75 protein-coding genes, 1 pseudogene and 1 riboswitch (1 of these 77 running past the window's edge) are annotated in these 115,343 nt (G+C 39.3%); of the genes and pseudogenes, 34 read left to right on the top strand and 42 right to left on the bottom strand.

Annotated elements, in window-relative coordinates:
• The 4 genes and pseudogenes from Q0954_RS03570 to Q0954_RS03555 form a co-directional block, all read right to left on the bottom strand.
• Nucleotides 1-239: the start of a SpoIIE family protein phosphatase gene (locus tag Q0954_RS03570; RefSeq protein ID WP_299453714.1), read on the bottom strand. The gene continues 1,531 nt to the left of window position 1, outside the view; only the first 239 of its 1,770 coding nucleotides appear in the window; its start codon is at nt 237-239; its stop codon lies off the left edge, out of view.
• A 405-nt stretch (nt 240-644) separates the two neighbouring features.
• A pseudogene (locus Q0954_RS03565) lies at nt 645-842 on the bottom strand (tetratricopeptide repeat protein); the annotation flags it as partial.
• 258 nt (nt 843-1,100) lie between these two features.
• Nucleotides 1,101-3,089 carry a TonB-dependent siderophore receptor gene (locus tag Q0954_RS03560; RefSeq protein ID WP_299453711.1) on the bottom strand — a complete coding sequence of 663 codons (1,989 nt, stop codon included), beginning with the start codon at nt 3,087-3,089 and terminating at the stop codon, nt 1,101-1,103.
• A gap of 865 nt (nt 3,090-3,954) precedes the next feature.
• Nucleotides 3,955-6,171 (bottom strand): fibronectin type III domain-containing protein, encoded by a 2,217-nt coding sequence (locus Q0954_RS03555; RefSeq protein ID WP_299453708.1) that lies wholly within the window; start codon nt 6,169-6,171, stop codon nt 3,955-3,957.
• Between the two features lie 1,244 nt (nt 6,172-7,415).
• Here Q0954_RS03555 and Q0954_RS03550 point away from each other — a divergent pair.
• Nucleotides 7,416-8,306: a phytanoyl-CoA dioxygenase family protein gene (locus tag Q0954_RS03550; protein WP_299453705.1), complete on the top strand. Its 891-nt coding sequence runs from the start codon at nt 7,416-7,418 to the stop codon at nt 8,304-8,306.
• Between the two features lie 86 nt (nt 8,307-8,392).
• Here the strand turns inward: Q0954_RS03550 and Q0954_RS03545 are convergent, their stop codons facing one another.
• The 10 genes from Q0954_RS03545 to Q0954_RS03500 form a co-directional block, all read right to left on the bottom strand.
• Nucleotides 8,393-9,664, bottom strand: a complete 1,272-nt coding sequence (locus tag Q0954_RS03545; RefSeq protein ID WP_299453702.1) for an RsiV family protein — start codon at nt 9,662-9,664, stop codon at nt 8,393-8,395.
• A 147-nt stretch (nt 9,665-9,811) separates the two neighbouring features.
• Entirely contained in the window at nt 9,812-10,774 is a 963-nt protein-coding gene (locus Q0954_RS03540) for an ADP-ribosylglycohydrolase family protein (protein ID WP_299453699.1), read from the bottom strand.
• Nucleotide 10,775: 1 nt separating this feature from the next.
• Nucleotides 10,776-13,940, bottom strand: coding sequence for a S41 family peptidase (locus tag Q0954_RS03535; RefSeq protein WP_299453697.1), 3,165 nt, complete (start codon nt 13,938-13,940; stop codon nt 10,776-10,778).
• Between the two features lie 161 nt (nt 13,941-14,101).
• Nucleotides 14,102-16,321 (bottom strand): tetratricopeptide repeat protein, encoded by a 2,220-nt coding sequence (locus tag Q0954_RS03530; RefSeq protein ID WP_299453694.1) that lies wholly within the window; start codon nt 16,319-16,321, stop codon nt 14,102-14,104.
• Between the two features lie 250 nt (nt 16,322-16,571).
• Nucleotides 16,572-17,825: a homoserine dehydrogenase gene (locus Q0954_RS03525; RefSeq protein WP_299453691.1), complete on the bottom strand. Its 1,254-nt coding sequence runs from the start codon at nt 17,823-17,825 to the stop codon at nt 16,572-16,574.
• Nucleotides 17,826-17,837: 12 nt separating this feature from the next.
• Complete coding sequence (gene metX, locus Q0954_RS03520) at nt 17,838-18,869, bottom strand: homoserine O-acetyltransferase (RefSeq protein ID WP_299453687.1); 1,032 nt, start codon at nt 18,867-18,869, stop codon at nt 17,838-17,840.
• Between the two features lie 68 nt (nt 18,870-18,937).
• On the bottom strand, nt 18,938-20,260 hold the full coding sequence (locus tag Q0954_RS03515) for an O-acetylhomoserine aminocarboxypropyltransferase/cysteine synthase family protein (protein WP_299453683.1): 1,323 nt from the start codon (nt 20,258-20,260) through the stop codon (nt 18,938-18,940).
• Nucleotides 20,261-20,500: 240 nt separating this feature from the next.
• Nucleotides 20,501-20,606, bottom strand: a riboswitch (SAM riboswitch).
• Nucleotides 20,607-20,779: 173 nt separating this feature from the next.
• Nucleotides 20,780-22,615, bottom strand: coding sequence for a glutamine--fructose-6-phosphate transaminase (isomerizing) (glmS, locus tag Q0954_RS03510; RefSeq protein WP_299453680.1), 1,836 nt, complete (start codon nt 22,613-22,615; stop codon nt 20,780-20,782).
• A gap of 126 nt (nt 22,616-22,741) precedes the next feature.
• Entirely contained in the window at nt 22,742-24,139 is a 1,398-nt protein-coding gene (locus Q0954_RS03505) for a DUF4270 family protein (protein WP_299453678.1), read from the bottom strand.
• Nucleotides 24,117-24,935, bottom strand: a complete 819-nt coding sequence (locus Q0954_RS03500) for a glycogen/starch synthase (protein WP_002704102.1) — start codon at nt 24,933-24,935, stop codon at nt 24,117-24,119. Before Q0954_RS03500 ends, Q0954_RS03505 begins: the two co-directional genes overlap by 23 nt.
• A 134-nt stretch (nt 24,936-25,069) precedes the next feature.
• Between Q0954_RS03500 and panC the strand changes: the two genes are divergently transcribed.
• From panC to Q0954_RS03485, 3 genes are all read left to right on the top strand, one after another.
• Complete coding sequence (panC, locus tag Q0954_RS03495) at nt 25,070-25,930, top strand: pantoate--beta-alanine ligase (protein ID WP_299453672.1); 861 nt, start codon at nt 25,070-25,072, stop codon at nt 25,928-25,930.
• Nucleotides 25,931-26,080: 150 nt separating this feature from the next.
• Nucleotides 26,081-26,449, top strand: coding sequence for an aspartate 1-decarboxylase (gene panD, locus Q0954_RS03490; protein ID WP_299453670.1), 369 nt, complete (start codon nt 26,081-26,083; stop codon nt 26,447-26,449).
• Nucleotides 26,450-26,476: 27 nt separating this feature from the next.
• Nucleotides 26,477-27,532: a lysylphosphatidylglycerol synthase transmembrane domain-containing protein gene (locus Q0954_RS03485; RefSeq protein ID WP_299453666.1), complete on the top strand. Its 1,056-nt coding sequence runs from the start codon at nt 26,477-26,479 to the stop codon at nt 27,530-27,532.
• 18 nt (nt 27,533-27,550) lie between these two features.
• Here Q0954_RS03485 and Q0954_RS03480 read toward each other — a convergent pair whose 3' ends face one another.
• Entirely contained in the window at nt 27,551-27,979 is a 429-nt protein-coding gene (locus tag Q0954_RS03480; RefSeq protein ID WP_299453663.1) for a hypothetical protein, read from the bottom strand.
• Between the two features lie 108 nt (nt 27,980-28,087).
• Between Q0954_RS03480 and rfaE2 the strand changes: the two genes are divergently transcribed.
• The 6 genes from rfaE2 to Q0954_RS03450 all read left to right on the top strand — a co-directional run bounded on the left by rfaE2 (nt 28,088) and on the right by Q0954_RS03450 (nt 34,296).
• Nucleotides 28,088-28,576 (top strand): D-glycero-beta-D-manno-heptose 1-phosphate adenylyltransferase, encoded by a 489-nt coding sequence (rfaE2, locus tag Q0954_RS03475; protein ID WP_299453661.1) that lies wholly within the window; start codon nt 28,088-28,090, stop codon nt 28,574-28,576.
• A 66-nt stretch (nt 28,577-28,642) separates the two neighbouring features.
• Nucleotides 28,643-29,332, top strand: a complete 690-nt coding sequence (locus Q0954_RS03470) for a zinc metallopeptidase (protein WP_299453659.1) — start codon at nt 28,643-28,645, stop codon at nt 29,330-29,332.
• Nucleotides 29,333-29,584: 252 nt separating this feature from the next.
• Nucleotides 29,585-30,754 carry an acyl-CoA dehydrogenase family protein gene (locus Q0954_RS03465; protein WP_299453656.1) on the top strand — a complete coding sequence of 390 codons (1,170 nt, stop codon included), beginning with the start codon at nt 29,585-29,587 and terminating at the stop codon, nt 30,752-30,754.
• Between the two features lie 154 nt (nt 30,755-30,908).
• Nucleotides 30,909-31,835 (top strand): AraC family transcriptional regulator, encoded by a 927-nt coding sequence (locus tag Q0954_RS03460; RefSeq protein WP_299453654.1) that lies wholly within the window; start codon nt 30,909-30,911, stop codon nt 31,833-31,835.
• 237 nt (nt 31,836-32,072) lie between these two features.
• On the top strand, nt 32,073-33,389 hold the full coding sequence (locus Q0954_RS03455) for an MBOAT family O-acyltransferase (RefSeq protein ID WP_299453652.1): 1,317 nt from the start codon (nt 32,073-32,075) through the stop codon (nt 33,387-33,389).
• Nucleotides 33,390-33,402: 13 nt separating this feature from the next.
• The gene (locus Q0954_RS03450) at nt 33,403-34,296 is read left to right on the top strand and encodes a D-alanyl-lipoteichoic acid biosynthesis protein DltD (protein WP_299453649.1); all 894 of its coding nucleotides are present in this window, start codon (nt 33,403-33,405) and stop codon (nt 34,294-34,296) included.
• Between the two features lie 65 nt (nt 34,297-34,361).
• Here Q0954_RS03450 and Q0954_RS03445 read toward each other — a convergent pair whose 3' ends face one another.
• Together Q0954_RS03445 and Q0954_RS03440 are read right to left on the bottom strand one after the other, a co-directional pair.
• Complete coding sequence (locus Q0954_RS03445; protein WP_299453646.1) at nt 34,362-34,820, bottom strand: GNAT family N-acetyltransferase; 459 nt, start codon at nt 34,818-34,820, stop codon at nt 34,362-34,364.
• Nucleotides 34,817-36,262: a sodium:solute symporter gene (locus Q0954_RS03440; RefSeq protein WP_299453644.1), complete on the bottom strand. Its 1,446-nt coding sequence runs from the start codon at nt 36,260-36,262 to the stop codon at nt 34,817-34,819. The genes Q0954_RS03445 and Q0954_RS03440 overlap by 4 nt, the downstream gene beginning before the upstream one ends.
• A 529-nt stretch (nt 36,263-36,791) precedes the next feature.
• Between Q0954_RS03440 and alr the strand changes: the two genes are divergently transcribed.
• On the top strand, nt 36,792-37,943 hold the full coding sequence (alr, locus tag Q0954_RS03435; protein ID WP_299453642.1) for an alanine racemase: 1,152 nt from the start codon (nt 36,792-36,794) through the stop codon (nt 37,941-37,943).
• A 35-nt stretch (nt 37,944-37,978) separates the two neighbouring features.
• On the top strand, nt 37,979-39,049 hold the full coding sequence (locus Q0954_RS03430) for an alanine/ornithine racemase family PLP-dependent enzyme (protein ID WP_299453638.1): 1,071 nt from the start codon (nt 37,979-37,981) through the stop codon (nt 39,047-39,049).
• Nucleotides 39,050-39,193: 144 nt separating this feature from the next.
• Here Q0954_RS03430 and hisE read toward each other — a convergent pair whose 3' ends face one another.
• From hisE to secG, 3 genes are all read right to left on the bottom strand, one after another.
• On the bottom strand, nt 39,194-39,490 hold the full coding sequence (hisE, locus tag Q0954_RS03425; RefSeq protein ID WP_299453636.1) for a phosphoribosyl-ATP diphosphatase: 297 nt from the start codon (nt 39,488-39,490) through the stop codon (nt 39,194-39,196).
• Nucleotides 39,491-39,570: 80 nt separating this feature from the next.
• Nucleotides 39,571-40,473 (bottom strand): hemin ABC transporter substrate-binding protein, encoded by a 903-nt coding sequence (locus tag Q0954_RS03420; protein ID WP_299453634.1) that lies wholly within the window; start codon nt 40,471-40,473, stop codon nt 39,571-39,573.
• A 166-nt stretch (nt 40,474-40,639) separates the two neighbouring features.
• Nucleotides 40,640-41,005 (bottom strand): preprotein translocase subunit SecG, encoded by a 366-nt coding sequence (gene secG, locus Q0954_RS03415; RefSeq protein ID WP_299453633.1) that lies wholly within the window; start codon nt 41,003-41,005, stop codon nt 40,640-40,642.
• A gap of 413 nt (nt 41,006-41,418) precedes the next feature.
• Between secG and Q0954_RS03410 the strand changes: the two genes are divergently transcribed.
• The 10 genes from Q0954_RS03410 to Q0954_RS03365 all read left to right on the top strand — a co-directional run bounded on the left by Q0954_RS03410 (nt 41,419) and on the right by Q0954_RS03365 (nt 61,291).
• The gene (locus Q0954_RS03410; RefSeq protein WP_299453632.1) at nt 41,419-43,338 is read left to right on the top strand and encodes an ATP-binding protein; all 1,920 of its coding nucleotides are present in this window, start codon (nt 41,419-41,421) and stop codon (nt 43,336-43,338) included.
• Between the two features lie 65 nt (nt 43,339-43,403).
• Complete coding sequence (locus Q0954_RS03405) at nt 43,404-45,857, top strand: YfiR/HmsC family protein (RefSeq protein ID WP_299453631.1); 2,454 nt, start codon at nt 43,404-43,406, stop codon at nt 45,855-45,857.
• 886 nt (nt 45,858-46,743) lie between these two features.
• Nucleotides 46,744-48,930: an ATP-binding protein gene (locus Q0954_RS03400; RefSeq protein ID WP_299453629.1), complete on the top strand. Its 2,187-nt coding sequence runs from the start codon at nt 46,744-46,746 to the stop codon at nt 48,928-48,930.
• Nucleotides 48,931-48,970: 40 nt separating this feature from the next.
• The gene (locus Q0954_RS03395) at nt 48,971-49,372 is read left to right on the top strand and encodes a hypothetical protein (protein WP_299453627.1); all 402 of its coding nucleotides are present in this window, start codon (nt 48,971-48,973) and stop codon (nt 49,370-49,372) included.
• 217 nt (nt 49,373-49,589) lie between these two features.
• Complete coding sequence (locus Q0954_RS03390) at nt 49,590-50,678, top strand: adenylate/guanylate cyclase domain-containing protein (RefSeq protein ID WP_299453626.1); 1,089 nt, start codon at nt 49,590-49,592, stop codon at nt 50,676-50,678.
• A gap of 597 nt (nt 50,679-51,275) precedes the next feature.
• Nucleotides 51,276-53,000 (top strand): M61 family metallopeptidase, encoded by a 1,725-nt coding sequence (locus Q0954_RS03385; RefSeq protein WP_299453623.1) that lies wholly within the window; start codon nt 51,276-51,278, stop codon nt 52,998-53,000.
• 984 nt (nt 53,001-53,984) lie between these two features.
• Nucleotides 53,985-55,847: an asparagine synthase (glutamine-hydrolyzing) gene (gene asnB / locus Q0954_RS03380; protein ID WP_299453621.1), complete on the top strand. Its 1,863-nt coding sequence runs from the start codon at nt 53,985-53,987 to the stop codon at nt 55,845-55,847.
• Between the two features lie 545 nt (nt 55,848-56,392).
• Entirely contained in the window at nt 56,393-58,240 is a 1,848-nt protein-coding gene (gene asnB, locus Q0954_RS03375) for an asparagine synthase (glutamine-hydrolyzing) (RefSeq protein ID WP_299453619.1), read from the top strand.
• A gap of 830 nt (nt 58,241-59,070) precedes the next feature.
• Nucleotides 59,071-60,288 carry a glycosyltransferase gene (locus Q0954_RS03370; RefSeq protein WP_299453617.1) on the top strand — a complete coding sequence of 406 codons (1,218 nt, stop codon included), beginning with the start codon at nt 59,071-59,073 and terminating at the stop codon, nt 60,286-60,288.
• A gap of 22 nt (nt 60,289-60,310) precedes the next feature.
• Entirely contained in the window at nt 60,311-61,291 is a 981-nt protein-coding gene (locus Q0954_RS03365; protein WP_299453614.1) for a class I SAM-dependent methyltransferase, read from the top strand.
• Between the two features lie 27 nt (nt 61,292-61,318).
• On the opposite strand, the gene Q0954_RS03360 is transcribed toward Q0954_RS03365, so the two are convergent.
• Nucleotides 61,319-62,230 (bottom strand): lipid A deacylase LpxR family protein, encoded by a 912-nt coding sequence (locus Q0954_RS03360; RefSeq protein ID WP_299453611.1) that lies wholly within the window; start codon nt 62,228-62,230, stop codon nt 61,319-61,321.
• 46 nt (nt 62,231-62,276) lie between these two features.
• Between Q0954_RS03360 and Q0954_RS03355 the strand changes: the two genes are divergently transcribed.
• On the top strand, nt 62,277-62,906 hold the full coding sequence (locus Q0954_RS03355; protein WP_299453608.1) for a chloramphenicol acetyltransferase: 630 nt from the start codon (nt 62,277-62,279) through the stop codon (nt 62,904-62,906).
• Between the two features lie 143 nt (nt 62,907-63,049).
• Here the strand turns inward: Q0954_RS03355 and nadE are convergent, their stop codons facing one another.
• Nucleotides 63,050-65,071 carry an NAD(+) synthase gene (gene nadE / locus Q0954_RS03350; RefSeq protein ID WP_299453606.1) on the bottom strand — a complete coding sequence of 674 codons (2,022 nt, stop codon included), beginning with the start codon at nt 65,069-65,071 and terminating at the stop codon, nt 63,050-63,052.
• Nucleotides 65,072-65,414: 343 nt separating this feature from the next.
• Here nadE and Q0954_RS03345 point away from each other — a divergent pair, with 343 nt between their 5' ends.
• Nucleotides 65,415-65,963, top strand: a complete 549-nt coding sequence (locus Q0954_RS03345; protein ID WP_299453603.1) for a hypothetical protein — start codon at nt 65,415-65,417, stop codon at nt 65,961-65,963.
• Here Q0954_RS03345 and Q0954_RS03340 read toward each other — a convergent pair whose 3' ends face one another.
• Together Q0954_RS03340 and Q0954_RS03335 are read right to left on the bottom strand one after the other, a co-directional pair.
• Nucleotides 65,964-67,073, bottom strand: a complete 1,110-nt coding sequence (locus Q0954_RS03340; RefSeq protein WP_299453600.1) for an AMP-binding protein — start codon at nt 67,071-67,073, stop codon at nt 65,964-65,966.
• A gap of 200 nt (nt 67,074-67,273) precedes the next feature.
• A complete protein-coding gene (locus Q0954_RS03335; RefSeq protein ID WP_002704174.1) occupies nt 67,274-67,669 on the bottom strand; it encodes a hypothetical protein in 396 nt (131 codons plus the stop codon).
• A gap of 212 nt (nt 67,670-67,881) precedes the next feature.
• Between Q0954_RS03335 and Q0954_RS03330 the strand changes: the two genes are divergently transcribed.
• A complete protein-coding gene (locus tag Q0954_RS03330) occupies nt 67,882-69,411 on the top strand; it encodes an acyl-CoA synthetase (protein WP_299453589.1) in 1,530 nt (509 codons plus the stop codon).
• A 585-nt stretch (nt 69,412-69,996) separates the two neighbouring features.
• Here Q0954_RS03330 and Q0954_RS03325 read toward each other — a convergent pair.
• From Q0954_RS03325 to Q0954_RS03295, 7 genes are all read right to left on the bottom strand, one after another.
• Nucleotides 69,997-70,347: a hypothetical protein gene (locus tag Q0954_RS03325; protein WP_299453587.1), complete on the bottom strand. Its 351-nt coding sequence runs from the start codon at nt 70,345-70,347 to the stop codon at nt 69,997-69,999.
• A gap of 170 nt (nt 70,348-70,517) precedes the next feature.
• Nucleotides 70,518-71,072 (bottom strand): DUF6272 family protein, encoded by a 555-nt coding sequence (locus tag Q0954_RS03320; protein WP_299453584.1) that lies wholly within the window; start codon nt 71,070-71,072, stop codon nt 70,518-70,520.
• 24 nt (nt 71,073-71,096) lie between these two features.
• Nucleotides 71,097-72,653 (bottom strand): PP2C family protein-serine/threonine phosphatase, encoded by a 1,557-nt coding sequence (locus Q0954_RS03315; RefSeq protein WP_299453581.1) that lies wholly within the window; start codon nt 72,651-72,653, stop codon nt 71,097-71,099.
• A gap of 22 nt (nt 72,654-72,675) precedes the next feature.
• Nucleotides 72,676-74,115 carry a class I SAM-dependent methyltransferase gene (locus Q0954_RS03310; protein WP_299453579.1) on the bottom strand — a complete coding sequence of 480 codons (1,440 nt, stop codon included), beginning with the start codon at nt 74,113-74,115 and terminating at the stop codon, nt 72,676-72,678.
• Between the two features lie 314 nt (nt 74,116-74,429).
• Nucleotides 74,430-76,103: an isocitrate dehydrogenase kinase/phosphatase AceK regulatory subunit gene (locus Q0954_RS03305; protein WP_299453577.1), complete on the bottom strand. Its 1,674-nt coding sequence runs from the start codon at nt 76,101-76,103 to the stop codon at nt 74,430-74,432.
• Nucleotides 76,104-76,437: 334 nt separating this feature from the next.
• On the bottom strand, nt 76,438-77,217 hold the full coding sequence (locus tag Q0954_RS03300) for a helix-turn-helix domain-containing protein (protein WP_299453575.1): 780 nt from the start codon (nt 77,215-77,217) through the stop codon (nt 76,438-76,440).
• Between the two features lie 592 nt (nt 77,218-77,809).
• The gene (locus tag Q0954_RS03295) at nt 77,810-79,654 is read right to left on the bottom strand and encodes a tetratricopeptide repeat protein (RefSeq protein WP_299453572.1); all 1,845 of its coding nucleotides are present in this window, start codon (nt 79,652-79,654) and stop codon (nt 77,810-77,812) included.
• 503 nt (nt 79,655-80,157) lie between these two features.
• Here Q0954_RS03295 and Q0954_RS03290 point away from each other — a divergent pair.
• A complete protein-coding gene (locus Q0954_RS03290; protein WP_299453569.1) occupies nt 80,158-82,299 on the top strand; it encodes a tetratricopeptide repeat protein in 2,142 nt (713 codons plus the stop codon).
• 225 nt (nt 82,300-82,524) lie between these two features.
• Here Q0954_RS03290 and Q0954_RS03285 read toward each other — a convergent pair whose 3' ends face one another.
• The 6 genes from Q0954_RS03285 to Q0954_RS03260 form a co-directional block, all read right to left on the bottom strand.
• Nucleotides 82,525-83,790, bottom strand: a complete 1,266-nt coding sequence (locus tag Q0954_RS03285; protein WP_299453566.1) for a kelch repeat-containing protein — start codon at nt 83,788-83,790, stop codon at nt 82,525-82,527.
• A 304-nt stretch (nt 83,791-84,094) separates the two neighbouring features.
• Entirely contained in the window at nt 84,095-84,850 is a 756-nt protein-coding gene (locus Q0954_RS03280; protein ID WP_299453564.1) for a hypothetical protein, read from the bottom strand.
• 276 nt (nt 84,851-85,126) lie between these two features.
• On the bottom strand, nt 85,127-85,648 hold the full coding sequence (locus Q0954_RS03275; RefSeq protein WP_299453562.1) for a hypothetical protein: 522 nt from the start codon (nt 85,646-85,648) through the stop codon (nt 85,127-85,129).
• An 18-nt stretch (nt 85,649-85,666) separates the two neighbouring features.
• Complete coding sequence (locus tag Q0954_RS03270) at nt 85,667-86,509, bottom strand: cell surface protein (RefSeq protein WP_299453559.1); 843 nt, start codon at nt 86,507-86,509, stop codon at nt 85,667-85,669.
• 45 nt (nt 86,510-86,554) lie between these two features.
• Complete coding sequence (locus Q0954_RS03265) at nt 86,555-87,439, bottom strand: cell surface protein (protein WP_299453556.1); 885 nt, start codon at nt 87,437-87,439, stop codon at nt 86,555-86,557.
• A gap of 127 nt (nt 87,440-87,566) precedes the next feature.
• Nucleotides 87,567-96,092, bottom strand: coding sequence for a LamG-like jellyroll fold domain-containing protein (locus tag Q0954_RS03260; protein WP_299453554.1), 8,526 nt, complete (start codon nt 96,090-96,092; stop codon nt 87,567-87,569).
• A gap of 1,701 nt (nt 96,093-97,793) precedes the next feature.
• On the opposite strand from Q0954_RS03260, the gene murC reads away from it, so the two are divergent.
• From murC to Q0954_RS03230, 6 genes are all read left to right on the top strand, one after another.
• Nucleotides 97,794-99,233, top strand: a complete 1,440-nt coding sequence (murC, locus tag Q0954_RS03255; RefSeq protein WP_299453552.1) for a UDP-N-acetylmuramate--L-alanine ligase — start codon at nt 97,794-97,796, stop codon at nt 99,231-99,233.
• Nucleotides 99,169-99,972 carry a cell division protein FtsQ/DivIB gene (locus Q0954_RS03250; RefSeq protein ID WP_299453550.1) on the top strand — a complete coding sequence of 268 codons (804 nt, stop codon included), beginning with the start codon at nt 99,169-99,171 and terminating at the stop codon, nt 99,970-99,972. The genes murC and Q0954_RS03250 overlap by 65 nt, the downstream gene beginning before the upstream one ends.
• A gap of 7 nt (nt 99,973-99,979) precedes the next feature.
• The gene (gene ftsA / locus Q0954_RS03245) at nt 99,980-101,296 is read left to right on the top strand and encodes a cell division protein FtsA (RefSeq protein ID WP_299453548.1); all 1,317 of its coding nucleotides are present in this window, start codon (nt 99,980-99,982) and stop codon (nt 101,294-101,296) included.
• Between the two features lie 275 nt (nt 101,297-101,571).
• The gene (ftsZ, locus tag Q0954_RS03240) at nt 101,572-103,206 is read left to right on the top strand and encodes a cell division protein FtsZ (RefSeq protein WP_299453546.1); all 1,635 of its coding nucleotides are present in this window, start codon (nt 101,572-101,574) and stop codon (nt 103,204-103,206) included.
• Between the two features lie 295 nt (nt 103,207-103,501).
• Nucleotides 103,502-104,161 (top strand): DUF2306 domain-containing protein, encoded by a 660-nt coding sequence (locus tag Q0954_RS03235; protein WP_299453544.1) that lies wholly within the window; start codon nt 103,502-103,504, stop codon nt 104,159-104,161.
• 53 nt (nt 104,162-104,214) lie between these two features.
• Nucleotides 104,215-104,694 (top strand): hypothetical protein, encoded by a 480-nt coding sequence (locus Q0954_RS03230; RefSeq protein WP_299453541.1) that lies wholly within the window; start codon nt 104,215-104,217, stop codon nt 104,692-104,694.
• Nucleotides 104,695-104,750: 56 nt separating this feature from the next.
• On the opposite strand, the gene Q0954_RS03225 is transcribed toward Q0954_RS03230, so the two are convergent.
• Together Q0954_RS03225 and Q0954_RS03220 are read right to left on the bottom strand one after the other, a co-directional pair.
• Nucleotides 104,751-105,122, bottom strand: a complete 372-nt coding sequence (locus Q0954_RS03225) for a response regulator (RefSeq protein WP_299453539.1) — start codon at nt 105,120-105,122, stop codon at nt 104,751-104,753.
• Complete coding sequence (locus Q0954_RS03220; protein ID WP_299453537.1) at nt 105,115-108,321, bottom strand: PAS domain S-box protein; 3,207 nt, start codon at nt 108,319-108,321, stop codon at nt 105,115-105,117. Before Q0954_RS03220 ends, Q0954_RS03225 begins: the two co-directional genes overlap by 8 nt.
• A gap of 307 nt (nt 108,322-108,628) precedes the next feature.
• Here Q0954_RS03220 and Q0954_RS03215 point away from each other — a divergent pair, with 307 nt between their 5' ends.
• Complete coding sequence (locus Q0954_RS03215; protein ID WP_299453535.1) at nt 108,629-109,309, top strand: type 1 glutamine amidotransferase domain-containing protein; 681 nt, start codon at nt 108,629-108,631, stop codon at nt 109,307-109,309.
• Between the two features lie 91 nt (nt 109,310-109,400).
• Entirely contained in the window at nt 109,401-109,769 is a 369-nt protein-coding gene (locus Q0954_RS03210; protein WP_299453533.1) for a DoxX family membrane protein, read from the top strand.
• 75 nt (nt 109,770-109,844) lie between these two features.
• Here the strand turns inward: Q0954_RS03210 and Q0954_RS03205 are convergent, their stop codons facing one another.
• The 3 genes from Q0954_RS03205 to Q0954_RS03195 form a co-directional block, all read right to left on the bottom strand.
• Nucleotides 109,845-111,047, bottom strand: coding sequence for a hypothetical protein (locus Q0954_RS03205; RefSeq protein WP_299453531.1), 1,203 nt, complete (start codon nt 111,045-111,047; stop codon nt 109,845-109,847).
• A gap of 293 nt (nt 111,048-111,340) precedes the next feature.
• Nucleotides 111,341-114,325: a glycoside hydrolase family 3 N-terminal domain-containing protein gene (locus Q0954_RS03200; RefSeq protein WP_299453529.1), complete on the bottom strand. Its 2,985-nt coding sequence runs from the start codon at nt 114,323-114,325 to the stop codon at nt 111,341-111,343.
• A 181-nt stretch (nt 114,326-114,506) separates the two neighbouring features.
• Complete coding sequence (locus Q0954_RS03195) at nt 114,507-115,253, bottom strand: retron system putative HNH endonuclease (protein WP_299453526.1); 747 nt, start codon at nt 115,251-115,253, stop codon at nt 114,507-114,509.
• Nucleotides 115,254-115,343 lie beyond the last annotated feature (90 nt).

The following is a 115,343-nucleotide window of genomic DNA, read 5'->3' as shown; positions in this document are numbered from 1 at the left end:
TAACTAATTAGTAGTATAGACCAGGCTTTTTTTGAGGAAGCAATTTCTATAGCTTTTTCTACTACATTAAGGGCTTGGGGGTTGTTACCTGACAAGTAATAATTTGCTCCCAGGTAATTATAAATTTCTGCTTGCTTAATTTCCCGAGGCTCAGTCATCTTTAATGCTTGCCTGAAGTATCTCTTTGCTTTGCTAAAAGATTCGATATTTGTGTAAGCAACACCTGTATTGACTAACAAAGTAATTTTGTTGCTCTGAGGTAATTTGGTTATTTTTTGTTGGGTAAACTCAGTTGAAAGGTTGAAGTAAGAAAGCGCTCCTGGAGCATCTTTTTTTCTTTGGTACAAAAATCCTAAATCATTGTATATTTCAGATACCCTTACAGAGTTTTGCTGTTTTTGAAAATGCTTAAGCAGCAATGATTGATACCCAATAGCTTTGGTATAATTTTCTGTAATAGTGGCTATCACTGCTAATTGTTCAATTATTTCTATTTCCTGCTTTTTTTGCCTTTTTTTTCTATAATTCGCTATCAGTATTTCATAGAAAACCTGCGCTTGTACATAGTCTTCTAGAATAGTGTAACCATTGGCTAGTTCTTCAATTATTTTATAACGATTATCCTGGTAGTTGTTTTTTTTCTGTAGCTTATATGCCTGACGAAAATATTGAACAGATTTTTGAGTCAAATTCTGTTTTTTATAAAAATACCCTAGCAGGCTATATACAGTAACTAGATGCTTCTCAGCATTAAAGCTTTGGCATAGGTTTTCGGCTTGTAAATAATAAGTAAGGGCTTCTGATAGTTTATTGGTTTGGGTATAAAGTTTACCAAATAGCATCAATGTTTTGATGTTTTCTTCTACAGACAAATTAGTCTCTTCAAATTTAAGGGCTTTTGTTCCATACTCTTCTGCTCGAGCGTATTGTCCTTGCTCAATAGCCTTGGCAAATTGTTGATTCAGTTTTGCAATTTTCAACGAATCAGATAATTTTTGTTGAGTGTTAGGTTGACCAATAAGACTATGAATGTTCAATAAAAATATAAACCCTAATACACTATATAGTCTAATATGTTGATAATGAAATTTCATGGAGTGTTACAGATTAATATTAATTCCAAAGAGGTATAAACCCGATATAGTGTCAGCAAAAGCATATTCTTGTTGGGCAGAATTAAGTAGGTTCCTAACATTGATAAATACGCTGTGTTTTTGCCATACTTTGTAAGATATTTTGCTGTTTAGCAACATACGGGTAGGAATATACACCTGGCCATATGTGGTATTAAACTGGTATCCTTCATAAAAATGACCTTGGATATTGACGTTGAGTTTGCTTAAGAATCCAGCATAATTAAGTTGAAACCCTCCGTAAAATTGAGGGGTACTTTGTAGATCACCACTTTGTAGTTCATCCAGAGTTTTAGCACTACGTTGTAATGTGATAAATCCTTCTATTTGAAATTTGTTAAACCAAGCCTGTAGCCGTGCTGTGGTGCCAGCTTGAACCAAGGTAGAGCGATAATTTTGAGCATCACCTTGGTTGACTATAGGTTGATAAACTGTATTAAAATCTAAATTACTGTAAAAAGTTGTAATAGATGTGTTGATATTCGAGACTATTTTCGCAGTCCAGCCTAATTCAAAAGATTGACTTTTGTTGGGGTTAATACCTGGTAATACAGAGCGAGTTGTCTGTTGGTGAAGCTGTCTTATCAATGCTGCACCTTCATTATAAGTATAAGCTCCTCTTATCAAGTGTTGATTTAACTTTAAAGATGTGCTCAATTGATAAGACAAATAAATGGGTGTTATCTGTTCATATTTGTCTCCTCTAACTGACGCCATAATACGCCACTTAGGCAAAATATTAAAGTTTGCTTTTAAAAAAGTGTAGTAGTTTACAAACTGGTGTTGAGTAGGTCTTATAGAGTCAATAGGCCTTGTAGGAGTAGCTACTGAGCTTAAAAACCCTCCTCCTGAATGTAAGTCAACAGCTTTGTAACGGAAACGGTGATTGAGTGAGGCTTGAGTTTGCGAAAAGTTAAAATTATTTCCTGAATAACCTAAAGCATAATCTTTTTCGCCTTCATGGTGAGATATATTCAAGTGAAATTTATGGAAGTGCGTATTTAAGTTGATACCATATGATTTAGACTTTCTATGCGCCAAGGCAAGTGTATCATCTGTATAGATAGTTTGTGCCTGAGATTGTTGAAAAAATATCTGGGCAGATGTTGATAATTTGTCAGATGGTTTATAAAAAGTGAATGCATTTACTCCCAAACTTTCTCTAGCCAAAGTGGTATTTAAATTAGTTTGGGGAACATTTTGTTTGAAAAACCATAGAGAATCACTGACAACATTCCTATTTTCACTAAGTAAAAAGAACTCATCTTGTGAACGATTCATAAAGTGATAATTGCCTGACAAGCGAAAACGAAGCTTATCTGACAAACCAAAACTCAAATCTCCACGGTGAGCGCCAGATAAATTATTATTAGCCAGAGAGGGATTATCTGTTTTAGCCATCACTCCAGCCTGAGAATTTAGGTTGATTTTTAGTTCGTTGTCTTGCGGTACATGGGTAAAAATATGAATGACTCCATTGATAGCCATTCCTCCAAAAAAGACTACTGATGGGGTTCTAACAATTTCTATTCGCTCCACATCTTGAATATCTATGGGTAAGGTTTCCCAAGTAATGCCACCAAATAAATAATCGTATTGTGGTATATGATCAATGATGAGTAATATTTGTTGGTTGTGAACATCCTGCATTAAACCGCCAAGTGAATTGCTTTGGCGAATGTGTACTTCATAGTTTCCATTGGTTTTTTGTTGAACCAACAAACCAGGCGCAAGTCTTAGCGCTTCTGTAATATTTGTAACACCAGTTTTTTCGATGGTTTGACTGCTTATTACTGTAGCAGATACTGGAGCATCTGTAAATGATTCTAGCATTCTTGAGGCAGAATAAATCTTTTCCTTTTGAAGACCTTTAGCCTTCTTATAAAGCATGTCCTCACGTACTTGTAGTTGCCAGTTTTTCTTTCTGGTAATTACGTTTTGTGCAAATAAGGGCATGGTTGATACCCAACACAAAATGAACAGTAATTTAAACTTCATGTCCTTACTTATAATTCATAGTTCGTAAAAGTAAAGCGAGTAGTTATTTTAGTATTCATCGATTATGGACTCACATTACTGTTTGTTAATAGCACTTGGCATTCAGGAATTTGCTTGGATTTTATTCGCTAGTTTTACACCTATTAGTTATTTAGGTATGCTTGCTGCTTTTTGGGGTTGAAGTGATCTAAGAGTAAGCGATGTTTAGTTTTACTTTGTTATGATTGTCTGACCTTATGTATGCATTAGATATATGGGTTTTTAAAAAGTACCGTCCTTACTTCGGTTGTGTGTCTCCACCAATTGATAAATCCCGCTGTATGGGGCGAACGAAACCCTAAAATGAGTTGTTTTTTAGGCTTTTGAGCAGTTTGATTTAGCTTTGCTGAGCTCCCTATGGTCAGTTGTGGAGACACAAATCAGGGTGAAAAATAGTAGGGTAGAGTATTGAATGTTTTAGTAGTCTACTAAAACTGTATTACAATCTGAAAAAATAAATAAAACACTTTTAATTTATGTTTTATTTTGGTTTAATCGTGATTAAATTTTGATAAAGTTTGCCAATAAATTACCAATTTCTTCTTCGATTTGGCAATGCAATTGTACAGGCCTTATTTTTCATAAAGCTCTTGCCCACTTTCTGGTCTGCTACCCAACAGTGTAATGATATGTAATAGCCAAATTAGGAATACCCTCTTCTTGCGGCTGATGAGGGGTCGATTGATGGTTGTAGTCCCTACCAAGGGACTACAACAAACCTCTCAGAAACTATTAGATGGTGTTATATGAAATGCCACCTCTCAGTGCCTAATTAAAAAGAGTCTTAGTTCCCACAATTATCTAGGTAATACTTTGTAGAATTATGACCTTCTTGATTGTGAGCTACTCCAATATTAGTGTAATAAAAGAGGTATATCTGTACTGCAGTCAAAATTGTACCTTGTACATCACCACTATCTAAAATCTCTTCTCTAGTATTATTTCGGGTAAACAAAAACCAGTTTCTATCATTGCGAGTAGTCTTGATATAATAAGCTAAATCTTGATTGAATAGTGCGTAAGGAGAAAGTTGGTCATCATAATTATACCGCTTGATCGTTGTCCCATGTTCATTGGTTACTTCTACTACATTACCATTCGCATCATAAATATAGTCATGGTGTCGCCAGATTGGACCAGTTTTATTTACGTTTCTGTACGAAATCCATTGAGTGCGTTGCCCCAGACTATTATAAGCAAATACCCAATATGCCTTTACTGCCCCTGAATTTACCCCGTATTGTGTGATAGTCTTTACTCTCCCGTTCTCATAAACATACCTAAATTCCTGATGTGTGAAGCTTCCAGTAGACAAATAGACCACCTTGTTTATAGTCCCATTTGCATGGTAGTGAACAGTATGGCTTCGAAGGTCACCTTGTAAGTATTGAATGATTTTAGAAACCCTGCCTTGACCATCGTATTCAAATGATTGTGAGTATGTTGCCGGATTACCACCAACCGCGTGTTCCAACTTTAGTACCCTACAACTTGTACTCACTGCTGGTTGTACCTCTATGACATTAGAATAGCCCGAAATTTTTGTTTCTTGTTTAGCACGTAAGCGATAATAATAAGTAGCTCTAAAATCAAGGCCTGTTACCTGATGCGAGGTACCCATCACTTCCTTGGCTTGGTAACCTGCATGAAATTGGGTAAAATTCTGATCTAATGCCACATCCAGCAAATAAGTATTCACATTAGCTTGACTTTGCCATTGTGCTACAAAGCTGTAAGCTTTAGATTCATTGGCGGCTACCGCAATAGGGGCAGGTAAAGAACTCGTAGTCACTGTGATAGTATTTGAATAGGCAGAAGCTGCATTGAGCCCTTGTACTTTTATTCTGTAATATACCTTCGTATTAGGCAAAAGACCGTCTACTGTAGCAAAATTATCAATGATTTGTTTGGACTGATAACCAGTAATAGTTTGGGTAAAGTTGGCATCCAATGATACATCCAATAAATACAATGAAGCATTGTCTACCTTTTGCCAGTTGGCCTGAAAACTATTGGGCTGTATGTTGGAGGCTGCTGTAGCTACTGGTGCAGTCAAGTTGCTAGTGGTGGCTAACATAATATCAGAATGATTTGAGGTAATTTCACCATTCATTGCCCTTACTCGGTAGTAATAAGTTGTATTGGCATCTAAGTCTGCAATCACCAAGGTATTGTTCCCAACAGTACGATCATTGTAGTTTGCCAATATCGAGTTAAATAAAGGGTCAGTTGCCACATCTATACGATAGGAAGTAGCCTCTGGCATGCTTTTCCAATTGGCCGAAAAACTAGTCAACTGGATATTGGTTGGCTCAAGTACTTCTGGAGTGGCCAAAGTACTCGTGAAAACTGTTTGTACATTAGAAGCCTCAGAAATAGAATTGGATTGTTTTACTTTGATTCTATAAAAGTATTTTTTATTTACTTCAAGATCCTTCACCAACAAGGTAGTATCCTCTTCCACTTCCCAATCTTTATATTGGCCATACATATTATTAAAGTTTTCGTCTGAGGCTACATCCAACAAGTAAGAAGTAGCCTCAGGTATTTTTTTCCAATGTGCCCTAAAGCTGGTAGAGGTAGCTTCAGTAGCTCCATAAGTGACAGGTGTATCTATAGAAGCAGTTGCTACTTGTATAATATTTGAGCTTTTTGATCCTTGATTGGAAATAAGTGCTCGGACTCTGTAATAATAAGTAGAGCTGGCCTCTAAGCCTGTAACCTTTAAAGAGACCCCTTCTGTAACCTTTTTGCTTGTGTAGTTGGGTAGGGGGGCATTAAAATTCTCATCAGTTGCGACATCTATCTCATAACCCACTGCCCCTGTTACTTTGTTCCATTTAGCTGTGAAACTATCAGACCCTACTTCTGTTGCTTCTAAGGCGGTTGGACTTGGTAAAATAAATTCTTTTTCGAAAAAACGACACTCAGATAAAAGGACAACTAAACTGATTAATAATCCTCTTATAACAATATTATTATTAAGTATATTGACATTCATAACCTATACCTGCTTGATGTTTTATTGAATATTGATGATTTACTAGTAATAAAGTATGCGGTTATAGCTAGTCAATAGATAAAAATGCTTGTATTTAATGAATATACGGAATTAACTTCTGTTTATACCCTGTGAGCCTACTTTAGTAACCTTGGTGTAGCTGTAAGTTATGGGGTATAATGCAAACAATTGAATCAAAAGCCTATTCAAATGATGAATAAACAACAGCGATAAAAAAGAAAATATTGAAGTATCTAAAACTGTTGTAAAATAATGTGTCCCTATAGGATATATAAAAAGGGTAAGTTATTGCTTGTATTTGTTGTAAATCTTGCAGGAAAAAGTACTTAGACTGGGTAGGAGTGGATAGTTTTATATCATCATCTGGCAAAGCATAAGAAAGATGCCTTCCATGCGAATATAACGAAATACTTTAACAGTAAGTATGAAGTCTTGATGTAAGTATTTGTGTTTAAAACACAGCATGGCTACGATAGAAAACAATGGCTATAGCTTTATTGTCCAAGTTTTCACCCTACTGTACATGGTTTTACAAGAGAGTACAAACTCCCTTTATTTTCACCCAATCAGGTGGCTTATTATTGTGTGTTTTTTCTTTGACAAAGATCCAAAAAGTTCAAATATTTATCATTATCTTCTCTACATAAGATAATCCCTTTTTGAACACAGAGGCATAAGGGTAGCTAGTACCTTAAACATAAAGTAAATGCGCCATTTATTTTGGATGAGTTTTGTTTTCTGACGAACTTCAAAATCACGCAGAGTTAGTTTACAATTCCGATGCATATCGCATTGATCAGGGCTTAAAATTCCGCCTGTAAAAACCAGCTTCAAGTTATGTTGAATCACAATTTTTATGGAATCGTTCAAAACTCTTTGCTCGTTTTTATGCCACTTTTTACGAATATTAGCCCCAGTGGGGCGAAACCTTGGTAGAAAAAATAAACGAAACGGGACACAGCTCCGTAGGAGTTGCGCCTAAAAGAGTCGTTTTTGATGATTTTGACGGCATTTTAAGTGTTCGTAAAATTAAGCTTTGACGCATGCGATGCATATCGGAACCGGAGCTACGCAAGTTTTTTTAAGTAAAGTCAGTGGGCAAAAATCGCCGAAATAATGTATCAGGTATTTAGAGGCTGAGGTATTAGTCATAATCTAACAATTACTTATGCTTGATTTACATTACCTTTGTTACCTCCTACTAAACCAAAGAGATACACACAATGAATATGTTATCTATACTTACCCCCGAAGAAATTGAACGTTATGAAGCTGACGGTTTTTTAGTGCTCGAAAACTTCACTAATTCTGAACGTATTGCTGCCCTCAAAGCAGCTGCTCAGAAAATTATCGACGATTTTGATATGGATACAGTGTCAGTGTTTAGCACCGAAGACCAACGTAAACTATCTTCAGACCTTTACTTTTTAGAAAGTGGCGACAAAATCCGTTGTTTTTTCGAGACCCATGCTTTTGACAATAAAGGAAAGCTCATCAAAGACAAACAACTTGCGATCAATAAGCTAGGGCACGCCATGCACGACATTGACCCGGTTTTTGAGGCTTTTTCGTATGTTCCTGAGCTCTGTCAAGCAGCTATTGACTTGGGTTTTGTTGATCCTATAGTTGCCCAAAGCATGTATATCTTTAAGCAACCGAACATTGGTGATAAAGTAAATGCCCACCAAGACAGTATTTTTCTGAATACCGACCCTGCGTCTTGCACTGGTTTTTGGTTTGCGCTGGAAGATGCCACCCAAGAAAACGGTTGCTTGTGGGCAATACCCGGCTCGCACAAGACCTATCCAGTTACCCGTCATTTTCGTCGAAATGCTACTGGTAAGAGTACCGAGTTTGTGGGTGAAGAAACTCCCTGGGACTTATCACAAGCAGTGCCTTTGGAGGTAAAGGCAGGTACGTTGGTAATTTTGCATGGGGCTTGTGTGCATCTGAGTTATGAAAATCTTTCGCCCAAATCACGCCACGCCTATGCTATCCATGTAGTAGAAGGCAAAGATACTACCTGGCGTGCCGATAACTGGCTGCAGCGTTCAGAAGCCTTACCTTTCAGAAAAATGAAAGAGGTATCAGATTCATTGCCTTTGTTTATCTAAATTAGAGAACTATAAATATAAAAAAACCTCTATACGATGAATATAGAGGTTTTTTTGCTAAAAGAATCCTGCTTTATTTAAACCATCTATTTTACCTTGTGCCCCAAAGGTCCATCTTTTTTTATTAGGTGTTTGATGTCTTTGTACTTGAGTCTAACCATAGGAGGAGCAAGATAATAAGGACCAGCTTCATAACGATTGTACATAAACTCTATATGATCGCCCTCAAGTAAAAAGTTTTTGGCTAGTACAAACTTTTCGTTATCATTCATCGAATACCCGTGATCACTGATGGTTTTTCCATCCTCTATTTCATTTAATTTTCTAAAAACCTTTGTCGCTATCTTTTTCATTTCTGGCAAATAATTAGGCACCATGATATCGTTCAGGGTAAGCTCTTTGCCTGTGTTTGTGTCAAAGTGAGCAGTAGCTATAGAGCTAAACCCATGGGCACCTCCTCCGTAGCCTTCTGACGAATAAATCACGCTGGCTATGCCGTTGTTCTCTCTCACGCTCAAATCACTTTTAGTATACCAAGTACTATTGGCACTATGGCTTTTTACAGCCTCCGCAAAGCTTTGTACAAAGTTGTTGGCGGCTTTGGTTACATCTGCCTCTGTTTTTAGTTCTTCACCAGTGCCTATACTCAGCAGGCTGATAATTTTTTTGTTCATTTTTTCTTGTAGCTCAACCGAGGGTGCTTGGGTCACCTTTACATAGTCAAACGACATATAAGGGCAATCACCCTTCTTGCTTTTATAGTTACAGTTTTGGTAGGTTTTCACCACTTGTCTTTTTTCTGTTTTTATTTTTCGTGCAAGTGGCAAACGCTTAACTTCTTTATATGATACTATTTTGTAATTATCGTCAAATTCAATCTCCGTAAGTACACGAGCTTGGTACCCTTCCCAGTTGATGTTCATGGGTACACGAGCTGTTTTGCCATTTACTTTTAGCTGGTCTACCTCGGCATGATAGTCTATAAAACTTTTTGTGGGTAAAAAACGCTTAATTTCTTTGGCTAATGCTTCGTTGGTAGTGTTTTTCATGCCAATGTATTGTGTTACATTATTAGCAAATAAACTTTTAATCTCCATATAAGCATAACTATTGAGTTTGTCACAGTAACTTTGGATTACTTGAGCCTCTTTAGAGGCTGATACACTACTGTTACTATTGCCACTACTTTCGCTACTTTGTTCACTTTCATTTGAGGTGTTGGAACTTGTTGAATTATTCTTTTGCGCAGAAGTATCGGTAGAGTCAGCATTTTTAGATTTGCCACCACCACCACAACTAGCCAGCCCTACGAGTAGCGCCCCGCACATCATTAAAACATAAGTATACTTTCGCATCATGAGTTGTATTTTAGATTTATAGATTGATTTTCAGATTGATTCTTTTCCTGAGTATTTGAATCAGGGATTGAGCAAGCTTGTTTTTTAAAATAATAAGCGCTTCTTGAAGTTCTCATATTTAGTACATTGTAAACTAAATATTTTATTTTAAGCACCATATTTTTCGTGAAGCAATTTGCCCAAGGTTACAATGTCATCATAGCGCGCTAATACATTATGCCAGCGTGGAGGCACTTTTTGCACACCGTAATACAAACCCGCCAAACCACCGGTAATGGCCCCTGTCGTATCAGTGTCGTGCCCTAAATTTATTACTGAAAGCACTGCTTGGGCGTAACTGTTTTCAGTAAGAAAACACCATAGACTAGCCTCCAACGCTTCTATCACATACCCACCAGACTTAAGGTCAGAGCGAGGTGTTGAGCGAATATCTTGTATTATTGATTTATCGAAATGTTTTTTTTCCTGGTTGGCAAACCCACTTGTTTCCCAGAAATTCATTATATCTTTTCGGGTATGTTCATAAGCCAACAGTTTGTCTTTGCCTGTTAATAAATGCTCGCCTAATTTAAGGTATATCAGGCAACTCATGGCTGCTCTGATATGGCGGTGTGTCAAAGCCGATACCTCCCAAATAATGTTAAATTGAGTCCGTATGTCTTTGCCTTTGATGTAAAATAGCAATGGCATAATGCGCATCAATGACCCATTGCCATTTTCGAGGTCATCTCCCAAGCCTTTTTGCTCGTTCAGTGCTTCAGGTACGCCATTTTCCAGAAAAGACTTAAGCCTGGCAATGGCTACCGCAGTAATACGCCCAATGTCAAACAACTTGCCTCGGGCTGTCCAGCGGCTTTGGTACCTCCAGGCAATAAACTCTTGGGCAATGTTTGCCAAGTCATACCCTTTCGTCAAAGACTCAGCAAGGCATAGCGTCAGTGATGTATCATCTGACCAAGTGCCTGCCAACTGATTATGTGTGCCATACCCTATCATATCTACTGCTGGGGTTTCTTTCATTTGGTGGCTTCGCTTAAACTCAAAAGGTACACCGAGCGCATCGCCCATGGCTACCCCTAGTAGCGCATTTATCACCGGATTGGTTTCCATATTATTTCAGTTGTTTTTTTATCTCTTCAATTGCCCGCATGAGTTGAGGGTCTTTATGTTCCACGCGATCTTTAAACGTGTTTTTTACTGAAATATCAGGGGCAACTCCTTCGCGCTCCAGGTTTTTACCCGCAAGGGTATAACACCCCCACGAAGGCAAGCGATAGAATGAGCCATCAACCAGTGATTTACCTGAAGTAAAAATAATCCAGCGATAAGTTTCTGTTCCGATGATTTTGCCTAATTTGAGTTGTTTAAAACCCGCAGCAGTCATTTCAGCGTCGCTCAACGATTGTTGATTAATCAAAAGTATCATAGGCTTGGCTGCTGGAGCAAAATTGGGCTGAACTGCAAAAGCCCCTTCACGGTATTTCCACTTAAGGTAAGGACGTTGCGATAAAAACTTTAATACATGGTCATGTACATTTCCTCCTGTATTATATCGCAAGTCCAGAATCAAACCTTTGCGGTTGTAGGCTTCTGCAGTCATGTAGTTCAAAAACCGTTGTAGCTCACCATTGCCCATATCACGCATATGCACATAAGCAATTTGGTGGTTACTTATACTGTCTACTATATGTTTGCGTTGGTCTTCCCATTCCTGATACAGTTGTCTTCTCAAAGATTTGGACGATTGTACATGAAGCCTTACTTTTATTTTTTTGCGTTTTCGTTGAAGTGTCAAAGTTATTTCACGATCATAAGAAGGCTTGCTAAAGTATTTTTCCCGGTTGTGACCAAGGTTTATTTTTTGCCCATTTACCGCTACCAACACATCTCCAGGTCTTATGTTTTTGCCTGTCACATCGGCAGGGCTACGTTTTACAATCTTGCTTATTTTATAGGGGTTGGTTTTGTCAAATAGTAATCCGGTAGTGAGGGTGCGACTTTCATAAAAAACGGTTTCTTCTATACCAAACGACTTAAAACCAAGATGAGAAGCGTTGAGTTCTCCCAACATATCATTCAGCAAAACCCTTAGGTCATTGCGATTGTGTACATGGGGCAAGAATTTTTCGTACTTTTTTTTCATCTGTTGCCAGTTTATCCCATGAAAAGTTTGGTTATAAAAGTTTTCTTCCAGGTTTGCCCACAATTCATAAAACATTTGTTTGAATTCCAAGGCAAAGTTTTTTTGAAAACTATGCGCCAACGTAATACTCGACATGTGGTTACCACTCATTTTATACACACGCCCAAAAGTAAGCAAGTAGATACGCCCCTTTACTTCTCGGATGTTGTTGAGACTAAAGGTACGACTGCCTTTTATTTTGCTGGTTTTAGGCTTTTCAAAAGGTTTATATACCTTTTTCCAAACCTGAAAAGTGGTGCCTCGTTCGTGGTTTGAGGTAAACAATACTTGAGTAGCTTTGCCTTTTTGGGTCACATACACACTTGCTTGTGTACCACTGCGAGGGCTTACCAGTTCCAGGCGTGACCACAAATCAGTAAAATTGATACTTACTTTGGTTTTTTTAGACTGTTTCTTTTTCCTTCTTTTTTTCTTTTTATCAGTTTCTTTGCCTTTTTTCTTTTTCTTGTCAAACAGCTCATCAAATTTCTCAGATTTAAACTCAGTATCAAATTTGTCTAGTGCCAGCCTGTATACATGGGTGCCATTGGTGATGCCATAAGGGTAAAAAGGGCGGGAGCGATTAGACACAAAATAAATATATTTGCCATCGGGTGACCAGCGTGGTGATACTTCAGAAATTCCTGTTTTGGTAAGCTGTACCAATTCTTTCTTTTTGATATGATACAAAAAAATATCCCGCTCAAAATTGCGGTAAGCTGTATAAGCAATGTATTGGCCGTCGGGCGAAAATACGGGCAAATCGTTTTGAAAACCCCATAATTCGTCTTTAGCTACTATTTCATTTTTGAACGATCGTAAATTAATTATCCTTACTTCATTGCGACCACTTAAATATACCGCCTTGCTTCGGTCACTATTAAAGCTCAATAAACGATTGTTTTGTTTATCAGCAGTAAGTTGCTTTTCTTGACCTTGACCGTTGGCATCAATGATAAACCAATTCAAGTATCCCCCTACTGTTTGACTAAACAAAAGGCGTTGGCTGTTTTTGAGCCAGTGTACCTCTACTACCCGGTCGTCAGGCTTGGTAGTTATTTGCCTTATATACTTTCCTTTAATATCTGATACAAATAATTCACCCCTTGCAACAAACGCAATTTTCTTGTGATCAGGTGCTATGTCATAAGCCTTGATAAACCCTTGAGTACGAAAGGTTATATCTTTTTTGAGGGTGTTGTTTTTATATATTTGGATGTCTAATTTTTGGTTTTGCCCTGAAGCCACCTCGTAAATATACAATTGATAATCTTTTTCAAAAATTACCCGTTGCCCATTGGCACTCACAAAAGGACGCTTGATCGCATCATCAAATTTGGTTAAAGCCGTTTTTTGCCCATTCCTAAAAGTATACAAATTATATTCTCCGGTGTTTTCATCAGATGCAAAGTAAATATTCCCTTTTTGGTCTAGGGTAGCCCATAAGTCCTTCCCCTTGTATTGGGTGTATTTTTTATAGGTGTTCGTTTGAGGGTTATAAGACTGAATGTCAGGGTTAAATGCTCCTTTATACCGTTTTCGCTGAATAAAAGCTTTGCTTTCCCAGCCTTCATTAAAAAACAACTCACCACTGATAGGATGCTCAAACAGGTTGTGCACAGTATGAAAGTAATGATCAAATACTCGTTGGGGAGTACCCCCTTTGGCAGCTACCTTGTAGGTACTATATTGGTTGTAGCGATTAGAGGAGAAATAAATCCATTGAGAGTCCCACGACCACGACTCTACATGGTCAAAACTGTCATAAAAAGTAAGTTGAACAACTTCACCCCCCTTCATGGGCATCAAAAACACATCGGTGTTGCCATACTGACTTGCCGAAAAAGCCAACCATTGACCATCGGGCGATATTTTGGCGCGGGTTTCCAGCCCTTGCATGGCTGTGATACGGGTCGCTGCCTTTGGCTGTTGATCAAGGGGGAGTTTCCAGAGATCCCCTTCATAACTAAATATAACCGTGTTGCCGTTGGGCGATAGGGTAGGGTAGCTCGTAAAATAAGCCTCTGACGTTTGAGCGCATAAGCGGGCTGTCAGCAAACAGTAGATGACAAGAAAGTATAAGGTCTTTTTCATAAGGCTACTCAGGTGTATGATGGCTTTACAACTACGGTAAAAAATGTTTGTTTTCTGGTTTTGGGCAAAACACCCACTAAGCCAAAGCATCAAATACCTAAATAAAATCATTTCATCTCAAAAAAAGAACAATCATTATATTTACTTTCTCTAAAGTATATTTATACCAACCGTATTCCCATGAGTAGCATATCATCTCGTTGCTCAGTATCTGCCATATACCTGTCTAGTATCTTATCTAAAGCCTTCTTTTGTTGAGGCAATGATTGGTGGTGGTATTTTAATAAAATATTTTTAAGCCTTGTTGAAGTAAAATTGCGGCGAATATGATTGTTTTGATCAGCTATGCCATCAGTACTTAGGTAAAGTACACTCCCCTTGGGTAAAGTAATGTGGTGGTTGTGAAAGCAAACCTTGCGGTTATTATAATTAGCTCCAATAGAAAAGCGGTCTGCATTTAATTCTAAAATTTGTGCTGGTTGCTCATCTTTATTTATGTAATACAAGGGGCGTTTGGCGCCGGTAAAGACAAGGTCATAGCTGGTAGCATTACTTGGGTTAATCATCAATAAACCCACATCCATTCCATAGGCATAACCAGTCTCATCGGGGCGTAGTGCTTGCCTTACTTCATGGTGTAGTTGCAGTAAAATATCGGCAGGCATTATTTTATTTTTATCTCTCAATACATTATCAAGCAAGGTGTTGGCAATCAGTGACATAAAAGCGCCTGGTACTCCATGTCCGGTACAGTCAATGGCAGCTATATACAAGCGTTGTTGTATTTGGTTTACCCAATAAAAATCACCAGACACCACATCGCGGGGGCGGTAAAGTAAAAAGTAATCTTTCATCAGACTTTTTAACTTATTGTGGTGGGGCAGCAAGGCATTTTGAATAGCAAAAGCAGCCCTGATACTACTTTCTACCTGGTGGTTACGCTCTTCCAATGCCCTGTTTTTTTGTTTGATAGCATCTCTCTGATTGGCTATTTTGTCGCTTTGTTGTTGTAATACTTGATTCTTGGTAATAATTTCATCCTGTTTACCCTGAAGCTGAGCATTTGCCTTACGTTTTATTTGCACATTCCGGTACAATACCGTAGCCAGTATTACCAGCATAATCAACGCAAAGCCAATAAAAAGATTCAATGTATGTTGCCGGGCAATGGTAGCTTCCTTTGCCTTATTTTGGTTGGTCAACAAGACTATTTTATTGCGTTGCTCACGAAACTTGTATGCCAACCTCAGCTTGATCAACTTGTTTTGTACCTGTCGTCTTCGTAGTGAGTCTTTTACCTCCAGGTAAAGCCACAAATAGTTGTTGGCTTTATACGGCTGATTGGTCGCCTCCATCAGCTTTGTCAAACCTAGATAAGCTCGCTCTTTTGCTTGGTATACACCATGAACATTAGCTATAGCAAGGGTACTGTCATAGTGTAGAAGTGCTTTGTTGTATTTTTTCTGTTGAGTATACACATTGCCCAAATAAGCCATCACATTGGCAAGACTTCTCCATATTTTATACTTGTAACTCATCTGAGCATCCAGTATATAGTTTGCTTCTGCTTGTTGGTAGTTGCCCTGTTCATAGTGCAGTGTACCTATGTTACCAGTCATGATACCAATCCAGGCAGAGTCTTTTTTTTCAATAGCAAAAGCCAAAGCCTTGTCATAATAAAAGCGGGCAGAATCAAATTGCTTCATATTTCTAAAAACCAATCCTATAGCATTCCATGAGTTGATGATTTGTCGTTCGTGCATCTTATCCTTCCCCCATTTGATGGCTTTTCTAAACTCGGTAGTTGCTTTTTGATAATCCTCATCCTGATAGTGCTTCAAAGCCACATAATACAAAGCATCGCCAGTATTGGAAGTATCTTTAAGGGCAGAAAACACCTCATAAGCTTTTAAGAAACTGATCAATGCCTCATCGTTTTGGTGCTCCCTATCGAATATTTTGCCTTGTTGCAAATAAATACGGGCCTCTAGATTCTTCATTTTCCACTCAGTAGCTTGCCTCCTGGCTTTAGAGAGCATCTCAATCCCTTGTGCTATCCAGCGTTGGTCTACATACATATTGGCTATATACTGCTGTGCTTTTAGGTACATCCATTGGTCATCTAAGCCATTCACAGTAGTGGCAATGCTTCTCAATTGCTTTTTGACTGTGCTGCTGTCTAAATGATGAAGCAAAGCTTGTTGCTGAGCCATCAAGTGTTGAAACTTCTGTCGGTCTTTGATAACTTTTAGCTTCGTGTTTATTGCATCTAACCGTTGTAATACACCTTCTTGTTTTGCTGCTTTACTCAAAGGCACTTGCCCTTGTATTGTATCAATTGGCAGTAGCAGGGCTAAAAGACATAAAAGAGTTACCTTCATATTGCAGCGTTAGTAAGATGTTCAATATAAGTTATCACCGCTATCAAAACAAAAATATATACGTGATAGGAATTGGTGTTGTACAGTTTTTTTTAAGTAACGCTATCTAATCAGGGCAAGCGCACAATGTCTGCGTTTAATTTGAATTTTTAAAAGCAAGTTAAACAAGTTCCATAAAAAAAACCACACTGGTCAAAGAACCAGTATGGTTTATCATAAACTATTATTAAAACTTGAGTTTTTGTGGTGGCTATACCAAGGTTTCTACCCCGTTAAGTATAGGCGTTGCTTGTTCTGTGCTTATTTTTTTTCCAGTATTGGCCACAAACACATTACGCTTATTCAGTTCATTTTTATATTTATACAAATCGCTCAGGCGAACGGTACCTATTACATAGTTAAAGTCAGTTCCTTGGTATTTTTCGCTGATCGTAATGAAGGGTAAAAGTTTGAAATCTTGCTCGTCATGGTAACGTAAATATATCTCTTGCACCTGCCCATAGCTTATTTTCAATGGCAATAAACCCGAACCTTTTTTAGCCAATGCTTTACGATATTCATATTTATACTCATAGCGATTTGCCGAAATATCAGACAAGACCGCCGAGCCAGTAGGGTGCCCACCTGCCCCTTTGCCTGTAAATACTTGCTTGCTTGAAAAAGCAGCTTCTACAATAGCCGCATTGTATTCATTTTCTACATGGTATAGGTAATGCCCTTTGCCCACAAAGTGTGGCATTACTGATAAGCTTACCTCGTGGTCGTTAATCTTCTCAATGCTGGCAAGCAATTTCAATTTGTATCCTTTCTCAATGGCAAACCGGATATCGTGCTCCGACAAAGATTGAATACCATAATTAAACACTTCATCAGGCTTGGCAATCACCCCATAAGCGTGCAAGGCTACAATACATAATTTATATAAAGGATCAAACCCCCCTACATCCAGGGTGGGGTCTGTTTCGGCAAAGCCCAAGTCTTGTGCTTGTTTCAAAGCGTTTGCATAAGACATGTTCTCCTGAATCACTTTTGTTAAAATATAGTTTGACGACCCATTGAAAATACCTGATACCGAAAAAACTAACTCATTGTCGTAGTATTCTTCTAGCGTACGAATAATAGGGATACAACCGCAAACTGCCCCTTCGTATAGCAACGATACGCCATGTTTTTCCTGCAGTTGCAATAGTTCCTCCAAATGTTCGGCAACCATTTTTTTATTGGCAGTCACCACATTTTTACCTCTCTTCAGTGCGGTAGTCACAATTTGGTAAGCCTCATCAGCATTGTCAATCAACTCTACTACAAGGTTGATATTGTCATCATCTAAAATAGATGAGGCATCATAAGTGAAAAAATGAGCTGGCAGTGATCGCTCCTTACTTTTATTTTTCACACAAATTTTTACTACTTCTGCCCTAAAGTTAGTTTTTTCCAAGATGTCATAAAGCCCTTGCCCCACACATCCAAACCCAAACATTCCAATTTTGTGCTGTTTATCCATGTCAATGTTCAACTAATTATATATTAAAGTATTGTTTAAATAGTTGGTCTGTTGAATGATCTCAGTAATCTTACTGGTCTCAATCAAAAAACCATCGTGTCCATACAGTGATTGTATCTCATAATATTGCGCCTGGGGTATGTGGGCTGCCAAAAACTTTTGTTCCGATACTGGAAACAATACGTCAGTATCTACCCCAATTACCACAGTACGAGCCTTTATACGTGCCAATGCCGCTTTTTCTCCGCCTCGTCCTCTCCCTACGTTGTGACTATCCATCGCTTTCGACAGTGTCCAGTAAGCGTAAGCATTGAATCTCTTCTGAAGTTTTTTGCCTTGGTATTCCTGGTAAGAAGTAGCTTTGAAGTTTTCTATTTTTGAAGTATCCTGATCGGTTTGTGTAGCCTTATACACCCCATAATGCCTATAAGACAGTAAAGCAATAGATCGTGCCACCTTTAGCCCCGCCATACCTGCGGTGGGTGTAGGTTGTTGCCACGAATGGTCATTTTCTATGGCCATTCTTTGCGACTCGTTAAAAGCAATGCCCCAGGCAGAATGTCGGGCATTTGTTGCCAACAACACCAAGTTTTCTATCACATCTGGTTGTATGATTGCCCACTCTATAGCTTGCTGTCCACCCATAGAGCCTCCAATGCAAACCTGTATTTTTTCTATACTTAAATGTTGTCTGAGTAAGTCCATTGCTCCCACAATGTCTCGGTTAGTAAGTATTGGAAACTTGTGGTAATAGGGGTGTTGGGTGTCAGGGTTTATTGACAAGGCATGGGTAGACCCATAGCAAGATCCCAGCATATTGGCACAAACAATAAAATGTTTTGCTGGGTCTATAGCTTGTCCATTACCTATGAGCCCCTCCCACCAATCATCAGCTTCAGCATTGGCGGTCAATGCGTGACACACCCAAACCACATTATTACGTTTACTATTGAGTTTACCCAGTGTTTTGTACTCTATGTTAAACCCGTGCAGACTTTCTCCTGATTCCAGTGAGTATAACCCCTGGTGTACAAATGTTGACATTGTTTTTTATTCAATCGTTTCAAAAAAAAGTGGCACATGGTCGTACCACTTTCGCTATTGCTCTTATATCAAGACTCTAACACTGCTTCGCCAAACACCTTGGCAAATGCTTGTTCGAAATCTCCTTTAATGTCGTCTATATGTTCTATACCTACCGATACCCTTAGTTGAGCCGGATGTACACCAGCTGCCAATTGAGCCTCATCTGACAGTTGTTGGTGAGTGGTAGAGGCTGGATGAATAATCAGTGTTTTAGCATCTCCTACATTGGCCAGGTGACTCACTAGTTCCAGGCTGTTTACAAAAGCTTCCGCTTTTTCTCTACCTCCCTTTACTTTAAAACTTAGTACCCCGCCAAACCCATGCTTGAGGTATTTTTTTGCCAGTTGGTGGTATTCACTAGTGGTTAGTCCTGCGTAATTTACCGACTCCACCTGTTCGTGTTGTGCCAGCCATTGGCTCAGTGCCAAAGCATTGTCTACAGTACGTTGTACCCTTAATGAAAGTGTTTCTAACCCCTGCAACAATAAGAAAGAGTTGAAAGGGCTAATGGCAGGTCCAAAGTCACGCAATCCCTCTACTCGGGCTCTTATGATATAGGCAATGTTGCCAAAAGGACTATCTGCCCCGAAAGTTTCCCAAAAGTTAAGGCCTTGATATCCCTCAGAAGGCTCTGTAAACTGCGGATATTTACCATTTCCCCAATTAAACTTGCCTGAGTCAATGATGACCCCACCAATGCTGGTACCATGTCCGCCAATCCACTTAGTAGCCGAAGCAGTCACAATAGAAGCCCCGTGCTCAATTGGACGGCACAAATAACCGGCAGCCCCAAAAGTATTGTCTACCACCAATGGCAAATCATGGCGTTGTGCCAATGCTGCGATTGCCTCAAAATCTGGCACGTTAAACTCTGGGTTACCAATAGTTTCTACATAAATAGCTTTGGTTTTTTCATCAATGAGTTGTTCAAAACTTGCCACTTTATCTCCATCAGCAAAACGCACTTCAATGCCTAAGCGTTTAAAAGCTACTTTGAATTGATTGTAGGTGCCCCCATACAAAAACGACGTAGATACAAAGTTTTCGCCTGCTTGTAATATATTATTTAGTGCAATAAATTGTGCCGATTGACCCGACGCAGTGGCCAAAGCAGCAACTCCTCCTTCCAGGGCTGCAATGCGTTTTTCAAACACATCGGTTGTTGGGTTCATAATGCGTGTATAAATATTGCCAAACTCTTTCAGGGCAAATAGGTTGGCTCCATGCGACGCGTCTTTAAAAGCGTAAGAAGTAGTTTGATAAAGAGGTACAGCACGGGCTCCTGTAGTAGGGTCTACCTCTTGTCCAGCGTGTAATTGAAGTGTATCAAAGTGATATGTTTTCGACATTGTATTTTAAATTAAGTGGATTTTGAAAGAATTTATGTAAAAGAGAAAAGTAGTGGGGTGTGATCTTATACTTTATGAAAACGCATGAAGATGACCACCAACCTTTTGACAGAGTAGGAATTAACAACAACAACATGCTCGGTGTAAAACACATAAAGCACTATTTCTTGTAGCCAAGAATTGAGAGTTAAAAAAAGAAAAGGTGAATAATGTAAGAGTAGATTGAATCATGTTGCTATTGATTTATCTTTCCTAATGAATAAATTAGGTAGGACTTAGCACCTTACTGTGTAGCAGGTTGCCAGCGCTTCATCGAGCCTACTCTCTCAGCGCTTCTTTATAAATCGATAAAGAAATTAAATTATTGGATTGATGAAATCATCATTTTCTTTATCACGAGCAAAATAAAGCGATAAGATGGGAGATTACAAATATTTGTTGAAAAGTTTTCATAAAAAAAGCGTTGGTGATTAATAAAATACCAACGCTGATTAAAATAATACTAATGATGTTTGTTTTCTATTCCACTGTCACCGACTTGGCAAGGTTTCGTGGTTGGTCTACATTACATCCACGCATTACCGCTACATGGTAAGACAATAGTTGTAAAGGTATGACCGAAATTAACGGAGTGAGTGCTTCTGGCGTTTTAGGAATTTCAATTACATGATCTGCTATATTTTTAATCTGAGTATCCCCCTCGGTTACTATGGCAATTACTTTTCCACGGCGCGCTTTCACTTCTTGAATATTAGATACTACCTTCTCATAACTACTATCTGCCGTAGCAATAAACACTACTGGCATTTCTTCGTCGATCAAAGCAATAGGCCCATGCTTCATTTCAGCAGCCGGGTATCCTTCGGCATGTATATAAGAAATCTCCTTAAGTTTTAAAGCTCCTTCGAGAGCCACAGGAAAGTTATAGCCTCGTCCGAGGTATAAAAAGTTGCGGGCATCTTTGAATACATCTGAAATATATTTTATCTGATCGTTTAACTTAAGGGCTTGTTCTACTTTGGCTGGAATTTTTTCAAGTTCAGCTAAAAACTCTCTGAATTTACTTTCAGAAATAGTTCCTTTTCTATGAGCAAGCATCAATGCCATCATAGTAAGCACAGTGATCTGTCCAGTAAAAGCTTTGGTGCTTGCTACGCCTATTTCGGGGCCTGCATGAATATAAGCACCAGCGTGTGTAGCCCTTGGAATAGAGGCGCCAACTACATTGCATACGCCAAAAATAATGGCTCCTTTTGATTTGGCAAGTTCTATGGCGGCCAGTGTATCGGCGGTTTCACCCGATTGAGAAATGGCAATCACTACATCATTTTCTCTGATAACAGGGTTTCTGTATCTAAACTCAGAGGCATATTCTACCTCTACAGGCACTCTCGCAAATTCTTCAAACAAATATTCAGCTACCAGCCCTGCGTGCCAGGAGGTACCACAAGCCACAATCATAATTCGGTCTGCACTCATCAAACGGTTAAAGTACTCAGTCAGACCGCCTAAATGTAAACGGTGTTTGTCAGCTACTACTCTTCCCCGCATGCTGGCCGTAATAGACTTTGATTGCTCAAATATCTCTTTTAGCATAAAATGCTCATAGCCTCCTTTTTCTATAGCTTCCAGCTCCATGTCAATGGTATGGATATAGGGAGTCTTAGGCACAGAGTCTATGTTTTTAATGCTTAATTGGTCATCATCTATTACTGCAATTTCCCTATCATCCAGGTAAATTACTTCATTGGTATATTCTACAATAGGGGTTGCATCTGATGCAATAAAATATTCACCTTTGCCCACGCCTATTACTAGTGGGCTACCCTTTCGGGCGGCAATCAGTTGTTTAGGTTCCTTGTGTGACATTACAACAATTGCATAAGCACCCACCACTTTTTGCAAAGCCAACCTTACTGCTTCTTCTAAAGATGTGTTGGAGTTTTTTTGAATATCTTCTATGAAATGAATCAACACTTCTGTGTCAGTATCACTGGTAAACTGGTGCCCCTTATTGACCAACTCCTGACGGATAGATTCATAGTTTTCAATAATTCCATTATGTATGATAGCTAAATCGCCACTGAAAGACTGATGAGGGTGAGCGTTAATGTCATTGGGCTCTCCGTGGGTTGCCCAACGTGTATGCCCTATTCCTATAGTTCCATCAAGGCGCTGTCCTGCAACAAACTCTTCAAGTTCTGCTACCTTACCTTTCTTTTTGTACACACTCAAGTCGCCATTGAGTAAGGCAACTCCAGCACTGTCATACCCTCTATATTCAAGTCTTTTTAGTCCTTTTAGGATTATAGGAAAAGCTTCTCTGTGTCCTGTATAAGCTACTATTCCACACATAAATATTAATTTTAGGTAGTTATTTATATTTGTATACCCTATAGACTTATATACAGATTTTCTGTTGTTGTTCAGAAAGCCTGTATATAAGCCAACAGCTTTAGAATAAACTTCTAAAAATTGGGGTTATTGTTTTACAATTGTATAAAACACTTTCAATTGTATTTTACGATTAGATGAGGCTTGATTATCAATCATTAACCTGGTAACACTTCCTCCTCCTATAGCTCCTGTAATGTCATTGTCGTTAGTAAGGGCACTGGGCACTACAAATAGCTGGGTACCTTGTGAACCATTCAATACCTGCTGTAATTGCTGGGTAATGTTATAGGTGTAGTGTTTAAATACACTGTTATACACTGATAAGTGGCGTCCAAAGTTGTCAAGGTTGGGCACTTCTTCATTAATCCATAGGTCAAAAAGCCCGTTAGACAATTTGTTGTAGTTATTGCCATTGGCCTGTATAAGTATGAGGTGTGAAGGTATAGGGTGTGCTTTACTGTTGACAGTCTCTAACAATGGCGAAAAAACTAATTCAGCTTTATTGATAGACACCTCTCCCTTTTGTTTAAGCTTCAACACATCTACCAAGTCTATGCGTGCCACTACTCCTGTACCTGCTTGAGTGTGCAAGGTGGGAGTACCTTCTACCTCAGTGGTGGTGTTACTCAGAGCTCTAAGTACACCTTGCTTATTGGTTGATTGAATTTGATTGAAAGCTGGATAGTTGCTATTAGACGAATTGGCAAAAAATACAGAGTAGATTTGGTTATTTATGACTTGATCTACCTCTGCCAAGTATGCCATATTTAAACTTGAGAGCGTACGATTGAACCCTATAACCACACTACTGCTCCCAGATTTATACACTATAGCTAGCCCTTTTACCTGGTTGGTAAACTCGTCTACAGTAGCTCTGCCCAAAGCAGCATTAAAAATTCTTTGCTGATAGTCTGTGTCAGTAATTTCAACTCCTAATGCACCAGCTTTGGTGTCTAGCAGCTCTTTGGGTTTAAATGTGACTGTACCAAGCAAACGAGTGGCATCATATTCCACAATATCCGCGTTAGTATAGCTTCTACTTCGGTCTATAGTGTCTTTTAACTCATAAACTTCAATTGTTTGTGGATCATCAGTTTGTGATAAGTCTACTCCATAGGTATAATTAAGCGCTAAATTCAAGGTAAGACTTTGAAAAACCTGATTGGTACCTGTAAGGGTGATTTTTGAAGAGTCTACAAGCAAAGAAGGTGATAAATCCATAAAAGCGTTGGCTTTTATGTCTCCAAACACAGGATCTGAGTGTTCGCCCACTAACATTGTATAGCTACCTGAGGTAGGCATACTGTCAAGCAACACTGTTTTGGGTTGTAGGTCAAAACTATCCTCAAAAAAAACCCCAATTGAACCATTGGGGTTTGGATGATCTAATCCTATATTTTTTGGACTTTCACAAGAAATAAAAAAAGTGGTGATAAGTAATAATAAATTCGCGCGTCTCTTAATTAACTCCGACCAGTTCATTGTAAAGGTTATAATATGAATCCGATAAATTTTCATCTGCTTCGATAGAATCGATTTTTTTGTCTTGTTCAAACTCGGTGAAAAGTTTGTTGAGGCTCTCACTGTAAGATTCCTCGGCTTTAATGACAGCGTCTGCATACTCAATACCTACTTTAACAAAACCGTCAAAGTCGGTAGATTGCATGGAAGTTAGCATGTCGTCCTCAATATCTACCATTTTTACTTTGTTTAACAAATTTTTGTCAAATTTATACTCAAAGTAATTATTGTAAATGGTAAAAATAGATTTGGAGTTTTTGAATACCGGGTCATTCTTATATGTAGTTTTTAAGTACATAGGAATCAACCCTGTGATCCAATCATTACAGTGAACAATGTCTGGTGCCCAGCCTAACTTTTTCACTGTCTCCAATACGCCTTTACAGAAGAAAATGGCTCGCTCATCGTTGTCTTCGTAAAAATTATCTTCTTTATCTAAGAAAACAGACTTACGGTGGAAGTAATCTTCATTGTCAATAAAATATACCTGAAGCTTGGCATTGGGTATAGACGCTACCTTAATCACTAGTGGCTTTTCCTCTTCACCTACCGTAATATTGATTCCTGATAGCCTTACCACCTCATGCAAACGATTTTTTCTTTCATTAATCAAACCAAAACGAGGAACCAATATCCTGATTTCCATCCCTCGCTCTTGCATGGCTTGCGGTAACCGCCTAACAAAATCAGCTACTTGAGATGTTTCAAGGAAAGGGTTAATCTCACTGGCAACATATAATACTCGAGTCTTTTGCATATCAAAAATCTTAATTGAAATGAGGTAAAATAAAAAAATGGGCGTGCAAATTTACAAAAAATATAGCAGATTTCAATTTTTAAAGACAAAATGCTTTAATATTGTGATCATTTGACTTAGAATTGCATTAAAACATGTTTATTTTTGAAGATATTATTGATCTAAAAAACCATCTGAAGGTCGAGAAGCAGCAGTACAGCATTGGTTTTGTACCTACTATGGGGGCTTTGCATCAGGGACATTTGTCGCTTATCGATCGGGCTAAAGCAGATAATGATGTAGTAGTTTGCAGTATTTTTGTAAATCCTACCCAGTTTAATAACGTAGAAGACCTCAAAAATTATCCTAAAACTATCAAAGAAGATAAAAAACTTCTGAAGGCCCACCATTGCGATATACTTTTTTTGCCCAATGCCCACACTATGTACCCTGCTCCTGCGCAAACTTCTTTTAGTTTTGGGCACCTTGAACAAACAATGGAGGGTGAGCACCGCGCTGGACATTTCAATGGGGTAGCTTTGATCGTTTCTAAACTATTTCACTTAATAAAGCCTCACCGGGCATACTTTGGGCAAAAGGACTTGCAGCAATTTATAATTATTCGTCAGTTGGTACAAGACCTGTTATTTGACCTTGAGGTGGTTTGTTGTCCTATTGTACGCGAAGATGATGGTTTAGCCATGTCATCGCGTAATTTGAGATTAACAGCTTCACAACGCCCGATAGCCAGCAAATTATATGAAGCCTTGATGTTGGCAAGACACTCTTTGCTTGAGGGGTATGGTGTGAGTAAAACTAAGCAAACAATACAAAATTTTTTCAATGATTTGAATGATTTACAGTTAGAATACTTTGAAGTAGTGAAAAGTGCAACTCTGGAAGCTGTAGATTCAGTAAGTGATACTTTTCAAGTGTCTTTGTGTATTGCAGCATTTTTGGGCGATGTACGTTTGATTGATAATGTATTTTTATTTGATAAAAAGGGCATCTTTTAAGTCTTAGAATAGTTCTATCAGAGCACTACAAAAAACAATATGATTGTGTGTGTCGCTACTTCATTTGGTTTCTTGGTTTTGGAAGGTAGTATTTAGTAACATTTTTTTAATATTTTTGCCTCCAATATTTCGAAACTAAGAATATTTATAATGTTGGTAGAAGTTTTACATTCAAAAATACATAGAGCAAAAGTAACTCAAGCTGAATTGCATTATGTAGGAAGCATTACTATTGATGAAGATTTAATGGATGCTGCTGGGTTATTTGAAAATCAAAAAGTACAGGTTGTTGATATTAACAATGGTGAACGACTAGAGACTTATGTAATTAAGGGAGAGCGTGGCTCAGGGCAGATTTGCTTGAATGGAGCAGCTGCCCGAAAAGTACAAGTGGGCGACTTGATTATTATTATTGCCTACGCAATGATGGAAATAGAAGAAGCTAAAAAGTATGAGCCAAGGGTGATATTTCCTGATGAAAACAATCAAGTGATTAATACCTCACTAGCTTCTTTATAATAACATACATTACTTGAATATTTTCCAATGAGCGCAACTGTTCGTAAAGTTTTGCAATATGTAATATCTCTGGCAATAGCTACAGCTTTATTACTTTACCTATTCCAGGATTTTAACTTTCAACTAATTACTGAGGCTTTCAAAAAAGCTGATTACAGGTGGGTGGTTTTATCTGCCGTTTTGACTTTCACAAGTCACCTCATGCGCGCTCATCGTTGGAATATTATACTCAAACCATTGGGGTATGCTCCTTCTCTTTATACTTCTTTTCTTGCCGTGATGTCAGGCTATTTTATCAATCTAGTGGTACCCCGTGGAGGAGAAGTAGCAAGAAGTGGTTTATTACAGAAAATGGAACGTATACCTGCTACAAAAGCATTTGGTACCATTGTATTAGAGCGTATCATTGATGTACTGATATTGGGTACTTTAATTGTTATGTTGCTCGCCGTAGAAGTTGATCAGATAACACAAATTATTACCAGTACTTTTAGCTCCAAGCTATCAGGTTTACAAAGTAAGTTCTATTTAATTGTTATTGCCGGGGTGGGCTTACTGTTACTCACAGTCTTGGTGTTTTTTCGCTTTAAACAAAAAATACAGCAATCACTTTTGTATGCTAAAGGGATGGACATTGTCAAGAAAGTTCTTGAAGGAGTTGTAAGTATTTTAAAAGTAAAAAACCAAGGAGCCTTCTGGTTCCATACCATTGGTATTTGGGCAATGTATTATTTGATGGCGTTTGTGTTGTTTCAATGTTTTCCAATTACATCAGACCTTAGTCCTTGGGTAGGTTTTACGGTGTTGGTAGTGGGGGGAATAGGGATGGCTGCTCCAGTTCAAGGAGGCATAGGTGCCTACCATATTTTGATTACCCCCGTATTAATGTATTATCTGGCAAGTAAGCACCCACAAAAAGACGAAGTTTTGAGTATTGTTACTTTTATGCATGCTGCGCAAACACTGGTTACCATTATGATTGGTGGGATAGCCCTGTGGTTGAGCACCGCCATGACTAAAAGACAAAACGCACAAGCTTTACCTGAAGAAGATATGACAGAGGAAAAAATAAAAGCGGTATAATAACCGCTTTCTTTTTTTCTAGTCATTGAGTGCTTGTTCTATTGAATGAACGTAGGCAATGTTCATTTGATGAAATTTGGCGTTGGGGTGCTCATTTGCTATTTTAGACCAACCTATTTTCACACTTTGTTTGAATATCTTATCATCAGGTAATACCTTTCTGATGGTGTTTAGCCCCATATTAAAAGCTTTTTCTTTCCATTCAACAAAATACCACTCCATAGAAGGTTGGTGAAAAACCATTAATTTTCTTTTATCAAATATGAGCTTGTTTATCGAGTACAAAGGAATAAACTCATAAGCCTTATTGAATATTTCCTTGAACTCATTCATAGGGATATAAGAGCGGGTGATAGTTACAATGAGGGCATTTTTTTCTTCTTCCAGGTATATTTTAGCGGTTTTAAAGTTTTCTAAGAGAACTAGTTCAGTTGTTGGTGCATGCATAATTCAATATTTTTAATAATTCGTAAGTAGATATTCATATTTGTTTGAACGATTCAGTGTAAATTTGTTTTTAAAATACTGAAAAGATTTACTAAAGCTTGACAATAAATGCCTACATCTGATAAAATATACGCTTCTGAACAAGTGTTGTTGCCCGTGATAAGTACTTGGAAAACAGCTGGTAATAAAGTTGTATTTACCAATGGTTGTTTTGATATTGTTCATCTGGGGCACCTCGATTACCTTGAAAAAGCCCGACAATTAGGGCATAAACTAGTGGTAGGACTAAACACCGATGACTCCATCAAGCGACTCAAGGGTAGCGCTCGTCCAATTATTCCTCAAATAGCCAGAGCAAGACTGCTTGCTGCACTTGAGTTTGTAGATGCAGTGGTGCTTTTTGGTGATGATACCCCTTTGCAATTGATCAAAACATTATTGCCTGATATGCTTACCAAAGGCAATGACTATGCAATAGAAAATATTGTAGGGGCTGATGTGGTGCTGGCCAATGGTGGAAGCGTAGAAACCATTGAGTTGGTAGAAGGTTACTCTACGTCAAGTATCATTGAGAAAATCCTTAAAGTACATCAGTAACTCAAAATGAGATTTTTCGTATAACTAAAGCGTCAAACTTAAATTATCATTTAAATAAAGTTGTATATGGCATTTGTAATCATTTTTGTTGTTTTCTTACTCATTAGTTTTTTAGTGCAAAATCGTCTGAAATCAAAGTTCAGAGAGTATTCACAAGAAACGCTCGTATCGGGTCTTACAGGGGCTCAGGTAGCTCAAAAGATGTTAGAGGATCACCGGATATACGATGTTGAGATAGTATCTGTAGAAGGTAAACTAAGCGATCACTATAACCCTGGCACTAAAACCATTGCATTAAGCGAAGAAGTGTTTCACGGAGCTTCAGCGGCCGCTGCCGCAGTAGCAGCACACGAAACCGGGCATGCAGTACAGCATGCACAAGCGTATAGTATGCTCGAAATTCGCTCTATGTTGGTACCTGTTCAAAACGCAAGCTCTACTATTTTGAACACAATTTTTATATTAAGCTTTTTCGGAGGCATTGTTTTTAACTTATTTAGTTACCAAACAGTGCTTGCTATTATAGTAGCTTCTTATGCTGTGATTACCTTATTTAGTTTTATTACTTTACCAGTAGAGTTTGACGCAAGCAAGCGCGCACTCGCCTGGATAGAAGATCATAAAATTGTGACTACCAGTGAGCAGGCAATGGCAAAAGATGCCCTACACTGGGCTGCTATGACCTATGTAGTAGGAGCGTTGGCTTCGCTTACTTTCTTGTTATATTATGTATTTCAGATGGTTGCCAGCGACTAGTTTTACCTTATTGTATTTTATTTATATGTTTTTTGCTATAAAATTATTCTTTAAAAAATACAAAATGAAATATTTTCTAAGCTTTAAAAGGTGAGAGCTAAAAGAATAACCTATTCATTGCCAATATTTTAAGCGAAGCTACTTGTAGTAGCTTATGTATAAAGTCTGATACATTCGTGGTCAGGCTTTTTTTTATTGGTCATTAATCGTATGTTTGCATAACATTAAAATATAACAATACTAATATTTTCTATGCCTGATACGATTTCAATTCCGACCCAGTCACCTGATTATTTGACTGAAGAACATATAGAAGTAAGAGATGCTGCCCGTGATTTTGCCCAAACCAAGCTTTTGCCTGGTGTGATAGAACGCGATACCAACCAAACCCCTGCACTTGCCGAACTCAAAGAAATGGGAGAGCTAGGTTTTATGGGAATGATGGTAGACGAAACATACGGAGGTGCAGGAATGGACACTGTATCTTATGTGTTAGCCATTGAAGAAATATCAAAGATTGATGCTTCTGCCTCAGTAGCTATGTCTGTGAACAATTCACTGGTATGTTGGGGATTAGAAGCTTATGGAAGTGAGGAACAAAAAGAAAAATACCTGAAGCCTTTAGCATCAGGTAAAAAAATTGGTGCTTTTTGTTTGTCAGAGCCTGAAGCTGGTTCTGATGCTACCTCGCAACGTACAACTGCCGAAGACAAAGGTGATTATTATTTGTTGAACGGTACCAAAAACTGGATTACCAATGGAAGTATTGCCGATATCTATCTGGTGATTGCTCAAACTTATCCCGAAAAAGGACAAAAAGGCATCAATGTGCTGATTGTAGAAAAGGGGATGGAAGGATTTGTAGTGGGTAAAAAAGAAGATAAGTTGGGGATTCGTAGCTCTGATACACATTCGTTGATGTTTACTGATGTAAAAGTGCCTAAAGAGAACCGTATTGGAGATGATGGCTTTGGGTTTAGATTTGCTATGAAAACCCTCAATGGTGGGCGCATTGGTATTGCTGCACAAGCTTTGGGAATTGCCTCAGGAGCTTATGAGCTTTCCCTTAAATATGCACAAGAGAGAAAGGCTTTTGGTAAACCTATTCATCAACACCAGGCAATTGCTTTTAAATTGGCTGATATGGCTACCAACATAGAAGCTGCCCGCTTGCTTGTACTAAAAGCTGCCCGTGCCAAAGATATGGGACAAGACTATGCACAATTGAGTGCAATGGCTAAGTTGTTTGCTTCAAAAGTAGCAATGGAAACCACCGTAGAGGCTGTTCAGGTACACGGAGGCTATGGTTATGTAAAAGAATACCATGTAGAAAGATTGATGCGTGATGCGAAAATTACACAGATTTACGAAGGAACTTCTGAAGTTCAGAAGATTGTGATCTCGCGTGGAATCTTGAAATAATCGCATTTTAAGCTTAAAACATACTTGATGTAAAATAAAGTGTATGTGCATTTGCTTGCATACGCTTTATTTTTTACCTTTACGCGAAGTTGGATTAGTGCAATTCTCAAGTATATAACTCGTTCTGAATTCGGGAGTTAAACTATTAAAGATAATGGAAGATTACAATAAAATAATTGAGTCACTGGGTGTTAAGTACAGAAGAGGTAAAAATATAAAAATCCTACAATCTACAAAAGTGGAGAATCATTATGATGTAGAAAATTATATTTTGTTGCTTCATGATGGCGAAATATCTTTTGGTGACGGAACCGAAGTTGTTGAAAAAGGAGACATGCTGTTTATTCCTGGTGGTAAGCAATCTACTATCTGGTATGGCAACAATGCAGAAGAGAACATTATCAACAACGAAGAATTTATAAGCAATAAAGACCAGTATTTTGAAGCCAACGAAGATGCTACACTGGTAGGCAAGCTACCTACATCTTTTAGTTATGTGGCTTTCGAATCAAAGGTCTTTGACTCTATCAGTTTCTTTGCTTCATTAGACATACCTCCTTTTATTATAAGCAATAACGCTGGATTGGCGCGTATAGTAAAAGAAGTTGTAGTAGAAAGCTTAGGCGATATGCCGGGTAAAAGCCGTATGGTTCACCTTAAAACAGAACAAATTGCGGTTGAGATTATCCGTTATATTCTTAAAAACAACATGTTTGTAGAGCGACTCGCCACAAACAGTACTTATTTCAAAGACCCACGTTTGATAGATATATTCAACTATATCAAAGAATACTTAGGTGGAGATCTTTCAAACAAAGTATTGGCTAGTGTAGCAAATGTCTCTGAAGATTATGTTGGGCAGTACTTTAAGATGTTGACTGGCATTAATCCCCAGGATTATATCGAGTACCAACGAATGGAAAAAGCAGTACACATGTTGCGTACTTCTAACAAGAGCATTCGTGAGATCGGTTCAGAGGTAGGTTACAAAGATACCGCTTATTTCTGCCGTCGTTTTAAAATGATGTTTGGAATACCTGCTGGAAAAATGCGTCGCCGTGACTCATTGATGAATGTATAATTTAAAGAAATGGGTGATTGAATCATTTTCTAACACCAACTTTCACAAAAAAGACATTAAGCTCCTAATTTTTTAGGAGCTTTTTTTATGCCTTTTAACCAATATTGCAGATATTCAGCTTTTTAGTTAAAAAAAGACAACTTGCTTTTTAACTCATTTACATTTCTGCTGTTTTTTGGAGTTTTTCTTCTGATATACAAGCTCTTACCTTCTAATTACCGCAAGCAAGGTTTGTTAGTGGCAAGTTATACTTTTTATGCCTTTTGGCGTTTTGAGTATGTTTTTTTGTTGCTTTCTTCTACATTGTTAGACTACATTTGTGCTCGTCAAATTGAGCGAGCTACGCAAAGCAGAATCCGTAAGACCTACCTTTTTCTTAGTCTTTTTTTCAACTTGGGCGTACTTGTATTTTTTAAGTATGCCAACTTTTTTGGCGACAATATAGTGTCTTTGGCAAACCTTTTAGGTGTGGAGGTTTCCTGGGTTACTTGGCACCTTGTATTACCGCTTGGTATCTCTTTTTATACTTTTCAAACAATTAGTTATACTTTAGATGTGTACCATCGTCGGCTAAATGCAGAAAAAAGTATTATAAATCTTGCTTTATACGTAAGCTTTTTTCCACAATTGATTGCTGGTCCGATTGAACGTGCCTGCGATTTATTACCTCAGTTCAACCAACTTAAATTAAGGTTTAGCCAAGAAGCCATCTATTGGATTACACTGGGTTTTTTCAAAAAAATGGTCGTGGCTGATAACCTTGCACCTTTTGTTGAGAAGGTTTTTAACCCTGAAATTCGGGTAGAGGTAGTAGACTATTTGTGGGGTATGTATGCCTTTGCAATACAGATTTATGCCGATTTTTCAGGGTATTCTGACATTGCCCTAGGCATTGCCTTGTTGTTGGGTGTACGCTTGCATCAAAACTTTCGACAACCTTATTTTGCTTCTTCTTTTCAAGAGTTTTGGCGTAGGTGGCATATTTCATTGTCGTTTTGGCTCCGCGACTATGTATATTTTGCTTTGGGTGGTAGCCAATCCAAGCGTTGGGCAACTTTATTTACTTATCGTAACTTATTGATTACAATGCTTGTGGGTGGTTTGTGGCACGGGTCTAACTGGACTTTTGTGCTCTGGGGAGCTTTGCACGGAGCACTGTTAATGGCTGAGCGTCCGTGGTTGAGGCCAACCATTCAGTATCCTGTTTTAAGGTTTTTGAAACAATGTTGGGTATTTCATTGGGTCGCACTGGCGTTTGTCATATTTAGGGCGCAAAATGTGTCACAGGCAATAGAAATAATCAGACAAATAGGAGAGGGGATAGTGCAGGTAGTAGGTGCGTTTGACTTAGAAACCTTTCCTAAAGTGGGGTGTTTTTTTGCGGTAGTGTTGGTGTTACTTGATTGGGGGCAGCAAAAAAAATGGTTTATTCCTACAACCTCAAACAATGGTTGGCGGTATTGGGTACGCTTTGGCATATTAACGGGTTTATTCTGGGCGATTATGCTTTTTGGGGTGTTTCGGGGAGCACAGTTTATTTATTTCCAATTTTAGAACTTGCATTGGTATGCAACAAAATAAAGTAGTTTCTATAAGCCTGTTCCTATTGGTATTGCTTGCAGTAGAAGGGTGGTATTTGTGGCAACAAAAAAAGGTCAAGCAAATAATTGCGCAAAAATTAGTCATTACTAAAAGGCAACCAATACTGTTGCTGGGCAATTCGCACATGCATTTTGGTGGTTATACCAACGATCAAACCCAAGCGATCAACCTGGCCTTTCCGAGTGAATTATTTATTTTTACTTATCTTAAAATCAAACTTTTAATGCCTAAAACTGTGCTGGTAGCGTTGAACCCGCAACATCTGCAAAAAAATAATGATGATGCGCTGAAAAACGGTTTGCTGAGCGAACCCCAGTATAATTACTTGTATGAGTTGCTCACTCCAAAAACACAACAATTGCTGCATCAAGCGTGCCCTTTTGAGCAATGGGCAATGTTTAGAGCCAAACAGTGGTTTCCTTTTTTGGGAACAAGGCTAAAGTCGCCCGTTGCTTCCAATTTATTAGGTGGCTATAAGGGGTATAAGAGCAGGGGAGAGGTAACAGCACAAGACATTCATCGTCGATTACAAACAGTGTTTGGTGCTTATCGTTATCAACTGTCTTCGTTACAACTGGCTTATCTCAAAAAAATAGTGACTTATTGTAGTCAACAACAGATCAGGTTGATATTTGTGGGCTTTCCATTGCACCCTAGTTTTTTTGCCAAAATACCTTCTAAAGTATTCCATCAATTTCAAAAAACTCTTACAGAATTGAAAAAGTCAGGCAGTTTTGAATACTGGGACTATAGTCAACAGTTTGATGAGCCTGGAATGTTTTACGATCCAGATCATTTGAACAAACAAGGAGCAAAAGTGTTGAGTAATTTAATTTTTACTCGTTTGAATCATCAATAAAAAAAACAGGTACCGGATTTGGGCACCTGTTTTTAGTAAGAGGAAGTCGGTGTGACTTCAAAATCTTAGTCTTGAGCTTGCCAGCGCATTTCCAAATATTTGTTGGTAAATCCAAGGCGTTCATACAACCTTTTGGCGGGGTTGTCAGGTTCTACGTGTAACGCTACCGAACCATTGACCGATTTGAGTGCAGCTTCTACCAGTTTTTTACCTATGCCAGCTCCCCGATAGCCCTCATGTACCGCAATGTATACCAAAATATTTTCGGGGATATAGTCTTTCATTCCGGTTTCGTTGAGCACTACTGCCCCTATTACTTGATTGTCTTTAGCTTCATCGCGCATTGCCAATACTCTGCCTCCTTTGCCTTGCTCGGTGCTTAGGGCATAATTTATAGCTTTGCGTATATCATTGGCAGGGTCGCCATATTTGCCCAGGTGAGTGAATAAAAATTGAGTAATATCGTTTAAAATAGTTTCAGAATGATTGTTTGATGGTTCTAATGTTTCAGTTTTAAAACTCATACGATTCTTTTTTTGTGAAAAATGTTTGATAAAGTTATAAATGTAATCAATGACATACTAATGCCGAAAATGTTGGCGTCTAAGCCCAAAGGTAGCGAGAAGTATTTGCCCGAAACCAATATTGATAAAATCACTGTAGTAATACCGCCCAGTAGCATGGCCCAAATAGCAGCAGTGGGGTGACTTTTGCGCCAATACAAAGCGCCCAACAAAGGTACAAACAACCCTGATACCATAAAGGAATAAGAGTATAACATAAGACTGAGCACGTTTTGGATAAATGTGGCCAGAAATAAAGCCAAAGCTCCTATAGCCAGCGTAGCCAGCTGTGATACCCGCAACATTTTTTGATCGGAAAAATTGAAAAAACGCCCCAGAATATCGGTAACTACATTGCCCGAAGCTGCCATGAGACAACTATCAGCGGTAGACATAATGGCCGAAAAGTAGGCAGAAAGCATGATGCCTAAAAAGCCTACAGGCAATACGGTACGCAAAAGTAAGGGTAATCCCATCTCTTTGTCAAGGTTGGCTACCGATTCGTAGCCTAAAGAGGCAAACATGCCTGCATCGGCGGCTACTCGTGACAATAAACCAAGCATGACCCCCATAAATGCCATAATAGGATACTCGAATACGCCAGCAATAAACCAGGCTTTTTTGGCTTGTTTTTCTCCAGCACAAGCATAAATACGCTGGTAGAGGGTCATACCTACAAACCAGATGGGAATGATACTTACGCCCCAGTTGATGATTTGAATGAACGATACATTGGTAATGTCAAAGAAACTGGCAGGCAATGCTGCCCGGATGTTAGCCCAACCACCTAGCTTGTAAATGGCAATAGGGATACCAATAAAGATAAGCCCACTCATCAATATGATCCACTGTATAGTATCGCTGTAAATGACGGCTTTGATGCCACCCATTACGGTATATACCACTACTACCACGCCCATGATAATCAAGGCTGTGGTCATATCCAGAGACTTGACCGTAGCAGAGGCTAGTTTGGCTCCTGCCAGAATTTGTGAACTGGTAAAGCCTATGTAACCAATACCTGAAATAATACCCGCAATGAGTGCCACCTTAGGGTTGTAGAAATGTTGAAAGATTTGAGGGAAGGTGTAAAATGTGTGATTTTCTTCCAGTTTTTTGATTTTAGGAATAAGAAAAACCGCCGCAAGCCAGGCACCTAGTAGCCCTGTAAATAGTAACCAGCTACCAGCTAACCCCATAGCAAATCCCAATCCCCCTAAACCAATAGAAAAGCCCCCACCTACGTCAGTTGCCACTACTGACAAACCTATGTGCCAACTGCCAATATTTCTACCTCCCACGTAGTAGTCCTCCTTGTTTTGATTTTGGCGCATAAAGTACCAGCCAATCCCCAACATTCCGAGTAAATACACTATAAAAATAAGGATGTCTACGATGTGCATAATAAGTGTGTTTTAAAATTTGGTGTAAGATCATCAGTCTAGGTTTTTGATCGGAAAAAGCAAGCTTTAGACGGAAAACCTTGTAAAATGACTGATTTAGAGAGGTTTACTTGCTTTTGTCATATTTATTTTTATCTATTGGTTGCTTTTTTTTAACTAAACCCACTTATTTTAGTTGCTCAATCATCTAAAGTATAGGATGACTGTGAATGTTTGTCTATTCTGTCAATCTATTTTTGCACCTTTTCCCTATCCATAGTACCCAACAATCGATGACTTATTATGTTTATTAGTAAAGCTTTCATAAACACGTGTTAACTGGGTAGGAATAAAACTTTTTATTAGAGAATAAAAAAAATACTTTAATTAGTCGCCGTGTAGTTATCATAAGTTGACCTGGGCGAATAATATGAACCTACATTGTATAATATATATTTAATTGGTGATGTTCAGGGAGTATTTTTAGAGTATAATGACAAAATAGTTTTGATGAATAATATATAATTTATTGCAAATCAGTAATTAACCAATGTTTGAGACATCCATTATAGAGTTAAGCCAATCGGCATTACAAAAAAATATCAATTTTATTAAGCAACTGGCAGGCGATGGGGTACGTATGTCCTCGGTAATTAAGGGCAATGCTTATGGGCATGGTATAAACTTGTTTGTGCCAATGGCTGAAAAGGCAGGAGTACGACATTTTAGTGTGTTTTCGGCAGATGAGGCCTTACAAGTGGTGCAAAATCAGCAACATGGCTCTAAAGTCATGATTATGGGGTACATTGACAACGAAGAGCTATTGTGGGCGATTGAAAATAATGTAGAGCTTTTTATTTTTGATTTAGGCAGGCTCGAAACTTCCTTGCAACTTGCGGCTAAAAACAAGGCGCAGGTACGCATTCATTTACATCTCGAAACAGGTATGAATCGCTTAGGACTGGAAGAAGATGAACTACTTAAGGCAATTGACTTGTTAAAGAAATACCCTGATTGTTTTCACTTAGAGGGAGTGTGTACGCACTACGCGGGTGCCGAGAGTATTGCCAATTATGCCAGAGTAAAATCCCAGATTCACGAATACAAACGGCGAACCAGGTTGTTATCCAGGCACGAAATATCGCCTAAATATCAACATACAGCCTGTTCTGCAGCGTTGGTATCTTATCCACAAACCCGTATGGATATGGTAAGAGTAGGGATTCTGCAGTATGGTTTTTTTCCTACCCAGGAAACCCTCATTCAGTATATTAAGAATAAAGAAGATAAAACTGATCCACTTGCCAGAGTGCTAAACTGGAAAAGTAGCATTATGTCAACCAAAGAGGTAAGTACAGGGGAGTTTGTAGGGTATGGCACTACTTACATGGCTGCTGCCGATTCACGCATTGCAGTGGTGCCAGTGGGTTATGCTCAGGGTTATAGCCGTTTGCTGAGCAACCAGGGAAGGGTACTTATCCGTGGCAAACAACTAAGTGTGATAGGAACAGTAAATATGAATTTGATTTTGGTAGACCTTACAGAAGCGCCTGAGGCTCAACCGGGTGACGAAGTAGTATTGATAGGGTCACAGGGCGATTTGAGTATTTCGGTGGCTTCCTTCGGAGAATTTACTAATCAACTAAACTACGAGCTTTTGACAAGATTGCCTATGAGTATACCACGTAAAGTGGTGAGTTAGGGCATTGAATATATTTTTAACCAATTACCAGATACATGGCATTTATAAAACTTTACAGAAACAAGTTAAAGCATAATTATCAATTTTTACAAAGCTTATTCGGTCAGCAGAATATTCAATGGGGCATTGTTACAAAGCTTCTTTGTGGTAATCAGAAATACATCGAGGAGGTAATAAACCTCGGAATAACAGAGTTGTGTGACTCACGTATCAGTAACCTTAAATTAATCAAGAAGATTAACAAAGATATTACTACTGTATATATTAAGCCGCCAGCAAAACGTAGCATTAAAAGTATTGTTACTTATGCTGATGTTAGTCTTAATACCGAATACTTTACAATTAAATTGTTATCAGAAGAAGCCCAACGCCAGGATAAAACCCATCGGGTAGTGATTATGCTTGAGTTGGGTGACTTGCGAGAAGGAGTAATGAGGGAGGAGATTATTGATTTTTATGAAAAAATATTTCAACTACCTAATATCAAAGTGGTAGGGCTGGGTACCAACTTGAATTGTTTGCATGGAGTAATGCCTTCAGAAGATAAACTGATTCAGCTGAGCCTTTACAAGCAAATTATTGAATTGAAATTTAAGCGACAAATCCCCTTTATATCTGCTGGAACCACCGTTACGTTACCCTTACTATTACACAAACAATTACCTGATGGTGTCAATCACTTTCGTTTGGGAGAGGCGTTGTTTTGGGGAAACAATTTGTTTGATAACTCGATTATAGACGGCATGGAAACTGATGTATTGGAGCTGTTTGCCGAGATTATAGAAGTAAACGAAAAGCCGATAGTACCTGCCGGAGTGCTTGCCGAAAACCCCAGTGGTGAAGTATTTGAATTAAATGAAGAGGATTTTGGGCGCACTACTTTTAGGGGTATCCTAGACGTTGGTTTGCTTGACATTAATCCCGATTTTTTGATTCCACAAGACAAAGGCCTGGAGGTGGTAGGCGCCAGTTCTGACATGTTGATACTTGACTTAAAGGACAATAAAAAAAACTATAAAGTAGGCGACTTGGTAGCCTTTAAACTAAAATATATGGGTGCACTGGGCTTGCTCAACTCTAACTATATAGAAAAAGTAGTAGAGTAAATATTTTGGACAAGTTATATTATACAAAGCCCCGTCTATTGATCATAGCACGGGGTTTTTTTTGACAGCTCTCTAATAATGCCCTTTCTTTGAATTTATGTTAAGCATCTCACCTTTGGTGAACACTTTTGTCAGAAAAGCATCTTATGAATGCCTTTTTTCTAAGACTTCTACTATATCCTTGAGTTCTAACCCTTTATAGTTGAGCAGTAGTAGTAGGTGGTAAATCAAATCAGCGGCTTCTTCTTTGAGCAACTCTTCAGTACCATTTATGGCTTCTATCACTGTTTCTACAGCTTCTTCCCCTACTTTTTGTGCCACTTTATTTACTCCTTTTTGGGCTATTTTAGAGGTATAAGACCCTTCTGATGGGTTTTGCAGACGGTCTTGGATGACTTTTTCCAGTTTGCTCAAAAATGCCAAACTCTGCTCGTTATTCATTTTTATGTATGATTTAATTAATTCAAAAATGCTTTGCAAATGTATAAAAAAGCAGGATTTAACTAAGTTTTCGGCACTAATTATTGATATAGCTTTTTACACAGTTCTATGGCCGTTTGTGGAGCGTCAAGCCCAAAGCCCAGCAGTGCCTCTTCGTCGAGGTGAATAATGCGCCCCATTCGCCTTGCTCTGGAATCGAACAATACGGGCATTTCAAACATCTTATCGCCAATACTGTCCCAGCTTTTATTGCTCATGAGTATATAGTCGGGGTTGGCTTGTTGCATCATTACGGGGGTAAGTCTACGCATTCCTTCAATGGCAAGTACATCGGCTGCATTTTTGGCTATAGCCAATTGAATGATAGCTTCTCCCGCTGTTTTGTGACCTGCTACCAGTATATTGGTACCTCGTGCCAGCACATACATTACTTTTACGGTATCCTTACGATTTTTTTTCATCGTCGGAATCAGTCGCAAAGTGCTGTCCAGGCGTTGTATAATCTTTTCTCCGGCAGTTTTCTTATTTAGTCTTAGCGCAATTTTTTTGACCAATGCCTTGGTAGAATCGATGTTGGGTGGGTTGTTGTATCGCACATAATCTACACCTTCTGCCAAAATGTTATTCATTTTTTCTTCCGGACTACCTTTGATGTCTGACAACACGAGGTCGGGTTCGTGTTTCATTACCAGTTTGCTTCTGAGCACCCGTCCATAGCCTACCTGCGGCAACGAATCGTGCGAAGTACGTCTGTCTACTGCTACTACTTTGTTGCCCACTCCCAGTTCAAATACGATTTGGGTAATGCTTTTGCCTATAGTGACAATTCTTTTATAATTTTTTTGGGGTGGTAATTTGACTTTTTTTGCTGTGTCTTTCTTGTTGATTACTTTGGTAGAGTCACCGGCTTGTTTTGACTGGTCTTTTGTACACGCAAAAGCCACCATTAACAAAGGGATAAGTATAAGTTTTCTGGATAGCATATAACAAAGTAAGTTTTGGGTTGTTCGTTTGTTCAATATTAACAAATATTCTGAAACTGACCGCACATGTGCATTACTTTGTTGGGCATAAAAAAAGGAAGTGTAACGAATTACACTTCCAGTCTAATTTTTTGTGATGGGCGATACTGCCGATTAATTATTGGGATTATTTCTTGTCAGCAGGCTTGTTGGTGCCTTCAGCAGGTTTGGTAGTTTTGTTAGATGGGGTAGTTTTTTTAGGGGTATTCACTGGAACACCAGCTTCAATGCCTTCTGGATTTTCGTCTCCTGAGCTTCCACCTTTTCCACTAATTGCAGGTATTTTAGTAATTAATACTAGTACAAACAATGCCACAGCAAACCCCCAAGTAACTTTTTCCAGCAAGTCTCCTGTTTTTTTTACTCCAATCATTGGGCTTGAGCTACCACCAAACGAGCTGTTCAATCCGCCACCTTTAGAGTTTTGTGCCAATACTACTAATACCAACAATACGGCAACAACGATGATTAAGACGATTATTATGTTATACATACTTTCCGCAATTTTCTTAGTTTAGGGCTGCAAAGTTAAGGTTTTCTAATTATTAAAAACAAATAAATAAAAAAACTTTTCTAACAATTTATTTGGTTTAAATACTTCTTTGCTTGTTCTATCTTTTGAGAGAAGGGTATATCATTTACCTAATTACAATAAAGTACCCCAAAGCTGCCGGGCAAAACACTACTTTGTAGAAGCTTGTGTATGTGGCAAGTCGTGGTGCTTGTAACGCTGGACAAAGGTTTGATTGCAAACATTTTTTTAGTTTTGTATAAAAATAATGATCATTGTATTTTACCGTTGATCTTTGGCACAGTCAGCTTGTTTTATACCAGATTGTACACTCAACAGCCATATTATTTTGAAAATATTTCGTTATATTTGATAAAAGCGACTCTTACAGGTTTATGAAATACCCTTTTTATATATTTTTTATTAGTTTTTGTTCACTGTTGTATACTACTGCTGGTGCTCAAACAGTACTTTCGGGCAAAGTGGTAGACGACAAGAGTCTTCCGGTAGACCACGCCAAGGTGTACCTCAAAAACTTTCCTAATTATTATACACTTACCAATCGTTTGGGCAATTTTAAGCTTGAAATTACAGTTTCGCCAGATCAATTTGATATTGGCAAAATGGCGGCACGCAAAAAGGGTTTTGAAATGAAAACTCCGGCACAAATTAGAGGTAACCAAGTGCTGATGAAGCTATACAAACAGATGCCCAAGCAACAAACCCCCACCACTAAGCTACCGTTGATTGCTGAAAATACCATAGAGAAAATTAACGATCCAAAGACAAGAACACGCTCTATTATCAATAAACTCAAGAAAGGCAAACCATTGCACCCTGCCGAGGTAGAACACTTGGCTGGCTTGGTTTTTAAAATAGATCGCCTGACCAATCAGATATTGCTGGACAAAGAAACCAACAAACAAACCATTGATAGTTTAAAGCAAGAAATAGGCACGCTTAAGGAGTCTATGGTGAGCACCCAAGACAGCCACAATGAATTGGTTCAAGGCAAACTTGCCCAACTAAACAAAAGCCTGAAAGAAAAGGATGAGTTGCTAACGCATAACATCCAGAAACGACAAGAAGCCGAACAAAGAAAGCAAGACTTGATTAAGGCACGCAAGAAAAAAACGCAGTGGCAGATTTTTGGATTGGTAGCACTGGTGTTGGTGCTTATGGTATTGGTGCTAGTGTTTTACCTGAGAAGCCGTGGACGCAAAACATTGCAACAAACCTTGCTAGAGGCACAACGCAGTAAAGAAGAACTAGCAATAGGGCAGCAAGAGATTAAAGTAAAAAATGATGAATTAGAGCAGATTCAAACCTCTAAGGAAATTCTCACTACTACCATTGCGCATGACTTGCGTAACCCGCTCAACGTAATCATGGGGTATAGTACCGAAGAAACCGCCGATTGCCCCAAAGAAACCCTCAAGGCGCGTCTGGGCGAAATTCACTTTGCAAGCCAACGCATAGAATCGTACATAGACGATATTGTGGCCATTCAAAAATATGCTTACTCTGGCTTGAAGATAGCCACCGAAAGTAATTCATTGTATGAAGTAGCAGAAATGGCGGTGGCACAAATGCGCCCTTTTATCAAACAAAAAAGCCTACAGGTACACAACAACTTTCCTGAAAACCTGTACAGTTTATTTAACTTTAAATTTATAGAACGGGTGTTTATCAACCTGCTCAACAATGCTATCAAGTTTACCCCTACCGGAGGCAGCATTCGCTTCGATGCTGAGGTAAAGGGGCAAGTTATTCACGTAAGCTTCTCAGATACAGGCGAAGGCATTTCAAAAGAAAAGTTCAAAGAGATTTTTGAACCCTTTGTAAACAAAGACGCCCGACATTTTGCCAGTGAAACCTCTAGCAGCCTTGGGTTGGTTTTTTGTAAAATAGCCCTAGAGTCGCACGGAAGCAAAATAGGAGTTACCTCAGAGCTGGGGCAAGGTACCACTTTTACCTTTGATCTTGCCTATACCCATAAGAAACCCAAAAAATCGTATTTGCCAGGCAAAACCTCGGTAAGCACGCTCAATGGCAAAAGTAAAAAGAATGGCACAGCCCCAATGGGTGCACAAAGCACTATTCAATTAAGCGAGGAAGACAAGTCGGTGTTGCGCCCTTTTGTCAAAGAATTGAATCATTATGAGTTATACGAGGTAAGCGATTTGGAAGAGGTACTGGCAAGGCTCAATACCAGCGAAAACGCTAACCTGGCTCAGTGGAAAAAGGCGTTGCAAAATGCCATTGACAACTATAATGAACTGGAATATAAAGAATTGGTAAAATCTATTGCCTGAGAACTTGTTTCCAATGGTTAATTTATTGATTTTCACCCACCATACAATCTGGTTGTAAGTTTTAGATGGCGAGAATTTTTCTACATATTACCAAGGTTTTTATCTTTACAATACTCCTGTCGCTTGTCGGAGGCTTTGTACTAAAAACCTATGCCCAAACCAAAAACTACACCTACCAGGCACTTTTTTTACACAAGTTTACCGAGCATGTTAACTGGCCGGTAAGTGCTGCTTACGGCAAAAAGTTTAGGATAGGTATTCTGGGCGATAAATATGTATATCGTTTAATGAATAATTACTTGTCGCAAAAAAAAATAGCGGGTGTAAACACTGAAGTCATCCACTTTACCAATGTGCTGCAAATAAGACCCTGCCACGTACTATTTATTAGCGAAAGCAGCAACCTAAACCTGAAGATAGTATTTGCCCGCCTCAGGGAGGTACATTGCTTGATAGTGAGCGAAAAGCAAGACCTTTTTACCAAACCCAAACTATTTCCGGTACTGGCTGCCCAAAGTTGTATAAACCTAAAGGTAGTAAACAACCGTCTGCGCTTTGACCTAAACAAGCCTAATATACGGGCACGAGGTTTAAGCCTGGACTCTGACCAGGCAAAACCCGCCTTGCAAACTTTGGCAAAATACGATAGTTTAAAGAAAGCCATTCCTAAGAAAATAGCCCGTACACAAAGCAACATTCTGCGTATTATTAATCGAAGCAAAGCCTTGGATGATAGCCTGAGCCTGCTGCAGAAAAACCTGCAAAGAATGCTCACCCAAGAAAACAATTACCTCAAGGATATAAAGCAAGCAAAGGCTGAAATAAAAAACTTGGAAAAGGAGGAAGAAGAAAAACTGGACTCTATTGCCACACTTCAAACCAAAATACAGGCGTTGGTTATGGAGATTAATCGTAAGAATAATGAGTTGAACTCTGAAAAAGATTCTATCAATACCCTCAAACGCCAAATCAATCGGTTGTCGGAACAGGTAAAAGAAGACGCTGACGTAAAAAAGTTGTTATTGGTAGTAAAAAGCCTCGAAGATGAGCTTAAACAACGTGGGGGCAACGTAGAAGAACTGAGAGGCAAATTGCAAAATATAAGGTCTGCTAATAAAGAGCTTAAAGATGCCGATTTACGCTACACTACTATTCAGGAACGCTTAAAGAGGGTAAGGGCAGATAGTTTGGCGGCCGAAGAAGAAAAGAAACGCCTCAGGGCAGACAAGGAACGCCTTTCGGCAGAACAAAGGGCTCAAGTAGCCCGCCATCGTTTCAATATTATCATAGCCTCTCTTATCAGCCTGCTGTTATTAATTTTATTGTTGGTATTTATCCTGTCGAACCGCCGTCGCAAAAATATGATCCAAAAGCTCAATGCAGTAAACACCCAGCTTACTCAAAGTAAAGGGCAAATAGAGCAACAAAACGAAGCGCTTCAGCGCAACATTGTAGAGCTGCAAAAGAAGAAAGAATTGGAAGTTGCGAATCGTAAACTGGAGGAGGCAAATAAAAAACTGGATCAGCTGCAAAAGTATAAGGATAAGCTGACCAATATGATTGTACACGACCTGAAAAATCCTTTGGGGGCAGTGCTGGTAAATAGTAAAATGGAGGCAACGAACTATAACATCAACCCTAAAATAAAAAAACGTTTGCAGGACATTCATCAAGCAAGTACACGCATTAAAGTATACATAGAAGATATGCTGGCTATTCAGACTTATGCCAATTCTGAACTGCCTTTGCAACTTGCTGCCCACCAAATGTTTACAGGGATACAAAATGCAGTCAATATTTTGCGTTCAGCAATTAGAGAAAAAAGCATTGTTATAGAAAATAATGTGCCTACTGAGTATTACGCCAAGTACGACAGTAAGTACATAGGTAGGGTATACGAAAACTTGCTAAGTAATGCGATTAAGTATACCGATCCGGGGGGTAAAATTATGCTTTCGGCTGAGATGCTGCCCGCAGACGATCAAAGCCCTTTGGGGTACATTCATTTTGCCATTGCCGATAGTGGTCAGGGAATACCGGAAGACAAGTTTAAGCAAATTTTTGAACCTTTTATGCAGCTTGAAGCCCGTGAGTTTGCCAATACCAGTTCTACGGGAATAGGACTTACTTTTTGTAAAATGGCAGTAGAGTCACATCGAAGTAAAATCAAGGTAGTATCGCAGGTAGGGGTGGGTACCACGTTTATGTTTGACTTACCCCGAACTGAGTTACAGGAAAAAAATACTACTTCTGGTGCTGCTAAGCAAGCCCACCCTATAGAAGCTGACAAAGAAGCTACTGCAATAGTTTTGAGTCAGGAAGAAAAACAAGCACTTAAGCCATTTGTGCAAGCCCTTAACAAGGTTGAGTTTTACGAGGTAACTACGCTATTGAGTATATTAAAGCCGCTTGACCAAGAGAAAAATCCTACCCTTGTGCAGTGGAAAACCGCCATTGAAGAGTCTATCGATAATTTTAATGAGGTGGAGTATCAGAAGTTGAAGGGGTTGGTAGTTTGAGCTCCGATTAGCTGTTAGCTTTTGTTTGGCTGTTTGTAGGTTTTTTGAACTCCGATTAGCCTTTAGCCATTAGCTTTTAGCCTTTTTTTGAGCTCCGATTAGCTGTTAGCTTTTGTTTGGTTGTTTGTAGGTTTTTTGAACTCCGATTAGCCTTTAGCCCTTAGCTTTTAGCCTTTTTTTGAGCTCCGATTAGCCTTTAGCTTTTGTTTGGCGATACTTAGTAACTGTCATATTTGCGAAAGCAAGAAAAAGCTAAAAGCTAAACCCAGCGAAGAACAAAAAAGCTAAAAGCTCACCCCCGACGAAGAACAAAAAAGCTAAAGGCTCACCCCAGTGAAGAACCGAAAGGCTAAAAGCTAAACCCAGTGAAGAACCGAAAGGCTAAAAGCTAAACCCAACGAAGAACAAAAAGGCTAACCCCAGCAAAGAACAAAAAGGCTAAAAGCTAAACCCAGCGAAGAACAAAAAAGCTAAAAGCTCACCCCAACGAAGAACAGAAAGGCTAAAAGCTCACCCCAACGAAGAACAAAAAGGCTAAAAGCTCACCCCAACGAAGAACTAAAAAGCTAAAAGCTAAACCCAACGAAGAACAAAAAGGCTAAAAGCTCACCCCAACGAAGAACTAAAAAGCTAAAAGCTCACCCCGACGAAGAACAGAAAGGCTAAAAGCTAACCCCAGCGAAGAACAAAAAGGCTAAAAGCTCACCCCAACGAAGAACAGAAAGGCTAACGGCTCACTCAAAAGCAAAAAAAATGGCTAATTACTCTAAACCCACTGATTTGTTGTATAAACTTATTAACTTCACCTTTGTATACTTCGTTAGCTTTGGCATAAGGTTTTCGGGATAAGTTATCATACAATATCACCTGTAGAAAAAAATTAAAAATGGGTAAAAAAATCATATTTATTTTATGGGTTTTCATTTTAGGTGCGGGGCATTTGCTGGCGCAAAAAAATTGTGACAAAATCAATGAACTTAACACCAAACTATTGGTGTTGCCCGAAGACTCCAGCAAAGTAAATGTATTGAATACCCTTGCCCACGAGCATTTAGCTATTGATCAAGACATTGCCTTGGAGTATGCCAACACCGCCTACCAACTGGCCAAAAAAATCAATTACACCATTGGACAGGGCAAGGCATTGATTAACATAGGCAAACAGCATTACCGGAAGGAGAATGATTTTGAGTCTACCCTTGAGTATTACCAAAAAGCCCTTCAACTTTTTCAGGAGGCTAATTCTCTTGAGCACATTACAGAGGCGTATGAAGCTATAGGCAAACATTACCATGACTTGTATTACCTCAACAAAGAGAAATACTATGAAGAAGCACTAAAAAATTATGAGCAGGCAATGTTGGCTTATCAGAAATGGAAGCCCCGCCGCCAAATGGATGACAATGAAAAAGAGTACCTGGCTAAATTGTATCAAAGGCTTGCCGAGTTGTATACAGTGACCGAAAATGATACTGAAGCATTGCGGTACTCGAAAAAATCTATTCGGATAAAAAAACAACTGGAGAAGTACCAAAACAATTTTGAGTTTCAATTTATCAATCAACGCATTGCCCGACTTAACAATACCCTTAAAAAAGAGCACATGTTTAAAATAGGGCTGTTTGTGGCCATTGGGCTATTGTTGGTGTTTGCTTTGTTGTTGCTTATCAACAGTGGGCAGAAACAAAAGGTAAACAAAAGGCTGAAGCAACAAACCCGTGACTTGGCCAATCAGAACCGACAGATTGAAGAACAGAATAAAAAGATCATCCGCCAAAATAAAGAGATAGAGTTGAGTAATTTTGAGCTGACCGAAAGCAGTAAAAAAGAAAAAGAACAAAAGGAAGCTATAGCCAAAGTAAACGAAGAGCTGACTCGTAAGAATGAGGAGGTGTTGGCACAACGAAAATTGGTGCTGGAGTCGAACAAAGAGTTGAATAAAAAAAATCAGGAAATTCAGTTTCAGTATGAACAGTTGGAAAGGGCCAATAAAAAGTTTTTGCACGCCAACGAAATGCTCAATACAATACTGGATGAGATAGAAAAGAAAAACACTGACCTGGAAGCGCAGCGAGATGATTTGAGCAATGCCAAAAATGAATTGGAAAAACTACAGAAATCCAAGGCGCGGCTTACGGCTATGGTAGCACACGACTTGCGCAATCCGTTGAATGTGGTAGTAGGCTACAGCAACCCTGATAGTAACATTGTGATTGATGGAGATACCAAAAAACATATTTATAAGGCAAGTCAGCGCATCAACTCGCTGATAGACGACATGCTGGATGTACAGAAATACGCCAATTCGCAAATACAAATCGAAAAATCGCAGCTTACTTTATGTGATACTGCTCAGGAGGCAATCAATGAGTTGAGTATTTTTGCCCAGCAAAAAGGGGTGCAAATACAAAATAAAATAGGGGCACAGTGGCAAAGTACTTACGATGGCAAGTATATAAGGCGGGTGTTTGAAAACCTGCTCACCAATGCCATCAAATTTACCCCTAATGGGGGAACGATCATTTTTGAAGCTAAAGAAAACCTCAAAAATGAACAACTTATTGTAAGTGTAACTGACACGGGAGAAGGGATACCAGCCCATAAGTTTAAAGAAATATTTGAGCCTTTTAATCAACTCGATGCCCGTAATTTTGCCAATACCAGCTCTACTGGGTTGGGGCTTACTTTTTGTAAAATGGCCATAGAAGCTCACCAAAGCCACATCAAGGTGCGCTCTAAAGTGGGCGAAGGCACGAGCTTTTTCTTTGAGTTGCCCAAAATAGAAGTAGAAGCAACAGCGGAGTCGTTAACTAGCCAAAATACTACTGACACTCACAACACGTTGAGTTTTTCGGAAGAAGATAAAGCATTTTTAGCTCCTTATATTCAACAATTGAAAAAGTACGAATTGTATGAAATAAGTGACCTAGAGAAGGTGTTGGAGCAAATACTAGTGGTTGATCGTCCTGATTTGAAACAGTGGAAAATGCTCATTAAAGCTGCTATAGACAACTACAACGAGGCCGAGTTTGACCGTTTAATCATAGCTGCAGAAGGCAATAATCTGGCTTAATTTTAGTTGTAAAAACACAATATTCAAAAGAATTTACTCCATGAAAAAATACTTCATACTTTCTGCATTTATATTGGCTTTGGTGGGTTTTGCCCAATCAGCATTGTATGCCCAGCTGGAGCCTCCTCCTCACAAATTAAAAAAGAAAACCGAGAAGTCGCGTTTAGACAAAATGGGCACAGTGAGCCGTCATACCCGCAAAAATAAAAAGGGGATGACCAAAGCCGAAATACGTCGACGTAGTACAATGGAGGGGCAAGCCCGCCGCCGTTATAAAATATCTCAAGGCAGAACTGGAGGGTTAACCAAGGCTTCGCGCCGGATGAAGCGCCGCAAGCAGGTAAAACGCAAAAAAGGAATGACTAGAGCAGCCATGCGCATGAGCAACTCGGAAAGAAAAAGAAAAAGATCTTTACGAAGAAAACTGAAGCGAATTAATTAAAGTTTTTATAGAAAAGTTACAGAGTTAGCGCCAGCGTATCATCTACGCTGGTTTTTTTTGTTTTATTTTTACCCTCTCTCACCCCAAATGTCTCCCTTGTTTAAATCTGAAAACCTCCATTTGGTAACTTCAAAAATATTGGTCAAATTGCTAAACCTAGAATTATACTTTAGAAAGCACCATATTATTTGGCATAATCACTAATTTAAAAGATAGCATGAAAGCAACCATATTGATTGTGGATGATGAGGTTACTAACCTTAAAATACTCAGAGAATATCTGACCACTGCTGATCAGGAGTTTAGAATTTTGCAGGCAACCAATGGCAAACAAGCTTTTGATATAGCTCAAAAAGCCGATCCTGACTTGGTAATTATGGACTGGATGATGCCGGTAATGTCGGGCATAGATGCACTTAAAAACATTAAAGCAACCGAAAGTACCCAAAATATTCCGGTGATTATGGCAACCGCCAAAACTAGTGCACAAGACTTAAAAGAAGCATTGGAGGCAGGCGCAATGGATTATGTAAGAAAACCTATAGATAAAACTGAGTTGCTGGCAAGGGTACGTTCGGCTATTCAGCTAAGCCACGCTTACAAACAAAGCGAAGAGTTATTGCTCAATATACTACCTAAAGAAATAGCCGAAGAGCTTAAGGCTAAAGGCAGGGTTGCTCCTAAACCTTATGAACTTGCCACGGTGTTGTTTACCGATTTTAAGGGGTTTACGAGTGTAGCCTCTCGCATGAAACCCATCGATTTGCTCAAAGAATTAAATGCTTGCTTTGATGCCTTTGATGAGATCATAGAGAAGCACGAAATGGAGCGTATCAAAACCATTGGCGATGCTTATATGTGTGTAGGTGGGGTGCCTAATGCCAATACTACCAACCCGGTAAATGCAGTGCTTGCTGCGTTGGAAATGCAACGTTTTATGAAACAAAAACGGGAAGAAAAAGCCTCTCAGGGTGAAAATTACTGGCAGTGCCGCCTGGGTATCAACAGTGGAGAAGTGATAGCTGGAGTAATTGGCAGAAAAAAGTTTGCTTATGACATCTGGGGCGACACGGTAAACTCGGCAAGCCGTATGGAGAGCAATGGCGAAGCGGGCAAGGTAAATATATCGGGGAGCACTTATGCGCTGGTAAAGGACTTGTTTGAATGTGAGCATCGGGGTAAAATAAATGCCAAAGGCAAGGGAGAGGTAGATATGTATTTTGTGTTGGGTATCAAGCCTGAGTACTCGATCAATAACGAGGGGGTAGAACCTAATGAGTTGTTTTATTCGCGTGTTGGTGGTTAGCTTTTTCTTGAGCTCTGATTAGCCTTTGTTTGGCTGTTTGTAGTGGGCTTTTAGCTTTTGTTTGACTGTTTTTAGTGGGCTTTTAGCCGTTAGCCTTTGTTTGGCTGTTTATAGGTTTTTTGAGCTACGATTAGCCGTTAGCTTTTGTTTGGCGATACTTAGTAACTATCATATTTGCGAAAGCAAGAAAAAGCTAAAGGCTAACCCCGACGAAGAACTAAAAAGCTAACGGCTAACTTCTGCGAAGAACCGAAAGGCTAAAGGCTAACCCCGACGAAGAACAAAAAAGCTAAAGGCTAACCCCGACGAAGAACAAAAAAGCTAAAAGCTCACCCCAGTGAAGAACAAAAAGGCTAAAGGCTAACCCCAGCGAAGAACAGAAAAGCTAAAGGCTAACCCCAGCGAAGAACAAAAAGGCTAAAGGCTAAACCCAGTGAAGAACAAAAAGGCTAAAAGCTAAACCCAGTGAAGAACAAAAAGGCTAAAGGCTAACCCCAACGAAGAACAGAAAAGCTAAAAGCTAAACCCAGCGAAGAACAGAAAAGCTAAAGGCTAACCCTCACGAACAACGAAAAAACAAAAAAGAATCAAAAAAAAATGAATATACACTACAACATTTCTATGCCAGCGCCTCATACCCATTACTTTGAGGTAAGTATTACTATTTCTAAAACCAAACGTCCTTTTGTAGATTTTAAGATGGCCGCCTGGACTCCAGGCTCTTACCTGCTGCGCGAATATGCCCAACACGTAGAGAGCTACCATGCCAAGGCAGGCAAAAAACAACTTAAAGTGGTGAAAACAGCCAAAAACACTTGGCGGGTAATGTCAGACAATGCGCCAAAGTTTAGCTTTCACTATAGGGTGTATGCGTTTGAAATGACGGTGCGTAACAACTTTTTGGATGCCAATCATGGGTATATCAACCCTGCGGCGTTGTGTATGTTTGTAGCTGGACAACAGGCAAGCCCGGTAACATTGACTATAGAGCCTTATCATACCTGGAAAAAAGTAACTGTGCCCTTGCCTGGCAGCAAAGAACCTTATACTTATGAAGTGCCTAACTTTGATGTTTTGGTAGACTCACCCATAGAGATTGGTAACCACCAAGAGTTTGGCTTTAAAGCAACAGGTATTCCTCACAAAGTGGCTTGGTATGGTTTGGCAGATTATGATCAGAAGCAAATTGAGAAAGATTTTAAGGCAATTGCCGAGGCTTGTACCGACATATTTGGCGATCACCCTTGCAAAGACTACCTTACTAAAGACTATACTTTTATTGTGCATATATTGGATAAAAAGTTTGGCGGGCTCGAACACCTCAACTCTACCAGCTTGCACTTTCCGAGGGAGTTGTATCACACTAAAAAAGGATACGCCCGTTTTTTGAACCTGACGGCACACGAATATTTTCATTTATGGAATGTGAAGCGGATACGCCCTATAGAGCTAGGTCCGTTTGACTATGAGCAAGAAAACTACACGCGCTCGTTATGGGTGGCAGAAGGTTTTACTGTATACTATGAAAACATTATTTTGCGTAAAGCAGGACTGGTAAAAAACAATAAGTTGCGCAAAGCTACCGCTGATAGAATCACCTTGGTAGAAAACCTGCCAGGCAATAAGGTTCAATCGGTGACTGACTCTAGCTGGGATGCCTGGATCAAGGCTTACCGCCCTAATGAGAACTCGCCCAATACTACCATTTCTTATTATTCTAAAGGAGCGTTGGTGGCGCTTGTGCTTGATTTATTCATTATTCATCATACCAAGGCAGCGCAAAGCCTGGATGATGTGATGCGTCATTTGTACGAAGAAATTTATAAAAAGGAGCAACGAGGTTTTAGCGAAAGCGAAATAAAGGAGGTGCTTGAGCTGGTAGCAGGCAAGGATCTTACTGCCTTGTTTGAAAAATATATATATGGCACAGAGTCAATAAATTATGCCCAGTACCTCAACTATGCGGGAATGGAGCTACACTCTGAGGTAAAAGAAACTCCTTACCTGGGGGTGAGTACTGTTAAAAACGGCAAAACGCTGAAGATTACAGCCATCAGAAAAGACTCACCTGCTTATCATCAGGGGTTGAATGTACACGACGAGATTTTGAGTATAGACGATGCCAAGGTAAAAGATGTGGCAAAGCTGATAGAAAATTATGAGGTGGGCAATGAGCTAAAGGTAAAAGTAAGACGAGATGGCAATATCAAGAAGTTTTTGATTCAACTGGGTAGCAATCCACATGTGACTTACAAAATAAAAATGCAAAAAAGCAGAACAGCTGCACAGAAAAAAGCCTATAAAAAATGGTTGAGAAAGTAGCCGCAATGAATGAGGCGAGGGTATGTTTAAGTACTAATACTTAAATGTGCTAGAATAATTAACTGACCTTTCGCAGCACGTATTTTTGTTTTTAAGCAAAAAAATACAGCATAGGACTAAGGTCGCGTCAGCTAGATTCAGCCTTAGTTTGTTGCCGTTAAGTTGAAAATCCTCCGAGTACAAGCTCGGAGTTGTAAACCGAACTTGTATTCGGGGAATCTGTGAAATGAAGCCGTAAAACCGAGGCTGCAGCTTTGCTGCGCCGAGCTCTGCTTTAGCTAAACAGATCATTGTTTGAGCGAAGCGAGTTTGAGCTGTTTAGCCGAAAAAGGCAGAGCCCCGAATCAAGTTCGGGATTTTAAAACTTGGGCTTCGCCCTGCGGTTCGGCGTAGTGTAACAGATTTAGGCAAAACAAACTACAGCTGTGGTGCTTGAACTCCGAACTTGATTCGGAGGGTTTTTGGTTACTTTTTTACCTATAGAAAATCCATGATCCCGAACTTGATTCGGGGAAGTAACGGCTCACAGATACTCGAATCATTGTGTTTTATTAGCTTGTTTGAAGACTGGTATAATATTTTGTTAAACAAATTTTTGACCTGCGAAAGGTCAGTAATTAAGAAGCTATGTTTGTGGGTAGGTTATGGTAAGTCTTTGGGTATTGATGCTATGAGTAGGGGTAACTCACTCATAATAGGCTAATTATGCTCATTTTTTAGTTGTATTTAACGCTATCTTACGTACCAAATTAGAAATGCTTGAGCATTACTCACAAACAACCATCAGCAAAAAAATATTTTTTATATGTTATTCTAACAAAAAAAAATCATAGCTTCATTATTCATTTGATATTCCCCTATCTTTGACAAATGGCACATTTTGTCACACAGTCAATAAAGTCTTCTTGGGCGATATTCAAAAACCATTGCCTAAGTAAGACGAACACAATTAAAAATTAAACAAAGAAGTATCTCTATAAACTTATGTCTGGTATTGCTGGCTTTTTTTCACCCAACACATTTTTTTCAGAAACCGACCTTCAGCAAATGGCTGACCCCCTTCAAAAAAGAGGCGCTCAAAGTAGTCATCATTATTATGAGGAAGGACTGGGGCTGATTCATCAAAGACTTAGTTTTGTAGACAAGTCGCCCGAAGCCCAACAACCTATGCATTCGCACAACGGGCGTTTTGTAATGGTGATGGATGGGCAGGCATACAACCACCACGAAATAGCCAGAGGGTTTTCAAACGAACAGTTCAACACTACCTCGGATATTGAAATCATTTTGGAGAATTTTGTAGAGAAAAACATCCGTTCGATCTACCAAATCAACGGCATGTTTGCTGCGGCTACTTACGATCGAAAAGAAAAAGTACTATCGTTGTTTAGAGACCGGGTGGGTATCAAACCTTTGTACTATTATTGGGACGAAGAAAACTTTGCGTTTGCGTCTGAACTGCACGCCTTGCTACAGCTACCCCAAATCAAGCGTAGGTTGAACAAAAAAGCAGTGGCAGAGTTCCTGCATTTGGGCTATATACCAGCACCTCATACCCTTTACAAACATATTTTTAAGCTGGAACCAGGGAGTTGGCTCAGGATACAAGACAAAAACCTGATTGTAAAAAAATATTGGACTGTAGCCGAAAAAATTTACGAGCCTAAGTTACGCAATCGTTTGCCTTACCTCAATACAGAAGCCAACGCACTCAAGCACTTTGAAAAAATACTGTTGGAATCGTTAGAGCAACGTACCCCCACCAACGCGACGTATGGCACTTGGTTAGACCACCACCCCGAATCGTGTCTGCTTACGGCATTGCTGGCAAAGCAAAAAGGCAATGACTTTCCTACGCTTTCGGTGGCTTACCCAAAAACCAAAAATAATGAACCCAGAAACGCTGTAAAAGTAGCCGAACACCTGAAAACCAACCATGAAGAGATTTTGGTGTCCTTTGACGACATCCGTAGTTTTGTAAACTCATTACCCGAAAAGTTCCAGGAACCTGTGGCTGATTTCAACCAATTTACCTACACATTGCTGGGGCAAAAGAGCAAAGAAGTAGCCGAGATAATGATGACAGCACAAGGAGCCGATGCGTTGTTTTTTGGCAATGGCACCCACCATTGGGCACAAAGGCTGGATAGTAGCTGGGTAAAAACCATCAGAAAGCCTTATGCTTATTTACTCAAAATAAATAAATCGACCAAAGCACGCAAAGCCAGTGCCTTGCTCAACTACTCACACAAAGACGACCTACTAAGCCACATATACTCGCAAGAGCACCTGCTCTTCTCAAAAAGAGAGCTGCCCTCGTTGTTGTCGTCCTATGCCCCCATATCGCCTTACCCTGTGATAGACGATGCATCACTTACACCGCTCGAACAACAAGCCCTGTTTGATATTAACTATGACCTGCCAGGCAACTCATTGTTTTTGCTCGACCAGGCGCTCATGTCAAATATGGTAGAAGCCCGCACCCCTTTGCTCGACTTTCGCATCATAGAGTTTGCCATCAACCTAAACCCCCAACTCAAATACCGGGGAGCTCAACCTAAGTATTTGGTAAAACAATTGTTGCAAAAATTTGTTCCCGAAAAACTATGGGCAAAACAAAAACTAGAGCAAATGCCTATATTGGCACAATGGATGGAGCAAGAACTGGATGATTACCTCAACGAAAAGATAGTAAAAGAATGTGGTGTAGTAGAGTTTGAAATAGTACAACAGCTCAAAGAACAGTTTAAAAAAGGACACAGATACTTGTATAATCGCTTATGGGCACTCACAATACTGCATGTGTTTTTGAGTAACGCTATTGCACAAGGAATGGAGGTGGAGTAGACTTTTAGTTCTTCGCTGGGGTTAGCTTTTAGCTTTTTTGTTCTTCGCTGGGTTTAGCTTTTAGCTTTTTTGTTCTTCGCTGGGTTTAGCCTTTAGCCTTTTTGTTCTTCGCTGGGTTTAGCTTTTAGCTTTTCTGTTCTTCGCTGGGTTTAGCCTTTAGCTTTTCTGTTCTTCGCTGGGTTTAGCCTTTAGCTTTTTTGTTCTTCGTCGGGGTGAGCTTTTAGCTTTTTCTTGCTGTCGCGGGGTGAGCCTTTAGCCTTGCAGTTGTTCGCAGAAGTGAGCCTTTAGCCTTTCTGTTCTTCGCTGGAGGGTAGCTTTTAGTTTTTTCTTGCTTTCGCAAATATGACAGTTACTAAGTATCGCCAAACAAAAGCTAACGGCTAATCGTAGCTCAAAAAAAGGCTAAAGGCTAAAGGCTCCACGTAGCCCAAAAAACCTACAAACAGCCAAACAAAGGCTAACGGCTAACGGCTAATCGTAGCTCAAAAAAAGGCTAAAGGCTCCACGTAACCCAAAAAAAACTACTAACAAAAAAACTTAACTGTATGTGTGGTATCACAGGTTTTTACACGCTTTCGCGGAAATGGTCGCAAGACCAACTAAAGAGCATGACACAGGCTTTGAAACATCGGGGGCCTGATGCAGACGGTTTTTTCTTTGGTCAACGCTGTGGTTTGGGGCACCGCAGGCTCAAAATTATTGACTTATCTGATGCAGCCAACCAACCCATGCACAGCCACGATCAGCGTTACACGATGGTGTTTAATGGAGAAGTCTATAATTTTCAGGAAATTGCCAAAAAATACCAGCTTTCGCTAAAAACCAGTTCCGACTCGGAGGTGATTTTAGAGCTATTTGCCCAACAGGGCGAAAACTTTGTGCATGAGCTCAACGGCATGTTTGCCTTGGCTATTTATGACCACAAAACACATTCGCTATGGATATACCGCGACCGGATGGGTATTAAACCTTTGTTTTATTACTGGGATGGTGAAAACTTTGCTTTTGCCTCCGAAACCAAAGCCTTGCTTGCGTTGGGTATCGATCGAACGATCAACAAAGAAGCTTTGCAAGATTACCTGTTTATGGAATATGTGCCCGACCATCAGTCTATCTTTAAGCATATTCATAAACTCGAAAAAGGGCACTACCTGAAAATAAGCCCTAAAAAACTAGAGAAGACATGCTACTACAACTTGCTCGATAAATGGAACCCTTCTCCCGCCTACGACTTAAGCCATTATACCGAGGCATTCGACGAACAACTCACCCGCTCTATAGCCTACCGCTCTATAAGCGATGTGCCTATGGGAGCTTTCTTGAGTGGAGGCACCGACTCGTCGCTCATTAGTGCCAAGTTTCAACAACTCTCATCGCAAAGCATCAAAACCTTTACTATAGGCTTCGACGTAGCAAGCTTCGACGAATCGGCGTATGCCCAAAAAGTAGCCACACACTTACAAACCCAACACACCCTTGAGCGGGTATCTGCCAAAGAGTCTATAGGTATTGTAGAAAAGCTGGTGAGCCACTACGATGAACCTTTTGCGGCCAATTCGTGCATTCCCAGCCTGTTGGTTTGCCAAAAAGCCCGCAACGAGGTAACGGTAGCCCTCAGTGGCGATGGTGCCGACGAATTATTCATGGGCTATGGTTATTACTATTGGTACGAGCGCATCCAGAAAATATCGAAGTATGGAGGTTACCCAGCCCGCAAGCTTACCAGTAAGGTGTTGAGCTGGATGGATCAACGCAAACAGCGGGCGGCACGGGTTTTTAATTACAACGATTTTGAGCGAATATGGCTACACGTATGGTCGCAAGAACAATACATGTTTTCGGAGCAAGAGGTTTCGTGGCTGCTCAATACCCCCTACCAACACCAAAGCACCTGGAAGGACTGGCAGCAGATCAATCAGTTGGACATTCACCCTTTCGAAAAAATATCCTTGTTTGACCTCATGCACTATTTGCCTTACAACTTGCTTTATAAAATGGACATTGCTTCTATGGCATCGGCACTGGAGGTGAGGGTACCTTATTTAGACCACCATTTGGTAGAGTTTGCGATGAATTTGCCCTTGAATATGAAAGTACAAGCGGGCGAACAAAAGTTTTTGATGAAGAAAACCTTAGAAAAGTATTTGCCTAAAGAGCTGATTTATCGTCAAAAGTGGGGGTTTCCAGCTCCGGTGGGCGATTGGCTCAAAACAGACTTGGCTTATTTGATTGATAAGTATTTAAACCCTGCTTTGCTTAAGCAACAAGACTTGTTTGACCCTCATGTAGTGCAGCGCTTTGTAAAACTCTTTAGAAAAGGTAAAAATTATCATTATAAAAGAATCTGGGCGTTAATCGTGTTTCAGATGTGGTATGCGCATTATATAGACTAGCTTTGTTCTTCGCTGGGGGTTAGCTTTTTCTTGCTTTCGCGGAGTTTAGCTATTAGCCTTTAGCCTTTCTGTTCTTCACTGGGGTGAGCTTTTAGCTTTTTAGTTCTTCGTTGGGGGTTAGCTTTTTCTTGCTTTCGCGGAGTGAGCTTTTAGCCTTTAGCCTTTCTGTTCTTCGCCAGGGGTGAGCTTTTAGCCTTTTTGTTCTTCGTTGGGGGTTAGCTTTTTCTTGCTTTCGCGGAGTGAGCTTTTAGCCTTTAGCCTTTCTGTTCTTCACTGGGGTTAGCTTTTAGCTTTTTTGTTCTTCGTCGGGGGTTAGCTTTTTCTTGCTTTCGCGGAGTTTAGCTATTAGCCTTTAGCCTTTCTGTTCTTCGCCAGGGGTTAGCTTTTAGCTTTTTAGTTCTTCGTTGGGGTTAGCTTTTAGCTTTTTAGTTCTTCGTCGGGGGTTAGCTTTTTCTTGCTTTCGCAAATATGATAGTTTCTAAGCATAGCTCAAAAAAGGCTAAAAGCTAACGGCTAAAGGCTCCACGTAGCTCAAAAAAACCTACAAACAGCCAAACAAAAACTAAAGGCTAATCGGAGCTCAAAAAAAGGCTAAAAGCTAACAGCTAAAGGCTCCACGTAGCTCAAAAAAACCTACAAACAGCCAAACAAAAGCTAAAGGCTAATCGGAGTTCAAAAAAAGGCTAAAAGCTAAAGGCTAATCATAGCTCAAAAAAAGCTAAAAGCTAAAGGCTAAAGGCTCAATACAAACAGTCAAACAAAGGCTAAAAGCTCACTACAAACAGTTAAAAAAAGCTAAAGGCCCTACACATAACTCAAACAATTAATACATGAAAATACTCTACCTCTCTTATGATGGAATGACCGACCCGCTTGGGCAATCACAAGTGTTACCTTACTTACTGGAGCTGAGCAAAATAGGGTATCAGATTACTTTGCTGAGTACCGAAAAAGAAGCTAATTTTGCCTTGAGGTGCCAAACCATCCAAAACTTGCTTACTGAGCACCAAGCAAATCACCCGGAAGCGACTATAGACTGGCAGTATATCACCTATACCAAGAAGCCACCCGTACTTTCTACCTTGAAAGACATCAGGCAATTGCGTAAGAAAGCCAACCAATTACATCAACAAAAACAATTTGACGTTATTCATTGTCGAAGCTACGTAACCTCGTTGATAGGGCTGGGTATGAAGAAAAAATTTGGGACAAAGTTTATATTCGACATGCGTGGTTTTTGGGCAGACGAGCGGGTAGATGGAGGTTTGTGGAACCTGAGCAACCCTTTGTTTCGTTGGGTGTATAATTATTTTAAGAAAAAAGAAAAGCAGTTTTTAGCAGCAGCCGATTATACCATTAGCTTAACCGAAAATGCGAAACAAGAGATTCAGAACTGGCCTGGATTTAGACAAACCAAAATTGAGGTAATTCCTTGCTGTGTCGACACCCAACTGTTTGATTACAACACCTTACCGCCTCCTACCATGGCTGACCCACTGAAGCCAATTACCCTCTCTTACCTGGGGTCTATTGGCACTTGGTATATGTTAGAAGAAATGCTGGCTTTTTACCAGCGTTTGCTTAAGGCTATGCCTGCTGCCCGGTTTATGTTTATTACTACCGAACCCGCCGAAGCAATTTACCAACAAGCCGAAAGGATGGAGTTGCCCGCCCACCAAATAAGTGTACAAAAAGCTGAGCGAAAGCAAGTCCCCTTATTGCTTGCCCAAAGCGACATTTCTATATTTTTTATCAAGCCCTATTATTCTAAAAAAGCGTCATCAGCCACCAAAATGGGTGAAATTTTGGCAATGGGTATTCCTATTATTGCCAATGCCAACGTAGGCGACCATGATTTGTTGTTTGAAAAATACCCTTGTGGTACTTTGGTCAATGAGTTTGACAAGGCATCGCTCGATAAGGCAGTTGCACAAATAAAAGAAATACAGCGGATAAAAAAAGAAGATTTAAGAAATGTAGCCATAGAATATTATAGTTTGAAAAAGGGAGTAAATTTGTATGCTAAAGTATATGAACAAGTGAAATAAATCAAGGATAATGAGCGAGCGTATGGCAAAGGAAATCACACTTTTGAACCCTTACAATCAACAGCCTTTAGAGGTGGCAAACGATAAGCTGATAGATGCCAAAGGAAAGGAGTTTGAGAAGGTAGCAGGTGCTTACCGCTTGGTGCAAGACGATAACTATACCGAAAACTTTGGGTTTCAATGGAATAAATTTGCCAAAACGCAGATTGACCGCTTTTCAGAGCAATCTTCGCAAAGCAAGACCCGTTTTTTTGCCGTAACCAAATGGGACAACCAAGACCTGAGCGGAGAGAATGTGTTGGAGGTGGGCTCTGGTGCCGGACGTTTTTCGCAAGTGGTGCTCGACGAAACCAATGCGAACTTGTACAGTGTAGACTACTCGAATGCGGTAGAGGCTAACTTTAAAAACAATGGGCATCACCAAGACCGTTTGCAGCTTTTTCAGGCAAGTATCTACGAGTTGCCTTTTGCCCCGGCAAGCTTCGACCGGGTGTTTTGTTTTGGGGTGCTACAGCATACCCCCGATGTAAAAAAATCGGTGCAAAGCCTTGCCCAAATGGTGAAACCTGGAGGCGAGTTATTGGTTGATTTTTACCCAATCAGGGGCTGGTGGACTAAGATTCATGCCAAGTATATTTTTCGCCCCTGGACCAAGCGCATGTCGCACGAAAAGCTACTAAGGCGCATTGAAAAAAACGCAGGTTGGATGATTCGCCTGTCCCAGTTTTTTAACAGAATAGGCATAGGCAAGCTCACTAACCGTTTTATCCCTATTTGCGACATTAAAAATACCTTGCCCCCTGACCTTACTAAAGAACAACTCAAAGAATGGGTAATACTAGATACATTTGATATGTTTTCGCCCGAATACGACCAGCCCCAAAGAGTAGAAACGGTTCGACAATGGTTTGAAGAGTTTGGCATCGAGGTAGACTTTGCGGGTACGATCAACTTTGAGGGAAATAATTTGGTAACTGCAGTAAAGGGGATCAAGAAGGGGTAACAACTAATAAATGCTTTAAATGAACCATCAAAATTTTATCTCTATCTTTAGGGCTCCCCAACGGTGGCTTTGGGCTTGAATAAACTCAGGGCTGACATAGTGCCAAGCGTAGCCTATACTTGCCTTACCATAGTTTAAGGTTGCTCCTAGTGTAAGCGAAGTAAGCCAACGTTCGAGCTGATTGTTTGACAATTTGTGTGGGCTATTGGTGTTGAACACCCCACCTTGCAAGGTAGCATTGTACCCTACCCAACTTTGGTAAGCCACGCCATACAATTGTATCCTCAACTGTGCCCAATGGGGGCTGTTCCAATGCGCACGTGCCCCTACACTGGCTGAGCTAATCAATGTGCTTAATTGTACTTTTGCCAATCCGCTTATGTGGGTATGGTTTATATTGCCCAGCAAGGCTTTTTCATACTTTAGACTATAGCCCACAATCAAGTCAGCCGCTACCTGATTGTCCCAACCTTGGGGTTGTTCACTATTCACTACCTCATGAATGGTTTTTTGCATGCCTTCGGCAAAGGCGGCTGGGCCTATAATACCCAAATGCATGGCACTGGTCAGGCTTTGCTGCTTGAGCGTGTCTTGTTGGGTATGCCACCATGTAATATGCAACACCCCTGCATAGGGGCGGTCGTTGGGCAACACTTGTCCCTTGCCCAAATCGGTAGGGGTAAATACTTCGTGCTTTAGTTGTATGCCGCTTTGCGCAAAGGAGGATGGTTTGGGTAATTTGAGCATCAAACGGTTGAGCCAAGCGCGATTCAAGGTAGTAGAACCATAGCTCAATCGAATGCCTTGTGTATAGTATTGATCGGTTTGAGTAAATAAGTCGTTAGCGTACTCAAAACTCAACTGATGGGTTTGGGCAATACTGCCAACACTTGAGAAACAAAAAAAGATACCTAGGGTGATGGATAAAATATAATGCATAGTTTTGGAGCTTGTTTAAAAAAATATAATCTGAGCACATCAACTAATGAAAACCCTTGACAAAACCACTTGGAAAAGACAAGAACATTTTGAGTTTTTTAGCCAATGTGATGACCCTTTTTTTGGTATAAATACTGCCATACACGTAACGCAGGCTTACCAAAAGTGTAAAATAAACAATTGGTCGTTCTTTTTGTATTACCATTTTTTATCTACTCAAGCCATCAACGAGGTAGAGGAGTTCAAATACCGAATCAAAGGTGATGATATAGTTATTTTTGACACAATTCACACTACTACAGTTTTGCTGCGCGACGACAAAACGTTTATGTTTTCTTTTATGCCGTTTACTCCTTCTTTTGATCAGTTTGTGGCAAATGCTCAAGAGGAATTGGCGAAAGCAAAAAATACTACAGGCATAGGGTTTAACGAAAATACCGCCAGGCTCGATACTATTCATTACTCTGCCATACCTTGGATCAATTTTACTGGACTCACCCACGCCCGTAGTTTTGGGGTGGCAGACAGTAGCCCCAAAATATCTTTTGGAAAAGTAACCCAGGAAACCAATGATGAAATGACCATGCCTTTGTCAGTATTTGTTCACCATGGTTTAATGGATGCCTACCACGTGAGCTTATATATTGATCGGTTTCAAGAGCTGCTCAATTCATAGTAGTACCTAATAAAATGCATATAACCTGACAAAAGTAAATGGTCTCATCACACACAAAAAAAACCGAAGTATTTTCAGGAGGAGCACCTACATTAAGCCTTCGGTTTTAGTATTTTTATTATAAAAACCGCTTTTGCATATCTTTAACCATGCGCCCACATTTCGGCAAGTTCTTTTTTGAATCCGCCCGAAAGGATCGGGAAACGACACCAGGTCTTAGGGTCTAGGTTTTTATCGTCTAAATGAAAAGATGGAGCGTAACGCTCTCTTTTCCATTGGTTGCGACACCAAAGCTTGAAAAATTTATCAGTCCAGGTCTTAAGTTGGGCTACCTCATATTGGGTATAAGTTGCCTTGAGCATAGTCAAACATTCTAATGGCGTGCGTTTATCTCTAATGGCATGCTCTTCTATATCATCCAACAAGTCATAAGGCATCAAGTCGCCTTCATCGGTTTGGTGAGAGTCCTGGGGGCGCAGTTCTGCAGTGGGTTGTTGGTTGTTGACAAACTCTAGCGAGGGCAAGGTCAATTTTTGGTCAGGTGTAGCCAAGGTCAAACCATCGTTTTGCAACCACCGCAACCACTGTCGCAAAAAAGCCTTGTCAATGCCCGCAATTGGGCTTACCCCTCCCGATGTATCGCCATCCATGGTGGCATAGCCTACTGCAGCTTCAGAGCGATTGCTGGTAGACAGCAACAGCGCCCCCTTGAGGTTGGCAAACATCCAAATACCTGGCGAACGCAACCTTGCCTGGATATTTTGCAGGGTTATATCGTCTTGCTCCCAGGTAAGCGGGCGTCCTATAGCTTTGCTTACCATAGACACATAGTTTTCGCGCAGCGGCTCTACATCCAACTCATGAAACTCTGACCCAATGCCTTCAGCAAGCTTAGCTGCGGCCTGGAGGGTTACCTTGCCACTATTGCGGGTAGCCTGATACGCACAGGTAATGAGTTGCTGCGCTATCTGATGAGGCAAATTAGTCGAAGATTGGTCTAACTGTGCCAACGCTTTGATATGGTCAAGCTTATTTAGAAAATAGGTAGTACCTACACTTTCAATGCCCAGTTCTATCAACAAATAACACAAAGCAGCTACAGCGGCAGAGTCAGCGCCACCACTTAGAGAAATCACAAAACCTCTCGAAAAACTTTTGCGCATATAATCAAACAAGGCAAGGCTTACGGCACGGCTAAACTCTTCTTCTTTGATAAAAGGGCTCTTTTCCCAGGCTTCTTGTTCCAGGTGAGGCAGCATAGGAGCACACTCAGGGTAAGTAAAGTCACATTGTACCCGGTGGCGGTAGTCGTCAGCTGTGTCAAAAGGTATTTGATTTTGTATTTGAGCCAATCGGGTCAACTCTATGTCAATGGTAGTAGTAGTTACCTCCCAGTTGGCATAAGAAAAACGCTTACCAGTGGCAATCATTTCGCCGTTGGTGGCAACCAAAGCTCCTCCGTCATAAATGGCACGTCCTGCTTCATTGCCCAATAGGTTGGCATAAATATAACTTACGCCAAAAGCCCTTGACCCTTCCAATACAAAACGTTTTCTGATTTCTAGTTTACCAAAAGCAAAGTGGCTGGCGCTGGGGTTGAGCAAAATATCAATTCCATATTTATACAAATCGCGTCCTGGTCGATTTGCCACCCAAGCATCTTCGCAAATTTCGTAGCCTATTTTTACCCCTCCTATGTCAAAGTATACATCTCCTACCTTTACCTCGGCGCCACCCAACATTTCGGGCAGTTGAATAGTAGTAATTTCACCGCTTTTCCAAGCTTTGAACCAACGTTGTTCGTAATGTATGCCTTGCCCGGCAAGGAATTTCTTGGCGACAAAACCCGCCACTTTTCCATTCACTATTAAGCACGCAGTATTAAACAACTGGTTTTGTACAAATAAAGGCAAGCCTACCGACACAACCATTCCTTGAGTATGGGGCAGTATTTTCACCAATACTTCAAGCGCCTGAGCACAGGTGTTGGGGGCATAGAAGGCGTCTTCGCAACCGTAGCCTGTAATACAAAGCTCAGGCAAGCATAACAAACTCACCCCTTGGTTACGGGCGTTGTTGATGGCCTCTATAATATTTTGGGTGTTTTGTTCCCAGTCGAGCGGGGTTTGGTTGAGTATTGCTGCTGCTACCTTGATTAATTGCATATTTTAATATTTTGAGTTTTTATATTTTTTAAGCATTACCATCTGGGCGCATGCTTTTGATTGGCAATCTTTTGAGTAATAAATGGTTGATATTCAAGGACAAAACAAAATCGCATAAAATACTTATCTAAAGAAAACCAACCACGCCAATTTATAAAATATTATCACATACACCTGCATTTACTTTTGGAATATTCACCTAAAATTTACTAACTTACTCACAACAATTTCAGGGCTTGGTTAAACCTTATGGTTCAGGCAAAAAAGTGATTTTTGTTGCGGCTGACCAAATTTAAACAAGCTCATAAGGTATCATATCAACATAAGTATTCAAGTTTATATTATGGCACAATATATCCCTTTTGAAGAAGGCATTGAGGTAAATGGGCAAACAGTTTTATCTTTTATTAATGCATTGCCTATGTTTCGTGATGACATGCTGGAAATACTGGCAAAACACGGAATTAGTAATCCTAAAGAAGGTGAATGGTACCCACAACTTGCCTGGCTGAACGCTTTCAAAGAGATAGGCGAAAAATATGGTGCAAATACCTTGTTTGCCATCGGTAAGGCTATTCCCGAAAATGCTGATTTTCCGCCCGATATCGACAACCTGGAGAAAGCGTTGGGAGCCATTGATGTGGCTTACCACATGAACCACACCAAGGGCAACATTGGACACTATACCCTGGTAAAGTTTAACGAAGAAGATAAAATAGCCATTATGGAGTGTCGCAACCCTTACCCAAGCAATTTTGACCGGGGCATCATTACTACAATGGCTCGTAAGTTTAAGCCCCCCAGTGTGCTTATGATTGCGGTGGAGCTGGATACCTCTAAACCAAGCCGTTTGGACGGTGCCGAGCAATGTACTTACCGAATTACCTGGTAACTATGACTTACGCAGGCGCTTAAGAGTGGACAAACGATCTATTTTGGCGGTAGGAGTTTCGGCAAACTCAGCGACAAAATACATGCTTTTAGGCGCCTCATACTTTTTGAGCAAACCAGTCGTATTTTTTAGCAGGGTTTGCTGCATATCTTGGGGCAAAGGTACCCCCTCCAATACCACTACTACTTGTTCGCCCAGGCGATGATCGGGCAAACTTGCCACAAAAAAACGTCGCAGGATACCCTGTTCGTTCATTGCCTCATCTACTGCTTGCTCTACAGTTTCTACCTGCACTTTTACTCCTCCAGTATTGATTACCCTATCGGCGCGCCCCAACCATTTGAAATGTGTAGCGTCAATGAGTTGTACCAGATCGTTGGTGGTGATCCATTGGTGGCGGGTAGTAGGCGATTGTATTTCAATACAACCCCGTTTATCCTGGCGCATGCGTACACCTGGCAATAGCTTATACTCTTCGGCGTGAGAGGGGGCATTGATTTGTCGCAAGGCAATATGGCTTACGGTTTCGGTCATACCATAGGTAATGTATACCTGAGAACGCAGTGGTTTGAGTGCTTTGGCTAGAGCATAGTTTACCGGGGCTCCGCCAATAATGGCCACCTGTAAGGCATTGAGCCAAGGGATGCCTGTGGGGTACTGTAGTATGGCTTGTACTTGCATAGGTACCAATGCTACAAAATCGAAAGGAGCGGTGTGGGAGGTGGTTTCTTTCAGGTTTTTCAGTGGATTTTCGGAGGGAGGAACAATGGTCATGTGGAGCCCTAGTTCAAAGCCCCTTACCAGCATCATTATACCTGCTATATATTGAGTATTGAGGCATACCAGCGCACGTTGCCCTTGAGCGAGCCCTAGAGCTTTGCCCGTCATCAGCGCACTTTGCTGCATTTGGGTGCGCTCCAACTGTATGGGTTTGGGCACACCAGTAGAACCCGACGTATGAATAGTAAACTGGGTTTGCCCATTGAGCCAGGCATGGCAAAACGCAAGGGTGTGTTGGGCATAGCGTCTCAAGGGTGTAGTGGCATAAGCACCTGAGCGTATAGCGTCATAGGTGAAGCTTTCACCTTCAATTGTCAGCGTATCTAACATTACAATCAGACAGTAGGGTGGCAGAGGTTTATTGCCTGGTACTTGCTTGCCATGCAATAAACCTGTATGTACCAAGGCAAAATTAAATATACCTAATATGTAAATATAACTGTCATATTATGAGAGAGTTATATTTACTTGTAGCTTATAGCTAATTGCACCGATATTCATCGGTATCTAAGGACTTGCTGCTACTTACTTTAACTATTGTTTTGTTTATATATTCGTTTAACATCTACTTGAAACTGGTTAATAATTGCCAGTTCTTCCTCAGACACGCCCGATACACCAGCCACCTTTTCGAGCACCGAAATAAACTTTTCGATGTGGTCTTCGGTCAATACATCTTTATTTTTGCGTATGACAAAAAGTACCCGGTTGTAGGTAGCATCCAGATTGTGGTCTATCTGTTCGTTTTCCAGCTGTTCAAACCTGTCTAGTGCCAACCAGCTATTGCGTCCCAAATCTTCTTTGACAGCTTCGGTAAACACAACTTTTTCGCTCTTCGACAATACATTATCTACTGTGGCAATTACATAAGCCAATTCGCCAATGGCTCGGTAAATATCACGCTCTTCTAAGGTTAACTCCTGCATTTATAGTGGTTTTTTGGTGTGTTTTCAAAAATACGATTAACTTTGATTTTACGAAAAAATAAGGGGTGATAGTGTGCTATTACTACACTCGACAACTTGTTCAATAGCAAGCGTTTTCACTTTTGCTACTTGGCTTCGTATATTTTATAGTTTATTATCACACTATTATTTATTTAATCTGCAATTCTTTGTAAACGTAACCAATCATTCAGATGAATTCTTTGATTCCCCTCATCAATCAAGCATATCAATATAAAAATAAAGTTGCTATTATCGATGAAAATGGCACTTATACTTATGAACAATTGCTGGAGGTGTCAGCAGTGATTGCCCAACACTTGCTGGAACAAACGGGCAAAACCGACCTAAACGAAACAAGGGTGGCTTTTATGGCAATGCCTAACTTTTATTATGCGGCTATTCAATGGGGTATATGGCAGGCGGGTGGCATAGCAGTACCTTTGGGCATATCGCACCCTATACCAGAGATTGAATACATATTGGATGACACGCAGGCAGAGGTAATATTGACCACCCATCTTTACCAAGATTTTTTGGCGCCTTTGGCACAAAATAGTCAATCGCGCCACTTGCTGATAAGTAATGTAGAAGCCTTACCCAAACAATCTGTGGCTCCTGCCAAGCTCCCCGAAGTACCTGCCAGCCGCCGTGCCCTGATTATTTATACCAGTGGTACTACCAACCGACCCAAAGGAGTAGTAACTACCCACGAAATAATCAAGGCACAAATCACTAGTCTTACTACTGCCTGGGGCTGGACCGAACACGACGTTATTTTACATACCTTGCCTTTGCACCATGTACACGGCATTGTCAATATTTTGTACTGTGCGTTATGGTCGGGAGCCCGTTGCGAGATGATGTCTAAGTTTGACGCGCAAAAGGTGTGGGACAGGTTTACCCAAGGTGAACTTACTTTGTTTATGGCAGTGCCTACGGTATATAATCGCTTGATTGAGTTTTGGAACAAGGCAGACCGCACCCAAAAAACAGCTATGTCGGAAGGACTCAAGAGCATGCGCTTGATGGTGTCAGGATCGGCAGCTTTGCCAGTGAGTGTGTTGCTAAAGTGGAAGGAGATCAGTGGGCAAACTTTGCTCGAACGTTATGGAATGACGGAAATAGGAATGGCAATCTCTAACCCTTTGTTGGGCGAACGGAAACCTGGTTATATTGGCAGACCTTTGCCAGGCGTAGAGGTACAGCTGATAGGCGAAGATGGGGAGTTGATTACCGGACCAGATGATATGGGAGAAATCAGGGTAAAAAGTCCTTCATTGTTTTTAGAGTATTGGGGCAAAGAGGTAGCCACCAAGGGTTGTTATGATGATGGCTGGTTTTGTACTGGCGACATTGCGGTACGTGACAAAGATGGGTATTACCGTATTTTGGGGCGCAGCTCAGTAGATATTATCAAAAGTGGTGGCTACAAAATTTCGGCTTTGGAAGTAGAAGAAGTTTTGCGTAAGCACCCCAAAATAGCCGAAGTAGCCGTAGTAGGTGTACCCAGTGACCAATGGGGCGAGCAAGTATCAGTGGCTGTTGTTGCCCAAGGTCGAAAAAAACCTATTACGCTCGATGAGTTGCGTGAATGGGCGCAAGAGTTTTTGTCTAAGTACAAAATTCCGACAGCTATGATGGTGGTAAACAACCTTCCTCGCAATGCCATGGGCAAAGTAACCAAGCCTAGTATTGTGAGACAGTTTCAGCAAAAAAAATAGGGGGTACACCAAGTAGTACTTGTCAATAGGGGCAAGTTAATAGTGCAGTCGGTAGACTTTTAATAAAGTAGCGTTTTATACCTGACAGCCTGCCAGATATGGGTAGACTTCTCTTTATTATAGGTTTTAAAATATTTGACGCAAATATTAAATTTCAATGGTCTAATCCACTGGATGTTGTTGTCTCTAAAGGAGGGAAATTCTTCGGCGATGAAGAAGTTCCTCTCCTCCCCGAAAATATCGGAGTTTTCAATTGGAGCGGCAACACTTGAGAAGCGTTGAGCGAGCCTGTGGGAAGGTTGAGGAGCTAGAAGAAGTCTACAAAGAGTTATACTTAAACAAAAATGGTTTTTGGGACATATTTTGACCAATTGTCTGAATACCAACATTAATCACCCGAGTCTATTTCTAAATCCCGATTCATTGGGGTAGCTTTGCTGAGCCCTGCTTCAGCTAATCCTGTAAATCTTAAAACCGAGTCTATTTATAAATCCCGATTCATTGGGGCAGCTTGCTGTGACGAGCTCACCGCAGGTAATCACTTTAATCTTAGCATAATATGACTTTAGAGAAATGTAAAGCAGTTTACTGGAAGTCAAGTATGATTTGATTCCACAGTTTAGGAAAATTAGGCAATGTTTTTTTTTGCCACGAAATCTCTGAACTACCTGTAACTTTGATAGGGTTCATGGCTTCTTTTTTTATTTCCAGAATAAAACGGCTAAATGCGGTTACTCCAGAGCTATTAAGGTATTGTAGTTTGGTAAGGTCTAAATTAAGTGTTGTTTCACAATTTTTTACGGCATCTTTCAGAAAATCAAAAAAACCTTCTTCTTTGTATTTTTGTACTCCTGATAAACGTAAAGCTCCTTCTATACTGAGCGTGGCTTTGTCTTTGTCAAATGTAAATGAGGCATTCTCGATAGCTAATTCCATTTTTGTGATTTTTTTTCCTGCTTAGGCAGGGTGTGAAAAATTATTAGGTAAAAACCAAGGACACATTACCATACACTGGTATGGAGTACAAAACTAAGTACTGATCAATTAGTTTTATAATAGTGTAAACAATCTTTTACAAATTTTGCTACCTAACCGATTAGTTTACATTAACTGGGTTCTATAAAGTGATATACCTGAACCGTTATTTTGTACATATTCTCATCTATTTCTTCAAACCGTATCCCAAGCTTAACCGGGTAATCTTTGAGCAATAGTAATAGCCCAATGCCTGACTCTTGTTCTTTTTCTATGTTTTGCTGCATTTGTTGGACATATAAATCATCCAAATCTTTAGCGTTGACCAACTTCTCAAAATGGTTTTTCAGAGAGTCAAAATGCCGTTGACGGGCATAATTTTCTACCTCCATCTTCAGTATATTATTATACAGCTTTGTATTTACAGTAATAAGTGCATCCCTTTTATCTGAGTATTTGGCAGCGTTTTCCATTAACTCGTTAAAAATAGTAGAAATAAGGTTGGCATCTAGCTTTTTACCAAAATCTCTTTCGTCGGAGTAAAAAGACGCTACGAAATTTGCCAGTGCACCACATCGCTTCCAACTAGTCATTAGATCAATGGGGTTGATCATAATGTTAAGCCCTCCTTCTGCTGGTAGGTGGCTTGGAATAAAGTCAAAATCGCCTAAAATAAGATTGTTCATATTCTATTGATCAGTTTATGGAGTTTAGGCAGTGCGTCTTACTACCACAATAGTAATGTCATCTTCTGGGTCAGTCTTACCCGTATATTCATATATTTCATCTATGATGTTATTAACAATTTGCTGCGAAGGGTGGTGCCTATGCCTTTCCAGTGCTTGCATAAGTCCCTGTATTCCAAATTCACGGTCAGCGCTGTTCAAAGCTTCGGTAGCTCCATCAGTATACAGTAGCATAATATCTCCTGTTTCCAGGTCAAAACTTGATTCTTGTACATGGTCAGAAAAATCATCAATTAACCCCACATACAAGCCAAGATCCATCGTATCTATTTGCTCAGCAAAATCCTCTTTGCTTCTTAACAAGATGACTGTTTCGTGTTGCCCAGTCATGCTTACTGTACCATTGTGGTAGTGCAATAATGAAAGCGTCAGGTTGCGCTGATCTTTCATTCGGCTAATATTTTGGTGTAAAATAGAGTTAATCTGGTTCAAAGCAGAAGTAATGTCTATATCACTGTTATCAAGCGTGGCTCTAAAGGCTGCTTGTGTCATCAGCATGACAACCCCTGATTGTAGCCCATGATCTGTTACATCACCTATACCAAAATATATGCTGCCATCTTTTTGTGGCAGTACTTCATAAAAGTCCCCGCCTACTTCGGTAGCTGTGTCCATTCTGGCACCTATTTCTAATCCCTTAAAAGCCATAAACTCTTCTTCACGAGGGAGTACCATCTTTTGAATGTGCTTAGCTATATCCAGCTCCATAGACATTCGGACGTTCTCTTTCTTCAAAAGGTTTTTCTCGTCAGCTGCCAGTTCTATTTTTTCTATTGCCCTGGGAATAGTTTTGAGTACTTGCCCGATCATACTTGCCTGAAAAAAAGTAGGCAAAAAGGCTAAAAGTAAAAATATAAGGCATACGCTGAGGTAAAGCTTAATGCTGAGCGGTTCTATTTTTTCTTTTTTCACTATCTCTTGCCGTTTTCGGGCAGCCTGGCGAACCTTTCTATTGGGTGATTTCAGGTTTTGTTTATATTCTTTCACCTCTTGCTGGGTCATGAGGTGATACTCAAATGAGCTTCCCCGGTTTCCATAAGCGATAAAAAAACTAATCAGTGAAATGACCAGCCACACAGTAGCGGCGTTTCGGTTGATAACTGTACCAGTGATAAATACCAAAATGATAGAAAAAGCAGAGTCTACAATAAGGCTGGTAGCAGTATTAATGTTTACATGTACGGTGGCAAGTGCAAAAAGCTGAAGTGTGATCAGTGAAGCCCAAGTGCTTACCTGAGATACCCAGCGAGGCTGGTTGGTTTTGCCTGCGAGCAAACGACTATGGTGGTATGCCGAAAAAGCATGGATGCCAATTGTGAGCGGTATCATAATCATATCGCGGGCAGGTTCGGGTAAATGCCCAAACGAAATGAGTTGAATAGCCAGGTGAAGCGACGTAATGATTACTAAAGACAGGTTTACAGCCACCAGAATTTTCTTTTTGGTGTTTTTGTAAGGTGCCTGAAGTATCAGACTTGCTTCATGAAGAGCGTCTTTATTTTTTTGAGATTCCTTCACCATATTGTATCAAACTTACTTTTGGCTATTCTTCCTTTTTATAAATTTGGGTTTGTACTTGTACGCTTATTTGACAAGGGTTTTTAAAATAATGTTCTTCAGCTTTTTGGTAATATTCCACTACTTCTTCGCGTTGAGCAATAAACACATACATAGCCCACATATACATGCGCCCCAATTCTGTGACATTTTCTTGAACTTTTACCTCGTTTTCTTGTCCTGTATTTTTGGCAGTAATAGAATGCTCTTGCACAAGTTTAAGGTGTTGGTTTTGAGCCAACGTGGGTAAATCATTCAAAATATCCCGGTTACCTTCATAAATATCCTTGTGTTTTTGAACCATCCGCTTGATCAGTTTGGGTCCTTCAAAAGTAGAGTCGTTTACATCCATCACATACAAAGCACCCCCAGGTTTCAATATCCGATATATTTCCATTAATGCCAACTCTGGATTACTTAAATGAATAAATAAAAAGCCGGCGTGTACTACACTTACACTGTTGTCTGCAAACCCTGTGTCATAAGCGTTGCCTTGTATCCAGCGAATATTAGGGTATGATAACGATGAGTAAGTAATCATATCTTTTGATATATCCATCCCTACAAAATCGTATCCTTTGAAATGCTCGTTTTGGGCAATGGCAGATAAGTAAACTCCAGGACCACACCCTATGTCCAGAAAGGTTCCAGGCGGCGGTGGCAAATGGTTTATTTTATTAAATACGGGCTCTTGAATGAGGTAAAGCAAACGTGCTTGTGCTATGAGCCTGGGTAACTCATCTTTAAATAATAAAGAGTCGATATAAAGGTTTTCTTTTTTTAATTCCCCCAAAATCAAGTAGTCCATATGATCGATTTCTTCAAGAAAACGCAATAAAGAAGGGGGAGGTAGTTCATACCTCGATGTCAATGATTGCACATACTTTTTTACCCTTATATAAGCTGATTTCAACACATCCTCTCCCTTAGCCAGTAAGATGTGACGCTGACCATGTGTAGTCTCTACAGTTTTGTAAGAACTAAAGCCAAATGTTTTATAATAGAGACGAAGCCTGCTATGTGTATCGCTTAAGCCTACGACAAAATATTCAGGGTGAATGGTTTCAAAAATTTTTTTCCAGGCAATAGATGCCAGAAATTCTGCCAAACGAGAACCTCGGTATTCTGGGAGTTCAACCCGGCGCGAAAACTGAACAATACGTCTTTTGGCGGCAGGCAATTCAAATTCTTCGAAAATTTTACCCTGTGGGGGAAAAATATATGCCGAGAGCGAAGAAACCAGTCTATTATTATGAAAAGCACCAAGGTGGAGCCCTTGATTGTCATAGGGCGACTGCATGAGGTAATCTTCTAGCCCTTGACCATCGACAAATACTGCTTTTCTTAAAGCATAAATTTGATCTTTGTACTGGTCAAAGTTCATCCAAATAATTTCAAGGTTTGATTTTATCTCAGCTACTTTCATCAGAGTTTTATACCATTTTTAAAATACAGAATTTATGTATTTGAAGGCATCGATTATAAATTTTGTTTAGACTAACAAAACATCCGTAACAAGTATTACAGGTGTTTGTGCTGCTGATATACTACAGAAATACATCTGATTGATAAAACTTTATCAATCAGTTCATCATTATTGGAAATGTCTTAATTATTGCCTACAATAATTTCGTAGGCAAGCATATTTTATGTGACAAGTATTCAAATATAGAGCAACAAAAATCAAAATCAAAGCAGGTTTTTACTTAACAAAATAATAGTTTTTGTTATTTTTTACTACTAAAAACTATACATATCTGTTTTATTATCAACCGGTAACCCTTTTTCATAAGGAGGTACATCTGCTATTTCTCCTGACTTTACTCTAATTTGTAATTGCTTCCAATATTCTTTGTCTAATAAATCGGGGTGTTTCTCTGTCAATGCTTCCTTAAGTTCTGGATCATTCTTTAGTATTGCTTGTATTTGTTGGATAAGGTAGTGTATACCTTCAGGTTGGACATCACTCAACCACCCCAACTGCTCATAGTCGTAGCATATTACCCGGCTATGTTGCGATACTCCAAAACAGTTGAGCGATAAATTGGCAGGTAAGATATTTGCCAAGGCGAGTTGTTTGATTGCCAGGCCATAGTCTTGCATCACCAGTTTGCGTGCCATTACATTGGCTTTTTGCAAGAAAAGATTTAGTGACACCATTCGTCTTTCGACCAATAGGTAGGCAATGGATATTTGGTTTTTTCCGGTTATTTTTACCTGAGAAGGAGCATGTATGCGAAGGTGCTCTAAAACCTGAGCAGACATAATGTCTTTAGGAAATATAAAATTGTAAAACTCCAGTGCCTGAGTCATTCGTCCTACCCGATTTTTTTGAGAAAGTGTCCGGTATTTATCTTTTATAGCTGCTTCTTTGTCGGAAGCGCTTGTTTGATCGTGTAACACCTTGAATACCATATTAAAAGAGGGCAAGGTAAAAGTAGTCATAGAGGTACTCGTTTGGTTTTGCCAAAGCACCATTTCATCGGGTGCTTTTTTGATATGCACATTTAACTGACGGATTAAAACCGTTTTACAGTGATTGTCAAAACCTATGGAACTATACAGCTCAGCAGTGAGCTTGGAGGGCAGTAACACTTGCAAAAACTCAATCAATAAAGAAGGAGCAGGGGTGTCTACCAAAAAACAAGTGTGTGCAAAGCTAAATACAATGCTTAAGCTATTGGGGTTGGTGATCAAAGTTTCGATAATTGCTTTTCTCTCTACACTCAGTAGGGGCAATACAAAAGGCATTAATATACCTTGTACCTGAAGTTTGCCTATAATATACCCCCTTTTATTACGGTAAAATACCGACTTGAGGACTTCTATAGTGATAGTATGAGACTTTAAAAAGCGAGGTGAAACCCTTTGTTGCAATGTGGCTGTAATTAAACCTACATCCCGGTCAAGGTTTTCATAGTCAAAATTAAAATCCAGTAGAAGTTGATGAATAGTTTCAAACAGACGGTTATCATGTATTTGATAGGTATGATAAATAGCAGATGCTCCGCCTTTAGTCACGCGGTGCTTGTAATAACTTTTGCTAACAAATAAGTATTCATTGTTCAAGTGACGATAATTGTACAAACGGCCGTATATAGAGTTAAAAAAAGTTTCGGCTATTTCGCCTGCCGAATGGTTCTGAACCGTGACTGAGTACTCTTGCTTAAGATAAGCCCAATCACTTTGATTATTTTCTAACGTTGGACGGATGTTTAATATCTTGTCTAACACAGATTGTAAGGTTTGGTTGTACAAACCTTGTCTTTGAGAAGCAACACCTTGAATTTTTTGATAGTTTTCTTGCTTAAAATCACCTTCTACAGATTGTGTGATTTGCCTAAAGCCTTCAAAATACTTTTCAAATCCCTCAAATATGATGTTAACTATTTGTTGTGTGGTGGTATATTTCATTGTCAAGTGCTAACTAAGCCAATATTTAGTGTTTGATGATACTAAATATTTACTGGTTTTTCAATGAACTCGTCCCGACTTTTTGAATGTTTGCAAAAATTAGTGCTTTTGTTGAGTGACAAGAAGATTTTCTATGATAAACCAACCAGAGTTTAGCAAAAAAAAAGCATAGTAGCAACACTATGGTGATAGTGGCAGCTCCCTAAAAAATAAGTTTTTGAAGAAGTGTCTCAATCAGAAGTAATATTTGGTGAAGCAAGTTGTTTTTTCCATTTTAGTAAGAGTAGAGAGATAGTGTGAATACCTCTCTATCTGGTAAATTATTTAAAGCAGCTTAGGCAGCTCTTTTTTGCAAGAGCATTTGGCGTTGGTATTTTTTAGGTGTTGTACCTTCTTCTTGTTTAAAAAAAGCATAAAAAGTTGTTTTGGAGCCAAACCCTGCCTGTTTTGCCAAACCTTCTAGACTTAGTTTTTTGCTTTCTTCCAAAGTCAGTAACCGCTTAAATTCCTGTAGTCTCAAATGATTGATATAAGTATAAAAGTTTTTGTATTCTTGTTCTCTGATAGCCTGAGTCAAAGTTTTGTACCTGATTCCTAACTCTTGAGAAAGCCACTTTAGCGTAAGATCATTTTTTTTATAAGCTTTGTGTCTTTCCATAAACATTTCTAACGCCTTGTATGCCTCCATAGTTTTTGGGTGAATAACTTCAGTCTTCCTCTCAATTACAAACGTGTTTTTTAGAGTACTGAGACCTATCCAACACAAGGTCATAAGTATATAGGTGGCAGAAATAATAGACATGTTAGCCGATAAGACATTTGATGGATATACTGCTTTTAATATATCGTTCATGATCCAAATGATATGTAAGCAGAGCAAAATTTTTACAAGTTGCTTAACCCATACAGGGTAACGCATGTTCCGTTGGGTGTAGTTGTTGAGTTGTTGCCAGGAAATAAGGCAAATAGTAATAGCCATTACGTAGCCTGCTATTTTAAATATTTGAGTATACAAGCTAAAGTCAGGCGAGTTGAGGTAAAGTTGTTGCTCTTGAAAAGGTTGCAGCAACCAGTATATTTTATAAATAAAATCAACTCCCCAAATGCTAAGCATAAAATAATGGAGTGTTGGTATTTTCCTGTATAGTGAAGTTATAAAGAATAGGAAAAAAGGACCGTGTAAAAAAATATTGCCAAAAGACAAAAAATAGGCGGTAGGGGATGATTGCTTGAATAACCATATAATGAGCTCAAACGAAACCCCCAGAATAGCTACTCCAAGGAATGATGCACGAGGGTATTTTTTGCATCTAAAAAAATGAATACTTAAGAATAGCCCCATGAACGCGGCTAGGAACGAGATATAATTTGCAATAGGATACATAATATAATCAGATGGTTGTAGTGAGTAAGTGTTATGATATACTGTTGAAGGAGGAAAATATTTGGTGTAGATTTTCCTGTGAGTTAATTAGTACAAAAGTAAGACTTGTTAGTTGCTGGGGCAAATTTTCGCACTTAACAAGGGCTTAACAGGTAAATATATTAGTCTTTGTTTTTTGAGTTATAAGTATTTGATATATAGTATTTTATGGGTTTTGTATATCTAAAGTAGAGTTGGTTTTTTGTGAGAGTATGAATGATTTTTTAACAAGACAAACTATATGCAGATGTTGCAAAATCAATATTTACTTGTTTGAGATACATTACAAATCAGCAATAAAGTTGGCAAGTTTCTCGTCTGATGGTATAGAAAGTTTCTTGCGGATTCGATGGCGAGCAACTGAAGTACTGCCATGCGTGATTCCTAAAATAGACGCAATTTCTTTGGAGGTAAACTTTAACTTAACCAAAGCACATAAACGCAACTCTGTGTCACTTAATTCGTCCGAAATACCTTGTAGCTTATCAAAGAAACCTTGATGTACTTCCAGAAATAGCGCAAAAAAGTTATTCCAATCTTTATCTATTTGAATACCAGAGTCAACCAAGCGGGCAAGTTGGGTAACATTTACTTTATTATCTTTTTTTAGAGATTGTATGCTTTCTTTTACTTTTTCAAGAATTTCGTTTTTCTGAATAATATGTAATGCCTTTGAGGCAAGCTGTTGTTGTTTTATTTCCAGTTCTTTTTTAAGTGTTTCGGCAAGTAGCCTTTTTTCGTTTAGCTTCGCCTGTGTCAGCCTTGTTTCTGCCTCATGCAGTTGTTGATTTTGTATAATCAACTGTTTGTTTTTACTTACCCTTAATCGTAAAAACATAACCAACAAACTACCTAAGAAAAATAAGCTTATAAAAGCACCTATAAAAGTATATTTGAGGAGCACCTCATGTTGTTTTTCTTTTTTTAATAGTGTTATCTGGTTGTTTTTCAATTTAATTTCCTGCTCTTTCTTTTGGGTTTCATAGCGAGTTTCTATTTCTATCAGTTGCTTGTTTTTGTTTATGTTAAACAACGAATCTTTTGCTTGAATCAATAGAGTGCGTGCATCAATGGCTTTTTTGTAGTTACCCAATTTCACATGGCATTTAAACAATACCTCGCTTATGTTTTTTATCGAGATCAACCGCTTATTTTGTTGAGCAAGTGTAAGTGCTTCTTCTGCCTGTTTAATCGCAGAGACGTACTTTTGGCGAGTAAAGTATATGTGAGCTAAATTAAGCTTGGCAAGTGTCTTTCCTTTGATATCATCAATATCTCTTGCCATACTTAGCCCCTTTTGAGCATACAAAAAAGCTGAATCTAACTGGTTCAGTTTCTGGTAAGTATAACTTAGGTTATTGAATATGAGAGGATTTTTTAGCTTGATTTGTTGAGAAATTGCCAATGCTTTCTTCAAATACTCTAAGCCTAAGGAAGGCTTGCCCATTTCACAATATAACCATCCTATATTAGTAAACACAATGGCCATACCACGTTGGCTATTGATATTTTTTTTTAGGCCAAGCGATTTCTTGTGGTACTCCAATGCTTTTGGGTAATTTTTTTGGAACCGATATATAGTAGCTATGTTGGTATAAGAAACACTCATTAGACGTGAGTTATTGGCTTTTTCCTGAATAGCCAACCCTTGTTGATAATAAGAAATAGCTTTGGTATAAGCTCCTTGTTGTTTATAAATGTTTGCCAGGTTATTGTATGCTACCGATGTGCCCAAGTCGTGAGGTATGTCTCTAAATAGGCTCAGAGACTCTTGGTAATATTTCTCAGCTTTGTCGTATTTTGCCTGAAAAAAATAAGATGCGCCAAAGTGATTTTTGATTTTGGCAGTTGTTAGTTTGGAGGGTAGCTTTTGAGCAATTGGCAAGGCTTGTTGTGCAAAAAAACGGATAGAGTCAGGCGACTTGTTATAGTAAGCATAACAAAGTTTGTCCAGTACCTGCAAGCGTATGCTATCAGTTATTTGGGTGTTTAAAGTAGCCTTCCATTGGTCAATTTGTGGCGTTTGAGCTTTGGAAGAAATAGTTAGTAAGGAAAAGCAAATGCAACAAAAAAAGGTAATGAATAAACGTTGCTTTTTCTGAGGGTGAGTATCTTCATTAATATTCATAACTGCTTTAGATTCGATAAGTAAGTAACTGGGGGCAAAGGAAGCCGAAAAAAGCATAAGCTGTTTTTAAACCCTGAATCATCGGGGCAGTTTCACTTCGCCGAACTCAGCGAAGTGAAACCTGGTTAGAGTAGTGGTAATCAATAGTCATTATATGAACAAAAATACCTGCTATTATGCTGAAAGTCAATAATTTACCTGTTTTTATACATCTGTTTGTATTATTTGTTACAGAGGTCTAAACAATGTTTTTATTTGATGAAGAGTCTATATTGTTTGACATTCAAATAAAACTCAATATAACACTCCATGGCCAATGTGGTGCTGAAGGGTTTGGTTTATTAAAAAAACAGTATAATTTATGGCTTTAACTTGCCTGTTTTTATAACAATATGCTATATTTAGAATAAACCTTTTCGATAAATCCTACACCAACTTTTAAGATAATGTGCACAATTTCTGGCTATATATGGACGGTTTGTTTGATTTGTTTATTTCTACCTTTGTATAAGTTAAAAGCACAAAATTCTCAGATAGACAGCCTGAAAACGCTTCTTCTGGCAAGCAAACCCGATACCCATCGACTACACTTATTGAATGAACTTTCTAAAGCTTACTTTAAAATTTCGTCAGATACTGTTAGATTTTTTGCCTTAAGAGAGAAGCAACTTGCTCAAAAATTAAAACAAGCGTATTGGCACGCGAATGCCGAAAATAACCTGGGAAACTCCTGGTTTTTTAAGGCAGATTATGCAAGAGCATTGCAGCATTACCGCCAAGCGTTGCAATTATATCAAAGCATCAAAAATGAGCGGGGAATATCTAGTGTTTATAATAACTTAGGAAATATAGAAAAAGCACTGGGCAACTACCCAAAGGCGCTCGACTATTACCAACAAGGGCTCATTATTCAAGAGAAAATTCAGGACTTAAGGTTATTAGGGGTTTCTTATAACAACATTGGTATTATATTTAAAAGGCAGGGAGAATACAACAAAGCAATCACATATTATCTAAAATCTTTACAAATAAGAAGAAAAATCCAGAATTATAAAGGGATTGTTTCGTGTTATACCAATCTGGGAGTTGTTTATAATAAACTGAAGCAATATACCAAAGGGCTTTTTTACTGCAAAAAATCATTACACCTTGCACAACAGCTGAAACTTAACAGAGCACTTTATTATAACAATGTTGGTTATACTTTTTTCAAACTTAACCAACCAGACTCAGCACTGGTGTATATTCAACAAGGGTATGCTGTTCCAGAAAAAAATAAAGATAAGCTTGGTAAAATGCGTACTTACTTACATTTGGCTTGGGTATATTATGCCCAAAAAGCGTATGAAAAAACCATCTTTGTAGCAAAGCAAGGTTTAACTATTGCGCAACAACTTAATAGAAGGGATGAAGTAAGTCACCTAAGCCATATTTTATTTCAAAGCCATCAACAATTGGCTCATTATCAGTTAGCCTTAAAATACTACTTGTTGCATACCCAAACTAAAGACTCTTTGGTGAATGACTCGAAAACTAAAGAAATTACCCGCCTGGAACTAAGCTACGCTTTTGATAAAAAACAAGCATTTCTTAAAATGCAACAGAAAGTCAAAGAACAAAAAATCAGGATGGATAACGAAAAAAAACTCGTGCAAGAACGCTGGTACTTATTCAGTGCGTTGGCAGGAGTGTTGGTGCTGATGATCATTAGCACATTCGTTTTTAGAAGCCGTCAAATACAAAAACAGCTGAATGGCCAGTTAGTGAAACAAAAAGATGAACTGGTAGTACTCAATGAAGAGCTCCGTCAAACCCAAGACGAAATTACTGCCCAACATGATCATATAGAGCAACAAAATAAGGCACTGATGGAATATAAATATAATACAGAAGGAAGTGTAAGGGCAGCACGAAATATTCAACTTGCTTTATTACCATTTGAAAAAGATTTGGCACAAGTGTTCAAAAAGCATTTTGTGGTGTATCGCCCTAAAAATATTGTATCAGGAGATTTTTATTGGATAAAAAGAATCAATGAGCAAAGATTGATGGTAGTGGCAGACTGTGTAGGACATGGGATACCTGGTGCATTTATGAGTTTGATTGGGATTAATTTGTTAGATAAAATTATTTTTCAGGAAGGGCTAACCGATCCGGCAGGTGTATTTGAGCGATTGCACCAAGAGATTAATCAGGTACTTCAACAATATATAGATGCTAAATGGAGTATGGGAATGGATGCTGTTTTGTGTAGCTTGACTGAGAAAAACGATGGGAGTACTAAACTGATATTTTCGGGAGCCAAAAACCACTTATATTATGTGTTGCCTGGCACTACAGCATTAGAAATGATCCAAGGAGATCGTAAGTCGATAGGTGGTATGAGAGGAGCAAATAAATCATTTACCAATAAAGAAATGGTGTTTCCACCAGGTACATTGCTTTATGCTGGCTCTGATGGTTTACAGGATCAAAACAATGTTTTCCGTCAAACCTTTGGAACCCGTCGCCTACATGTGGTTTTAAAATCTTGTGCTGCTTTGCCCTTTAACCAACAAAAACAACGACTTGAGCACTGTATTGATGAATATATGCAAGGTACTACCCAACGTGATGATATTTTGTGGGTGGGCATTGAACTTTAACCAATCAATGGCACATCAATCAACTTGTTTTTAGCACTACCTAAAAAGACACCCTTCGTGTGAAGGGTGCCCTGGATTATATACTAACCCAAGTTGCAGTATATAAACTGTAAAAGCTTAACTTCCAGTTATTTATATATTTCAGGTACAAATATAACTGTCACTTGAAGCTTGTTGCTTATACTTCGCAACTTCAATTACTACTTCAACAAGCTCGTTAACTGTTTAAGGTGTATATTTCCATAATTCAAGGCTAGTTCCTTTACCTAATTTGTAGCCCAACCCGATATACCCAGTGTTATGAAGACCAAATGCAGTAGCATAAGCCCTGGCACCACTTTCAGGGTTGCTTGCACTTGCCCACTGTTTGGTGGTAGGGTCATATGCCCACATATCAGCAGCGTAAGTGGTTCCGGCAGCACTTAAATCATCAATGCCTAGCCCTACATATCCTTTACCGCTCAACGAAAACCCCACGGCGCCTATACGAGTTTTACCTGGTAGGTCGGTAATCTGTGTCCATTGGTCAGTGTTTGCGTCGTATGCCCAAAAATCTTTGTAAAAATCAGCCTGACGTCCAGTACCTACATACGCCTTGTTATCTACAACAAAACTGGTGGCATCGTGCCGTTCCGCCCCTTTGAAATCAGTAATTTGTGTCCATTGATCTGAAGCTGGGTCGTATTTCCAGAAATCTTTGGTGGCCGGGCCAGTAATTTCTGCACCTGTAAAAGTGGCGGAACCTATACTACCTGTACCTACATAACCTTGACCGTTCAACACAAAACTTACGGCTTTATTTCTTGCTTTACCTTTAAAGTCAGCTACTTGATCCCATTGGTCGGTGTTTGCGTCGTATACCCAAAAATCTTTGTACTTTTTTTCTTGTGATCCTTCGCCGGTTCCTATATAAGCTTTGGTACCTATCACAAAACTTACAGCATGAATGCGTGATTCGCCTGGGAAATTAGCCACTTGTGTCCAGGCATCGTTGTCAGCATTATACACCCAAAAGTCTTTCAAATAACTATCGGAGGCTTTGCCCATGCCTACATATATTTTATTGCCAATAGCAAAAGTAGTAGGGGTAGACCTAGCCTTGCCTGGCAAATTAGCCAATTGATTGGCATGGCGGGTTATTTCAAAATCTGTGGTACTGGTGGCAGTTTCTGTTTCCTGCTTTACTACTACTTTACCAGTAGTGGCATTCTCAGGAATGGTTACCGTCACCACCTTGTCGCTACTGGTAGTTAGTTTGGTGGCTGGGGTACCATTAAAGCTCACATTAATTCCATTGATTTCTTTATTAACAGTGATTTTTATTTGTTCTCCAATCTTACCCTTCATTGGCTCTATAGATACGATAGACAATGTTGTACTATTATCAGTGTCAGAAGCAACAGGTGTTGGATCCTCGTTCTTTTTTGAGCAAGCAGTTAATACACTTGCAATTATGCTGATGTAGATAAAACTTAAAAAAAATCTTTTCATTCTAATTTTTACTATTTAAAATTTACTTTGATAATGTTAGCCTGATAGCAGAATAAACCTGATTGATATTTTGAATCAAAGTATATTGAAAAAATACACCTTGGTTTTGTAATTACAAAGCTAGACATTGGCGCTGGGCACAACAAGTTTTCTTACTTAACAAAGACTTAACAGTGGATTATTGAAATTACCACTTTATGAGGAGTTAACTTTTTGATATGCAATAGTTTATGTATTGTTGTATATATAAAATAGGTGCTTTTTATGACGCCTTGATACGCTATTACTACAAGTGAGGGAGTGGTTAGTTGGTTAAATTATACTCACCATCAAACTTGCAATTTTTAGTGTGCGAGGTGCGGCAGTTGGTTGTTTCGCTCACTTTTACTTTGCCAGCTGTGCTAAAATCAAAGGTGATTTTACATTTTCCTCCTTGGTTGCTTATGGCAGTATGTTGGTCTGTAAAAAATGCTTTACCATTAAACTTCCCCACACAACCGGGCGAAGTAAGCATAACCTCATACGCCAACTCACTGCCCTGAGCCCATACTATGTTCAATGTTTTGTGTTCATTTAAGGCATATTTGCCATTATATTTGTTATAGTGAGGCTTAGTTGCCTTTGCCTGATGTGTTGTTTTAGACAATTGTTCTTCTTTGTAAGAAACAATCTTCCCTTGTTTGTTGAATTGGATACTGACAAATACCAATTGTTTTTTTTGTTGTTGGTGTTTCATCACCTTAATAGTAGCCAAACGTCTCTTTATTTTCAAAGAAGATAAATCAGGCATGTAAATAACTCCCGTATTTTCTGCTTTCATTTTTTCTGTCACCATGTGAGCGTTTACGTAGGTAGCCGTTTTAAATAGCTTTACTGTATCGGCAAGGTTATTTTGCATTGCCACATAATAACCTCTAGAATATTTATGATAAAAATCAAGTATTTGTTGCCCTACCTGAGCTTCATCCAACATTGCTTCAGTAGCTTCTTTTTTATTGTCAGAACAAGCGGCAAGCATCACAAATAATGCAGCCCACAAAAGATAAATTCGTAAATTCATAAGGATCAAAATATTATTAGGAATGGTGAGAAATTAAATTACCATTCTTGAGGTAGAGGTTTTGTTTTGAGACGAGGCTATTTTTTGCGCCCATAGCAGCGCTACGGGCAATAAAAATAACGAAGTATCAAGGCGAAAAATCACCCTTCAGAGTGTAAATTTATTTTTGAACAATTCCTTAGAATGCCAGTTCAAAATTTTTATTGAGCATATAAGATGAGTATAAAAACCCCCAACCCAAGGGTGGGGGGCATAGCCAGAAAGATGGACTAATTTTTAAAATGTATCGGCTTTTGTCTCTAACAAAAACCTGAAGTTAGGTTCTTGTCCAGCCGGTAACCCTCCTGTGACATTCACCAGCTTAAACTGTCCTTGAGCGTCTATCATAAGCATCTTGGTATGGTCTTCAGGGGCAGACAATACACAATAGCCTACGGCTCCATTCTTAGAGCCAATGCCAGCAAAATCTATAGACCAGGAATAACTTTGGAGATTTTTGCCCGAATCAATCACAACATTCCCTTCAGCATTGCGTCCCAAATATAAAAGAGGGTTGGATGCAGAGTTAATGTGCACACCGCCATTTACTCCGGGCAAAACAATAAAAAACTGTGATAAACTGTTCTCCTTGCTGCGAGGCGCGCCTACCAGATGTTGAGGGTTTTCTGCATTGGGTTTGGTGGTAATAGCCAGATTACTACGGTCGTTTACAAACCTAAACAGCTTGGTTTGTGCTTGAGCGCCAGATGCTCCCAAACAAAATAAAGCGACTAATAAAATTTTATGATAATTTTTCATAATGAATATTCGAGTCAATTATTTTTTAGAATTTACCTGAGTTTTCAAGGCTTTTACTTCTTGCATCAATTGTTTGATTTGCTTGTGTTGCTCGATGGTGTGCAAAGTCAGTTCTTCTACTTTTTCCATCAACAATACATTGATCTGCCCCACGTCCATGCCTTCTTTGATCACCTTTGCCGCAGCAGGCACCTTAGGCAAGTGTTTGTGGGCTTTTATATAAGCTTCTACTTGCTCCAGGGGCATTAGGTCATAGCCTTTGGCAAACACATAATCGGGAAAAGTACCTACATTGAGGTGCACTCGGTTGGCGGTTAAGTTGCCGTTAAAATAACCGTGGGTTGCTTTTATGCTTCCAATAACATGTAGTTTTTCTTGAGGTTCTTGAGTGCCAATTCCTAAGCGACCTGCTTGGTTAAAAACCATGTAACGTGTTCCTTTAAGACCAGGAACGTTTGATGATACACTGAATTTAATTGGAGTAGATTGTGACCTGATGCTTCCATTGAGGCGTATTTGTTCTGTTAAAATTTCTCGCCCATTGATCACATCAGCTTTTGCAGTTCCGCTTACTTCCAGTTTTGCTGTAGGGTTTCTTATTCCAATGCCTACATTGCCACTATGTCCTATTCTCAGGGCTAACTTCTCTTTGGCACCACTGCCCAAATAAAAACCATACCCTTCATTGTGATTAGAAGCATCGCTATTTGCTACCCAGCGTATTTCCTTTATACTGTTGTGCACAATCTCTTTACCTCCTTCGGGAGGAACAGATTGCCCAAAAACCTGGACACTACTGGTCAATGCTAAAGCCAAAGCGCCTGCCTTGAATGTATTTTGAATGATTTTTTGAATGTTCATAATTTTTTAAAATTTATTGCCCAAAAGGCAAATGGTTCAAAATGATTATTTTTTGTCAGTAGCTTTTTTTTCAAGCTTTTGCAGTCTTTGCTGCATTGCCTTCATCTGCTTGTTTTGCTCAATCAAATGCAAGGTCAACTCCTCTACTTTTTCCATCAATAATACATTGATCTGCCCCACGTCCATGCCTTCTTTGATTACCTTTGCCGCCGCTGGCACCTTGGGCAAGTGTTGGTGGGCTTTTATATAAGCCTCTACTTGCTCCAGGGGCATCAAGTCATAGTCTTTGGCAAACACATAATCGGGAAAAGTACCTACATTGAGGCGTACTCGGTTGGCAATAATATTACTGGCATTTAGGTCACCACTAAAGGTGCCCTTGGCAGCGGTAAGGTTACTGTTAAAAGTTCCATTGGCAGCGGTAAGGTTGCTGCTAAAAGAGCCACTGGTAGCTTTCATATCGCCTGCTATATGAAATTTTGCATCAGGGTTTGTTGTGCCTACTCCAACTTTGCCATTACCTAAAATATACATTCCACGAGACAAGGGAGCACCAGGATACCCACCTAGGGTAAGGTGACCATTACTTACATTTTTTGTCACCCAATTGGTAATAAATGTATTAGTTTTGGCAGTTCCATTTACTACCAATGGAAATTCAGGATTGTAAACACCTATACCTACATTGCCACTATGTCCTATGCGTAAAGCTATGGAACCAGGGTATTTGCCTACATAAAATCCAAAACCCTCATTATGATTTGAGCCATCATTATTAGCTAACCATCGTATTTCCTTCTCAGAATTTTGAACTAATGTATTACCTCCTTTGGGAGGAACAGACTGCCCAAAAACCTGAGCGCTACTGGTCAATGCTAAAGCCAAAGCTCCTGCTTTGAATGTGTTCTTGATGATTTTTTGAATGTTCATAACTTTATAATGTTTTAAATGTTGTCTGTTCTAAAAAAGGGCAAAGCCTGCCCGTTTGCTGCTGTATGCAACCGTATTTTTGGTTAAAAAGAGGGGCACTTCTCAGCCCCTCTTTGTCTCATAAGATTTAGTGAATTACCAATCGTTTGGTCATGGGCTCGCCTGCTTTGGTAGTCAGGGTATAGAAATACACCCCACTAGGCAAACCATTGCGTTGCCATTGTACAGTATGTTTACCCGCAGCCTTGTCACCTTTTGCCAACACTGCCACTACTTGCCCCTGAGCATTGTACACTGTCAAGCGTACCTTGTCTGCCTGAGGCAGTTCGTAGCTGATGCTGGTAACATCGTGAAACGGGTTAGGCTGATTTTGGTAGAGTTTATACCCGCCAAACAACGCTGCTTTGGCTTCTTTTGTCTGAGCATTCACACGGTTTATTCTAAACTCGTGAGGCGCTTTTACACTACCCTGCACCTGACTGGCATAGTTGAGCGGAGTATCTAGTAGCTGTACCGCTTTGGTTTTTCTATGCGTCAGGCGTACCTCATAAGCCGCCTGTTTGTCGTTGGTGTGTACCGTCAAAAAGTAAATCAACTTACCATTCACCATTTGCGGCACTGCTATCCCACGTACTTCGCCCGCTTTGTGTGCAGTTACTATATAGTCAGCCGCATCTATGCGTTGTCCGTCATTAGTTATAGTACCTATTACATGGGTAGCATAACGGTATTTGAGCGCATTTACCTGCATTCCCAAGGCTTTTGCCTCAGTGCGTATTTCATACATAGGCTTGTTGGCAAGGTACTGGGTTGCTCGGCTACTTAATTGACGACTTGCTGCCCCCACACCAGTAGCATAGTTGAGTGCACCACTACTCAAAGTAATCAACTGATAACCCATATTAGGTGTCAAGTACTCCAATGAACCTGACCATTTGTTGGTTTGAGGGTCATAAGTACTAAAGCCTATTTGACCAATCAGACGTAGCTCACTGTAGTCAGATAGGTTCAACCCTGACAAAGCCTCCTCTACTGGGAAAGTTTGATCTGATAAGTAGCCAATCCACTGGGTACCAGGGTTTATCTTAATATCAGTGTTCAATGCCACTGCTTGTCCTTGTAGCTCTACCTGAGCTGCAGCAGGCGACTCTATTTGATACGCTTTTGTGGGGAACAGTTGGGTTAGATTACCCGACCAGTTTGCTCCATCGTAACTGGCTTCCTTGCCATCCTGTGCATATACTTTAGATCCGGCAGGCAAACCTTTTATCTGGGCAATGCTAAGGTAATTACTCCCTGAACTAGTGGCGTTGAAAGTCACGTGCTGAAAACCTGCCACCACATTAAACCTGCGCACCATTGTGTTGCCTACAGTCAGGGTTGGGGTGTTGGTATCACCAAAAGCATAATTTTCAATTACACTACCATATTCACGGCACTCTGAGGCATCCCATACTCTAAATTGTAATGCTTCTCCTATTGCTTGGTTGCTATGAATAAGCATTGACACAGTATACTGGTTGCCTTGTTTTTGTACTTGTCCAGTACCACGAACTTCGGCTTGTCCATTGCTTCCCATTACAAAAGCAGTTACCCTATCGCGTTCGTCCATAGAGCGTTCTCCATTGATATGCAAGCTGGTATTTAGAAACATGGTATGGCGGTATTGAGCCGCATTCAATGTGTATACAGGAGCACTACAGCTTACATGTACATTTACTATTACCTGCTCAGTACCCAACAAGCGCCCATCGTTATCAAACACCTTTGCCTTGATGGTTCCAATATGCTCTCCAGCGTTTAGCCAAGGCTGTAGCACAAAGCCAATGCTTTCGTTTTGCCCACTATTGAGTGTGTAATCCTGTTCAGCAGTTTTATCTGGTGTTTTTATCCATTTGGGCAAATCGGTCAATTGATAAGTGACCCCCGTGGCTCCATTGTTCATCAAGGTAAGCGCAAAGTTTTTCTCTTGTTGCCAAACCTGTTGCAAATCGATGTTACGTTGGTTCCACGCAATGTGGTTTTTCTCATATCTGAAACTCCACTTTTTGCCCTCAATCTCGTTACCCAGTAAATCTTTGATCTTGTTGTTGGCAATGTTTACTGTTAGGTAAGCCCCTTCCAGATCACTTTCAGCCAAATCAGGTGTAATCAAAATCTGATTTTCATTGCTGCGACGAATCGTTACTGGAATACTTTGTGGCACCGCTTCTACTTGCAAAGGAGCAGCATCTTGTTTGGTTATCCAGGCAATACCCTCAGCAGTAGTGCCCGATGCGTTTCCAGTAAAATCGCGGATACCTTCTTTAGTTCCATCTACAATCAAAGCATTGTTATCTAAGCGATAATACCCAGCCAGGTTCTCTTCATTACCCAACAACATTTTGCGGTAATTGTCAATGATTTGGCTAGAAGTACGTGCCTTGTTCCAAATACGTACCTCGTCCAGGCTACCCTTAAAACCTTGCCCGTTCACAGCCTTAGCTATGGTAATAGGTTGGTCGTTGGTGCCAAAAGGCTCTGAAACTAAATTCAAGTCTTTTTCGCCTACCAAATGCCCGTTTACATAGAACTGCATGTTTTTATTGGCTTTGTCATAGCTTACCGCCACATGACTCCACTGATTGAGCGCAAGTGATTGGTCTGACCTGATGCGTTGAGCATCAATAAAGCCGTCATGTCTTAGCAAAACTTGGAAATTATTGCCTTTTTCTATGATAGGTACTGTAGTACCAAACTGTAAAGGCTTCACCCAAAATTCTACCGTGTAACTTTCCATGTCCAATGCATCATTGTCTGGTATTTGAATATGGTCGTTGGCTTCGGTAAAGCGTGCTGCAGTAGCTTCATAATTACTGTTTGCCAATACCCCCATTACATTAATGTTCAGGCTGTTTACCCCATCATTACTGATTTTGTCGGTATAAGTAGCCGATATTACTCCATCGCTGCTTATAATACCATTGTTTACAGGGGTCACCGAAGCAATCACGGGTGCATTGCGCTGAATTGTACCTTCTATCCACTCGCTTACATTGTTTCGGTTGGTACCAGCTTCACCACATACAGGCACCAGGCGTAGGCTGTATTTACCATCAACCAAGCTGCTTACATCCAACGAAGCAGTATAATACTCCTCACTGTCTTTGGTTAGCTCTGCTACATTCAAAGTAGTTAGCAACTGTGCTTTGTTATTACCCTCATTAGCATACTCTACCTCTACCTTTTTGAAATCATCTTTTGCCGTTTCTGGCTTAAATCGTAGCCTCAAACGATTAGCCGAGGTATTGTTGACTACCCAGTTTTTGGTAGGTTGATTGATCTCAAACCTACTTACACAAGGTGCGCGGAAATAAGCATTTAACAATACCTGATCAAAGATTTTTACTAGTGAAACAGGTTTGTCATTGGTATTTTTCTTTATTGTACCATCCTCATTGCGTTCGTAGAGTTCATCAGCTGTATATCTAACAGTACCTGCTGTAAACTCACAACCAGAATAAAATCTCACTGCGATGTTTTCATAATCAGTACCTCCACTATTATTTTGCTCAATAGTTAGTTCTGCAGTGGTGCTTCCACCTGGCATCAGAAAGAAAGATACACCACCAGTAGGTATAGGGTTTCCGTTTACTTCTACTTTAGCATTGGTAATATTACTGGTTTGAGAAACATCCAAACCATACGATTTCCCTTTATTATCGTCAGAAATTTGAGTATTGGTTAAATGTAACTTGTAAATAGCTTTTGTACCTGCTGGAGTTACTTGGGTAGCCCCATTTAGTACTTCTATTCTTACCCCTTCACGAGGCTGAGTACCTCTTTCATAGGGGCAACTACTACGACCACCTATAGTTTTAAAAATAGGAGTATTATACTCTTCATCTCTACGAATGAGCATGTAAAACTGATCCCCTTGGTCATCATCAGCTAATGTAAAAGTTATACCAGTACTTTCACCGTTATCGTTATCTGTACCTACTGATTGACTAACAATTCCAGTAATATCTACTTCATTTTTGAATGCCACTCCAAAAACAGTAAAATCGTTTTTAATAGTTGATCCAATTTTTCCTACAAATGAGTGATTATTACTAATATTGTTATCTTTAGACCAAGTAAGTGCAGCCGTATAGGTTTGTCCACCACCAGCAAAAGCAAAATCTTTATTGGGGTATTCTAGTGAGTTCAATCCAGCCTTAAAGCCATGCTCAAGCGTTTTTTCATTTTTGTCCGCTTCTGCAATTTTTTTGTAATTTTTAGCTAAAACCTCTTCCCACTTCTTTTTTCTATGTTTATATTGTTCAATGAGTTTATCAGCTTCAGCCCTCGTTTGAGTACCATTAGCTACCTTGGTATTCTCGTCTTCGATTAACTTATCGAAGCCAGGTATAGTAGTAGTTTTGATATGCTGTGCTGTAAATGAAAACGGTGAAGTAAATTCTTGTCTTACCGATCTAGGAATATTCTGGATACTTGCTTCGCAAGTTGTTTCATCGATGACTAACTTACGGGCACCACCATAAGTAATGACCTTACCCATACCAATAAACAAGTCAGCATCTGGACCAACTACTATACCATTGGCAGATGTTGCGTATGTTTCGTCAAGTGTTAACGTCCACAAAGTTTTGGTTGTCAAACTGTTATTGTTATTGGCTTTTAGTGTAACCCCTGCTAGGTTTTTTGTTTTAAGGGTTTCAGTTAAAATAATTGCCCCAAATCCACCACCTGACTCTACTTTTACTCCTGTACCAGCCTTGAAGGTAGTAGCAGTTTCAACTCCAAGTTCAGTAGTAGTATTTACCGCAAAAGATAACTTAGAACCTTTAGCAAGTGTGGCAGAACTAGCATCTCCTGGCGGGTCATGCAATACATGAAGAATCTCTGGTTCTTCTATAGTAAAATCAGACGTTAGCTGTTGTGTTCCTTTAATGTATGACTTGATAAACACTTCTTCATCTCTGTTTGAAGTTCGTGCACTTATTTGCATTTTTTCCAAATAATCTTCTGCACTAAAACTAGGTCCTGCAGACATGAAACGTATAATAGCCTTACCGTTTTTACCTGTTTTGCCTTTCTGTTGGTTAGGCAAAGGTGTTCCTAAGCTTCCGCTTACGGTGTAATTTACTTCTGGAACTTCACACAATCCACTACTAAACTGCTCAGATATAGTAAGCTCAATTTCATAGTTTTTATAAGCTTCCAAAGCATAGTTACCATTACATAAAGGTGTTATCTCTTCGCCTCTTTCTCCTCCCAACTCAGTCTTGTTGTTTTTTACACGACTAATAACATCTACATTGTAAATCTTATAATCAATTTTTAAAGGATTATGATACTCAAAGTCATAAGCAGCCCAACCCTGAGTAATATTCAACACGGGCGAACGTAATAATGGCTTTGCATCTGCACTGGCATTTTCTCTAAATATGTATACTTGATACTCCCCTGGAAGTAAGTCCTCTATCACCAACACATTTCCATTGAAGTTGTCGGCATTAAAGCTTCTCTCATACCCTGGAATATCAGTTCTGAAAATGCGTCCCTTCAGGTTGCCAATGTTATTGTCGCAAGGAACAATCAAGTTGCCCACAAACCCATAGCGAGTCGTATTTTCAAAATCCAACTCTGTAGTTACCCCTGTTAGGTTCAATTCATAAGCTTCTCCTTTAGGGTTATAGCGTGGGTTGCTCGCTACATAGTTATATTTGTAACTTCCTTGGTTGATCGATACAATTTTATTGTCACGGGCTGCTCCTACCAACTTTAAGCCTTGGTGTTTTGCCTGAGCGGTAAGGCTAAGCTCTCTGTTGCCGCCAGATGCTAGTATTGGGTAACTCAATTGTAAATGTTGAGCATCATTGGCTATAAACTCCCCATCTTTAACTTGCTTAAACTCGTTGTGAGCAAATGTGCGGGTACGGAATTCTATATGGTCTACATGCCCACGGAATGGGGTAGCAACAACATTGTTTATCCAGGCGGCTCCCAGCGTAAAGCGCCCCGTCATGTCTACGTCTGCTATAGGGTTAGATACATCAGGAGTTTCGCCTACATAAAGTGTAAACTGTTGGGTAGCTGCCTCATAAGAAATGGCACAAAAAGTCATTGCCTGGTTGCCAATGGTTTGGGGAGAACGAACCAAGTCAGCACCATCTTTTTTCAATACCAATGTCTCGCCATCCTCCAAGTCAAGTTGGATATTACCCAACTGAAATACAGTTTGTACTATAGGCAAGGCAGGGGTTTCTTGAGTTGAGGCATCAGTAGTTGCTTCTCCTTCAAATACTTCGGTTGCACTGGCTGGTTTTACCCAAAACGACCAAGTAGCACTACCTTGATGACTAATCATTCCCTCAGATTGAGCATAAGCAGTTTTTCCATCAAAACGCAACGATTGATTCACCAAGTTACTACGTTTGGTTGCAATTGAGTTTACAGCTATAGTCAACAATTCAGGCGAGGCACTGGTCGTAAACAATCCATTCTCATCAGATTTTGCCTTGTCGCCCGTACCCAATATTTTGGCAGTGCCATTATCTAAAGTGATTTGTTGCTTTTGGGGTACTGGATATACCTCATTACCTTCTTTGTACACAATTCTTCCCGAAATGGTAAACTGAGAAATATCCGTAAAATCCACATCACTTTTACTAATGTTTTGCCCTCTTTGTAGCAATACCTCTATAGCAGGAGCTCTAAATTCATGGTTAGGCTTTTGGGGTACCACATTAAAAGTTTTACCTGCACCACTAGTTCCATAGTTGAGCCCTTTGAGTACATAAGCCCCCGATGTAGATGTCAGTGTACCATAATACAAACCTGCGTGTTGGTTGGTGCTCCATTGCAAATTTTGACCTTTGGTTTGGCTTTTACCAATGTATTCATTACGATTTGCCAAGGCATAGTTATATACCTCTTTGCCACTGCCCTCGTCAAAACGATAGTACAACAGAAGGTCATCTTCTTCGCCTGACAATACATGGCGATAAGTTTGTTTCACCTGCGTGGCAGATTTTGCTACTTTCCAAGCTTTAAACTCATCTAGTTGATAAGCTGTATTGTTTTGAGCACCAATCAAAAATCGGTTTACGTTACCTGGAGGTGCCTGGTAAGCACTAGCGGTCGTAGCTATTTCTTCACCATCCTGGTATAGTTTACCTTCTGCCCCTATAGGTTTTTGCTCTTCATTAAGCACAGGCGCAAAAGTAAATGCATAGTGATGCCATTGATTGTCGCGCGTCTTAAGATTCCCTTCTGCATAGGTGCTACCGTCAGCATTGTTTACTATAAGCTTGTTGCTGGTAAGTTGAATCTTGGAGTTGCCCATAGCAAATACAGTATTGTTGCCAGTACCTTTATACCAAAACTCCATCGTAAAACGTGGTTGGTTTCTTAAGGCTTCTATATTGTCAACTTCTATAGCAGGTGTGGTGGCATCAAACATGAGCGTGTGCCCAGGCAAACCACCTCCCTTTAATGTAGCAGTTATTTCTACATCTTGTACTGGGTCTTGACGGTTGGTAGCTACCTTACCAGAAATTTGCCCATTATAAAAAATAAAGCCCAAAGTTTGCCCACTGGTAGTAAAACTATCATCGCCTAAAGCTTCTACTTTGTATACATAGCGTTCGCCAGCTGTCAAGTCTTTGTCTTCAAAAATCAACTCATCACCTGCTTGTTGGGTATTGATAGTAGGTGCATTAGGCAAAGTCACAAATGTAATCCCCGTTTGTGGGCGGCGTGACACCGTATATCGAGTAGCCTTGGCAATATGGTTCCATTTAAGTTGCACCTTATCACTAAACTCTCCTTTAGACGCTGTCACAAATATTTCTTCCAAGTCAAGAATAGGGTGTCCAGCATCGGTTCTAAGATCCATCAATCTGATTCCACGTACTGCGTCAATTCCTTGTCCACCTTTTACCTCAGAATCTTCAATAGCATTGACCCAACCCAGCATGCCTATGCTAAGGAGAAACCGCTCTTGTTTGTTTAGTAATACACCAAGCCCTTTGGCTTTGTGCTGCGCCAATTCATCTGCTTTATTACTATCAATTACCTTTGCCCAATACCTTAAGATATCTTGCTTGGTACGTGCTTGGTTCCAGGCTCGCACCTCAGTAATAAATAGTTCGGTTTCTCTGGCTTTATAAAAATACAATTGACGCCCTAAAGTGGCACTAAAATCCAGATCGGTAAACACACCACGTGTTCTGCCATTTACATACAGGGTAGTAGTGCCATTGTTGGCAACCAATGCAATGTGATGCCAGGTATTTTTACCAATTTGCCCATTGAGGTCAATGTTTTTCTCAACACCTTTTAAATTAAGTTTTAATTGGTGGTTGTTTTCCACCCGCATCGAAAACGACTCCTGATCGCTCAGTAAGTCGGTAAGTACCCAGGCATTGTTGTCACTTTGGGCTTTGATCCAAAACTCAAAACTTGCCTGATTTGCCTGCCCACTGTTGAGCAAGGCATTAAAGTTTACCCCCGTATTGAAGTAGTTATTGTACTTGTTCTTTTTGAGGTGCAATACCGCCCCCAAAGAAGAATTTGTGGCTTGAGCAAACAATTGCTGAGGAAACCAAAGTCCACTCACAATTACTGCCAGCATGATTTTTATAAAAAAACATCTTTTTTTCATATAAAAAGTGTAATTTTGCTAAGTTTTTTGAAACAAAAAGATTAAAAGTCTTTGTAAAGCCTTGTTTGTCCGTCAACAAACAGGGCTTTTTTATTTTCCGTAGACTTCCTGTTCACTTTTCGCAAATCAGCGTCATAAGTTGTTTGGAAAAGTACCAAAAGGCATAAATAGTGTTTGTACATAATATGTATAAACATTTAAATATGGATATAACAATCCTGTTCAAATGATTTGAAAACAAACCATTTGAAGCATGTGGTGAGAATGAAGCTTATAAAATTATGATGAAGTTTATCCTGAAACTACCCAATAAGCGTTGGGCACGTCAAAAGAGTAGCAGGTTTTTTATATAATCCCTGAATCAGTTTCGTAGGTGATCCAAAAAGTTGGAAGACAACTATGATGGATATGTGCTTGTGTACAAGTGTAATGCAATGATAAACTGTATGTGTTCATGTTCAATGTCTAATTTGTTAATAATGCGCTCATGATCCGGCAATCAATTTTGTGTAATTAATTTTTATAAAGTATTAGCAGTCGTTTTGAGTAAAAAAAACCTATAATAACCAGTTAGGTAATAAATCTGTGTACCATAGTTTGCCCAGCTTAAAGGCTTTTTTTGACAATTTTTTGTTTTTAAATTTAACGAGATCCATAACTAACCATCAATTACTTGAAAATGTAAAAGAATAATTAAATTATATGCATCAATATAAACTTATAAATGTTTGTCACTATTCATTTAAGAACAGCAAATTAAATAATTACTTGATTGATTGTAGTTGATAAGTTTATTCAAACTATCCAGGCTTTAGCACGCTATGCTTAAACACAGTTTCTTAAAGACAAAAATCCCATAACTCTCTTTATCTAAAAGGTCAGCTCAAGATCATCAAGCGTCCCTCTTTTAATAAGAAAATACCCACTTGTACTCATCAAATTGTACAAATGTCTTTTAGTTCAAATAGTATAATAGGTTGGTGGTATGATTTATAAAATTTAGAGATACTGTAAATAGTATGTCTGATCAATTATTCGTTGGTGTTACAAATGTAATGGGTAACCCTTTCAAAAATCAAATAATTGCACTTGCTTTTAGTCCATTTCTGGGAAACGGAGTTTTTTATTGTGTATACCTGATCGTTTTTTTGTTGGTAAAGGAGTAATCATTTATGAATAATTGCCGAAGTAAATTGTTGATAGTTAGATGTTTATGTATAAGTATAAAGTAAACAATTATTCATTACTGAATAAAACATAAAAAGAAGTGTTTTTTTGAAAAAAAAGTAATAATGGCTTGATTTATATTTATGATGATTTGGTGACAGCGTTTTTTTGTCGTGAAAAAATGGGGTGTTTTTTTGAAAAATATAGTATCAGTGCCTTGCTTTAAGGTGTTTGAGTCAAAAGATGGGTGCTTAAGGGTAAGCGGGGTATGTTTTTTCTTGGTTTATTGCCATCTATCTTATAGGCTAAAATAGCAAATTATACAGTAGTAAATACTCATGTATGTTTTTGTATTTTAACTGTGATGCATTTTTGATGAAAATATTGTCTAAAAGCGTGTTACACTCAATTTTTTGCTTGAAAAAAACAAAATAAAGCATGTGTGACCATTTAAAAATCAAACCGTTTTACTTATTTTTGCCAAATTTATTAAAGTAAACCTGGCTTAACGAATAAGCTTCATTATTATCAATAATGTTAGAACAAATCAAAAACATCTATTTTATAGGTATTGGAGGCATAGGCATGAGTGCTTTGGCAAGGTGGTTCAATGCTCACCAGTACCAAGTAGCTGGTTATGATCGCACCCCTACTACACTAACTACTCAACTTCAGCAAGAAGGCATTGATATACATTTTGACGATAATGTAGCGCATATTCCAGAGGCATTTACCCACCCTGCAACTACATTGATAGTATATACACCTGCTGTACCCGCAGAGCACAAGCAGTTAAACTATTTCAAAGAGTATAATTTTCAAGTCAAAAAAAGAGCCGAAGTACTTGGTTTTCTTACACAAGACAGGTTTACAGTGGCGGTTGCCGGAACTCACGGAAAAACCTCTACCTCTTCTATGATTGCTCATATTATTCATTATGCAAAAAAGAATTGCACTGCTTTTTTAGGAGGAATACTTCAGGAATATGAGTCTAATCTTATATTAAGTCAATCAGTTGATAAAGAGTCTGTTATGGTGGTGGAAGCTGATGAATATGATCGATCTTTTTTGCATTTGCACCCCAATATTGCAGTGCTTAATTCAGTAGATGCAGACCATTTAGACATTTATGGCAATGAAGACTCAGTGCTTGATTCTTATGTAGCTTTCATCAAAAAAATCAAAGAAAACGGTAGACTTTTTATAAAAAAAGAAATACATTTAGGCACTAACTTACTTCCAAATACAGTTATTACAAAGAGTTTTGCTTTAGAACAAAATGCAGATTGCCAGGCACAGCATGTACAAGTATCCCCTGAGGCATTTTACTTTGATTTTAATACAGAAGACATCACTATTCAAAACATAAAAATCAAAGTACCTGGCTATCACAATATCATTAATGCAACTGTAGCTATAGCCGTAGCCCTGGAGTTGGGCATTGACCCTCAACAAATTAGAGATGCACTAGCTGTGTATAAAGGAGTAAAGCGTCGTTTTGAATATATTTTACAGCATAAAAATATCATTTACATCGACGATTATGCACATCATCCTACTGAGATAGAGGTATTTCTTAAGTCAGTGAAAGCGATGTACCCAAACAAAAAGATCACGGCGATTTTCCAGCCTCATTTATTTACCCGTACCCGCGACTTTTTAGATGGATTTGCCAAGAGCTTAAGCCTTACCGACCAGCTGGTATTGCTTGATATTTACCCAGCAAGAGAGCAACCCATTCAAGGGATAACCTCTCAGTTAATTTTGGATAAAGTAACTATAAAAGATAAAACATTGTGTGGCAAAAACGAACTTTATGACTTTTTGCAAAAAAACGATACCGAAGTTGTACTTACCATAGGAGCCGGAGATATAGGGGCTATGGTAGATAAAATTGGAGCACTGTTAAATGAAAAATATATTCAAAAAGAAGAAAACGAAAAAACAAATACCCAAAAGCAAATTAAGATTTAGAAAAAATGTTGTCATTTCTTTTTGGGTTGTAGTTATTTTCTTAGTGTTTGGCTTTATCGAGATCAGGCATAACGGACGATTATGTACTGATATTCAGATAAATATTGAAAATGAAGCGGATAATTACTTTTTGTCTACCGAAGACGTCATCCGTCTGATGACCAATGGAGGAAAAGAAAAAGTGCTCAATAATAGCTTCAGTAATATCTCTATCAAAACCTTGGAAAAAAGAGTCAAAGAGGGGAACGCATTTGTAGAAAAGTGTCAAATAGCAAGAAATTTGAAGGGAGTATTGTTTGTAGATGTTACCTTGAAACGCCCCATAGCCCGGTTTATAAGAAAAAGCAAGGCAGATGTTTATGTAGACAATAATGGGGTGGTGCTTAACGTTTTAAGAAAATTTACCGCTAGAGTATTGCTGGTAACTCAAAGTGAGCGAACTGCTCCTCTTGATTTCAAACGCAATAAGCAAGATAAAGAGTTACTTGAAATGATCAGGTATATTTACCAAGATCCCTTTCTTAAAGCACAAATAGCTCAAGTAGATGTGCTTAAAAACCAAGAGATGGTATTGTATTTACAATTAGGCAAACAAGTGGTTGACTTTGGTAATTTAAACCAATGGAAAAGCAAACTTGATAGATTTAAGGTTTTTTATAAAGAAATACTTCCTCGAAAAGGCTGGAATGCTTACCGTAAGATCAGCTTGCGTTTCGACAAACAGATAATTTGCGAATAACACTGACATGAAAGATAAAATTGTAGTAGGATTAGACATAGGCAGCACTAAAATATGCGCCCTGGTAGGTAAAAAAGACCAATTTGGTAAAATAGAATTACTAGGCATGGGCAAGGCGCCGTCAGAAGGGGTAACCCGTGGAGTAGTAATTAATATCGACAAAACTGTGACTGCTATCTCAGAAGCTATCGAAGAAGCTGAACAGACTTCTGGCATAGATATACGCATTGTAAATGTGGGTATTGCCGGGCAGCATATCAAAAGCCTGAAGCAGAATGGAAGTATTACCCGTGATTCGGCAGAGAACGAAATAACTCGCAATGATGTCAATCGTTTGATCAACGACATGTACCGTATTGTAACGCCACCTGGTAACGAGATTATTCACGTGATGCCACAAGACTATACGGTTGACTTTGAGACTGGTATCAAAGAGCCAATAGGTATGTCAGGTATCAAACTCGAAGCCGATTTCAATATCATTACAGCCCAAACCAGCGCCATCAACAACATCAACCGTTGTGTGAAACGTACCGGACTTGAAATAGAAAACCTTATACTGGAACCTATAGCTTCCAGCTTGTCGGTGCTTACCGACGAAGAGCGTGAAGCTGGGGTAGTATTGGTCGATATTGGTGGAGGAACTTCTGACGTAGCTATATTTTATGAAAATATTATACGCCATACCGCCGTTATACCTTTTGGAGGCGATATTATAACCTCTGATATAAAAGAAGGTTGTAAAATAATGACTGGACAGGCCGAAAAACTCAAAGTAAAATTTGGAAAAGCAATTGCCGAAAAAGCCAATGTAAACGAGTTTGTGTCTATTCCAGGTCTGAGGGGGCGTTCACCCAAAGAAATATCCGTACGTAATCTTGCGCATATTATCGAGGCGCGTATGCAAGAAATCATAGAGTCAGTTCACCAAGAGATTATTAAATCTGGTTATCTCAATAAGCTGGTAGGCGGTATTGTAATTACTGGTGGTGGGTCTCAATTGAGAAATTGCAAGCAACTATTTGAGTTTATGACTGGAATGGATGCAAGGGTAGGTTACCCGAATGAGTACCTTGGTAAAACAAAAGTAGAAGCTGCCAAGAGCCCAATGTATGCAACTACCATAGGGCTGGTAATGGCTGGTTTCAGAGCTTTAGATGATAGGGATACAAAGTATCAAACGCAGATTAATAACAACACAGCAACTTCAAAAACAAAATCAAAAACAAAACAAGCTTCTGGGGGTGATTTTTTCCGGAAAATCATAGAACGTACCAAAGGACTGTTAATTGACGACTTTGATGATAAAAAAAATAACTATTAAGTAGATTTGGTCGGGTGGTTTCTTCTAAAAAAGGAAGGCTCACCATAGGCAACCAATTATAAAAAGTCATTAAAAAAGGCTTAAACCTTTGTAAAAAACAGATTATCAATTATTTGACTATCTCGGTTCAATAGCTTATATTTCGATCTAAATCAAATAAATCATTTGATCTATCGTATATAAATGGCACATAGTAAGCTGATAATCAGGTTTTTATCAGTTGGTTGCGCTAAATCTCTCATTTTGAGATAGTTGCACAAATAACCCTAAAAAGTATGGAACAAAACAACTACAAGTTTGACATTCCTGCCAATGAAAACTCTATAATTAAAGTGATCGGTGTTGGAGGAGGAGGGAGCAATGCGGTGAATCACATGTTCGATCGTGGTATTAAAGATGTAGAGTTTTTCGTTTGTAACACAGACATTCAAGCACTGTCCTTGAGTTCTGTTCCCGCCAAATTACAAATTGGCACCGCACTTACCGAAGGTTTGGGAGCTGGTGCTAATCCTGAAAAAGGCAGAGAAGCAGCTTTAGAAAGTAAAGAAGATATTCGAGATTTATTGAGCTTAAGCACCCGTATGCTATTCATTACAGCGGGTATGGGAGGAGGCACTGGAACTGGTGCGGCACCTATTATTGCTGAAATTGCTCGTGAGTTAGGGGTTTTAACTGTTGCAATTGTAACAGCTCCATTTGCTTTTGAAGGGAAGAAAAAACGTAAACATGCAGAAAACGGAATTAACCAATTGAAACAACATTGTGACACAGTGTTGGTAATTTCAAATGATAAACTCCGCGAAATATATGGCAACCTGAAAATGAGTGAAGCTTTCTCTCAGGCAGATAGCATTTTAACTACTGCAGCAAAGGGGATTGCTGAAATTATTACGGTGCCAGGTTATGTCAATGTTGACTTTGAGGATGTAAAAACTGTGATGCGCGATTCTGGTGCAGCAGTGATGGGCTCTGCTAAAACCGAAGGTGAAAGCCGTGCGTTGAGAGCAGCTCAGGAAGCATTGAATTCTCCATTGTTAAACAACCGAAGTATTCACGGCTCTCAGAAAGTACTGCTTTCAATTATGTCTGGTGAAACCTCGGAGTTACAAATGGATGAGCTAACCGACATTACTGATTATATTCAGGATCAAATAGGCGAAGATGCCGATTTGATTTTTGGTAATGGTATTGACCCATCATTGGGCGATAGTATCAGTGTCACTATCATTGCTACTGGTTTTAAAGGTGAAGAGAGGCTGACTTCTGAGGAACCCAAAAAAACTGAACCAATAGCACAAAATACTCCAGTAACAAACACTCCTGCTACTCCAGTGGCTAATACTCCTGTAGTTGAGTCTACCCCTCCACCAATAGTAAACAAGGTAAAGGAAGAAGTAGAAGAGAGAAATGTAGTATTTAATCTGAATGGCAACAGCCATACAAATACGCCTAAAAAAGTAGAAGAGCCCAAAACAGAAGAGCCATCAGAGCCCCAACGTGTCATTTATGACCTGGACGATGATGCCTCAGAGGAGGATCCAATTTCTAACGTCAAAAAAAAAGATTTGACTAATGAATCAGAGGAAATAAACACTCCAAAAATTGAACGAATTGAAATAGAAAAACAAGAAGAACCGCCAGTTCAATCGCCACCTTTGTCAGAAATTGATCTAAAGCGTCAGCAGTTGATAAAACAAGCAGATGAGCGAATCAATAAGCTGAAAAAGTTAAGCAAAAATTTTGAGAACGAAGGCTTTAAAGATAAAATAGACGTACCGGCTTATTTACGTCGTGGAGTCAAATTAGTAGAGCCACCACATTCTTCTGAAAACAATATATCGCGTTATAACATAAACGACGAAAACGAGATACTGGGTAACAACAAGTTTTTTACTGACAAAACTGATTAATTTTTCGACGTAATTTACTGTTATTTCCTAATAACTTCTTTCTTGTTAAATATACAAGAAAGAAGTTTTTTTTTGCTCTTTTTCAAAATACAAAAAATAAAGTGTGCTAAAGAAACGACCAAAGTTATGCTGCGTCTTCATGGAGAAGTTTTGAAGAAGTAACTCTACTAGAGGTGTTGCTTAATGGATAGATTATTTTTTTATAAAAACACTCTTTTTCTTCTACTCCCTTCCACGCTTTTATTTGTCTTACGTATAAACCAATAAAACTTACCATAGCATATATACATACTATATGGCCATAGAAAATAAAGTACAACTTTGGGGTTTTCGTTTGGGATGGTTAATGATTGTATTCTGGAGCATTATGGTGTTTTTGAATGTACTCGATTACTTTTCCTTTCGTACTGATGTAGAGTTTTTGCTTTGGAAGGGAAGCCTGGTCAAAGACTTCGCTTGGATGGCGTCTTTTTATATACACATTACCTCTAGTATTGTCTGTTTGATTACTGGTCCTTTTCAGTTTGTGCCTAAGTTGCGTCATCGTTATCCAAAACTTCACCGAAAGGTAGGCAAAGCGTATGTTTTTACTATCTTGTTTTTGGCTGCCCCCAGTGGTTTATATATGGCATTTTTTGCCAATGGAGGCTTTTGGGCACAACTGGCCTTTTTCATTCTAGCGTGGTTGTGGTTTATTACTACTTTTTTGGCCTTACAAACTGCCATTAAACGTGACTTTGTGGCACACCGCAAGTGGATGGTGCGAAGTTATGCATTGGTGTTTTCTGCGGTGACGCTAAGGTTGTACATGCCTTTGCTCACCTATGGTATAGGGCAGTTTGGCTTGCCCACTATGGACCCAGAGCTGGCAGTAGTGGTTACTTCCTGGATTAATTGGGTGCCCAATTTATTGATAGCCGAGTTTTTGCTGAGGTTGGCACCTAAAAGTCTCTAAAATATATACAATTATTTAACAAATCGAAGTTATAATATCAAATTACAAGTATTATGAAGCATATAAAAAAAACTGTTTTAGGGGTGTCAGCGTTGGCACTGGTAGTCCTGTTTACCACAGCAATGATTTCGCGTAGCGTTGGTAAAATACCAGTAAAGGCGAAAAAAACAACATTGATTGATAAAAAAGACCGGGTTCAATTGAGTTCTAAAGGGCGCTTGTTTGTACACGAAAACCTAACGAAACCGTTGGCAAGGCGTTATAAAGTAAACCTCAAACGCCAAATGATTAGCCGTTGTCCTAGTGGTTTGCGTTATGCCATATATGAGTCACCTGCCGAAGCAAACCCTTATTTTGTTGGTAAGATGAGGTTGTATTCGGGGTGTAGAGGCAAAGTAGTATGTGAGTTTAGGGTAAATACTTCAGAAGATAAAATTGAGGTTTTTCAGGAAGATAAACAACAGTATGTTGCTGTGTCAAACTGGATATTGGCAAGCTCATCTACAGCAGCTCAACAAGCACAAAAAAATTAAGCTTATGTATGCTTATAAAAACATCCTGTCAGAGGTAATTCTGACAAGATGTTTTTTTATGCAATACTCTCAAATATATGACTCACTTTTTGTTTAGTAAGTGGTTTTACTACAAAGTCTATAACATTGGAATATGCCGAAGCTTGTTTTATTTCTTTTTCACGAGATGAAGAAGTAAGCATGATTATTTTAGTGTGCTGGCATAATGCCAATATTTTTAGTTCTTCCAAAAATTCAAACCCATCCATTACAGGCATTTTTATATCTAAAAATATGAAGTCAGGGCAGGTATGTTGGAGGTATTTGATGGCCTCCTGACCATTAGTGGCTGACTCAACAGATTGAAAACCAAGCTCTGTCAGCATTTTTTTACATAAAAAATTAGTGATTTCGTCGTCGTCTACCAATAAAACCGTTGATTTATTCATTTCCCAGATAAATTTTGAATGTGGTTCCTTGATTTAATTTACTTGTTACTTCTATGAATCCACGATGAGATTCAACGATGGATTTTAGTATGTATAAACCTATACCTTTTCCTTCAACGTGGACATGTAAACGTTTAAATAGTCCAAATAGTTTGTCTTTCGATTTGCTTAAATCTATGCCTAATCCGTTGTCTTTTACCATGAGGCATGCTTGCCCATTATGCATAGTTGTACGTATTCTAATAGAAAGTGGACGATGAGCATCACGGTATTTAATGGCATTGGTTAGTAAGTTTTGCATAATGCTTTTGAGGTGAAGTAAAGGATACTCTACAGATGGAGCGGCAGAAAAATCAGCTGTAATAGAGGCTTTTGCTTCCATAATCTGGGTTTCCAGACTGGCTTTAACGTTGGTAAACAGTGTTTCAAAGCGAATAGACTCTTTTTGAATAGCCATTTCCTGTTTAAGCGCAATTACTTCATTGAGGTTATTGAGGGTGTTTTGCATACGCACGACTGATAATTGCATTCTCTCGAAAACATCCAGGTTATCTTCCTTTACCCCTTGAGCTTCTTCTATGAGCATCATTAACCCCTGTAGGTTTGCCAAAGGAGCCTTTAGATCGTGCGAAGCTACATAGGTGAGCTCTTCCAACTCTTTGTTCACTTTTTCCAATTGATTTTTCTTTCGGAGCAGTTCCTTTTCTACCTTTTTTCTATCACTAATGTCGGCAAATACATTGCATATAGCTGGTTGCCCTTTATACTCTATAGAAATGCCTGAAATAAGACAATATTTGATGTTATTTTTGAGGGTAACTATTTTCTCTTCTATTGGTGGTACATAGTTTCCTTTTTTAGCGTATAGCTCTTTTATTCTTTCTGAAGCCACCTGCAACGAGTCAGGGTGCAAAATATTTTGGATAGGTAAATTCAATAGTTGTTCTTGGTGACTGGCTTCAAGGGTTTGTTTACTGAATGGATTAGCATAAATAATTTTACCTTTTGCGTGCAATACAATGCCTATGGGAGCCGATTCGGTAAGCGAGCGGTAACGCTCTTCACTTTCTCGTAAATCTTTTTCCTTGATTTGCTTTTCTATGAGGTTTCCTATCCAACGAGCCAATAGGTTGATAAATTCTCCAGCTACACTTGGGTAACCCGTATGAGCCTGAGTGCTGGTAATACATAGCGATCCGTATTTTTTGCCAAACACGTGAATCACTGTGCCTATGTATGACAAAACCTGGGTGTTTTTAGGTTTTATGGCTGCCCATTTTTTGTCTTGAGTATTGGCAATCATTAATACATCATCTTTATCCATGGTGACTTTACACAATGTATCTGCTACAGGAATAACCGTACCTACTTGCATTTCGTCTTGGGTGCTGTAGCTGTTGATTACTATGAAGTTTTCCTGGTTGATTGAACTTACCATTCCGGTTTCAGCATTAAAAAATGTAGTGGTAAGTTTGAGCGCATTTTGTAGCTGTAAATTTATTTCCTCAGAGGCATTACTGGTAATTTGATAGAGAAGCTGCATGTGTGCCTGGCGATCCATTAGAGACTTCTGCGCTTGTTTTTGTTCACTAATGTCTTGCATAATAGCCATAATATGAGCTCCATCTGCTTTATTGATGATATTGGTGGATATAGAGATGACTCTTTGCGCCCCACCTTTCTGTTTTATTATCCAAGGCTCATTGCTAAGGTTATTGCCCTTCATTAGTTGTTCCATTCTTACACTTCCGCTTATGTGAGTAGGGGTATCGTCAGGCAAGATAGTTTGATACCAACCCAAGGCATTAATTTCCTTGAGTGTGTATCCGGTTATTTTTTCCATTTGCTGATTCCATACTGTAAATTTTACATAAGGATATTGATTGGTCTGATGAAATACAGAGATACCTTCAGCAGCATATTGTATGATAGAGTCTACGAACTGTTTTTCTTTGATCAGTTCCAGCTTATTTTGCACATTCTCAGTAATATCGTGCACAGTAGCAAGCAAGTAGTTAGTATTGTCAATGTGCAGTGGATTAGAGTAGGCTTCTACATGTTTGACAAGCCCTGCTTTGGTGAGGTGTTTAAATTGAAACTTGTTTTTTTGTTGGTGTTTGGCTTGTTGCAATGATTTTATGATTCCTTTTTGATCGAGCAGGTTCAAGTCAGAGATTTTTAGTTGTACAAGTTCCTCGTAACTATAGCCATAAAATGTTTCGGCTGCTTGATTAGCATCTACAATCTTGCTCGTATCGGGGTGAATTAAGAGCTTAATGGCTTTATCTTCTTTAAAATATTGGCGAAAACGTTGTTCACTTTCCCTAAGTTTTGCCTCTGATTGTATTCGGTTCATTTCGGCACCAATGCGTGTGGCAAATAATTCAAACAAAGAGGATATATAAGAGGCATCGTCAATTGCTTGTTTGTACAAGGCAATGATAATACCCAGACTTTTGCCGTCAGAGTCAAAAATAGGAGTTCCCAGATAGCCCTCTATGTTCATTTCCGTTAGCATTTTATCTTCAGGAAACAATTTCGCTACATTTTGTGGGTATACACAAGTGCTTTGCCCGGTTACATTAGCGCAAGGGGTGCCTCGTAAAGCATAACAAAAGTTAGGAATGGGTTGACTGGTAGTACTAATTGTAATTGTTTGTATTTTTTGATCTTGTGATATGTTTTTTCCAATCACTACAAAATCAGCTTCTATTACCTGGCAAAGGCTTTGGGCAATTTGGTTGAAGTACGCCTGCCCTTTTTTATGTGCCGAATGATTGACGATGTCTTTGATCGCTTGTTCTCGTTTTTTTAAAGTCTCATGAGCGCCATTGTGTTGTTTTTCTTGGTTGATCAAGCCAAATAACCTGGGGGAGGTGCCTTGAGCAGGACGTAACTCAAACACATCTTTAACCCAGATGGGAGGTTGATTGACTGGACAAACCCTATATTGAATTGTTTGAACGCCGCCTTTCTGTGTAGCCCGCCCGTAGCATTGTTGTACAAACTGTAGATCTTCCGGATGTATACATTCCCAAAAGTCTGTGGGGTTTTTTGAGGCAAGTTGTGGCAATAAGGTCAGGGCTGACTGGCTGACATACTCTAGTCTTAAAGGAGTAATAGCAGCTTCCCAAAAAATGGGTGTGCTTTGGATAGGGGTATTTTGAGTGAATGATTTATGTAGGGGGTTGTTTTTCATAAAATTCATATTGGCTAAACAGGAAACTTTCGTTTGTATTATTATGGTGTGATCAAAAGCACAGGTTAACTGGGTAGTTCATTTATATTTTCAATAAGAAATGCACTGGAAATGGTGATAAAGCCAGTTAGATTACTATCCAAACAACGTGATACTTAGGGCTTAGGTTATTTCTTATCATACATCAATTTTTGATAAAGTAAAACCCTGTACTTTTGTATTAAATAAAATTTAAGTCTGTAAGCATTTGGTTATAAGTTGCTTACTACGACCTGACCCATTTTTTTAATATAAATATAATAAGCTCATGAAAAAGTTATTATTTGTACTTACAAGCCACGACGAACTAGGGAATACTGGAGAGAAAACCGGATTTTGGATAGAAGAATTTGCCAACCCTTATTATTTTTTGCAAGACAAAGGTTTTGCAATCGATGTAGCTTCGCCCAAAGGCGGACAAGTTCCTATTGACCCTAAGAGTGCTTCGGATGATTTTATGACACCTGCCACCGAGCGTTTTAATAACGATACAGCTACCCAAGAGGCATTGAGCAAAACCCTGAAGTTGGCAGACATTAATCAAGAGGGATACGATGCGGTATTTTACCCTGGTGGGCACGGTCCTTTATGGGATTTGGCAGAAGATAAAGATTCTATCGCGTTGATTGAAAAGTTTTACCAAAACAATAAACCCGTCGCAGCTGTTTGTCATGCTCCAGCGGTATTCAAACACACCAAAGCAGCCGATGGAAGCCCCTTGGTAAAAGGTAAACAAGTGACTGGCTTTACCAATTCAGAAGAAGAGGCTGTACAACTCACCGATGTGGTGCCATTTCTGGTAGAAAACATGCTCAAAGAAAATGGAGGCATTTACTCTAAAGCAGAAGATTGGACCCCTTATGCAATCACTGACGGTTTGTTGATTACAGGGCAAAATCCGGCTTCTTCGGAGTTGGTAGCAGAGAAACTGTTAGAAGTTTTGAACTAAAGTAAGGCGAAGGCAAGTTATTTTTTCGTGGTAACTTGCCTTTATTATATCTTTTAAAGTTTAACTTTCAACTTTTGCTCATCTCATTTATATGAAAACAGTACTACTCATTGCCCGAATTTTACTAGGCGTATTCATTACCTATGGTGGGGTCAATCATTTCTTAAACCCTGCCATGTATGCCCCTTTCATTCCTGATTTTTTGCCTGAAGCATTGATAAACTATGGATCGGGTATTTTAGAAATTATTTTAGGAGTAGGCTTGTTTATTCCAGGTTATAAGCAATTGGCAGCCTTTGGTATATTTCTTCTAATGATTGCATTTTTACCCTTGCATGTCATAGATATTTTTGCGGCAAACCCTGCCATTGGTAGCAAGTCGGCTGCTTATATTCGTTTGCCAGTGCAGTTTGTATTGATCGCCTGGGCTTGGTGGGTTTGGAAAGACATTAAAAAATAGACAGATATGTCCGAGCCATAAAAATAAACCCTTGATCAAAAGCTGCTTTGGTCAGGGGTTTATTATACATAAGTTCTAGTTAATTGTGATTACCTTGGTAGAAGTGGGGGTGTTTTGATTACCCTCATATATTTCCAGCGACAGTGTTCCTGGTCTGACACTTATGTACATGTCAAGTTCTCCATCTTTGGTAGCAGTAAAGAAACGGTGAAAACCTTGAGTATCAAACTGGGTATAAGTCCACCCATTGTTTTGGGCTATATCAGCAGAAAAAGCCCAAGTGTTAGCATCAGAACCGGCAACTTTCACCTTAAATCCAACGCTTTTAGGTAAGACTACTTTGATAGAGTATTTTCCAGAGGATACAGTTGTTACATCAGGGCTTAGTAGGTTGCTGCCATGATCGCCTCTAATGGGGTAAGTAATAGACTCTGTAATTTTGTAAGTCGTATTATTGACGAATTGTTGTACATATTTCTCGAAATTAGGAACATTAATGTTTTGTCCTAAATCTTTGTAACGATTTTCAATATTTGCTTTGATTTGAGCCAAATTTAGATACTGTGATCCATTGATGAGTTGAGAGCCCAGCGATTCACTATCTAACTTACCATCCTTGTATAAATCATCACTCATATTGGCAATTAACTCTGATAATTCGCCAACACTGCGGTAACTTTGTAGAATAACCGAGATTGCCAATAGTATAGCGTCTCCTTCAGTATTGTTAGTAATATTGAGTGTTTCAGATGAAAGCGTTTCGCTATTATCAAAGCCAAATACTTTAAGTACTTCTAGTTGGGCCTGTTTTTTGGCGTTATCAAAGCTTGTCCCTTGGTCAATTAAATACTCCACCCTTCTTTTTTCTAGAGTAGACAAAACGTTTACATTGATGTCAGTTGCATTGTCAATATTAGCCAATGCAGACAGTGTAAGTTGGGCAGAAGAAACGCCGCCTGATATTTCATTAAAGTAAAAGCCTTGCCCCTTAAGTTCTACATAAGAAGAAGCTAGAGGTATGTGTTTAATGTTAAAAGCACCTGTATGATTCAGTATCTCGCTGTTAAACATAAGACCAGTAGGGGTGTAGGTATCATTCAGTTCTGTCAGGGTTATGGTAGAACCATTCAAGTAAGGCCCCTTTTGTACAAAACCAGTAGTTTTTCCTCTACTTGCCTGATTGATAGGTGTAGTCGTGGGGGCAGGGGTTTCCTGCTTTTTGCAGCTACTCATTAACCATAAAGCGAGCAGTGGAATGAGGAGTTTGATAACTTTCATTAGATAAATTTTAATTGTTAGAAAACTTATTTTATTAAGATGCAAAGTTAGTCAAATTTTAGCATACAGATGAACCCCTGTAATAAAACACTCACTTTTGTTTAGGTAAAACCACTTTTTGCCCTTCAGGAATAGGCGGCTTTTAATAACTTGGCATTAGTGAGTAAACCAATCCTTGTAAGGGGCAATGCTTTGGTGGCAACTTGTGTTCTAGGCTCGTTGTGATTGTATCGATGTACGTTCTTAATCACTCAGTATTGGTAGCCATATAACAATTGAACAATGGTCGTTATTTAATTATTCTTTTTCTGCACAATTGCCCTAAACACCTGGTCTAACAGTTTGTGGCGGGTATGGTTTACAATCAACTTTTTGTTTTCTGCCGAAGGGTAAATACGGTTAGATAAGAACACCACCAACACCTCGCATTTAGGGTCTGCCCATACCACACAGCCCGTAAAGCCAGAGTGCCCGTAAGAAGCTTGCGAAAACAGGCTAGGAGTATACGAGTAGGGTTTTTCGGGTTTTTTGTCCCAGCCTAAGCCTCGGCGGTTACCCGTAAAATGTGCCCGGATAAAAGTATCGATAGTGGCAGGCTCAAAGTAACGAATGCCCCCATACTCGCCTTTTTGCAAATGCATTTGTAAATACTTGGCCAAATCGTTTACATTAGAAAAAAGCCCTGCATGCCCTGCAACTCCTCCATGCATTGCTGCGCCTTGGTCGTGTACTGTCCCTCTTATAATTTTGCGCCTAAAATAGCGGTCATACTCAGTGGGTACCAAGCGGGAAGGTTTAAAGCGTTGCAAAGGGTTATACCCTAAAGTACTCACTCCTAGAGTTTTGTATAAATAATTATGCAGGTGTTTTTCTATAGGTTGTTTAAGTTGTTGCTCGGCAAGGCGCTTAAGGGTATAAAAACTCAAATCGCTGTAAGTGTAATCATAACTTGTGGTATCATTTTTCTTTTTACGTAGTTTGGTCTCAATGCTCCATTTCCAAAGACTATCTTCGAGGCTTGCTTTGCCATAAATGCCTTGCGCCACTTGCAAAGGAAAAGCAGTACTCTTGCGATAACGATAATAAGTAGGACTCAATGTTTTGGTGCGGGTAAGGGTACGTTTCCAGTAAGGCAAATAAGGTAGTAAGCCTGCCTGGTGGGTTAATACTTCACGTACAGTCATTTGGTCTTTATTAGTGTCTTTAAGCTCTTGTAGGTATTGCACCACTTTATCGTCTAGCTTCAGCGAATCTTTTTCGTATAAATACATAATGGCTGGCAAAGTACCCGCTACCTTGGTGATAGAGGCAATGTCGTAGATAGATTCAGGGGTGATTTTTACTCGACGGGCGTAAGTCTGATGTCCGTAAGCTTTGTGCCACACTACTTTACCTTTGCGTGCTACTATTACTTGACAACCCGGCATTTCACCTTTTTTGATGGCTTTTGTAAGCAATACATCTATTTTCCTTAAAGAGTCTTTGTTCATTTGTACCTCTGCCGGAACACCATACGCGAGTCTCTTAAGGCTTTGGGTAGTTACGCCCCTCCCTTCTTTGAGCAATTTACCCGCCGATACAGGCAAACGCCCATTGACCCCAAACGCTCCAAACAACATTTGAGGCACCAAGCTTCTTGTAATTTTGTTGTCTTCGTAGGCACAAGTCAAGTATTCAGACTTTTCGAAATGTTGTAAGCTATAGGCCGTGCCCAACACATTAATGATCACTTTGGTGTGTTGTTCTAACTGTTTGATAAAGTCTATGGCATTTTTGCTTAGCCCATACTTACCCCGGTTGCCGTGTTTACGCAAATCGTGGATGCTGACAATGACCACTTTGTGTTTTTTCGCTTTATTGAGCACCACGTTGTAATTCCATTTGCGGGCTTTCAAAGCATTGATATGAAAATGGGTAAAGGAAGCATAGTTATTTAATATTTGCTCCATATCGGTTTTGCGGCTTTTGCCAATATTTACCGAGGCAAAAGTGAGGGTATCTAAACGCCGAAAGGGGATTAGACGATCTTTATTTTTGACTATGGTCAATGCCTTTTGGTACAACTTGCGTTGCAATGCCTTGGCAGCAGGTGAGCGCAAATCGCGGTATAAGTTTTTCAGCGAAAGCGGGGCAGGTTTTTTATTGAGTTTAAGTGCATATTTAAAAGCCAACACCTTTTTTACCTTTTGGTCTATAGTGGCTTGGCTTATTTTCTTTTGCAAAATTCCTTTTTGAATCACTTCAATGGCTTTTTTTACATTTTCAGGGGCGAGCAATACATCATTCCCTGCAATGAGTGCCTGAAGGTCTACCTCGCCGGGCTTGTAAAAGTTAGTGACTGCTTTCATGTTCAGAGCATCGGTAAAAATAAGCCCCTGATAGCCCAGCTTTTCTTTCAATAATTTAGTCACTACATTTTTAGAGAGGGTAGCGGGGCGGTTTTGTGCCGAATCGTAAGCGGGCAAATTCAAGTGAGCTACCATCATGCTTTTTACGCCGTGTCTGATCAACGCCTTAAACGGGTACAGCTCAATACTATCGAGGCGTTTGGTGCCGTGTTTGATCACAGGGAGCGCAAAGTGCGAGTCAGTACCTGTGTCGCCGTGCCCCGGAAAATGTTTGGCGTTTGCCTGAATACCATGGTCTTGCAATCCTTTCATATAAGCCACCCCTTTGCGCGCTACGGTTTCGCGGTTTTCGCTAAACGACCGATAACCAATCACAGGGTTTTTGGGGTTGATGTTTACATCTACCACTGGCGCAAAGTTGATGTGAGTACCAAGGCGTTTCATCTGTTGGGCTATTTGCGCCCCCATCTGATAAATAAGCGTATCTTCTTGAATAGCCCCTAGTGTCATCTGAAAAGGAAAACTCATCATATTCTTAAGGCGCATGCCCAGCCCCCATTCAGCATCCATTGCCACCATCAAGGGCGTTTTGGCTTGTTTCTGAAAGTAATTCGTCCAGGTAAGTTGCTTGTGGGCATAACCCCTCATAAAAATAACTCCACCTACATGCTGTTGTCTGATGAGCTTTGCCACGCTTACTTTGTGGGTGTCGGCAAGGGTGGTATTGGCTGCCACCATAAACAATTGTCCTAGCCTTTGCTTGGGGGTAAGCTTATTAAAAACACTGTCTACCCATTGCTTTTGCATCACATTTACCTGCAAAGCTTGAGGCGTATTTTTGCTTGCTCCATTGCCACAATACCAAAACAGCGGCAATACACAAATAAGACATAAGGTAGGAAACAAACGGTTTTTTTTGGTTTTTGACATTTATTATAGGTTTCTGAGTTCAAACCCTATCAGGCTTGAGAGGCTTGTTTGAAAAAAAATCAACTTTAGGAATGAGCAAGATAATAGGTTTGTGGGAAATATATATTGGATTGGGGTGGGAGTTTTGTGTTAGATAAGTTAATCTTTTATAAAACCACATAGCTGGTTGATATATAAGAGTTTAGTTAGTCTTAGTTTTTTGTTTTAATTTTTGAAGCGCATCTTTGGCAAAGTATAACACTATGCCCTTAAATCTTTGCTTACCTTCTTTATACTCTTTTATGATTTGTTCTAGTTTATTTATATCATCTATACTTTTTATAGTTGAATCTACAATATCTTCAATGAATTTTGCCCTCTCTTTGCGAAGCTCCTCAGTGTTCAGGTTGAGTACTTCAATGGTACCCATTACCTCTTTTTCTTGACTACTTAGATTAGCATAATTTTTATAAACATCTTTTAAAGTTTTATAACGACTATTGTTAGGCAATATATGCCCTATTTCACTGTAGCGGAAGAAGTCTTCACATTCCTCGTTTTTCTTTTCATTAAAGTAACCCATCAATTTAGAAATGAGTTTGTCACCCTTCACTATATCACAGTATTGTGTCTCTTTTTTTTTACCCACAGAGTAACGACAAGCCAAATATAAATTGTGGTAATTTGTTTGATCTTCAGGAAATAGTGATTGTGGTAAAAAGTGTTCTATATTACTATTACTGGCAGAAATCTTTTTCATGCAATAACAACATAAACCTTTTTGTTCTTCATGCAGTTGTTTCCTTAATTTGGATGCTGTGTCCGTGTCTAAATCATCATATTCAGGGTGTTTGACTTCGGTAGGATACTCTACTTTTAAGCGACCTTTTTCTTTTTCATTAAAATCAATTAAACCTTGAAGTGGCTCAGTTTTATATATTCTTACCATAGCTTATTTATAATAGACTTCTTGCGAAAATATTAATATTGGTTAAAAAGTTATCTTTGTAGCATGAAAGCTTCAAAATATGCTGTTTTG

It is taken from the genome of uncultured Microscilla sp., assembly GCF_947493425.1.
Taxonomy (GTDB): domain Bacteria; phylum Bacteroidota; class Bacteroidia; order Cytophagales; family Microscillaceae; genus Microscilla.
Note: the sequence above shows the minus strand (reverse complement) of the source record. Positions and strands in the feature narration are given on the sequence as shown.

Bases quoted from the DNA above. Each gene is read 5' to 3' on its own strand.
- Q0954_RS03560 (WP_299453711.1), bottom strand. From the start codon at position 3,089: ATGCCCTTATTTGCACAAAACGTAATTACCAGAAAGAAAAACTGGCAA.
- Q0954_RS03555 (WP_299453708.1), bottom strand. From the start codon at position 6,171: ATGAATGTCAATATACTTAATAATAATATTGTTATAAGAGGATTATTA.
- Q0954_RS03550 (WP_299453705.1), top strand. From the start codon at position 7,416: ATGAATATGTTATCTATACTTACCCCCGAAGAAATTGAACGTTATGAA.
- Q0954_RS03545 (WP_299453702.1), bottom strand. From the start codon at position 9,664: ATGATGCGAAAGTATACTTATGTTTTAATGATGTGCGGGGCGCTACTC.
- Q0954_RS03540 (WP_299453699.1), bottom strand. From the start codon at position 10,774: ATGGAAACCAATCCGGTGATAAATGCGCTACTAGGGGTAGCCATGGGC.
- Q0954_RS03535 (WP_299453697.1), bottom strand. From the start codon at position 13,940: ATGAAAAAGACCTTATACTTTCTTGTCATCTACTGTTTGCTGACAGCC.
- Q0954_RS03530 (WP_299453694.1), bottom strand. From the start codon at position 16,321: ATGAAGGTAACTCTTTTATGTCTTTTAGCCCTGCTACTGCCAATTGAT.
- Q0954_RS03525 (WP_299453691.1), bottom strand. From the start codon at position 17,825: ATGGATAAACAGCACAAAATTGGAATGTTTGGGTTTGGATGTGTGGGG.
- metX (WP_299453687.1), bottom strand. From the start codon at position 18,869: ATGTCAACATTTGTACACCAGGGGTTATACTCACTGGAATCAGGAGAA.
- Q0954_RS03515 (WP_299453683.1), bottom strand. From the start codon at position 20,260: ATGTCGAAAACATATCACTTTGATACACTTCAATTACACGCTGGACAA.
- glmS (WP_299453680.1), bottom strand. From the start codon at position 22,615: ATGTGTGGAATAGTAGCTTATACAGGACACAGAGAAGCTTTTCCTATA.
- Q0954_RS03505 (WP_299453678.1), bottom strand. From the start codon at position 24,139: ATGAACTGGTCGGAGTTAATTAAGAGACGCGCGAATTTATTATTACTT.
- Q0954_RS03500 (WP_002704102.1), bottom strand. From the start codon at position 24,935: ATGCAAAAGACTCGAGTATTATATGTTGCCAGTGAGATTAACCCTTTC.
- panC (WP_299453672.1), top strand. From the start codon at position 25,070: ATGTTTATTTTTGAAGATATTATTGATCTAAAAAACCATCTGAAGGTC.
- panD (WP_299453670.1), top strand. From the start codon at position 26,081: ATGTTGGTAGAAGTTTTACATTCAAAAATACATAGAGCAAAAGTAACT.
- Q0954_RS03485 (WP_299453666.1), top strand. From the start codon at position 26,477: ATGAGCGCAACTGTTCGTAAAGTTTTGCAATATGTAATATCTCTGGCA.
- Q0954_RS03480 (WP_299453663.1), bottom strand. From the start codon at position 27,979: ATGCATGCACCAACAACTGAACTAGTTCTCTTAGAAAACTTTAAAACC.
- rfaE2 (WP_299453661.1), top strand. From the start codon at position 28,088: ATGCCTACATCTGATAAAATATACGCTTCTGAACAAGTGTTGTTGCCC.
- Q0954_RS03470 (WP_299453659.1), top strand. From the start codon at position 28,643: ATGGCATTTGTAATCATTTTTGTTGTTTTCTTACTCATTAGTTTTTTA.
- Q0954_RS03465 (WP_299453656.1), top strand. From the start codon at position 29,585: ATGCCTGATACGATTTCAATTCCGACCCAGTCACCTGATTATTTGACT.
- Q0954_RS03460 (WP_299453654.1), top strand. From the start codon at position 30,909: ATGGAAGATTACAATAAAATAATTGAGTCACTGGGTGTTAAGTACAGA.
- Q0954_RS03450 (WP_299453649.1), top strand. From the start codon at position 33,403: ATGCAACAAAATAAAGTAGTTTCTATAAGCCTGTTCCTATTGGTATTG.
- Q0954_RS03445 (WP_299453646.1), bottom strand. From the start codon at position 34,820: ATGAGTTTTAAAACTGAAACATTAGAACCATCAAACAATCATTCTGAA.
- Q0954_RS03440 (WP_299453644.1), bottom strand. From the start codon at position 36,262: ATGCACATCGTAGACATCCTTATTTTTATAGTGTATTTACTCGGAATG.
- alr (WP_299453642.1), top strand. From the start codon at position 36,792: ATGTTTGAGACATCCATTATAGAGTTAAGCCAATCGGCATTACAAAAA.
- Q0954_RS03430 (WP_299453638.1), top strand. From the start codon at position 37,979: ATGGCATTTATAAAACTTTACAGAAACAAGTTAAAGCATAATTATCAA.
- hisE (WP_299453636.1), bottom strand. From the start codon at position 39,490: ATGAATAACGAGCAGAGTTTGGCATTTTTGAGCAAACTGGAAAAAGTC.
- Q0954_RS03420 (WP_299453634.1), bottom strand. From the start codon at position 40,473: ATGCTATCCAGAAAACTTATACTTATCCCTTTGTTAATGGTGGCTTTT.
- secG (WP_299453633.1), bottom strand. From the start codon at position 41,005: ATGTATAACATAATAATCGTCTTAATCATCGTTGTTGCCGTATTGTTG.
- Q0954_RS03410 (WP_299453632.1), top strand. From the start codon at position 41,419: ATGAAATACCCTTTTTATATATTTTTTATTAGTTTTTGTTCACTGTTG.
- Q0954_RS03405 (WP_299453631.1), top strand. From the start codon at position 43,404: ATGGCGAGAATTTTTCTACATATTACCAAGGTTTTTATCTTTACAATA.
- Q0954_RS03400 (WP_299453629.1), top strand. From the start codon at position 46,744: ATGGGTAAAAAAATCATATTTATTTTATGGGTTTTCATTTTAGGTGCG.
- Q0954_RS03395 (WP_299453627.1), top strand. From the start codon at position 48,971: ATGAAAAAATACTTCATACTTTCTGCATTTATATTGGCTTTGGTGGGT.
- Q0954_RS03390 (WP_299453626.1), top strand. From the start codon at position 49,590: ATGAAAGCAACCATATTGATTGTGGATGATGAGGTTACTAACCTTAAA.
- Q0954_RS03385 (WP_299453623.1), top strand. From the start codon at position 51,276: ATGAATATACACTACAACATTTCTATGCCAGCGCCTCATACCCATTAC.
- asnB (WP_299453621.1), top strand. From the start codon at position 53,985: ATGTCTGGTATTGCTGGCTTTTTTTCACCCAACACATTTTTTTCAGAA.
- asnB (WP_299453619.1), top strand. From the start codon at position 56,393: ATGTGTGGTATCACAGGTTTTTACACGCTTTCGCGGAAATGGTCGCAA.
- Q0954_RS03370 (WP_299453617.1), top strand. From the start codon at position 59,071: ATGAAAATACTCTACCTCTCTTATGATGGAATGACCGACCCGCTTGGG.
- Q0954_RS03365 (WP_299453614.1), top strand. From the start codon at position 60,311: ATGGCAAAGGAAATCACACTTTTGAACCCTTACAATCAACAGCCTTTA.
- Q0954_RS03360 (WP_299453611.1), bottom strand. From the start codon at position 62,230: ATGCATTATATTTTATCCATCACCCTAGGTATCTTTTTTTGTTTCTCA.
- Q0954_RS03355 (WP_299453608.1), top strand. From the start codon at position 62,277: ATGAAAACCCTTGACAAAACCACTTGGAAAAGACAAGAACATTTTGAG.
- nadE (WP_299453606.1), bottom strand. From the start codon at position 65,071: ATGCAATTAATCAAGGTAGCAGCAGCAATACTCAACCAAACCCCGCTC.
- Q0954_RS03345 (WP_299453603.1), top strand. From the start codon at position 65,415: ATGGCACAATATATCCCTTTTGAAGAAGGCATTGAGGTAAATGGGCAA.
- Q0954_RS03340 (WP_299453600.1), bottom strand. From the start codon at position 67,073: ATGTTAGATACGCTGACAATTGAAGGTGAAAGCTTCACCTATGACGCT.
- Q0954_RS03335 (WP_002704174.1), bottom strand. From the start codon at position 67,669: ATGCAGGAGTTAACCTTAGAAGAGCGTGATATTTACCGAGCCATTGGC.
- Q0954_RS03330 (WP_299453589.1), top strand. From the start codon at position 67,882: ATGAATTCTTTGATTCCCCTCATCAATCAAGCATATCAATATAAAAAT.
- Q0954_RS03325 (WP_299453587.1), bottom strand. From the start codon at position 70,347: ATGGAATTAGCTATCGAGAATGCCTCATTTACATTTGACAAAGACAAA.
- Q0954_RS03320 (WP_299453584.1), bottom strand. From the start codon at position 71,072: ATGAACAATCTTATTTTAGGCGATTTTGACTTTATTCCAAGCCACCTA.
- Q0954_RS03315 (WP_299453581.1), bottom strand. From the start codon at position 72,653: ATGGTGAAGGAATCTCAAAAAAATAAAGACGCTCTTCATGAAGCAAGT.
- Q0954_RS03310 (WP_299453579.1), bottom strand. From the start codon at position 74,115: ATGAAAGTAGCTGAGATAAAATCAAACCTTGAAATTATTTGGATGAAC.
- Q0954_RS03305 (WP_299453577.1), bottom strand. From the start codon at position 76,103: ATGAAATATACCACCACACAACAAATAGTTAACATCATATTTGAGGGA.
- Q0954_RS03300 (WP_299453575.1), bottom strand. From the start codon at position 77,217: ATGCTTAGCATTTGGGGAGTTGATTTTATTTATAAAATATACTGGTTG.
- Q0954_RS03295 (WP_299453572.1), bottom strand. From the start codon at position 79,654: ATGAATATTAATGAAGATACTCACCCTCAGAAAAAGCAACGTTTATTC.
- Q0954_RS03285 (WP_299453566.1), bottom strand. From the start codon at position 83,790: ATGAAAAGATTTTTTTTAAGTTTTATCTACATCAGCATAATTGCAAGT.
- Q0954_RS03280 (WP_299453564.1), bottom strand. From the start codon at position 84,850: ATGAATTTACGAATTTATCTTTTGTGGGCTGCATTATTTGTGATGCTT.
- Q0954_RS03275 (WP_299453562.1), bottom strand. From the start codon at position 85,648: ATGAAAAATTATCATAAAATTTTATTAGTCGCTTTATTTTGTTTGGGA.
- Q0954_RS03270 (WP_299453559.1), bottom strand. From the start codon at position 86,509: ATGAACATTCAAAAAATCATTCAAAATACATTCAAGGCAGGCGCTTTG.
- Q0954_RS03265 (WP_299453556.1), bottom strand. From the start codon at position 87,439: ATGAACATTCAAAAAATCATCAAGAACACATTCAAAGCAGGAGCTTTG.
- Q0954_RS03260 (WP_299453554.1), bottom strand. From the start codon at position 96,092: ATGAAAAAAAGATGTTTTTTTATAAAAATCATGCTGGCAGTAATTGTG.
- murC (WP_299453552.1), top strand. From the start codon at position 97,794: ATGTTAGAACAAATCAAAAACATCTATTTTATAGGTATTGGAGGCATA.
- Q0954_RS03250 (WP_299453550.1), top strand. From the start codon at position 99,169: ATGAAAAATATATTCAAAAAGAAGAAAACGAAAAAACAAATACCCAAA.
- ftsA (WP_299453548.1), top strand. From the start codon at position 99,980: ATGAAAGATAAAATTGTAGTAGGATTAGACATAGGCAGCACTAAAATA.
- ftsZ (WP_299453546.1), top strand. From the start codon at position 101,572: ATGGAACAAAACAACTACAAGTTTGACATTCCTGCCAATGAAAACTCT.
- Q0954_RS03235 (WP_299453544.1), top strand. From the start codon at position 103,502: ATGGCCATAGAAAATAAAGTACAACTTTGGGGTTTTCGTTTGGGATGG.
- Q0954_RS03230 (WP_299453541.1), top strand. From the start codon at position 104,215: ATGAAGCATATAAAAAAAACTGTTTTAGGGGTGTCAGCGTTGGCACTG.
- Q0954_RS03225 (WP_299453539.1), bottom strand. From the start codon at position 105,122: ATGAATAAATCAACGGTTTTATTGGTAGACGACGACGAAATCACTAAT.
- Q0954_RS03220 (WP_299453537.1), bottom strand. From the start codon at position 108,321: ATGAAAAACAACCCCCTACATAAATCATTCACTCAAAATACCCCTATC.
- Q0954_RS03215 (WP_299453535.1), top strand. From the start codon at position 108,629: ATGAAAAAGTTATTATTTGTACTTACAAGCCACGACGAACTAGGGAAT.
- Q0954_RS03210 (WP_299453533.1), top strand. From the start codon at position 109,401: ATGAAAACAGTACTACTCATTGCCCGAATTTTACTAGGCGTATTCATT.
- Q0954_RS03205 (WP_299453531.1), bottom strand. From the start codon at position 111,047: ATGAAAGTTATCAAACTCCTCATTCCACTGCTCGCTTTATGGTTAATG.
- Q0954_RS03200 (WP_299453529.1), bottom strand. From the start codon at position 114,325: ATGTCAAAAACCAAAAAAAACCGTTTGTTTCCTACCTTATGTCTTATT.
- Q0954_RS03195 (WP_299453526.1), bottom strand. From the start codon at position 115,253: ATGGTAAGAATATATAAAACTGAGCCACTTCAAGGTTTAATTGATTTT.